Annotated in this window: 73 protein-coding genes, 3 pseudogenes and 1 riboswitch (1 of these 77 cut by a window edge); of the genes and pseudogenes, 48 read left to right on the top strand and 28 right to left on the bottom strand. The window is 63.8% G+C overall.

The features are described 5' to 3' along the window. Nucleotides 1–1,005: S8 family serine peptidase (locus X726_RS159625; RefSeq protein ID WP_023668895.1), on the top strand; the 1,005-nt coding region annotated here is incomplete at its 5' end. Between the two features lie 25 nt (nucleotides 1,006–1,030). Here the strand turns inward: X726_RS159625 and X726_RS159630 are convergent. Continuing rightward, nucleotides 1,031–2,377: an FAD-binding oxidoreductase gene (locus tag X726_RS159630; protein WP_023668894.1), complete on the bottom strand. Its 1,347-nt coding sequence runs from the start codon at nucleotides 2,375–2,377 to the stop codon at nucleotides 1,031–1,033. A gap of 166 nt (nucleotides 2,378–2,543) precedes the next feature. Then, nucleotides 2,544–3,566, bottom strand: a complete 1,023-nt coding sequence (locus tag X726_RS159635; RefSeq protein ID WP_023668893.1) for a substrate-binding domain-containing protein — start codon at nucleotides 3,564–3,566, stop codon at nucleotides 2,544–2,546. Between the two features lie 364 nt (nucleotides 3,567–3,930). Between X726_RS159635 and X726_RS159640 the strand changes: the two genes are divergently transcribed. From X726_RS159640 to ugpC, 5 genes are all read left to right on the top strand, one after another. Further along, nucleotides 3,931–5,286: an ABC transporter substrate-binding protein gene (locus X726_RS159640; protein WP_023668892.1), complete on the top strand. Its 1,356-nt coding sequence runs from the start codon at nucleotides 3,931–3,933 to the stop codon at nucleotides 5,284–5,286. Nucleotides 5,287–5,521: 235 nt separating this feature from the next. Continuing rightward, complete coding sequence (locus X726_RS159645) at nucleotides 5,522–6,535, top strand: sugar ABC transporter permease (RefSeq protein WP_023668891.1); 1,014 nt, start codon at nucleotides 5,522–5,524, stop codon at nucleotides 6,533–6,535. Nucleotide 6,536: 1 nt separating this feature from the next. Further along, nucleotides 6,537–7,691, top strand: a complete 1,155-nt coding sequence (locus X726_RS159650) for a carbohydrate ABC transporter permease (protein WP_023668890.1) — start codon at nucleotides 6,537–6,539, stop codon at nucleotides 7,689–7,691. Between the two features lie 5 nt (nucleotides 7,692–7,696). Continuing rightward, the gene (locus tag X726_RS159655) at nucleotides 7,697–9,361 is read left to right on the top strand and encodes an alpha-glucosidase family protein (RefSeq protein ID WP_031205894.1); all 1,665 of its coding nucleotides are present in this window, start codon (nucleotides 7,697–7,699) and stop codon (nucleotides 9,359–9,361) included. Between the two features lie 66 nt (nucleotides 9,362–9,427). Next, nucleotides 9,428–10,540, top strand: a complete 1,113-nt coding sequence (gene ugpC, locus X726_RS159660) for a sn-glycerol-3-phosphate ABC transporter ATP-binding protein UgpC (protein ID WP_023668888.1) — start codon at nucleotides 9,428–9,430, stop codon at nucleotides 10,538–10,540. A gap of 73 nt (nucleotides 10,541–10,613) precedes the next feature. On the opposite strand, the gene X726_RS159665 is transcribed toward ugpC, so the two are convergent. From X726_RS159665 to X726_RS159675, 3 genes are all read right to left on the bottom strand, one after another. Next, complete coding sequence (locus X726_RS159665) at nucleotides 10,614–10,847, bottom strand: DUF680 domain-containing protein (RefSeq protein WP_023668887.1); 234 nt, start codon at nucleotides 10,845–10,847, stop codon at nucleotides 10,614–10,616. 71 nt (nucleotides 10,848–10,918) lie between these two features. Continuing rightward, nucleotides 10,919–11,122, bottom strand: coding sequence for a DUF680 domain-containing protein (locus X726_RS159670; protein WP_023668886.1), 204 nt, complete (start codon nucleotides 11,120–11,122; stop codon nucleotides 10,919–10,921). A gap of 65 nt (nucleotides 11,123–11,187) precedes the next feature. After that, nucleotides 11,188–11,394, bottom strand: coding sequence for a DUF680 domain-containing protein (locus tag X726_RS159675; protein WP_023668885.1), 207 nt, complete (start codon nucleotides 11,392–11,394; stop codon nucleotides 11,188–11,190). A gap of 499 nt (nucleotides 11,395–11,893) precedes the next feature. After that, nucleotides 11,894–12,096, top strand: a riboswitch (cobalamin riboswitch). 116 nt (nucleotides 12,097–12,212) lie between these two features. Here X726_RS159675 and X726_RS159680 point away from each other — a divergent pair. From X726_RS159680 to X726_RS159715, 8 genes are all read left to right on the top strand, one after another. Beyond that, nucleotides 12,213–13,460 (top strand): aromatic ring-hydroxylating dioxygenase subunit alpha, encoded by a 1,248-nt coding sequence (locus X726_RS159680; protein WP_023668884.1) that lies wholly within the window; start codon nucleotides 12,213–12,215, stop codon nucleotides 13,458–13,460. A gap of 37 nt (nucleotides 13,461–13,497) precedes the next feature. Continuing rightward, nucleotides 13,498–14,598, top strand: coding sequence for a hybrid-cluster NAD(P)-dependent oxidoreductase (locus X726_RS159685; protein WP_023668883.1), 1,101 nt, complete (start codon nucleotides 13,498–13,500; stop codon nucleotides 14,596–14,598). A 162-nt stretch (nucleotides 14,599–14,760) separates the two neighbouring features. Then, complete coding sequence (locus tag X726_RS159690; RefSeq protein WP_023668882.1) at nucleotides 14,761–15,183, top strand: PqqD family protein; 423 nt, start codon at nucleotides 14,761–14,763, stop codon at nucleotides 15,181–15,183. A 151-nt stretch (nucleotides 15,184–15,334) separates the two neighbouring features. After that, complete coding sequence (locus X726_RS159695) at nucleotides 15,335–16,384, top strand: hypothetical protein (protein WP_023668881.1); 1,050 nt, start codon at nucleotides 15,335–15,337, stop codon at nucleotides 16,382–16,384. Then, on the top strand, nucleotides 16,381–17,124 hold the full coding sequence (locus X726_RS159700) for a glycosyltransferase family A protein (protein WP_023668880.1): 744 nt from the start codon (nucleotides 16,381–16,383) through the stop codon (nucleotides 17,122–17,124). The genes X726_RS159695 and X726_RS159700 overlap by 4 nt, the downstream gene beginning before the upstream one ends. Before the next feature lie 33 nt (nucleotides 17,125–17,157). Next, nucleotides 17,158–17,910, top strand: a complete 753-nt coding sequence (locus X726_RS159705) for a glycosyltransferase (RefSeq protein WP_023668879.1) — start codon at nucleotides 17,158–17,160, stop codon at nucleotides 17,908–17,910. Next, the gene (locus tag X726_RS159710) at nucleotides 17,895–18,587 is read left to right on the top strand and encodes a glycosyltransferase family A protein (RefSeq protein WP_245261368.1); all 693 of its coding nucleotides are present in this window, start codon (nucleotides 17,895–17,897) and stop codon (nucleotides 18,585–18,587) included. Before X726_RS159705 ends, X726_RS159710 begins: the two co-directional genes overlap by 16 nt. After that, the gene (locus X726_RS159715) at nucleotides 18,587–20,056 is read left to right on the top strand and encodes a nucleotidyltransferase family protein (protein WP_023668877.1); all 1,470 of its coding nucleotides are present in this window, start codon (nucleotides 18,587–18,589) and stop codon (nucleotides 20,054–20,056) included. Before X726_RS159710 ends, X726_RS159715 begins: the two co-directional genes overlap by 1 nt. 45 nt (nucleotides 20,057–20,101) lie before the next feature. Here X726_RS159715 and X726_RS159720 read toward each other — a convergent pair whose 3' ends face one another. The 6 genes and pseudogenes from X726_RS159720 to X726_RS159740 form a co-directional block, all read right to left on the bottom strand. Beyond that, a complete protein-coding gene (locus tag X726_RS159720; protein ID WP_023668876.1) occupies nucleotides 20,102–20,842 on the bottom strand; it encodes an FAD-binding oxidoreductase in 741 nt (246 codons plus the stop codon). Further along, entirely contained in the window at nucleotides 20,839–21,450 is a 612-nt protein-coding gene (locus X726_RS159725; RefSeq protein WP_023668875.1) for a molybdopterin-dependent oxidoreductase, read from the bottom strand. The genes X726_RS159720 and X726_RS159725 overlap by 4 nt, the downstream gene beginning before the upstream one ends. A gap of 133 nt (nucleotides 21,451–21,583) precedes the next feature. Beyond that, a pseudogene (locus tag X726_RS1000000168635) lies at nucleotides 21,584–21,805 on the bottom strand (PDZ domain-containing protein); the annotation flags it as partial. Nucleotides 21,806–21,829: 24 nt separating this feature from the next. After that, nucleotides 21,830–22,609: an MBL fold metallo-hydrolase gene (locus X726_RS159730; protein WP_084630665.1), complete on the bottom strand. Its 780-nt coding sequence runs from the start codon at nucleotides 22,607–22,609 to the stop codon at nucleotides 21,830–21,832. Continuing rightward, nucleotides 22,609–23,754 (bottom strand): diphosphate--fructose-6-phosphate 1-phosphotransferase, encoded by a 1,146-nt coding sequence (locus tag X726_RS159735; protein ID WP_023668872.1) that lies wholly within the window; start codon nucleotides 23,752–23,754, stop codon nucleotides 22,609–22,611. Before X726_RS159735 ends, X726_RS159730 begins: the two co-directional genes overlap by 1 nt. Before the next feature lie 99 nt (nucleotides 23,755–23,853). After that, the gene (locus tag X726_RS159740; protein ID WP_023668871.1) at nucleotides 23,854–24,621 is read right to left on the bottom strand and encodes a L,D-transpeptidase; all 768 of its coding nucleotides are present in this window, start codon (nucleotides 24,619–24,621) and stop codon (nucleotides 23,854–23,856) included. A gap of 229 nt (nucleotides 24,622–24,850) precedes the next feature. Here X726_RS159740 and X726_RS159745 point away from each other — a divergent pair, with 229 nt between their 5' ends. The 3 genes from X726_RS159745 to xylB all read left to right on the top strand — a co-directional run bounded on the left by X726_RS159745 (nucleotide 24,851) and on the right by xylB (nucleotide 28,360). Continuing rightward, nucleotides 24,851–25,474, top strand: a complete 624-nt coding sequence (locus tag X726_RS159745) for a LysE family translocator (protein WP_023668870.1) — start codon at nucleotides 24,851–24,853, stop codon at nucleotides 25,472–25,474. 24 nt (nucleotides 25,475–25,498) lie between these two features. Further along, nucleotides 25,499–26,824 (top strand): tetratricopeptide repeat protein, encoded by a 1,326-nt coding sequence (locus X726_RS159750; RefSeq protein ID WP_023668869.1) that lies wholly within the window; start codon nucleotides 25,499–25,501, stop codon nucleotides 26,822–26,824. Between the two features lie 81 nt (nucleotides 26,825–26,905). Beyond that, nucleotides 26,906–28,360, top strand: coding sequence for a xylulokinase (gene xylB / locus X726_RS159755; RefSeq protein WP_023668868.1), 1,455 nt, complete (start codon nucleotides 26,906–26,908; stop codon nucleotides 28,358–28,360). Nucleotides 28,361–28,548: 188 nt separating this feature from the next. Here the strand turns inward: xylB and X726_RS159760 are convergent, their stop codons facing one another. Beyond that, nucleotides 28,549–28,911, bottom strand: coding sequence for a nuclear transport factor 2 family protein (locus X726_RS159760; protein ID WP_023668867.1), 363 nt, complete (start codon nucleotides 28,909–28,911; stop codon nucleotides 28,549–28,551). A gap of 113 nt (nucleotides 28,912–29,024) precedes the next feature. On the opposite strand from X726_RS159760, the gene xylA reads away from it, so the two are divergent. Beyond that, nucleotides 29,025–30,350 carry a xylose isomerase gene (xylA, locus tag X726_RS159765; RefSeq protein WP_023668866.1) on the top strand — a complete coding sequence of 442 codons (1,326 nt, stop codon included), beginning with the start codon at nucleotides 29,025–29,027 and terminating at the stop codon, nucleotides 30,348–30,350. Nucleotides 30,351–30,555: 205 nt separating this feature from the next. Beyond that, nucleotides 30,556–30,759 (top strand): hypothetical protein, encoded by a 204-nt coding sequence (locus tag X726_RS159770; protein ID WP_023668865.1) that lies wholly within the window; start codon nucleotides 30,556–30,558, stop codon nucleotides 30,757–30,759. A 61-nt stretch (nucleotides 30,760–30,820) separates the two neighbouring features. Here X726_RS159770 and X726_RS159775 read toward each other — a convergent pair whose 3' ends face one another. Then, the gene (locus X726_RS159775) at nucleotides 30,821–31,801 is read right to left on the bottom strand and encodes a GlxA family transcriptional regulator (protein ID WP_023668864.1); all 981 of its coding nucleotides are present in this window, start codon (nucleotides 31,799–31,801) and stop codon (nucleotides 30,821–30,823) included. A 78-nt stretch (nucleotides 31,802–31,879) separates the two neighbouring features. Here X726_RS159775 and X726_RS159780 point away from each other — a divergent pair, with 78 nt between their 5' ends. From X726_RS159780 to X726_RS159810, 7 genes are all read left to right on the top strand, one after another. After that, the gene (locus tag X726_RS159780) at nucleotides 31,880–32,803 is read left to right on the top strand and encodes a 3-keto-5-aminohexanoate cleavage protein (protein WP_023668863.1); all 924 of its coding nucleotides are present in this window, start codon (nucleotides 31,880–31,882) and stop codon (nucleotides 32,801–32,803) included. Between the two features lie 14 nt (nucleotides 32,804–32,817). Beyond that, nucleotides 32,818–33,441 (top strand): HD domain-containing protein, encoded by a 624-nt coding sequence (locus X726_RS159785; protein ID WP_023668862.1) that lies wholly within the window; start codon nucleotides 32,818–32,820, stop codon nucleotides 33,439–33,441. A gap of 2 nt (nucleotides 33,442–33,443) precedes the next feature. Next, on the top strand, nucleotides 33,444–34,538 hold the full coding sequence (locus X726_RS159790) for a 3-hydroxyacyl-CoA dehydrogenase NAD-binding domain-containing protein (RefSeq protein ID WP_023668861.1): 1,095 nt from the start codon (nucleotides 33,444–33,446) through the stop codon (nucleotides 34,536–34,538). A 4-nt stretch (nucleotides 34,539–34,542) separates the two neighbouring features. Next, nucleotides 34,543–35,706 (top strand): acyl-CoA dehydrogenase, encoded by a 1,164-nt coding sequence (locus X726_RS159795; RefSeq protein WP_023668860.1) that lies wholly within the window; start codon nucleotides 34,543–34,545, stop codon nucleotides 35,704–35,706. A 3-nt stretch (nucleotides 35,707–35,709) separates the two neighbouring features. Further along, entirely contained in the window at nucleotides 35,710–37,788 is a 2,079-nt protein-coding gene (locus X726_RS159800) for an acetate--CoA ligase family protein (RefSeq protein ID WP_023668859.1), read from the top strand. Beyond that, nucleotides 37,781–38,563: a carnitinyl-CoA dehydratase gene (locus tag X726_RS159805; RefSeq protein ID WP_023668858.1), complete on the top strand. Its 783-nt coding sequence runs from the start codon at nucleotides 37,781–37,783 to the stop codon at nucleotides 38,561–38,563. The genes X726_RS159800 and X726_RS159805 overlap by 8 nt, the downstream gene beginning before the upstream one ends. Nucleotides 38,564–38,684: 121 nt before the next feature. Continuing rightward, complete coding sequence (locus X726_RS159810; protein ID WP_023668857.1) at nucleotides 38,685–39,620, top strand: alpha/beta hydrolase; 936 nt, start codon at nucleotides 38,685–38,687, stop codon at nucleotides 39,618–39,620. 6 nt (nucleotides 39,621–39,626) lie between these two features. On the opposite strand, the gene X726_RS159815 is transcribed toward X726_RS159810, so the two are convergent. Both X726_RS159815 and X726_RS159820 read right to left on the bottom strand, forming a co-directional pair. Beyond that, the gene (locus X726_RS159815; RefSeq protein ID WP_023668856.1) at nucleotides 39,627–40,385 is read right to left on the bottom strand and encodes a hypothetical protein; all 759 of its coding nucleotides are present in this window, start codon (nucleotides 40,383–40,385) and stop codon (nucleotides 39,627–39,629) included. 50 nt (nucleotides 40,386–40,435) lie between these two features. Then, on the bottom strand, nucleotides 40,436–42,028 hold the full coding sequence (locus tag X726_RS159820; RefSeq protein ID WP_023668855.1) for an ABC transporter substrate-binding protein: 1,593 nt from the start codon (nucleotides 42,026–42,028) through the stop codon (nucleotides 40,436–40,438). A 202-nt stretch (nucleotides 42,029–42,230) separates the two neighbouring features. On the opposite strand from X726_RS159820, the gene X726_RS159825 reads away from it, so the two are divergent. The 5 genes from X726_RS159825 to X726_RS0134740 all read left to right on the top strand — a co-directional run bounded on the left by X726_RS159825 (nucleotide 42,231) and on the right by X726_RS0134740 (nucleotide 52,387). Then, nucleotides 42,231–44,504, top strand: coding sequence for a hypothetical protein (locus X726_RS159825; protein ID WP_031214750.1), 2,274 nt, complete (start codon nucleotides 42,231–42,233; stop codon nucleotides 44,502–44,504). Nucleotides 44,505–44,514: 10 nt separating this feature from the next. Beyond that, complete coding sequence (locus X726_RS159830; protein WP_023668853.1) at nucleotides 44,515–48,387, top strand: hypothetical protein; 3,873 nt, start codon at nucleotides 44,515–44,517, stop codon at nucleotides 48,385–48,387. Between the two features lie 303 nt (nucleotides 48,388–48,690). After that, the gene (gene rpe, locus X726_RS159835; protein ID WP_023668852.1) at nucleotides 48,691–49,368 is read left to right on the top strand and encodes a ribulose-phosphate 3-epimerase; all 678 of its coding nucleotides are present in this window, start codon (nucleotides 48,691–48,693) and stop codon (nucleotides 49,366–49,368) included. A gap of 494 nt (nucleotides 49,369–49,862) precedes the next feature. Continuing rightward, nucleotides 49,863–50,600 carry a GntR family transcriptional regulator gene (locus X726_RS159840; RefSeq protein WP_023668851.1) on the top strand — a complete coding sequence of 246 codons (738 nt, stop codon included), beginning with the start codon at nucleotides 49,863–49,865 and terminating at the stop codon, nucleotides 50,598–50,600. Nucleotides 50,601–50,875: 275 nt separating this feature from the next. After that, nucleotides 50,876–52,387 carry a malonyl-CoA synthase gene (locus X726_RS0134740; protein WP_031214749.1) on the top strand — a complete coding sequence of 504 codons (1,512 nt, stop codon included), beginning with the start codon at nucleotides 50,876–50,878 and terminating at the stop codon, nucleotides 52,385–52,387. A gap of 74 nt (nucleotides 52,388–52,461) precedes the next feature. Here the strand turns inward: X726_RS0134740 and X726_RS159845 are convergent, their stop codons facing one another. The 6 genes and pseudogenes from X726_RS159845 to X726_RS159865 all read right to left on the bottom strand — a co-directional run bounded on the left by X726_RS159845 (nucleotide 52,462) and on the right by X726_RS159865 (nucleotide 59,564). Then, entirely contained in the window at nucleotides 52,462–54,516 is a 2,055-nt protein-coding gene (locus X726_RS159845; RefSeq protein ID WP_023668850.1) for an ABC transporter ATP-binding protein/permease, read from the bottom strand. Nucleotides 54,517–54,588: 72 nt separating this feature from the next. After that, nucleotides 54,589–55,697, bottom strand: a pseudogene (locus tag X726_RS01000000166735) (NAD(P)/FAD-dependent oxidoreductase). A 9-nt stretch (nucleotides 55,698–55,706) separates the two neighbouring features. Further along, nucleotides 55,707–56,882: an N-acetylglucosamine-6-phosphate deacetylase gene (nagA, locus tag X726_RS159850; protein WP_023668849.1), complete on the bottom strand. Its 1,176-nt coding sequence runs from the start codon at nucleotides 56,880–56,882 to the stop codon at nucleotides 55,707–55,709. Continuing rightward, nucleotides 56,879–57,910 (bottom strand): SIS domain-containing protein, encoded by a 1,032-nt coding sequence (locus X726_RS159855; protein ID WP_023668848.1) that lies wholly within the window; start codon nucleotides 57,908–57,910, stop codon nucleotides 56,879–56,881. Before X726_RS159855 ends, nagA begins: the two co-directional genes overlap by 4 nt. Continuing rightward, nucleotides 57,907–58,689 carry a GntR family transcriptional regulator gene (locus X726_RS159860; protein ID WP_023668847.1) on the bottom strand — a complete coding sequence of 261 codons (783 nt, stop codon included), beginning with the start codon at nucleotides 58,687–58,689 and terminating at the stop codon, nucleotides 57,907–57,909. The genes X726_RS159855 and X726_RS159860 overlap by 4 nt, the downstream gene beginning before the upstream one ends. Next, nucleotides 58,686–59,564 carry an N-acetylglucosamine kinase gene (locus X726_RS159865; RefSeq protein ID WP_023668846.1) on the bottom strand — a complete coding sequence of 293 codons (879 nt, stop codon included), beginning with the start codon at nucleotides 59,562–59,564 and terminating at the stop codon, nucleotides 58,686–58,688. The genes X726_RS159860 and X726_RS159865 overlap by 4 nt, the downstream gene beginning before the upstream one ends. A gap of 199 nt (nucleotides 59,565–59,763) precedes the next feature. On the opposite strand from X726_RS159865, the gene X726_RS159870 reads away from it, so the two are divergent. The 6 genes from X726_RS159870 to X726_RS159895 all read left to right on the top strand — a co-directional run bounded on the left by X726_RS159870 (nucleotide 59,764) and on the right by X726_RS159895 (nucleotide 66,559). Beyond that, nucleotides 59,764–60,720, top strand: a complete 957-nt coding sequence (locus X726_RS159870; RefSeq protein ID WP_023668845.1) for an N-acetylmuramic acid 6-phosphate etherase — start codon at nucleotides 59,764–59,766, stop codon at nucleotides 60,718–60,720. Between the two features lies 1 nt (nucleotide 60,721). Next, nucleotides 60,722–61,981 (top strand): ABC transporter substrate-binding protein, encoded by a 1,260-nt coding sequence (locus X726_RS159875; RefSeq protein ID WP_023668844.1) that lies wholly within the window; start codon nucleotides 60,722–60,724, stop codon nucleotides 61,979–61,981. Nucleotides 61,982–62,221: 240 nt separating this feature from the next. Continuing rightward, nucleotides 62,222–63,151: a sugar ABC transporter permease gene (locus X726_RS159880; protein WP_023668843.1), complete on the top strand. Its 930-nt coding sequence runs from the start codon at nucleotides 62,222–62,224 to the stop codon at nucleotides 63,149–63,151. A 227-nt stretch (nucleotides 63,152–63,378) separates the two neighbouring features. Further along, nucleotides 63,379–64,218 (top strand): carbohydrate ABC transporter permease, encoded by an 840-nt coding sequence (locus X726_RS159885; RefSeq protein ID WP_023668842.1) that lies wholly within the window; start codon nucleotides 63,379–63,381, stop codon nucleotides 64,216–64,218. Nucleotides 64,219–64,468: 250 nt separating this feature from the next. Beyond that, the gene (locus X726_RS159890) at nucleotides 64,469–65,530 is read left to right on the top strand and encodes a Gfo/Idh/MocA family oxidoreductase (RefSeq protein ID WP_023668841.1); all 1,062 of its coding nucleotides are present in this window, start codon (nucleotides 64,469–64,471) and stop codon (nucleotides 65,528–65,530) included. A gap of 30 nt (nucleotides 65,531–65,560) precedes the next feature. Next, nucleotides 65,561–66,559, top strand: a complete 999-nt coding sequence (locus tag X726_RS159895; RefSeq protein WP_023668840.1) for an ABC transporter ATP-binding protein — start codon at nucleotides 65,561–65,563, stop codon at nucleotides 66,557–66,559. A gap of 26 nt (nucleotides 66,560–66,585) precedes the next feature. Here X726_RS159895 and X726_RS159900 read toward each other — a convergent pair whose 3' ends face one another. Genes X726_RS159900 through X726_RS159920 form a run of 5 tightly spaced genes read right to left on the bottom strand, consistent with a single transcriptional unit; the run spans nucleotide 66,586 to nucleotide 71,441 of the window. Next, nucleotides 66,586–67,479, bottom strand: coding sequence for an ROK family protein (locus X726_RS159900; protein WP_023668839.1), 894 nt, complete (start codon nucleotides 67,477–67,479; stop codon nucleotides 66,586–66,588). After that, a complete protein-coding gene (locus X726_RS159905; RefSeq protein WP_023668838.1) occupies nucleotides 67,476–68,279 on the bottom strand; it encodes an alpha/beta hydrolase in 804 nt (267 codons plus the stop codon). Before X726_RS159905 ends, X726_RS159900 begins: the two co-directional genes overlap by 4 nt. After that, entirely contained in the window at nucleotides 68,276–69,112 is an 837-nt protein-coding gene (locus X726_RS159910) for a sugar phosphate isomerase/epimerase (RefSeq protein ID WP_023668837.1), read from the bottom strand. The genes X726_RS159905 and X726_RS159910 overlap by 4 nt, the downstream gene beginning before the upstream one ends. After that, nucleotides 69,112–70,191, bottom strand: coding sequence for a Gfo/Idh/MocA family oxidoreductase (locus tag X726_RS159915; protein ID WP_023668836.1), 1,080 nt, complete (start codon nucleotides 70,189–70,191; stop codon nucleotides 69,112–69,114). The genes X726_RS159910 and X726_RS159915 overlap by 1 nt, the downstream gene beginning before the upstream one ends. 14 nt (nucleotides 70,192–70,205) lie before the next feature. After that, a complete protein-coding gene (locus X726_RS159920) occupies nucleotides 70,206–71,441 on the bottom strand; it encodes an ROK family transcriptional regulator (protein WP_023668835.1) in 1,236 nt (411 codons plus the stop codon). A 139-nt stretch (nucleotides 71,442–71,580) separates the two neighbouring features. On the opposite strand from X726_RS159920, the pseudogene X726_RS1000000168615 reads away from it, so the two are divergent. Then, nucleotides 71,581–71,760 (top strand): annotated as a pseudogene (locus tag X726_RS1000000168615) (ATP-binding cassette domain-containing protein); the annotation flags it as partial. A gap of 77 nt (nucleotides 71,761–71,837) precedes the next feature. On the opposite strand, the gene X726_RS159930 reads toward X726_RS1000000168615, so the two are convergent. Then, complete coding sequence (locus tag X726_RS159930) at nucleotides 71,838–73,640, bottom strand: ABC transporter ATP-binding protein (RefSeq protein ID WP_023668833.1); 1,803 nt, start codon at nucleotides 73,638–73,640, stop codon at nucleotides 71,838–71,840. Between the two features lie 191 nt (nucleotides 73,641–73,831). On the opposite strand from X726_RS159930, the gene X726_RS159935 reads away from it, so the two are divergent. The 8 genes from X726_RS159935 (at nucleotide 73,832) to X726_RS159970 (ending at nucleotide 82,323) form a co-directional block, all read left to right on the top strand. Continuing rightward, entirely contained in the window at nucleotides 73,832–75,190 is a 1,359-nt protein-coding gene (locus tag X726_RS159935) for an LLM class flavin-dependent oxidoreductase (RefSeq protein WP_023668832.1), read from the top strand. Nucleotides 75,191–75,205: 15 nt separating this feature from the next. Continuing rightward, a complete protein-coding gene (locus X726_RS159940; RefSeq protein WP_023668831.1) occupies nucleotides 75,206–75,982 on the top strand; it encodes a DUF427 domain-containing protein in 777 nt (258 codons plus the stop codon). A gap of 35 nt (nucleotides 75,983–76,017) precedes the next feature. Next, nucleotides 76,018–77,661, top strand: a complete 1,644-nt coding sequence (locus tag X726_RS159945) for an ABC transporter substrate-binding protein (protein WP_023668830.1) — start codon at nucleotides 76,018–76,020, stop codon at nucleotides 77,659–77,661. Between the two features lie 37 nt (nucleotides 77,662–77,698). Further along, nucleotides 77,699–78,658 (top strand): ABC transporter permease, encoded by a 960-nt coding sequence (locus X726_RS159950; protein WP_031198523.1) that lies wholly within the window; start codon nucleotides 77,699–77,701, stop codon nucleotides 78,656–78,658. Continuing rightward, complete coding sequence (locus X726_RS159955) at nucleotides 78,655–79,536, top strand: ABC transporter permease (RefSeq protein ID WP_023668828.1); 882 nt, start codon at nucleotides 78,655–78,657, stop codon at nucleotides 79,534–79,536. Before X726_RS159950 ends, X726_RS159955 begins: the two co-directional genes overlap by 4 nt. 97 nt (nucleotides 79,537–79,633) lie before the next feature. After that, nucleotides 79,634–80,119, top strand: coding sequence for a hypothetical protein (locus X726_RS159960; protein ID WP_023668827.1), 486 nt, complete (start codon nucleotides 79,634–79,636; stop codon nucleotides 80,117–80,119). 168 nt (nucleotides 80,120–80,287) lie between these two features. Continuing rightward, entirely contained in the window at nucleotides 80,288–81,727 is a 1,440-nt protein-coding gene (locus tag X726_RS159965) for an aldehyde dehydrogenase family protein (protein WP_023668826.1), read from the top strand. 14 nt (nucleotides 81,728–81,741) lie between these two features. Further along, nucleotides 81,742–82,323 carry a DUF1349 domain-containing protein gene (locus X726_RS159970; RefSeq protein WP_023668825.1) on the top strand — a complete coding sequence of 194 codons (582 nt, stop codon included), beginning with the start codon at nucleotides 81,742–81,744 and terminating at the stop codon, nucleotides 82,321–82,323. A gap of 19 nt (nucleotides 82,324–82,342) precedes the next feature. Here X726_RS159970 and X726_RS159975 read toward each other — a convergent pair whose 3' ends face one another. Then, a complete protein-coding gene (locus tag X726_RS159975; RefSeq protein WP_023668824.1) occupies nucleotides 82,343–83,122 on the bottom strand; it encodes a helix-turn-helix transcriptional regulator in 780 nt (259 codons plus the stop codon). Between the two features lie 110 nt (nucleotides 83,123–83,232). Here X726_RS159975 and X726_RS159980 point away from each other — a divergent pair, with 110 nt between their 5' ends. After that, nucleotides 83,233–85,392, top strand: coding sequence for a hydantoinase/oxoprolinase family protein (locus tag X726_RS159980; RefSeq protein ID WP_023668823.1), 2,160 nt, complete (start codon nucleotides 83,233–83,235; stop codon nucleotides 85,390–85,392). 12 nt (nucleotides 85,393–85,404) lie between these two features. Beyond that, nucleotides 85,405–85,770, top strand: partial view of a hydantoinase B/oxoprolinase family protein gene (locus tag X726_RS159985; protein WP_023668822.1) — the 5' end (the start) only. 1,839 nt of this gene lie beyond the right edge of the window; the window shows 366 of its 2,205 coding nt (coding positions 1–366); it begins with the start codon at nucleotides 85,405–85,407; the stop codon falls past the right edge of the window.

The raw sequence follows: 85,770 nt of genomic DNA, 5'->3' as shown, positions 1-85,770 counted from the left end.
GGCGATGCCGGCGCCGTCCAGCAGATCGCCGCCTCTTTCGGCCTTGAAGTGCGCTCGCAGCGCCAGTCGCGGCTGCTCGGCACCACGCTGGTGCGCTTCGGCATTCCCGACGGCCGCCCGGTCGGCGCCGTGCTGGCGCAGCTGGCCGCCGATGGCCGCACCCTGCGGCGCGAGCCAAACCATATCTATTCGCTGCAGCAGGCGGCCGGCATCGTCAACTATGCCTTCGAGCGCATTCAGCTCGACAACAAGCAAGCCAGTGGCGAAAACGTGCGCATCGCCGTCATCGACACCGGCATAGACGACACCAATCCGGCGCTGACCGGCGTCATTGCCGACCAGTTCGACGCCATGCCCAACGTGCCGGTCGAAAAGCGTGACCACGGTACCTCGGTCGACGGGCTGATCGCCGGCGTCGGCGCGCTCGAAGGCATGGCGCCCGGCGCCAGGATCTATCACGCCCGCGCCTTCGAGGACGGCAGGTCGACCATGGATGTCATCCTGTCGGCGCTCGACTGGGCGGCGGACCAGAATGTCAGCATCATCAATATGAGTTTCGTCGGCCCCAAGAACGATCTGCTCGCCACCGCCTGCCGCAATGCGCGCGGGCTCGGCATCATCCTGGTCGCTGCTGCCGGCAACAACGGGCCGAAAGCGCCCTATGGCTACCCCGCCGCCTATGACGGCGTGATCGCGGTCACCGCCACCGACGCCAAGGACGGGCTGATGCAGCAGGCCAATCGCGGCGCTTATGTCTTCATCTCGGCGCCCGGCGTCGAGATGGTGGCGCCGAGCGGCGCCGGCTCTGACGTCGTCACCGGCACCTCGTTTGCCGCCGCGATCGTGTCCGGCGCTATCGCCAATTTGATCCACGCTTCACCCGAGCGCTCCGCCGACGACATCGAAAAGGCGCTGGCCGCCACCGCCAGGGATCTCGGTCCGAAGGGACGGGACAATGATTTCGGTTATGGGCTGCTGGATACGAAGGCGGCGGCGAACAAGTAAACCGGGCGAAATTCGCGCCACCAATTCAGAGCGCCGGGCCCAGCCGGACAGGGCTGCCATCATGGAAGCGTGACAGCCGGAAGCGGCTGAGGTCGTGCCCCGTCTGGTTTCCCTGGATCAGGTCGGCAACGACACGGCCTATGCCAGGCCCGATACCGAAGCCGTGACCGCTCATTCCCGTCGCGACGAAAAGACCGCCGACGGCCTGCACATGATCCACGATGGGGACGACGTCCGGCATGGCGTCGATCATGCCGCCCCAGCCTGCCTTCAGGCGAACTGTTTCGAGCTGTGGAAAAAGACGTCCGAAATTGCGTTCTATCGAACGCAGACCGGCTCGTTCAGGGGGCGGGTTCAGCACCCGCATTTTTTCGAAAGGACTGACGGAATCCGGCGCCCAATCGCGCGGCGTCGACCACGCATCAGGGTAACCTGACGGGGCGAACGGAAAGTAGCGCGTCCCGAACGGGTTATCCCTGAGGGCGGGAAGGTATTTGGTGGCGTGCCGGAATGCGTCAGGCCCCAAATAAAGCAAATGGCTGCCGCCCGCGGCGAGCGTATATCCGCCATCCTGCCTGCGCCGGAACGCTATGTGTTCGTCGGCCGCCGCACCGGCATAGACCTCAGGCATGGGCTCCGTTGCGGCTGCGGTTACTCTGACGCTGAGCTGGGGGATGGAGATGCCGTGTCTGCGCAAGAACAGAGATGACCAGGCGCCGCCGGCGACCAGCACGCTGGAGGCCTCGACATACCCCGCCTCGGTCCACACGCCCTTGACCTTGCCGCCTGAGAGTTCGAGGGTTCGCGCTGCGCAATTCTCGACGATTTTGACGCCTTTTCGCACGGCGAGCCGGGCAAGTGCGGGCACCGCCAGCCAAGGCTCCGCGCGCATGTCGGAGGGCGTCGTCATCGCGCTCTTGAATTTGCGCGACATGCCTTTGATGAGTGTCGCGGTTTCGTCTGCATCCAGGAGACGGGTGTCGAGCGCATGGATCGCGGCGATCTTCATGAAGGCTTCGAACCCGGCCATGTCCTTGTCGGTGTTCGCCAGGTAGGTCACACCTGTCTGGGTCAGGCCGATGTCCTCGCCGCATTCCTCAGCCAGTTGCCGCCACAGGCGAATAGCCTCGATGACGATGGGCAGCTCGTCGGCGTCGCGTCCCTGCTTTCGAATCCAGCCCCAGTTTCGGGACGACTGTTCGGCCGCAATGCGCCCTTTTTCCAGCAGCGTCACCGGGATGTTCCGCTGTGCCAGGAAAAGCGCCGTCGTCACACCGATGATGCCGCCACCGACAATGACCACCTCCGACGTTTTCGGCGGTGGGCCAGGATGCCGGATTGGATCCGTTTCGGAGAACGGGAATATGGGCAAGTGGCGCACCCTGAGGACTGGTTGATGGCTCTGGCTTACTGGTTGCCACCCACTCGAAGCCAAATCAAGGACAGGTCCAGGCAGACCGTTGTCCCAACGAAGTCAATCTATCTGCGGGCAACATCCACATGGGTGAACTTGCCCAGCGGAGCAATTGGATTAATCCCTAAACCGGCGCGCCGGCGACCGAGCCTCTCACCACCAGGTCGACAGGCCAGACCTCGCCCCGCGCCCCTTCTTCCAAGCCGGAAATGCGCGCTGCCAGGCGTTTGGCGATGCGGGCGCCGGCGAGGCGGATCGACGAGCGCGTCGTCGACAGCGGCACGGAAAAATTCTCCGGCTTCAGCCATGGAAAGACGTCGTCATGGGCAATCAACGACAGGTCGCCGGGAATGGTCAGGCCAAGGTCGCGCACCGCGCGCACGACGCCGAGCGACATGATCAGGCTGGAGCAGGCGATCGCCGTCGGCCGCTCGCTCTGTTCGAGCAGGCGCCTGGCGGCGCGGTAGCCGTTCTCCTCGGTCATGGTGAGTGAACAGACATGGCGCTCGCCGAGCGTCAGGCCGCTCGCGGCCAGCGCCCTGCGCATGCCGCGCTCGCGGTGGATGGCGAAGGTCTCGCGGTCGTCGCCATTGATCAGCGCCAGCCGCCGGTGGCCGAGCTGAACCAGCAGCCGGGCCGCATCGTGGAAGCCGCCCTCATTGTCAATGTCGGTGAAAGGGTAGTCGAAATCGGAACCCTCGCTGCGGCCATGGACGATGAAGGGAATGCCGAGCGTGTTGACCAGCGCCACCCGCCGGTCGGCCGGGCGCGGCGAGGAGATGTAGACGGCGTCGACCTGTCGGTTGGCGACGATGCGGCGATAGGTGGTTTCCTGGTCGTCGGCATCGGCCGGCGACAGCACCAGGTCGAGCTCGTGCGAGCGGGCATAGTCGCCGAGGCCGGAGAGGAATTCGACGAAATGCGGGTCGATGTCGACGGAGGCGCCCGTCGGCAGGACATAACCGATCATGCCCGTCTTGCCGGTCGCCAGCCGGCGCGCGCTCGGGTTGGGCCGGTAGCCGTGGCGCTTGGCGGCATCCACCACACGCCGGCGGGTTTCCTCGTTGACCTCGGGATAGCCGTTGAGCGCACGGCTTACCGTTGTCTGCGACAGGGCCAGCATATGAGAGAGCTGCTTCAGGTTCACCGGGAGGCCTCCAAGCCTCAAAGCGCTTTTAATTTTGAAGCCACGCGGCGCCACAATGGGCGCGGCCAAGCTGGTCGACCATACGCACTGGTCAGGCCAGTTTGAAGCTTAATACGCTGCTGCACCGCCGTAAAACTATGCTGCAGCGCACTTTACCAAGTCTTCCAGCTCGAAATTAAATCGATTAGCCCACCGCCCTCTTGACTTCCAGCCGATTCAATGGCGAGATCAAAAAGACCAAAGCGCTTTGGAAGACTCTTCGAAAGGTTGCGGTTCCTTTCTGAACGAGTCACAGTCCTGCAGCGTCGGCGGGCGGAATGGAGGTTCCGTCCGGGTGTATGTGTCCACACTGGGAGGAATACCGATGAAGAAGATGCTTCTGCTTGGCGCAGCGTTTGCCACGCTCGCCTTGTCCCTGCCGGCGCAAGCCGAACTGAAGTTCAAGCCCGGGGAAGACAAGCGCTTCAACTGGGCCAATTACGAAGAACTGAAGAAGGTCGATCTCAAGGGCGAGACACTGACTATCTTCGGGCCCTGGCGCGGCGAGGACGAAGGCCTCATCCGCACTGTTCTCGAATATTTTCAGGAAGCCACCGGCGCCGAGATCAAATACTCCTCGTCGGAAAATTACGAACAGCAGATCGTCATCGATACCCAGGCCGGCAGCCCGCCCAATATCGCCGTACTGCCGCAGCCGGGCCTGATCCAGGATCTGGCGTCCAAGGGCCTTTTGACGCCGCTGGGCGACGACACCGCCAAATGGATCAAGGACAATTACGGCGCCGGCCAGTCATGGGTCGATCTCGGCACCTTCAAGGACAAGGACGGCAAGCCGGGCTTCTTCGCCTTTCCCTACAAGGCCGACGTGAAATCGCTGGTCTGGTACTCGCCGGACAATTTCGAGGAAGCCGGCTACAAGGTTCCCAAGACCCAGGAAGAGCTCGCCGATCTCGAGAAGAAGATCATCGCCGACGGCGGCACGCCGTGGTGCATCGGCCTCGGCTCAGGCGGCGCTACCGGCTGGCCGGCGACCGACTGGGTCGAAGACATCATGCTGCGCACCCAGGCGCCCGACGTGTATGACAAGTGGGTAAAGAACGAGATCCCGTTCAACGATCCGGCGGTGGTCAACGCCATCGACATTTTCGGCAAGATCGCGACCGACGACAAGATGGTCGACGGCGGGGCCAAGGCGGTTGCCGCGACCGACTTCCGCGACAGCCCGAAGGGCCTCTTCTCGGTGCCGCCGAAATGCTACCTGCACCATCAGGCATCGTTCATCCCGACCTTCTTCCCGGAAGGCACAAAGGTTGGACAGGACGCCGACTTCTTCTACTTCCCGCCCTATGCATCCAAGCCCGAGCTGGGCACGCCTGTGCTCGGCGCCGGCACGCTGGCCATGATCACCAAGGACTCGAAGGGTGCACGCGCGTTCATCGAATTCCTGAAAATGCCGCTGGCACATGAAATCTGGATGGCCCAGGGCGGCTTCGTCACGCCGCTTAAGTCGGTCAACAAGGATGCCTATGCCAGCGACGCGCTGAAGAAGCAGGGCGATATCCTTGCCAATGCCTCGACCTTCCGCTTCGACGGTTCGGACCTGATGCCGGGCAAGATCGGCGCCGGCGCCTTCTGGACCGGCATGATCGATCTGGTCGGCGGCAAGTCGGCGCAGGATGTCGCCACCGACATCCAGAAGAGCTGGGACGCTATCAAGTAGTCAGCTGGCAAGCAGTCAGCTGGCAAGTAACCACTGCCAAGTAATCAGCCGCTTTGGCGGCAAATTCAGGACTTCCTCCACAGACTGGGTCCGGGCCGCTATGGCCCGGATCCGACCGGCGCCTTACGCCGGACCGATTTGCGTTCGTTCGTTTCAGAATAACTTAAATCGGCGCAGAGCCACATCGCCAGGGCTGTTCAAGGCCCGGCCGATCATGCGCAGGGAAGAGGGACCCATGGCTGCTCAGATCTTATCGGCCATTTTTGTCATCATCATCGGCGTCGGCGGCTGCGTCGCCTATTTCTGGGGCGCCAACAAGCTGGTCGACCTGATATTCCCGTCGCGCGGCGTGGCCGGGGCTGCGGCCATCGACAATCTGCGCCGGCAAGGACTGGTCCGTCCGTGGCTGTTCGTCGGCCCGGCGATGATCATCCTCACCGTCTACCTGATCTATCCGGTGGTGGCGACGCTCTGGCTGTCCTTCCTCGACCGCGGCGGCCAGCATTTTGTCGGCTTCGCCAACTATGAATGGGCGTTCGGCGACCGCGAGTTCCGCAACTCGATCCTGAATAACATCATCTGGCTGGCGGTGGTGCCCGCCGCCTGCACCTTTCTAGGGTTGATAATCGCCGTGCTCACGGACAAGATCTGGTGGGGCACAATCGCCAAGAGCCTGATCTTCCTGCCGCTGGCGATCTCCTTCGTCGGCGCCAGCGTGATCTGGAAATTCATCTACGAATATCGCGGCGAGGGCCAGACGCAGATCGGCCTGCTCAACGCCATCATCCAGTATTTCGGCGGCCAGCCGCAGGTCTGGATATCGCTGCCGTTCTGGAACAATTTCTTCCTGATGATCATCCTGATCTGGATCCAGACCGGCTTTGCCATGGTCATCCTGTCTTCGGCGTTGCGCGGCATCCCCGAAGAGACGCTTGAAGCCGCGGTCATCGACGGCGCCAATCCGTTCCAGATCTTCTGGAAGATCATGGTGCCGCAGATCTGGGGCACCATCGCCGTGGTCTGGACGACGATCACCATCCTGGTGCTGAAAGTGTTCGACATCGTGCTGACCATGACCAACGGCCAATGGAACAGCCAGGTGCTGGCCAATCTGATGTTCGATTGGATGTTCCGCGGCGGCGGCGATTTCGGCCGCGGCGCCACCATCGCCATCATCATCATGATCGCGGTCATCCCGATCATGGTCTGGAACATCCGCCAGGCGAACAAAGAGACGGGAGGACATTGAGATGGCCGTCGCGACCGGAAAGTCCTTTGCCAGCCGCTTCGGCGTCCACATCGCCGTGCTTGTCTTCGTCGCCGTCTGGACCGTGCCGACGCTCGGCATCCTGGTCTCGTCGCTGCGCGACAAGGACCAGATCATCGCCTCGGGCTGGTGGAACTCGTTCTCCAGCTCCAGCCAGACTGAAGCCGGCCGCCTGCCGCCGGCCTCGGCGCAGGTCGAGAAGGACGGCAAGTTCGTGCTTGCCGGCAATATCTTCGGCGACGGTGCTGCGCGCAACATCAGCGCCTTCGGCGTCAAGTCGGCGGCACCGACGCAATATCCGGCCGGCACCACTGCCGATCTCGGCGACGGCGTGACCTTGCAGCTCAATGCCGACGGAACGTTCGTCATGAGTTCGCCCAAGGCTTTCGAAGGCGACCGTGGCCAGCGCGTCTATTACGCCTCGTCGGCGCCACCGAAATTCACCACCGACAATTACAAGACCGTGCTGTTTTCGGAGGGCATCGGCCGCTCGTTCATAAACTCGCTGACCGTCACCATCCCGGCGACGGTCATCCCGATCCTGATCGCCGCCTTCGCCGCCTATGCATTGGCGTGGATGCGTTTTCCCGGCCGCGCCTTGCTGATCGCCACAATCATCGGCCTGCTGGTCGTGCCGCTGCAGATGTCCTTGATCCCGCTTTTGAAGATCTACAACGGCGTCGGCATCTTCTTCGGTGTGCCGTCGAAAACCTATCTCGGCATCTGGCTGGCGCATACCGGCTTCGGCCTGCCCTTCGCCATCTATCTCCTGCGCAGCTATATTGCCGGCCTGCCGCGCGAGATCATGGAATCGGCGCGCATAGATGGCGCCAGCGATTTCGAAATCTTCGTCAAGATCGTGCTGCCGCTGTCCTTCCCGGTGCTGGCGTCCTTTGCAATCTTCCAGTTCCTGTGGGTGTGGAACGATTTGTTGGTGGCAATGGTTTTCCTCGGTACCGAAGGGGACCAGATCGTGCTGACCGCGAAGCTCAACGCGTTGCTCGGCTCGCGCGGCGGCGACTGGGAAATCCTGACGACATCGGCCTTCGTCACCATTATCGTGCCGCTGATCGTGTTCTTCTCGCTGCAGCGCTATTTCGTCCGCGGGCTGCTGGCCGGCTCGGTCAAAGGAGGTTGAGACTTATGCAAGCCGCTTTGAAGGCGACCTCGAAGCCCGATCTCGCCGTCGATCGCGACTGGTGGCGGGGCGCGGTGATCTACCAGATCTATCCGCGCTCCTATCAGGACTCCAATGGCGACGGCATCGGCGACCTCAAGGGCATCATCCGCAGGCTGCCCTACATCGCCTCGCTCGGCGTCGACGCCATCTGGATTTCGCCCTTCTTCAAGTCGCCGATGAAGGATTTCGGCTACGACGTCTCGGACTATTGCGACGTCGACCCGATGTTCGGGACGCTCGCCGATTTCGACGCGCTGGTTGCGGAAGCCCATCACCTCGGCCTCAAGGTGATGATCGACGAGGTGCTGTCGCACACCGCCGACAACCATCCATGGTTCAAGGAGAGCCGCGCCAGCCGTAGCAATCCCAAGGCCGATTGGTATGTCTGGGCCGACGCCAGGCCGGACGGCACGCCGCCCAACAACTGGCTGTCGATCTTCGGCGGCTCGGCCTGGCAGTGGGACACCAGCCGCCAGCAATATTATCTGCATAATTTCCTGTCCGAGCAGCCGGACCTCAACTTCCACAATCGGGAAGTCCAGGACGCGCTGCTCGACGTCACCCGCTTCTGGCTGGAGCGCGGCGTCGACGGCTTCCGCCTCGACACCATCAATTTCTACTTCCACAGCCAGGGGCTGGAGAACAATCCGCCGCTGCCGCCCGAAGAGCGCAACGACCAGACAGCACCTGCGGTCAATCCCTACAACTACCAGGACCATATCTACGACAAGAGCCGGCCGGAAAACCTTGCCTTCCTCGAACGGTTCCGGGCGCTGCTCGACGAATATCCGGCGGCCGCCGCGGTCGGCGAAGTCGGCGATTCGCAGCGTGGGCTGGAAGTGGTCGCCGCCTACACCGCCGGCGGCAAACGCGTCCACATGTGCTATTCCTTCGATTTCCTGGCGCCGGAAAAGATCAGCGCCGCCAAGGTGCGCCAGGTGCTGGAAGCCTTCGGCAAGGTCGCCAGCGACGGCTGGTCGTGCTGGGCCTTTTCCAACCACGACGTGATGCGTCCGGCCTCGCGCTGGGCCGCCGACGAGGCCGACCCGGCCGCCTATCTGAAGGTTATCTCGGCGCTGCTGATGTCGCTGCGCGGTTCGGTCTGCCTCTATCAGGGAGAGGAGCTTGGGCTGGGCGAAGCCGAGTTGCAGTTCGAGGATCTGCAGGACCCCTACGGCATTCGCTTCTGGCCCGAATTCAAGGGCCGCGACGGCTGCCGCACGCCGATGGTGTGGGATGCAACCGCCAGCAATGCCGGCTTTTCGACGGCCAAGCCCTGGCTGCCGGTGCCGGGCAAGCACTTGTCGCAAGCGGTCAATGTTCAGCAGGGCGACGCGGCCTCGCTGCTCGAGCACTACCGGCGCTTTCTCGGTTTCCGCCGCCAGCATCCGGCCCTGGCCAAAGGCGACATCGAGTTCATCGAAAGCGAGGGCGACACCGTCGCCTTCACCCGCCGTGAGGGCAATGAGCAGATCGTCTGCGTCTTCAATCTGGCCAGCAAGCCGGCCGAGGTCGATCTCGGTGGTCAGGCGCTGCTGCCATTGGCCGGGCACGGTTTTTCGGGACAATCCGGCACAGGTTCCATCCGCCTCGGCGGCTACGGCGCCTGGTTCGGGCGCATCGACTGAGTTTTTGACGAAACTGGATTTTTTGAGGAAATCCAGGTTCTCTAGGGAAATCACTGGGAGGAAATTATGGCCGATGTCACGCTGAGACAGGTGAAGAAATCATACGGCAATCTGCACATTCTCCACGGCATCGACCTCGACATAAAGTCGGGCGAGTTCATCGTCTTCGTCGGCCCGTCGGGTTGCGGCAAGTCGACCTTGCTGCGGTCCATCGCCGGGCTTGAGGAGATCACCTCCGGCGAGCTGAAGATCGCCGGCGAGGTGGTGAACGACGTGCCGCCTTCCAAGCGCGGCATTGCCATGGTGTTCCAGTCCTATGCGCTCTATCCGCACATGACCGTCTACGACAACATGGCCTTCTCGATGAAGATCGGCAAGGAAAGCAAGGCCGAGATCGACAAGCGGGTGCGGCAGGCCGCCGAAATCCTGCAGCTGACCAAATATCTCGACCGCCTGCCCAAGGCGATGTCGGGCGGCCAGCGCCAGCGTGTCGCCATCGGTCGCGCCATCGTGCGCAATCCGAAAGTGTTCCTGTTCGACGAGCCGCTGTCGAATCTCGACGCGGCGCTGCGCGTCGCGACCCGCATCGAGATCGCCAAGCTCAAGGAATCGATGCCTGCCACGACCATGATCTACGTCACCCACGATCAGGTCGAAGCGATGACGCTCGCCGACCGCATCGTCGTGCTGAAGGATGGCCATATCGAGCAGGTCGGCACGCCGATGGACCTCTACAAGAAGCCCGGCAATCTGTTCGTTGCCCAGTTCATCGGCTCGCCGGCCATGAACATCCTGCCGGCGACAATCGACAGGACGGGCAACCCGACAATCGTCAGCCATGTCGGCGGCCGCAAGGCAACGGTGCCGATCGCAACGCCGGCGTCAGCAAAGGGTGCGGCAGTCAGCTTCGGCGTGCGGCCGGAGGATCTGTCGGCCGCCACCGGCGCGGAATATCTTTTCGAGGGCGTGGTAGACTATGTCGAGCAACTCGGCGAGGTGCAGCTTGTCTATGTCGATATCGGCCGCGCTGACCTGCCGTTGGTGACCAAGCTGCCCGGCAATGTCGAGGTCAAGCGCGGGGCAAAGCTGCGACTGACCGCGGATGCCGGGGACCTGCACATCTTCGACGCCGATGGGCACTCCTTCTCGCTCAAGCCGGTGGAAGTGAAGGCGGCTTGAGATAGCTGCGTCGTACAGGCATGAAAAAAGAGCGGCGGGCCAGGCCCGCCGCTCTTTTTTTAAGCTTCGGCTGTTAGTTGTTGCCGAACCGATCCCTGTCGCTGCTCTGAGGAACGAACTTCTGTTGGTCGTTCGACGAGTTCAGCAGCTTGTAGACCGCCGAGTTGGTGCCGGTCGACGAAGTGCGGGTGGTGTCGACGGCAGCGGCCGGCTGGTTGGCGCCATTGGAGCCATAATTGTCGCTGCCGGCAAAGGCAGCGCTCGAAATAGCCAGAACGGCTGCGGTGGCAAGAACGATCTTCTTCATTTTAGTCTCCTGAATTTTTCTGATGCCGCCAGCTGCAGCGGATAAGCCCGCCACGTGCTGGAAACCGGCTTTTAGCGGCCGAAAAGGTTACGGTCGGCACCGTGGGCAGGCGCCTGCTCGGCTGGAGCCGACTTCTCAACCGAAGCCGTATGGCCACTATCGGTCGACGTAATCGCAGGCTGGTTGGCGCCGTTCGAACCGTAGTTGTCGCTGCCGGCGAAAGCGCTGCCGGAGATAGCCAAAACGGCGGCGGCAGCAAGGATGATCTTTTTCATTTCAATACTCCTGAATTTTTTGGGATCCCGAGAGCGACGGGTTAGCCGCCCTTCTTTGGTCGGGATCAGCGATTGCCGTAGAGGTCGCGGTCGGCGCCCTGAACGACAGGCTGCTTGTCAGCGTGCGCCGGCTTCTGAATGGAAGCCGTATACGAGCTGTCGACCGAGACGGCTGGCTGGTTCGCACCATTGGAACCGTAATTGTCGCTACCGGCGAAGGCGCTGCCGGTGATCGCCAAAACGGCTGCGGCAGTGAGGATGATCTTTTTCATTTTTAGTACTCCAGTTTGTCTGTCCGTCTAGCGGCGTGTCTTGGGAGGAATTCGCGTCGTTCGGACAGCCCCGATGTGGGAAAGCCATAGGCTGGTTTCCAATCACGAAGTTGTTCCGTGTGGACCACGGTCCTGCACCTTGAAATTGTGCCAGGAAGTTCCTCTATGGTCATTTATCGCATTGTTTTCAGTTGCTTATGTCGAACCGAGTGGTTCGCTCCGGTGTCGGTTTCCGGGCCGTCGTTCACACCGTCCTGCACGCATTGTCAACAGAAACGAACCGTTCGGTTCGATTAGAGATTGCTAATAGTAACTTTTCGATACCGTTGAGCCCTTTTTGCCCCCGATCGGAACTGGATCCGCAGCGATTCGAAACGGCGATGATAGCGCCGCAAGACAGGATCTCAGCCCTTCGGTGGTCGGCGGGGCGTATGCCGCGCGTGTCGCGCCGCATGGATATGATGTCGCTTTCATGCCGACGTCGCGATCGCTGCCGTGATTAGATGATCGCACCTCAGGTGCCGCTTCGTGACGACGCAGCGGAGAATTGGGAAGCCGGTCAGAATCCGGCGCTGCCCCCGCAACGGTGGTGGAGTTGAAGTCGCAACGGGAGACCACTGGGCAGCAGCCTGGGAAGGTGTCGCGATGGTCCGCAAGGACAACTCCAGAGCCCGGAAACCAGCCCGAGATGCATAGACTCGACTGATCGCGGTGGGCGGTCAAGAGGTGGATAGTGCATGTCCGGCGCCGCGCCGGCCTGCGTCCGATCCTTCCTCCATCACCACCAAGTTCAGTCCTTAAACCACGAGGACAGAACTATGGATACGCGCAACGACATGCTGAGGCTCCTGAACGGCCGCAAGCAAGGCTTTTCGCTGGAACAGCCCTTCTACACCGACCCGGACTATTTCAAGCTCGACATGGAGCTTATCTGGTATCGCGACTGGCTGTTCATCGGCCATGATTGCGAACTGCCGAAGCCCGGCAGCTATATCACCGTGCAGATCGGCGATTATCCGGTGGTGCTGGTCCGCGACCAGAAGGGCAACATCAACGCCTTTCACAATTCCTGCCGCCATCGCGGCAGCCGTGTCTGCAACACTGAGAAGGGCATGGCGGCAAAGCTTGTCTGCCCCTATCACCAGTGGACCTACGAGCTTGACGGCCGGCTGCTGTTTGCCCGCCAGATGGCCGACGGTTTCGACAAGAGCCAGTTCGGCCTGAAGCCCGTCGCCTGCGAGAGCGTCGGCGGCTACATCTTCATCTGCCTGGCAAAAGAACCTGCCGACTTTGCCCCGATGCGCGCCATGATAGAGCCCTACCTCAAGCCGCACCGGCTGAATGAAGCCAAGGTCGCCTTCGAGAGCACCATCATCGAGAAGGGCAACTGGAAGCTGGTCTGGGAAAACAACCGCGAATGCTATCACTGCGCCGGCAATCATCCAGAGCTGTGCAAGACATTCCCCGAAGCGCCGACGGTGACCGGCGTGCAGGGCGCCGACAGCGATCCGGAGATGCTGGCGCACTGGGCGAAATGCGAGGCGGCGGGCCTGCCGAGCAAGTTCCGCATCGATCCGGCCGGGCAATACCGCGCCACCCGCGCGCCGCTGCTGCGCGATGCCGTCAGCTACACGATGTCCGGAAAGCGCGCGGTGACGAAGAACCTGTCCGACACTGTTGCCGCCGACCGCATCGGCACCTTGATGCACTACCACTATCCGACGACCTGGAACCACATACTGATCGACCATGCGGTCACCTTCCGGGTGCTGCCGATCAGCGCCACCGAAACCGCGGTGACGACCAAGTGGCTGGTGCACAAGGATGCGGTCGAGGGGGTCGACTACAACCTTGAGGAGCTCACCCATGTCTGGACCGAGACCAACGACCAGGACCGCCGCATCGTCGAGGAAAACGCCTTTGGCATCCTGTCTCCGGCCTATGAGCCCGGCCCCTATTCGGAGCTGCACGAGGGCGGCGTGATCCAGTTCGTCGAATGGTACGCGGCCTTCATCGGCCCGCGCCTTGCCGAAGGCGGCCGGCCGGCGCTACGCAGCGTCGCGTGAGCTGGAGCAGGCGAAGAGGGACCAGAGGATGAATGCGATGACGGATCTTGGGCTCTATCGCCATCTTGACCAGATGGCGCCGTGGAACGATAGGCTGCAGGTGCTGGAAGTGATCGGCGTCAGCGACGAGGCGCCCGACGTCAAGACCTTCACCTTCCGCTCCGACAACCAGACCTGGTTCCGCTACAAGCCGGGCCAGTTCCTGACGCTGGAACTGCCGACACCGGACGGGCCGCTGATGCGCACCTACACGCTGTCGTCGTCGCCATCGCGGCCGTTTTCGATCGCGGTGACGATCAAGGCGCAGGCCGGCAGCATCGGCACGCGCTGGATGTTCGACCATCTGGTGCCCGGTTCGCATGTCAAGGCCTACGGACCGGCCGGCGACTTCTCGTTGCACAGCCACCCGGCGGCCAAATACCTGTTCATTTCCGCCGGCTCCGGCGTGACGCCGATGATCTCGATGCTGCGCTGGCTGAACGACTGCGCGCCATGGACCGATGTCGGTTTCGTCAACTGCGCGCGGCGTGCCGAAGAGATCATCTTCCGCAAGGAACTCGAACTGCTCGGCGGCCATATGCCCGGCCTGTCGCTCGGCTTCATGATCGAGGAACGTTCCAGCCGCGAAGGCTGGTACGGCCATATGGGCCGCATCGATGCGATCCGGCTGCCCTTGCTGGCTCCGGACTTCCGCGAGCGCGAAATCTTCTGCTGCGGCCCCGATCCGTTCATGCGCGCCGTGCGCGGCATGCTGGATGCCGCCGGCTTCGACTTGACGAAATACCATCAGGAGAGCTTTGCCGCGCCTGTGGTGGAGGAAATTCCGGCGCCGTTTGCCTCCCCGGTCGAGGACGGCATCGCTGCACCTGTCGAAGCCGTGACGCCGATCCGCTTCTCGCTTTCGGAGGTCGACGCCGGCTGCGTCGCCGGCCAGACCGTGCTGCAGACCGCGCGCAGCTCGGGCGTGCGGATTCCCGCCGCCTGCGAGTTCGGCCTGTGCGGCACCTGCAAGGTGAAGAAGGTCTCCGGCGAAGTCGAGATGAGCCACAATGGCGGCATCCTCGACCACGAGATCGATGACGGTTTTATCCTTGCCTGCTGCTCGAAACCATTGTCGGCGCTCGAAATCGAGGCTTGAGCCGGTCGACTTCGCCGCAACGGTCGCCGACGCAGGCGTTGTGTTCGCGGGTCTTTGTCTTGCCAAGCATAGGCCGAGTGATTTAGACGCACTTAGGAAGGGCTGGGCAGACCGTGAAACCGGCGCATCCCTTCATGGGCGCATGGAACGGGGGACAGAGCGATGCAACAGCGGGTCTACGCGGTCGCAAGCAAGGACATCGTTTTCGAATCATTCGATGGCGAAGCCGTCGTTCTCGATCTTTCGAACGGTAAGTATTTTGGCTTTTCCGATTCCGGCAGCCGGGTCTGGCAGGCTTTGTCGTCCGGCGTCGCCACTGAAGCGCTGGTCGGAGCTGCCGCGGGCGCCGCAAAAATAAGCCTAGCCGACCTCGAAAGCTTCGTTGCCCGACTGCTCGATTTCGGGTTGCTTGCGCCAGCCGAAACACCGGCACAACCGCTTTCGGGCGAGCTGTCGGCTGCGCTTGCTGCCAGCAATGAGCCGCTCAAGGTCGATGTCCATGACGACCTTGCCGATCTCATCATTGTCGACCCGATCCATGAGGTCGAGGAACCTCTCGGCTGGCCGGCGGTGAAACAGGCATAATCGTTTCCCTAAAGCGCGTCGCGTTTGAACGGACTCAGGCGACGCGCTTAGATCTTTGATTTTATGCATGTCGTCGTCTCAAAACCGGGGCCACCCCGAGCGACATGCATCAGGCGACCCGGCGCAATTCTGGACGCTGAACAACCAACACATGCCTTTGATCACGCTGCAAACCCTGCCGGATTATGCCCGCCATGTGCTGGCGGCCGCGGAAAGCGCCGCCGCATTCTATCCCGTTACCGCCAGCGTGCGGTTGCCGGGGCTGGACCTGAGTGTCCATCTCGACCATGGCACGCTGGCAGATACCATCGGCCATGCCTTCATACCGGCTCCGGGCAATCCGTCTGCATCTGACGGCTGCCGCATTTTCGTCGCCCACCGGGGCATCGATGGCGTCCCCGCCCCGGCCACCTGGGGCCGAGGCGATTACAACCATCATGCCTTTGCCAACCGGCTGGAAGAGGCCGGATTGCGCGGCAGCTACTATCATGACCTCGACTTCTGGCAGTTCCATGATCCGCAACGCCATGTCGGGGCGCAGCTGATGATGTCGGCCGACGCCTTTCCGCCATGGGAACAAGGGGCGCCGCTACGCGCCTTCCTGCATTGGGAATATGCGGCGCGCGGCATGCGGCTCACCCATGCCGGCACGCTGGGCATCGATGGCAAGGGCGTGTTGCTGGCGGGCTCCGGCGGTGCCGGCAAATCGGGAACGGTCGTCGCCGGCCTGCTCAATGGGCTCGATAGCGTCGGCGACGACTATGTGCTGATCGACCGGACCGAGGGGGTGACGGCCTATCCGCTGTTTGCCACGCTCAAGCAGGATCCGGAGGGCTTCAAGCGGCTGAAGCTGGAGGGTCGGCTAAAGTCGTACCAACCGCTGAACTGGCAAGGCAAGCATGCCTTTCGCATCGACGAGATCGCGCCTCGACCACCTCCTGCAAGTCTGGACATTATTGCTTTGATAGTGCCCCATATCAGGGGAGGTGCGAGAAGCTCGGTCATGCCCATATCGCGCAAGGATGCCATGATCGCCTTGGCCCCGTCAGGAATCGTGCAGATGCCGGGCGAGCGGGAAGCGGGCTTTCGCTTTTTCAGCGAGCTTACCCGCGATCTGCCATGCTACCGGCTGTCGCTGGGGACCGAGCCGCGCGAGATCGCCGGCACGATTGCGGATTTCGTCCTTCGGGGCGCTGCATGAAGTTGAGCATCATTGTGCCGGTGTACAATCGGGAGATCTATGTCGTTTCGACGTTGCGGTCCCTGCTCAGGCAACGCGACGATGCCGATCTCGATATCATCGTTGTCGACGACGGCTCGACGGACAGCTCCGTTGAAGCCGTCCGCGCCATCATGCGGGAAGCGTCGTGCATCCGCCTGTTCCAGCAGGCAAACCAGGGCGTGGCCAACGCGCGCAACACAGGGCTGAGGCAGTTGCTGCCGCAAACCGAACTGGTGTCGTTCCTGGATTCGGACGACGTCTCGCCGGCTGGACGATTCAAGGCTGGCCTACCCCTGTTCGCGGCCGACCCTGCGCTCGAGCTGACCTACTCGCTGATGACGCGCGTCGATCTCATGGACGACGAAACCCTGCAGCCGGCACGGGGCGGCGCAGGTCCCACCGTGCGCGGCGTCAGCCTTAGCGCCGGGATACTCCGCAGGGCACTCATCGACCGTACAGGTGCTTTCGACGAGGAGTTCCGGCAGGGCGAAGACGCCGACTATCTGCTGCGCATTTTCGAAACCAGCCCAAAGCACATTTTTCCCGACACCGTCGCGGTATACTACCGGCGCCACCCCGGCAATTTGACCAAGCAAAGGGATGTGGCGGTGCGCGAATATCTGCGTGTGATTCAGAAATCCTTGCGGCGGCGCAAGGCCGATCCGTCGCGGCGCCCGGTCGAGGGGCTTTTCGAGATCAAGCGCCCGGCAGAGTGGTGAAAGAATGAATAGATCACAGCCTGGAATGCGTGCGTGAAGCTGAGCGTGATCATGCCGGTCTACAACCGCGAACGCCATGTCGGCTCGGCGCTGCGCTCGCTGCTGAGGCAGCGCGATGCCGCCGATCTCGACATCATCGTTATCGATGACGGTTCGACCGACAGTTCGGTGGCGGTCGTGCGCTCGCTGATCGCGGAGGCGCCGTGCATTCGCCTTTTCCAGCAGCAGAATGCCGGGGTGACGCGGGCACGCAACGCGGGCTTGCGGCAATTGCTGCCGCAGACCGGGCTGGTATCGTTTCTCGATTCCGACGACATTTCCCCGCCGGGCCGCTTCAAGGCGGATCTGACCTGTTTCGACGCAGACCCCACCCTCGAGCTCACCTATTCGCGCATGACGCTGGTCGACGACATAGATGACGATACGCTGGAGCCGACAGCCGACAGCCACTCGATGACGGTTCGCGGCATTCACCTGTCTCCCGCTATCTTCGTCCGGCGGTTGGTCGAACGCATCGGCAGCTTCGACGAGGATTTCCACCAGGCCGAGGACACCGACTATCTGCTGCGCACTTTCGAAAGCGGTCCGAAATTCACGATGCCCGACACTGTTGCGCTCTATTACCGGCGCCATCCCGGCAACATGACCAGGCAGGCCGATGTTCCTTTTCGCGAATTCATGCGCGCCGTCTACAAGTCGATGAAACGGCGCGAGGCCGACCGCTCCTTGCACCCTGTCGACGGCATCTTCGATTTCAAGGAACTTGCGAATTGGCGTTTCCTGTGATGGCCAGCTACGGCGTCGTCATTCCGGCCTTCAACGCGACCGCCACCATCGCCGAGACGCTGCGATCGGTCGCGGCCCAGACGGTCCAGCCCGACGCCATAATCGTCGTCGATGACGGCTCGACCGACGATACGGTCGCGGTGGTCAATGCGCTGGGCATGCCGGTGCAGGTGTTGCGCCAGGACAATGCCGGACCAGGCAGCGCCACCACCAGGGGCATCGCCGCGCTGGCGACGCCCTTCGTCGCCACGCTCGATGCGGACGATCTGTGGCTGCCGACCAAGATCGAAAGGCAGCTGGAGCATTTCGAGCGGTTTCCCGCGACGGCAGGAGTCTTTGCCCACTGGCGGACGTTTCGCGATGACAAGCCCGATGTGCAACAGGACGTGGCGGTGGCGGGCTGGTCGCGCACGACGATGATGATCCGCCGGGAGGTAGCCGAGGCCGTCGGTCCGATCATCGACCCGCAAGGCGGTCGCGGCGACATGGTCGACTGGATCGCCCGTGTCCGCGAGGCGGGCTTTGCGCTTGCCATGCTCGACGATGTCCTGACCTTGCGCCGCATCCGGCCCGACAGCATGTCCTATGGACGCGACCCCGTGCGCGATCGCGGTTATCTCGAAGTCGTAAGGCTGGCCATGCAAAGGCGAGCAGCGAAAAAGGCGAGCGCCGACTGATGGCCAATGCCATGCGCCGTATCGGCCGTCGGTTTCCGGACTATGGTTGGTCATGGCCCACGGGCGGCCTCGACCAGTTGCTGAAGGCCGCATTGCTCCCCGATGAAGAGGCGGCCGGGGGCTATGCGGCGCGCTGGCTCGACGAGAACGATATCGACCATGCTGCTTTCCGCGAGCATCGGCTGCTGGCCGCGATCTCCGACAGGTTCGGCCGCAAGCTCGCTGGGCATCCGGCCTATCCACGTCTTGTCGGCCTGCAAAAGATGCTGTGGACCAAATCGCGACTGGCTGCGCGCGAAGCCGAGCCGGCGCTACAGGCCATGATCGACGCCGGCTGCGCGGTGATGCTTATCAAAGGCGCCAGCCGCATCGCCGTCAACGCGTCGGCGCAGCGCGGCCGGGTGGCGCATGACATCGACATGCTGGTGCGCTCGCAGGCCATGATTGCCGCCTTCGATGTGCTTAGCGAACGCGACTGGCAGATCGCCACCGGCGTCAGTCCGCAATATCTGCGCACCAGGCTGGCGTCCTTGCGTTCGATGAATTTTTTCAAGGGCAGTTTCGGCGACATCGACCTGCACCAGCTCGCTTATGACGGGTCGCAGCAAAGCGCGGAAGATGATCTGGCGATCTGGCAGCGGGCGCTGTCAGCCGACTTCAATGGCGTCCGCGTGCTTGTTCCCTCTCCGGCCGACCGCATCGCGCTTGCCATCGCACATGGCGGCCTCGATGCCCACACCCACAGCGACTGGCTGGTCGACTGCGCCGTCGCCATCGAGGGCGACGAGGTCGACTGGGACGTGTTCGCCGATATCGTCGCCAGGCGCCACCTGGCCGTAGCCGCGGCGGTGGCGCTGTCCTACCTCAGCCTGGAAATCGGCATTGCAGTGCCGCCGGCTGAACTGGCACGGACGGTTGCGAACGCCGATCACGCCGGCCTGTCGCGCTGGTCCTCGGTGCTGCAGGCCAAGCCGCGCACCGATTTCGGCGGTCTCGTCTGGCTGTCGCGCGGCTTTGCCAAGCAGTTGCGCCTGAAACGCAAGAAGGGCCGACTGCAGCATCCGACGCCTGCTGCCGTCTGGCGCGGCAGGCCGACATTGCGCAAGGCAAGAGCGACGCCGGAACCGTTCGCGCTTTCTCAGGCCCTGCCGCGTCCGGACAGGACTGGAGAGATGATGCTGGACGTCACCGTCAGGATCGTCGTTCCGCCAGTCCGCCGCCGCATCGAGATGGAAATCAATGCCGGCAGCGGTCACGTCGCCCGCTTGCGTTCCATGGTGATCAGCCGCGCCGGCGGCGGACGTGTGCTGCGCTTTCGCGGCAAGGTAACGGTGGACGACACCGGCCGGCCTCTGGTGATCGAGGCACGGCCATCGCGCCAGTTCCGCAACTGGGACAATGAGGCCGAAGTCGCCGCCTATGGCGCGCTGCCGTTCCAATTGCTGTCGGCAAGGTTTTCACCCGCCTGAGAGCGGTTCGCTGTCTCCATGAAACGGTGAACCACTGTGGCCCTCTCAGACGCCATAGCGCTCGGTGCGGATGATTTCCGCTGGTATGCCGGCGTCGATCAGCGCCCGGGCAGCCGCCGAGACGAAGGTGTTCGACCCGCAGACGAAGGCGAGCGCCGGCGGCCGCGGCAGCCGCGTGAGCGCCTGCATGACCATTGCCGTGTCGATGCGCCTCGAATAGTCGGACGGGCGCCGTGCCGCCTCGCGCGTCAGCGTAAGCACCAGCTCGAACCCGTCGCGGCGGTCACCGAGACCGATCAGCTCGTCGCGGAAGATCACCTCGTCCCAGACCCGCACCGAAAACATCAGCGCCACCGGCACCGCCGATTTGCGCAAGGTCCGGTGACGCACCATCGCCATCAGCGGCACGACGCCGGAGCCGCCGCCGACCAGAAGCAGCGGCCCGCCATCCCCATCGGACCAGACGAAATGGCCGCCGAGCGGCCCGCGCAGTTCGATCTCGTCACCGACCGCGGCGACGTCGTGGAAGAAGGGCGAGACTTCACCATCGTCGAGCTTCTCGATCGCCAGCTCGATCGTGGCGCCGCTCTCCGGCGCCGAGGCGATGGAATAGGAGCGGCGCGCCTGGTAGCCGTCAGGCGCAGTCAGCCTGACATCGACATGCTGTCCGGCGCGATAGGCGAATGGCCGTGACAGCGCGAAGAAGAAACTGGTGACGCGTGGCGTGCGCTTTTCGATCCGGGTGATTTTCGCCGTCTGCCAGGGAGATTGCGGCGCTTCGCTCATGGATCGCCGCTATAGCGCTGCTCGCGCCACGGGTCGCCATAGATGTGATAGCCGCGCAATTCCCAGAAGCCCGGCTCGTCGCGCTCGGTGAACTGCAGCCCGTTCAGCCATTTGGCCGATTTCCAGAAATAGAGATGCGGCACCAGGAGCCGCGCCGGGCCGCCATGGTCGGCCGTGATCGGCTTGCCCTCATAAAGCAGCGCCACCATCGCCTTCCCCGCGGTGAGATCCTTAGCCGGCACGTTGGTGGTGTAGCCGTCATAGCCATGCGCCAGCAGGAAGCCGGTCGGCGCTTCGATGCCGGCGTCGGCAAGAATGTCGTCGACCAGCACGCCTTGCCAGGCGGTATCGAACTTGGTCCAGGCGGTAACGCAATGGATGTCGCGCGTCATCTTGGTCAAGGGCAGCACGTTGAACTCGGCCCAGTTCCATTTCTTGATCGGGCGTGGCCCGTGCTTGAGCGTGAACGACCAGTCCTCGGTGCGCACGCGCGGCGTCGGCCCCGCCGACAGCACCGGAAAGCCCTGTTCGAGATACTGACCGGGCGGAATGCGCGCATCGGTCTCCGTCGGAGCCTTTCGACCGGAGGAAAAACCGCGAGTGACCATCGGACCGTCCGTTTTAGCAGGCCATTGCCGGCCTGCCGTAATGTTCTCGAAGATGTCGCAGCGGGCAACAGGAATTTTGGCGACGCCGTGCGGCAGGCCTGTCGGTGGTCCGGCGAGCCTGCCGCATCATGCCTCAGCCGGCGGCGAAGGGTACGGCGATGAAGATTGTTGTGTCGCCCCGGTCGACCAAAAGCAGCACCGACTTCCGGCCCGATCTGCCGGCCTCGGCGATCGCCTGGTTGGCTTGCCGCGCGTTCCGCACCGGCGACCGGTCGACGGCGACGATGAGGTCGCCCGGCTGCAGGCCCGCATTGGCGGCTGCCTTGTCCGGATTGACGCGCTCGACCAGGGCGCCACGCTGGTTCCAATGACAATGTCGTCAGCGGCCTTCGGTGCGCCTGAGATAGGCTGTGGCGATCTCGCGCATCCGGTTGCCGTCGAAGCTCGGCCCATGGCCGCCATGGCCGAGACGGACAGGCAGATCGAGGAGCCGCTGCATGGTACGGCGATAATCCGGCCGGGAGGAATCCGGCAGGTCGTCGATCAGCGTGGAATCGTAGATGGCGTCGCCGGCAAAGAACAGGCCGTCCGCCTCGTCGAACAAAGCGATCGAATCCGGCGAATGTCCGGGCAGATGCAGGACGCGGAACTGCCGGTCGCCGAGGTCGACGATGTTGCCCTCGTCCAGCGTGCGCGTCAGCAGCGCCGGCGGGATCTTGTAGTCGGCCGCCGTCCAGCCCGGCGCCGGCAATTTCGAAACGGCGCCGTCGAGATTGCAAAACATGTAGGCGTAGGTCACCTGATCATTCATGGTCTCGAAATGCTCGGCACTGTGCCGCGGCCCGGCGCGCAGCGGAAACTCGTGCAGCGAGCCGACATGGTCGAGATGGATGTGGGTGGCGACAACGATGAGCGGCTTGCCCTCGGGCGTGTCGATCTCAGGCGCCAGCGGGCAGATGCCCATGCCGGTGTCGACCAGCAGGTCGGCGTCGCGTCCCCTGAAATGCCAGATGTTGGCGCGCACGAAATCATGCACGAACGGCTCGGTCAGCATCGTCGTGCGGTCGTCGATGATCGTCTTGCCGAACCAGTCGCCGACAACGCGCTCGCCGACAACGCGCTCGCCACCAAAACGGGCGCCGTCAAAACGGCCGCCCATCAGACGAAGGGCTTTCCCACCTTGTATTTTTCCGGCACCAGCCGCTTNGACAGCTGGTTGACATCGGGCTTCATGAAATCGTCGGGCATATGGCGCGTCTTGCCGGCGACGTTCTTCAGCGGCACCTTCTTCAGCACGGTTTTGGAGCCGTCATATTGCAGCGCCACCGAGCCACCGCCTTCGCCGGCAACGGCAACCGCGAAGGCGCCGGCGCCGAAAGCCTCCTGCGCGTCGACGGCGCTGATCGCGCCGACATAGCCGCGCGGCATATAGCCAAGCGCATCGACGCGGGCGCGCTTGCCCGGCAGGCCTTCGGCGAGCGCACGTTCCAGAGCTGACGGCAGGTCGCTGCCCGACAGTTTGACGTTGCCATGCGCGTCGCGCTCGAGCTTGTCCGGCGGCACCAGGCTTTCGACCAGCGCCTTGCCGTCGGCGGTGCTGACTCCTTCGGAGACGGCGACGATGCAACGCTTGTGGCGGTCGAGCGTGGCGCGCACGTCGTCGATGAAACCGGCGGCGGAGAACGGCCGTTCCGGCACGTAGACCAGATGCGGGCCGCTGTCGGGATCGAGCTGCCAGGCTGCAGCCGCCGCGGTGAGGAAGCCGGCATGCCGACCCATTACGATGCCGACATAGATGCCGGGCAATGCGCGGAAATCGAGATCGACGGACAGGAAGGCGCCGGCGACGAATTCGGCCGCCGAGATGAAGCCCGGCGTGTGGTCGTTTTCCTCGAGGTCGTTGTCGATGGTTTTTGGCGCATGGACGAAAGCAATGCTGCCGCCGGCGGCGTCGGTCAGAATCTGCTGCGTGCCCGACGTGTCGTTGCCACCGATGTAGATGAAAGCGTCGGCGCCGGCCTTCTTCAACCCGTTGAGGATGACTTCGCAATAAGCAGCGTCGGGCTTGTCGCGTGTCGAGCCGAGCGCGGCACTCGGCGTGCCGGCGATCAGCCGCAGCCGGTCCTCTGGGATGGCGGAGAGGTCGACATAGTTGCCGTCACGAATGCCGCGCACGCCGTGGAGCGAGCCCAGCACCTTGGCGCCGGGATGGCGCTTGCGGACTTCCAGCGTGGCCCCGACAACCGTCTGGTTGATGACGGCGGTCGGGCCGCCGCCCTGTGCGATGACAAACGTTCCAGCCATGCTCGATCTCTCCCGGCGCTGTGGTTTTCAAGGCACCTTGGCCTAGCTTGCCGCATCGCGCAACGGGAGTTTCCAGCGGCGCCAAACCGCCGCACAGGATCAGACGACCACGACCGGGTTCTTCTTGGAAACGCGGCTGTAGAGGTCGATGATATCCTGGTTGATCAGGCGCACGCAGCCCGACGACATCGCCTGGCCGATGCTCGCCCATTCCGGCGAACCGTGTATGCGGTAGCCGGTGTCCTTGCCGTCCTGGTAGATGTAAAGAGCGCGTGCGCCGAGCGGGTTGGTGAGGCCACCGGGCTGGCCGTTTTGCCACTTCACCAGTTCCGGCTTGCGCTGGATCATCTCCGGCGGCGGCGTCCAGGTCGGCCATTCCTTGCCGTACTGGATGTTGGCGCGGCCGGACCAGCGGAAGCCGTCCTTGCCGATGCCGACGCCGTAGCGAATGGCGTCGCCGCCCTCCTGCACCAGATAGAGCTTTCGCTCCTGCAGATGGACGACAATGGTGCCGGGCGCCTCGCCGGTCTCGTTGACGACGATCTGGCGGCGGAACTCCGGCTTGACCTTCTGATAGGGCACCGCCGGCACTTCGAAGCCGCCATCGTTGAGCGAAGCGTACATGACATCGGGGCCGGTGACGTTCTTGTCGACGCTGATCGCCGGACGGATCGGCCGCACCGAGCCGGTGACCGTGTCATCCAGCTGGAATTGCGGCAGCTCGAGCGTCGAAGTGCTGCAGCCGGCCATGCCGAGCAGCGTCATGGCGCCGGCCCCTGACAGGACGAAGCGGCGGGAATAGAGATGTTCGGTCTCGTTTGCGTCGCCATTTGCTGGCGGCGTCACATTCTGCGGCAACTCACGCATGCACCCAAACCCTACGCTGTCGGCGGGAAACACGGTCCGGCCGGATAGCAGGCAGTTTCGCCAAACATGGTTGAAAAAGGGTGAAGGCCCAACGACCGGTCTTAAGCCTGTGCTGCCAATAGCCGCAGCGATCTGGCGAAATGGTCCGCCGTGCATTTTTGGGAGAGGGCTCTTTACATTCCTCCGCACACGAGGATTTATCCTTTTCTTTGCGCTCAAGGAGACAAAGATGTCGTTCGAAAACTGGGCCGCCTTCGCCGCCGCCTCCACCGTCCTGCTCATCATTCCCGGCCCGACCATTCTTCTGGTCGTGTCCTATGCGCTGGGCCAGGGCTGGCGCACCGCCTTGCCGATGGCCGTCGGCGTGGCGCTGGGCGACTTCACCGCCATGACCCTGTCGATGCTGGGCATCGGCGCGCTGCTGGCCGCGTCGGCGACCGTGTTCACCATTCTGAAGCTGATCGGCGCCTGCTATCTGATCTATCTCGGGGTAAAACTGTTTCGCGCCGGCGGCGCGCTCAAAGCCGAACCACGCACAGATGCCGTCTCGGCCGCCAAGATGATGGCGCACGCCTGGCTGGTCACCGCACTCAACCCGAAGAGCATCACCTTCTTCGTCGCCTTCCTGCCGCAGTTCCTCAACCGGGAAGCCGATTTCTGGACACAGATGCTGATCTTCGAAGCGACCTTCCTGGCGCTCGCCTTCGCCAATGCCTTCGGCTACGCGCTGATCGCGGCGCGCGCCCGCAACGTCGTACGCAACCCCAAGGCGATCCGCATCTTAAACCGCACCGGCGGCACGCTGCTGGTCGGCGCCGGGATCGCCACGGTGGCGATGCGCTCGGGCAATTAGGAACTGCGGAGCATCAGGGCCGATATGGCAGTAAGAGATCCATTCGGCCTAATGTTTTCGGGCGCGACCGAGGCCGGGTTTTCACCCTACAGCCAGGCCGTTCATGAATTGCAATGCTTCGTCGGCGACCCTGTCGGCTCCGTTGACCGCGCCATATCGGCGGATCCCGGCTTCGTCATGGCGCATGTCTTCAAGGGGTATCTGTTCGGCCTCGCCACCGAACGCGAGGCAACGGCGGTCGCCCAGGCATGCCATGCTGCGGCACTGCCGCTTGCCGCGACGCCGCGCGAACAGGCGCATGTGGCGGCCCTTGGCCACCTTGCCGAGGGACGCTGGCATGACGCCGCGCGCCTGCTCGAAGATATCGCCATCGACAACCCGCTCGACGCGGTGGCGTTGCAGGTCGGCCACCAGATCGACTTCTTCACCGGCAATGCCCGCATGCTGCGCGACCGTATCGGCCGCGCGCTACCGTCCTGGCAGAGCGGCATGCCAGGTTATCACGCCATTCTCGGTATGCAGGCCTTCGGTCTCGAGGAGATGGGCGACTATATCAGAGCCGAAAGTTTCGGCCGACAGGCGATCGAGATCGAGCCGCGAGACGGCTGGGCGCAGCACGCGGTCGCCCATGTCATGGAGATGCAGAGCCGGCAACGGGACGGCATCGCCTGGATGCGCGCCAATCCCGAGGCGTGGACCAAAGAGAGCTTCCTGCAGGTGCATAACTGGTGGCATCTGGCGCTGTTCCACTACGATCTCGGCGAGACCGACGAGGTGCTCAAACTCTATGACGGGCCGATCTATGGCGAGCGTTCGACGCTGGCGCTGAACATGGTCGATGCATCCGCGATCCTGTGGCGGCTTTATCTCGGCGGTGTCGATGTCGGCGACCGCTGGGCAGCGCTTGCCGCCAACTGGGCGCCGAAGGCTGGAGCCGGCAACTACGCCTTCAACGATGCGCATGCGATGATGGCATTCGTCGGCGCCGGGCTCGAAGCGTCGGCCAAGATCTTGCTCGAAGCCCAGCACGAGGCGATGCGCGGCAGCGACGACAATGCCGCCTTTACCCGGGATGTCGGCCAGCCACTGACGGAAGGCATCAAGGCATTCGGCGAGGGCAATTACAGCGAAGCGGTGCGCCTGATTCGACCGATCCGCGCCATTGCCCATCGCTTTGGCGGCAGCCACGCCCAGCGCGATGTGATTGATCTCACGTTGATCGAGGCGGCGTTGCGCGCCGGCGACACAGCGCTTGCCCGGGCGTTGACGGCCGAGCGCGCACTGGCCCGGCCGGACAGTCCGCTGTCGGCGCTGTTTTCGCAACGCGCCGCCAATTTGTCAGAGAATTGACCCGCGGCGGATCTTGTTTTAAAAACTGGCAAGCCAGATTTTTTCGAGACCCGAAAAAATTATTGGCAATGGGAGGAATGCATGTATCTCGGCCTCGATCTCGGCACGTCGGGCGTCAAGGCGCTGTTGATCGATGCCGGGCAGAAGATCATCGGCTCCGGCCATGCTTCGCTTGACGTATCGCGGCCGCATCCCGGCTGGTCCGAACAAAACCCCACGGACTGGATCCGCGCCTGCGAGACGGCCATTGCCGAGCTGAAAGCCTCGCACCCGAAAGAGCTTGCCGCGGTCAAGGGCATCGGCCTTTCCGGCCATATGCATGGCGCCACCTTGCTCGATGCCGGCGACCAGGTGCTGCGCCCCTGCATTCTGTGGAATGATACGCGCAGCCACGCTGAGGCCGCGGCGCTCGATGCCGACCCGCGCTTCCGCCAACTGACCGGCAACATCGTCTTCCCCGGCTTCACGGCGCCGAAACTCGCCTGGGTGAAGAACAACGAGCCCGCGGTTTTCGCCAAGGTTGCAAAAGTGCTTTTGCCGAAGGATTTCCTGCGGCTGTGGCTGACCGGCGAGCATATCTCAGAAATGTCCGACTCGGCCGGCACCTCCTGGCTCGATGTCGGCAAACGGCGCTGGTCCCCCGAGTTGCTTGCGGCGACATCGCTCGACGAAAGGCAGATGCCGTCGCTGGTCGAAGGCACGGAGAAGGCCGGAGCCTTGCGCGCCGAACTGGCCGCCAACTGGGGCATAGCATCAGGCGTCCCGGTGGCCGGTGGCGCGGGCGACAATGCGGCTTCAGCCTGCGGCATGGGCACGGTCGGCGCCGGCCACGCTTTTGTGTCGCTGGGCACATCTGGCGTGCTGTTTGCTGCCAACGCTTCCTACCTGCCCAATCCGGCAAGCGCGGTGCACACCTTCTGCCATGCCCTGCCCAACACCTGGCACCAGATGGGGGTCATCCTGTCTGCGACCGATTCGCTGAACTGGCTGTCGGAGATTTCAGGCAAGAAGGCCGGCGAATTGACCGCCGAACTTGGCGATGTGCTGAAAGCGCCGAGCGGGGTGTCGTTCCTGCCCTATCTCTCGGGCGAGCGCACGCCGCACAATGATTCCGCCATTCGTGGGTCCTTCACCGGACTGGCGCATGAGTCGAGCCGCGCGGTGCTGACGCAGGCCGTGCTTGAGGGCGTCGCCTTCGCATTCCGCGACAGTCTCGAAGCCTTGAAGACCGCCGGCACGGATTTGACGCGGGTGACGGCAATCGGCGGCGGCTCGCGCTCGCGCTACTGGCTGAAGGCGATCGCTACGGCGCTGCAGGTGCCCGTGGACATTCCGGCCGACGGCGATTTCGGTGCTGCCTTTGGCGCGGCGAGGCTTGGTCTGATCGCGGCGACAGGGGCTGATCCGCTGGCGGTGTGCACGGCGCCGAGGACGGATGCGACGATCGAGCCGGATGCTGCGCTTGGCGGGGCGTATGCCGATGCCTACCAGCGCTACCGGGCGCTATACCCGGCGATCAAAGGCGTGACCGCGTGAGTCGGCGCGAGGCACCCCCCTCTGCCCTGCCGGGCATCTCCCCCGCAAGGGGGGAGATCGGCAGCGTCGGGTATGCCAGTCTTGTAAGGTGGGTGATTAGCGAAGGCGTGGATGCCCGCCAATCTCCCCCCTTGCGGGGGAGATGCCCGGCAGGGCAGAGGGGGGTGTCTCGCGCCACCCTTAATCGATCACTGCGCCGGCACCTTGTCCAGAAACCCGGTGACGCTCTTCAGGCGCCCATTTTCGATAACACCGATATCGGTGCCTTCGATAACCGACGGCACGCCTTCCGGCCCAAGATTCCACGAGAAGCGGATGCGGTCGCCAAACCCGTCCGGCGTACCCTTCAGCGAGAACCGGAAGCCGGCGAAGCGCTGCTGTACGCCGTCGATCAGCCCAGCAACGCCGGCGTGGCCGTCGCCCTGCATGAGCGGATCGCGGTAGCTGACGTCTTCGGTGAAGGTGGCCTTGAGCAGTTCGGCACGGCGATCCGCATCGGCCTCGTTCCAGGCGGTGATGTAGTTCTCGGCGATCGTGTTGAGGTCGGTCATGGTCTGTCTCCTTCGTTGAGTGGCTTTGACACGAGCCTTTTCACCCCAAGCGAGAGCGAAACCAATTACGCCTGAGGTAATCAGGGCGAACTATTCGAGAGAGGACAGAAATCATGAGCAGCGGATTTTTCGGCGACATCAAAGCGATCAAGTATGAGGGGCCGGATTCGACCAATCCGCTGGCCTACCGCTTCTACAATCCCGACGAGGTGGTGGCCGGCAAACGGCTGGAAGACCATCTGCGCTTCGCCGTCGCCTACTGGCATTCTTTCGCCTGGCCGGGCGGCGATCCCTTTGGCGGCCAGACCTTCGACCGGCCCTGGTTTCCCAAGGCTGGCGGCATCGACACGATGGAGCTGGCCAAGCTGAAAGCTGACGTCGCCTTCGAGATGTTCTCGCTGCTCGGCGCCCCCTATTTCTGCTTCCACGACGCCGACGTGCGGCCCGAGGGAAAGGATTTCTCCGAAAGTGCCGCGCGGCTCGACGAGATCGGCGACTATTTTGCCGCCAAGATGAAGAAGACCGGCGTCAAGCTGCTCTGGGGCACGGCCAACCTGTTCTCCAACCGCCGCTTCATGTCGGGCGCCGCCACCAATCCCGATCCGGATGTCTTCGCCTATGCGGCGGCGACGGTGAAAAGCTGCATCGACGTCACGAAGCGGCTGAAGGGCGAGAATTATGTACTGTGGGGCGGGCGCGAGGGCTATGAAACGCTGCTCAACACTGATCTTGCCCGCGAGCAGGAGCAGGCCGGGCGCTTCCTCAGTCTCGTCGTCGACTACAAGCACAAGATCGGCTTCAAAGGCACGATCCTGATCGAGCCGAAGCCGCAGGAGCCGACCAAGCATCAGTACGACTACGACGTTGCCACGGTCTACGGCTTCCTCAAGCGCTTCGGGCTGGAGAAGGAAGTGAAGCTGAACATCGAGCAAGGCCACGCGATTCTTGCCGGCCATTCCTTCGAGCACGAGCTGGCGCTGGCCAATGCGCTCGGCGTCTTCGGCTCGATCGACATGAACCGCAACGACTACCAGTCGGGCTGGGACACCGACCAGTTCCCCAACAATGTGCCCGAGATGGCGCTGGCCTATTACCAGGTGTTGCAGGCCGGCGGCTTCAAGACCGGCGGCACCAATTTCGACGCCAAGCTGCGCCGCCAGTCGCTCGACCCGCAGGACCTGCTGATCGGCCATATCGGCGGCATGGATTCCTGCGCACGAGGCCTCAAGGCAGCCGCCAAGATGGTCGAGGACAAGGCGCTGTCGGGTCCGCTGGCCGAGCGCTATGCCGGTTGGAACACGGCCGAGGGCAAGGCGATGCTGTCGGGCAAGCGCTCGCTGGAAGACATCGCCGAGCGCGTGGTGAAGAAGAAGATCGAGCCGCAGCCACGCTCCGGCCGCCAGGAGTTGCTGGAAAACATCGTCAACCGCTACGTCTGAGGGCGGAAAGCCGATTCGTTGTGCTCAAGGGTGGCTGGATAACATTCCGGCCGCCCCGGAATGGGGTTTGCGCAAGACCCTATCCGACGACAAGGGTTTGCCCTTTGGCGCCCCTCAATGACCTCGCTCTTGCCTTCAAACTGCCGTCACGTATCTCGTATAAGGATGCGGTTGTGGCGGGTGAAAAGGAAGGAGGCGAACCGATATGCAGCATGAACGCGAAATCGACGCCCTGCTCTCATCCGGCGAGACCGGATCGATCATCGACCGGCTGATGGCGCTGCCGCGGCCGACCGACAGCGTGAAAAACGAATGGGATCGTGCTGTCAGCAGCCGATTTGAAGTCCGTCTGGCGAGGCAGATGCGCTCGCAGATGGACGCCGGCAGCGATCGACAGAACGCAGCCTGATCTCCCTTTGTCTGTGCATGTCGTTATCCCAAAACCGCGACACACTTTTGGGCGACATGCATCAACCTCGGCGCAGCCTGACCGGGGCTTCGCCGAACGCTCTTGAAAACGCTCTGGAAAATGCCGCGGCGGACGAGAACCCCGTCCGCCCGGCAATATCCGCCATGGCGATCCGCGTGTCGACCACCAGCCGCCGCGCCGCGCCCAGCCGCAGCCTGAGATAATATGCGCCCGGCGTCTCGCCGATCGACTTGCGAAAAATGCTCTCCAATGTCCGCGCCGTCACCCCGGCGCGTTTTGCCACCGCGTCGATGGTCAGCGGCTGGTCGACATGCGATTCCATCAGCCGGATAGCCTGCGCCAGACGCGGGTCGTAGCCGTCGAGCCGGCCGAGCGAGACCAGCGGCTGCGCGTCGGTCGCGGCGCGCGCCTGGTCGTAGATGAAGACGCTGGCGACATCGAGCGCGACGGCCATGCCGAGCCGGGTGCGGATCAGATGCAGCATCAGGTCGAAGGTCGGCGACGCCCCGCCCGAGGTGAACACCGGTCCGTCGATGACGTAGCGGTCCGGACGCACGTCGACGCCGGGAAAGGCGGAGGAAAAATCCTCCATGTCTTCCCAATGGGTGGTGGCGCTGCGGCCTTCGAGGAGGCCGGCGCGCGCCACCAGCCATGTGCCGGCCTCGACGCCGCCGCAGGCGCGAGCCGCGCGGGCCGCTCGCCGTAATCCGGAAAGCAGAGCCGATGTCGCGTAATTCTGGGTGCCGAAGCCGGCGACGACGACAAGCACGTCGGTCGGCTCGGCCGCATCGAAGCGGCCCCTGACCGCCACCGGCAGGCCGCATGTGGTGACCGGCGCCTCGCCGGTGACCGAGACCAGTTTGAAATCGAACAGCGTCTCGCCTGAGATGCGGTTGGCGGCGCGCAGCGGGTCGACGGTCGACGCCACGCACATGATGGACGAGCCTGAAAACACCAGCAGCGTCACCTTGAGCGGCGATCGCTCAGCGCGAAAGATGGTCGGTTTTTCGCTTTTGATCACGAGAGCTTCGTAAATTGCAAAACAGTTTCCGGCAAGTCGGTCATTGTTAGGGTCTGTTTCTATGGGGAGGAGATGTCCATGCCGCTCGCGATGAACCGTGAGGTTTTCATTACCTGTGCCGTGACCGGGTCCGGCGGCTCGCAGGACCGCTCCCCGCATGTGCCACGCTCGCCCAAGCAGATCGCCGATTCGGCGATCGATGCGGCCAAGGCCGGTGCCGCCATCGTCCACTGCCATGTCCGCGACCCCGAGACCGGCAAGCCGCGCCGCGATGTCCATCTCTACCGCGAAGTGACGGACCGCATCCGCGCGGCAGAAGTCGATGTGATCCTGAACCTGACCGCCGGGATGGGCGGCGACATGGTGTTCGGCTCACCGGAAGCGCCGCTGCCGCTCAATGAAAAAGGCACCGACATGGGCGGCGCCACCAACCGCATGGAACATGTGCGCCAGTGCCTGCCGGAAATCTGCACGCTGGATTGCGGCACCATGAACTTCGCCGAGGCCGATTATGTCATGACCAACACGCCCGGCATGCTGCGCGCCATGGGCGGCATGATGACGGCGCTCGGCGTCAAGCCGGAGATCGAAGCCTTCGATACCGGCCACCTCTGGTTCGCCAAGCAGCTGGTCGAAGAAAAGGTCTTGAATCCCGACGCGCTGGTGCAGCTCTGCATGGGTGTGCCGTGGGGGGCGCCGGACGACCTCAACACCTTCATGGCCATGGTTAACAACGTGCCGTCGACCTGGAACTGGTCGGCCTTCGCCATCGGCCGCAACCAGATGGCCTATGCAGCCGCTGCAGTGCTCGCCGGCGGCAATGTCCGCGTCGGTCTCGAAGACAATCTCTGGCTCGACAAGGGCGTGCTGGCCACCAATGCGCAGCTGGTCGAGCGCGCCGCCAGCATCGTCACCAATCTCGGCGCCAGGATTTTGGGGCCGGAGGAAGTGCGCAGGAAGCTCAACCTCACCAAGCGGGCGCCGATCGCAGCGGCTGCTTAAGACGGGAGCGGATCATGGCTACCGTCAAATTCACTGCGATGAAGGATGGCGACAGGCAAGACTATGAGTTCCTGACCGCCCATGAGATCGACTATGCCGCCAGGACCGGCGAGCGGCTGCTCGACGCACTGGTGCAACTCGACGAAGGCCTGTCGGGCTACAAGATCACCAGGCTCGGCCATTCGCTGCAGGCGGCGACGCGGGCCTGGCGTGACGGCGCCGACACCGACTGGATCGCCTGCGCGCTGCTGCACGACATCGGCGACATCTACGCTCCCTACAATCACGACGAATACGCCGCCTCGATCCTGAAACCTTTCGTGCGCGAGCAATGCACCTGGGTGGTGGAAAAGCATGGCGACTTCCAGCGGCTCTATTACGCGCATCATCTCGGCGGCAACCGCCATCCTCGCGACCGCTTCGCCGGCCATGCCTATTTCGACGATTGCGACCAGTTTTGCGAACGCTGGGACCAGTCGAGCTTCGACCCGGACTACGACACGCTGCCGATCGAATTCTTCCGGCCCTTCGTGCTCGAAGTCTTCGCCCGCAAGGCCTACGACCCCTCCGTGATCCGCTCCGGCGAGCGCGTGCCTCTCATCGACCCCGAAACCGCCAAGACAAGAACCGGAGCCTGACCATGAGCATCATCAACAGGGCAGCCGCCATTGGCGGCGGTGTCATTGGCGCCGGCTGGGTGGCGCGGCTGCTGCTCAACGGCATCGACGTGTCGATCTTCGATCCGGACCCGGAAGCGTCGCGCAAGGTCTCGGAAGTGATGAAGGGCGCGCGCCGCGCCTACAAGCAGATGGTTCCCGGCGGCCTGCCCAGGGAAGGCAGACTGACCTTTGCCAAGACCATCGCCGAGGCGGTGGCCGACGCCGATTTCATCCAGGAGAGCGTGCCGGAGCGGCTCGACCTCAAACACCGCGTACTGGCCGAGATCGATCTCTACGCGCCGGCCAACGCCATTGTCGGCTCGTCCACCTCGGGCATCAAGCCGACCGACATGCAGGTGGCGATGAAGAAGCATCCGGAGCGTCTGGTTGTCGGACATCCCTTCAACCCGGTCTATCTGCTGCCGCTGGTCGAGATCGTCGGCGGCGAACAGACCTTTCCAGAGGCGATCGAGGTCGCAAAGGAGATCTATGCATCGATCGGCATGAAGCCGGTGGTGATCCGCAAGGAGATCGAGGCCTTTGTCGGCGACCGCCTGCTCGAAGCGGCCTGGCGTGAGGCGCTGTGGCTGATCAAGGACGGCATCTGCACCGTTGAGGAACTCGACGACATCATGCGCTATGGCTTCGGCCTGCGCTGGGCGCAGATGGGCATGTTCCAGGTCTATCGCGTCGCCGGCGGCGAAGCCGGCATGCGCCACTTCATGGCGCAGTTCGGGCCGTGCCTGAAATGGCCGTGGACCAAGCTTGTGGACGTGCCGGAGTTCAACGACGAGCTGGTCGATCTTATTGCCACCCAGTCGGACGACCAGGCGCATGGCCTGTCGATCCGTGAGCTGGAAAAGATCCGCGACGACAATCTGGTCGCGATCATGGATGCTCTGTCGAAACAGAACAAAGGCAAGGGCTGGGGCGCCGGCACCTTGCACAAGGACTATACCAAGCAGCTGGCCAAGCTGGCGGCGAAGAAGCCGGCCGCTTCCAAGGCCGCAGAGAAGGCCAAGGCATCGAAGCCGGTGAAGAAGGCGGAAAAGCCGAAGAAAAAGAAGAAAGGCTGAGGCCATGGATTTCGGTCTTTCGGAGGAACAGAAGCTCATCGTCGAGACCACGCGCGCTTTCGTCGAGAACGAGCTTTACCCGCATGAACGTGAGGTCGAGCGCACCGGCGTGCTGCGCCGCGAGTTGATCGAAGAGATCAAGGTCAAGGCGATCGAAGCCGGGCTCTATGCCGCCAACATGCCGGCCGATGTCGGTGGCGCCGGCCTCGATACGGTGACCTGGCTGCTCTACGAGAAGGAACTCGGCCGCGCCAACTATGCGCTGCACTGGACCTGCGTCGCGCGCCCCTCCAACATCCTGCTCGCCGGCACGCCGGAGCAGCGCGAAAAATACCTGTTCCCGTGTATTCGTGGCGAGAAGTGGGACTGCCTGGCGATGACCGAGCCTGGCGCCGGCTCCGATTTGCGCGGCATGAAGGCGTCAGCCGTGCAGGACGGCGACGACTGGGTGCTCAACGGCACCAAGCATTTCATCAGCCACGCCGATCTGGCCGATTTCGCAATTAGTTTCATGGCTTCGGGCGAGGAAGAAACGCCGCGCGGCAAGCGCAAGAAGATCACCGCCTTCTTCGTCGACAAGGGCACCAAGGGGTTCACCGTGCGCGACGGCTACCGCAACGTCTCGCATCGCGGCTACACCAACGCCATCCTCGAATTCGACGATTGCCGCCTGCCGGCAAGCCAGGTGCTGGGTGAGGTCCACAAGGGCTTCGACGTCGCCAATTCCTGGCTCGGCGCCACGCGCCTGCAGGTCGGCGCCACCTGTCTCGGCCGCGCCGAGCGGGCACTCGGCCACGCCATCGAATACTCAGCGCAACGCCAGCAGTTCGGCCAGCAGATCGGCAAGTTCCAGGGCGTGTCGTTCAAACTCGCCGACATGGCGACGGAATTGAAGGCGGCGGACCTGATGGTGTTCGAAGCCGGCTGGAAGTACGATCAGGGCACCGTCACCGACCAGGACATGGCCATGGCGAAGCTGAAGGCTACCGAAATGCTCGCCTTTGTTGCCGACGAAGCAATCCAGATCCATGGCGGCATGGGGCTGATGGATGACCTGCCGCTGGAGCGCATCTGGCGCGACGCCCGCGTCGAGCGCATCTGGGAAGGCACGTCGGAAATCCAGCGCCACATCATTTCGCGGGCGCTGCTGCGCCCGTTCGGGGCATAAACCATGCATAAGCTTGAACGTCTCCTGCGTCCAAAATCCATCGCCGTGTTCGGCGGGGCGCAGGCCGCTGCCGTCGTCGCGCAATCGATCAAGATGGGCTTTGCCGGCGAAATCTGGCCGGTGCATCCGAACAAGGACGAGGTCGCCGGCCGCAAGGCCTATCGCTCGGTCGCCGACCTTCCCGACGCGCCGGACGCTGCCTTTGTCGGCGTCAACCGGCATCTCACCATCGAGGTAATCAAGGCGCTGGCTGAGCGCGGCGCCGGCGGCGCCGTCTGTTTTGCCGCGGGCTTTCTTGAGACCGAGGCCTATGACGACGACGGCGAGCGGCTGCAGGCCGAACTGGTGGCCGCGGCCGGCCAGATGCCGATCATCGGGCCGAACTGCTACGGCCTGATCAACTATGCCGATGGCGCGCTGTTGTGGCCCGACCAGCATGGCGGCATCCGGCTGCCCGAAGGCGCCAAGGGCGTCGCCATCATCACCCAGTCCTCCAACATCGCCATTAACATGACGATGCAGAAGCGCGGCCTGCCGATCGCCTTCCTGATGACCGCTGGCAACCAGGCGCAGACCGGCCTCTCCGAAATGGCGCTCGGCCTGATCGAGGACGAGCGCGTCACCTCGCTCGGCCTGCACATCGAAGCCTTCGATTCGGTAGCCGGCTTCGAGAAGCTGGCGGCGCGGGCGCGCGAACTGAAGAAGCCGATCATCGCCATGAAGGTCGGCCGCTCCGAACAGGCGCGGCAGGCGACGGTCTCGCACACGGCATCGCTGGCTGGCTCGGACGCTGCCTCGGGCGCTTTCCTGCGGCGGCTCGGCATTGCCCGCGTCGATTCCATCCCCGCCTTCATCGAGGCGCTGAAGCTGCTGCATGTCACCGGGCCGCTGCCCGGCTATCGACTGTCGTCGATGAGCTGCTCCGGCGGCGAAGCCTCTGTCATGGCCGACAGCGCCGAAGGCCGCTGGGTCAATTTCCCGGAGCTCACCAGGAAGCACCGCGCCCATGTCAAATCGACGCTCGGGCCGCTGGTCGCGGTCGCCAACCCGTTGGACTATCACACCTTCATCTGGAACAACGAGCCGGCGATGACCGCAACCTTCACCGCCATGGTGTCGGGTGGCTTCGACCTCAACATGCTGGTGCTCGACTTTCCACGCCCCGACCGCTGCTCGGTCACCGACTGGTGGGCGACGCTGCGCGCCTTCGAATCGGCGCTGAAGACCAACAAGGCGCATGGTGCGATCGTCTCCTCGCTGCCGGAGAACCTGCCGGAGGAATACACCGCCGAACTGATGGCGCGCGGCATGGTGCCGTTGTTCGGCATCTCCGAGGCCATGGATGCCGCAGGTGCGGCAGCCTTCATCGGCTGGGCCTGGGCCGAGCCGCAGGCGCAGTCTATCGACACGTCGGCTGCAGGTGCGGCCGGAGGTGACCATGTCACCCCTGACGAGGCCGAAACCAAGGCGCGGTTGATCAAGGCCGGCTTGCCTGTGCCGAAGGCAGAACGTGCCGCCAATGCTGTCGAGGCCGTCATCTCATCGATGGCGCTCGGCTTCCCGGTGGCGCTGAAGGCGCTCGGAGTCACCCACAAATCGGAAGTCGGCGCGGTCAGGCTGAACCTCAAGGACGCCGAATCCGTGAGCACGGCGGCGCATGATCTGCTGCCGCTCGGCACCGGCCTCTATGTCGAGCGCATGGTGCGCGACGGCGTTGCCGAACTGATCGTCGGCTTCACCCGCGACCCGATGTTCGGCGCCGTCATGACGCTGGGCACCGGAGGCGTGCTGGTCGAGCTGTTGCGCGACAGCGTCACGCTGATGCTGCCGGCGACGCGCGACGACATCGAGGCGGCCCTGCGTGGCCTTAAACTGTTTCCGCTGCTGGACGGCTATCGTGGCCGGCCCAAGGCCGATGTCGGGGCTGCCATCGACGCCATCGCGGGCATTGCCGGCTTCGTGCAGACGAATGCCGGAGAGATCGAGGAACTCGACATCAACCCGCTGATCGTCTGCGCCGAGGGCAAGGGCGCTTGGATCGCCGACGCGCTGCTGGTGCTGGGAGAGAAGAAGAATGTCTGACGTCATTTCCACCCGCCGCGAGGGCACCATCATCGAGGTCACGCTCGACCGGCCCAAGGCCAACGCCATCGACCTCAAGACCTCGCGGCTGATGGGCGAGACCTTCAAGGCGTTCCGCGACGATCCCGGATTGCGCGTCGCCATCGTCAAGACCGCCGGCGACAAGTTCTTCTGCGCCGGCTGGGATTTGAAGGCAGCCGCCGGTGGCGACGCGGTCGACGGCGACTATGGCGTCGGCGGTTTTGCCGGCCTGCAGGAGCTGCGCGACATGAACAAGCCGATCATTGCCTGCGTCAACGGCATGGCGGTGGGCGGCGGCTTCGAGCTAGCGCTGTCCTGCGACCTCATTTTCGCCTCCGACCATTCCTCCTTCGCCCTGCCCGAAATCCGCGCCGGCACGCTGGCTGATGCCGCGACGATCAAGCTGCCCAAGCGCATTCCCTATCATGTCGCCATGGACCTTCTGCTCACCGGCCGCTGGATGGATGTGGCGGAAGCGCATCGCTGGGGGCTGGTCAACGAAGTGCTTCCCAAGGACAAGCTCGAGGAGCGCGTCTGGGAGATCGCAAGGCTGCTCGCCAGCGGCCCGCCGCTGGTGTTCGCCGCGATCAAGGAGACGGCGCGGGTGGCCGAGGCGCTGACCTTCCAGGACGCGATGAACCGCGTGACGCGCCGGCAATTGGCGACGGTCGATGCGCTTTATGGCTCGGAGGACAATATGGAAGGGTTCCGGGCTTTTGCGGAAAAGCGCGACCCGGTGTGGAAGGGGAAGTAGCCTCTTTACCCTCCCTCGATGGGGAGGGTCGGACCGAAGGTCCGGGGTGGGGTGATGCGCCACCACCCCCCACCCGCCGCTTCGCGGCGACCTCCCCCATCAAGGAAGGTAAAGGAGCTGCATGACCGACTACAAAACCCTCATCGACGCGGAAACCTGGGCCTTCATCGAGAAGACCAACTCCTACTATCCTCCCGACACGATCGACTACACCATCGCCCAGCAGCGTGCGATCTATGACAGGATGTGCCGCGAGTTTTTTGCCGGCTATCCCGATGGCGTGACGGCGGAAACGACAATCATTGCCGCCCACGACATCCCGATCCGCATTTATCGCAGCACGACACCGGGCCATGCCGCGATGGTGCTTTACATCCATGGCGGCGGCTTCATCCTCGGTGGGCTGGACAGCCATGACGATGTCTGCGCCGAGCTGTGCGCCCGGACCGGCTTCGAAGTGGTCTCCATCGACTACCGGCTGGCGCCGGAGCATCTGCACCCGGCCGCCTTCGACGATGCGCTGCATGCCTTCGAATGGGCGGCCTCAAACTACGACTGCCCTATTTTGCTCTGCGGCGACAGCGCCGGCGGCAATCTCTGCGCGGCTCTCGCCCACGCGACGCGCAGCCATGCCAAAAAGTCGATCGGCCAGGTGCTGATCTATCCCGGCCTCGGCGGCGACCGTTCGCAAGGCTCCTATTTGACGCATGCGGAAGCGCCGATGCTGACGGTGCGCGATCTCGACTTCTACAGGGATGTCCGCACCGGCGGCCTCGATGGGACCGGCGACATCACTTTGTATCCACTGGCCGACGCAGATTTCATCGGCCTGCCACCGACAGTGCTGATCACCGCGCAATGCGACCCGCTGTCGTCGGACGGCGAGGCCTATCGCGATCGCGTCCTCGCTGCCGGCGGCCATGCCGCCTGGTTCGAGGAGCCGGGACTGGTGCACGGCTATCTCCGGGCCAGGCACACGGTCGGCCGGGCCCGCGCCAGCTTCAACCGTATCGTCGAAGCGGTGTCGGTGCTGGGCAAGGGCGACTGGATCTGGTGATCCGGCTCAACCGCGGACAAAGGCGATCAGTTCCTCAGCCATGCGATCGTTGAATTCCCGACGAAAGCGGTTTTTCTTCAGCCATTCAGGGTTTGAGCCGACGGTCTTGTTGGCATCCACGACAACGCCTTTGCCATCGACAATGAAATAGTCGATGGCGCCGAAGTCCAGGTTGAGCCGCTGCCGCACCGCCAGCACTTCCGGTGGCACGGCGCCGCCCACCTCATTGCTCAGGATTTTTGAGCCGGCGCACAACACATCGTCGTAGACCTGCCGCATGTTGACCTCGGCACCGAGCAGGAACATGTAGCGGTGCTTGACGATGGGCAGGTCGAGCGTATCGAAAGCGAACTTTTCCACCATCAGGCGATTGTTGCGCCATACATCCCGCGGAACCTCGCCGATCGTCTGGTAGACCTTATAGGGCGGGCACAGGCGGTCCTTGTAGCCGGCTTCGAAGAGCTTGCGGATGGCATGCGCGCTCCTGGTCAGGCCGTTGCGATGCTGCCACCAGCGCTGCTCTGGTCGGCCCCTGGAGTTGAGGACCGTCTTGACGACAACCGGCCCCTTGTGGCTGTCGCCGGCCTCCAGCTTCAGTGTCGAATAAAGGTGCCGGTGGATGGACAGCGCGCGGCCATTGATGGTGCGGTCGTAGAGGTGGCCGAGACCGCGGTACGTTGGCGGCACGATTGTCAGGTCGACATGCAGAAAGGCCACCGGCGCCCGATCTCGGCCGGCCGGCCGGTCGAGCAGGCGCACTTTCAATCCAGCCTGTTCCAGGTAAGGCAGTAACTGCGCGATGCNGACACCGAACGCTATTCCTTGATATCGACGCCCGAGAAATCGTGGTGATCAAAGGGGTCCATGACATAGCCCGTCACCTGTTCGCGCATCGGGATCGAGACCACGGAGTGGGCGATAGCGACCCACGGCATCTGCTCCCTGAAGATCGTTTGCGCCTGCGAATAGAGTTTTGCGCGGGCAGCGGGATCGACGATCCCGGCTGCCTGCTTGAGCAGATCGTCGAAGGCCGGAAAACACCAGTTGGCACGATTGGTGGTGCCGACGCCGGCACAGCCAAGCGGCACCGACAGGAAGTTGTCGGGGTCGCCATTGTCGCCGGTGAAGCCGAACAGCATGGCGCCGTCGCGGTCGCGTGACTTTGAGCGGGCAAGGTATTCAGTCCACTCATACGTCACGACTTCCACGGTGACACCGATCTTTGCCAGGTCGGACTGGATCATTTCGGCCATACGCTGCGCATTCGGGTTATACGGACGCTGCACCGGCATCGCCCAGATCTTCATGTGCAGGTCTTTTACGCCGGCATCGGCGAGCCCCTGCCTGGCGGCAGCGGGGTCGAAGACATGATCGGGGCTCGTCTTGTCATAGGCCCAGGAGGTTGGCGGCAGCGGATTGCGTGCGACTTCGCCGGTGCCGCGGAACACGACGTCGACCAGCGCCTGCGTGTCGATGGCAATGGCGATCGCCTTCCTCACCCTTGGATCGTCGAAGGGCTTCTGCAAGGTGTTGAAGGCGAGGTATCCCGTATTGAGGCCCTCCTGCTGCATGACCTTGATTCCGGGCGTCGCCTTGATCGCCTCCAGGTCGGCCGGATTTGGATAGGGCATGAGATCGCATTCGCCGGCGCGCAGCTTTTCCATGCGAATGCTGGCATCGGTGGCAATGGCGAAGACGAGATCGTCGATCTTCGGCTTGCCGCGCCAGTAGTCCGGATTGGCCTTGTAGCGGATGACTGCATCCTGCTGGTAGTCGACAAGCTGGAACGGACCCGTCCCGACCGGCTTCAGCGCCAGATCGAGAAGCCGCTTCTCTGCGACGAGCTTGTCGGCATATTCCTTGGAAACGAGCGAAGCGAAATCCATCGCCAGGTCGGCAAGCATCGGCGAATGCGGCGCCTTCAGCGTCATCACCACAGTATGGTCGTCAAGCTTGCGCCAACCGGCGACAAGATCCGGCATGCCGATGCCGTCGAAGTAAATGTACTGGCGTTTGGCGTAATTGTTGAACGGGTTCTGCGCGTTGGCCTGCCGGTCGAAGGTAAACAGCACATCATCGGCGTTGAAGTCGCGGCTCGGCGTAAAACCCTCGAGGCTGTGGAACTTCACGCCGTGCCGCAGGTGGAATGTGTAGGTGAGGCCGTCGTCGGAAATCTCCCAGCTTTCGGCAAGGCCGGGGCGCACCTTGGTGGTGCCGGGCTCGAACTCGACCATGCGGTTGTAGAGAGCGGTGGCCGAGGCGTCGCGGGATCCGGAGGCGAGTGCGGGATCGAACGTATCGGGGCTAACCTCGGTGCAGTAGACCAAGGTCTTGGCTACGGATTGATGGACCGGCAACGCACATGGAAAAAGCGCCGCCAGCAAGAGAACGAAGTGCCTGCGTGTCATGATCCCCCCAGGGTTGGGAAGACGCTAGCAGAAGCCGGCACTGACGGTAAGTAAGCCGGCCGGTCTTTCGCGCGCCAAGACTGTTTTCCACCTTGAGTTGACACAAGGAATTGGCCGCGCCTCTGTGAAATGGCGGACAGACCCGGCCGCCGTTTTGCATGAACCTTTCCTCTTCAGCCTGCGACTGACGACCAGGCGCCGCATGGTGCGGGCCGGAAAGGATGCCCCCATGACCAGGACCCCAGAGGCTCCACGGTCTCCGGGACCAACGCAAGCTCAGCGCGACCACCGCCTTCGGGATGGAGTCGATGCGCTGGGCTTTCGGCTGATTCCGTTGACCCTGCGCAGGAGCAGGCGTATCGTGAAGATGAGGAAAGCAGACAATTCGATCAGGGACGAACGTGCCGGAACGCCGCGCCTTGCCCTGTTTCGCGCGGCCGGACCGGATGTTCCTCCCGAAAACTTCGGGGGGAGTTTTATGTCCTGCGATCGCGGCGCGTCCATGTCGTCTCCAAGCGGCGGTTTGCGCCGTTCGCTCCATCTGGCCGGCGGTTTGCTTGCCCTGGCGCTGAGCGCCACGCTCTGGTTGGACACAGCCGCCCAAGCGCAGGAAACCCAGATCATCTATCCCGGCTCGATGGCGGTCACCGGATTTTCCGGCACCGTCATTCCCAATTTCGACTCTGCCGATTCCGAAAGGGGGGGGCTGCCGCCCGGCGTCGACCCGGTCGACGAAACCTTCATCGACACGACGCGCGCCACCTTGCGCGTCTTCGACGTTTCGGCGCTCGGCGGACTGGCTTCCGGCCAGCTCGTCTACACACCGCCGCCCTTCGAGGTGACGGCCGAACAGATCGGCCAGGTGTTCGCCATCACCTATGATGACGGTGTGCGCGACGGCGTTCCCTCGGGCGTCCCCAACCTCTATGCCGGCGCTACCTCCCTGCACGGCATCCGTATTGTCACCCCGGACGAAGATGCCGACGGTCGGCCCGAGCGACAGCGCCGCGGAACCGCAGGCGCCGTCTTCATGGACGGCCAGTTCGGCACCGAAAGCGGTGGCGGTCCGGGCACGATCTGGAAGATCGACGGCATCACCGGCGCGGTCTCCAAATTCGCCGACATTGACACCAACAGCGGTTCCGGCATCGGCGACATCAGCTTCGACAGCAATCACCGCGAGTTCTTCGCCAGCGATCTCGACACCGGCCTCATCCACCGCCTCGATGCCAACGGCACGCTGATCGACACATTCGATCACGGCGTTGCCGGGCGGCCGGCGCATGGGCTGGCTCCCGTCGCCGATGACGGTGCGGTGATGGACATACAGGGTGCTGCCTTCGACTCGGAAGACCCCGACACATGGGGCTACACGCAGGACGAACGCCGCGTCTGGTCCGTCGCCTATCATGGCGGCCGGCTCTATTATTCGGTCGGCGAAAAGGCCGAGATCTGGTCGGTTGGCATTGCCCGCGATGGCAGCTTTGCCGGTGATCCGCGCTGGGAGCTGACGGTCAAGGCCGACAAGGACTACGCCGTCACCGACATCGCCTTCGACAACCAGGGTTTCATGTATCTGGCGCAGCGCGGCCCGGTCGAGAATCGCTACGATTACAGCCAGTTCGCCGATTCCGGCAAGGGCGAGGTCATCCGCTACTGGCGCGAAAACCCGGACGATCCGGCAACGGAATCGGTCTGGGTGGAAGAGCCGCAGGAATATGCGGTCGGCTTCCCGCAAGGCAACCGGCTGTCGGCCGGTGGGCTCGACCTGCAATATGGCTATGACGCCGACGGCAATCTCGACACCGGCGTGTGCACCGACACGCTGGTCAACACCGGCGACAAGCTGCGCGACAACCCGACACTTGCCGACCAGCTCGCCGCCGGCGGGCCGCTTGCCGTGCACGGCGTGCAGATCACGCCGACGCCGTTGGTCAAGCCGGCCAACGTGCCGCCTTTCGGCTCGTGGTTCGTCGACTTCGACGGCTATTTCGAAGACCCAGAAGTGGAAGGCCATGTCGGCGACGTCGAGGTCTGGCACCCCTGCGAAGGCCGTGCCGGCTATTATGAAGAGATCCCCGGCGGTTATCTGCCGCCGTTCTATCCGCCGGACTTCCCACCGCCCGGCGATCTGCCTCCGTGCATCGATGTCGAGGATGTTCAGTTCTACTGCACGCCTCGCGGCCTCCAGGCCGACCTCTATCTCCATGACCATGCCGGCTTTGGCGGCGATTCGATCAAGGTCCAGCCTTCCAGTGAGACAAAGTCCAGGACACCAGGCGTCGGGGTGACATCACCCCAGTCGCATGCTCCCGGTAAGCCTTACACGGTCGACATCACCGGCCATTCTCCGGGCGACAGAGTCGATGTTGGACTTTGCTTCTACAGGCAGTCCGACAAGGACAAGGGTGGCTACTACCCTTGCTGCAAGATGACTTTGCCGCTCAGAACCCCAGCCGTCAGCTGCGAACGTTGAGGAGGGGAAGATGAAAAATCTCGCACTTTCCCCGACCGCGAACAGCAGTCAATCCACCGGCAAGCAGCCAACCGTCATGGAGACCATCATGAAACCCCTGTCATATGCCAGGCGCGGCGCGCGCTGGCTGATGGCGGCCGGTATCGCGGTCGCCATGTTCACCCCTGTGGCAAGCCACGCCGAAGATGCAGTCCCGATCACTCCGGAACTGCGGCTCGACCTGGACAATTCAAAAATCGTCAATCCGAGGCCGGAACGGATCGTGCCGTTCTTCACCAAAACAGGCACACAGAGGAGCTGCGACTACGTCGTCTACTCCCTGAGCTTTGGCCTGCGCGGCGACCCGCAAGGCTTTGCCGACCCAAGCTTTTCGGCCAGGCTGAAGAAACTCCAACTCGACTTCAAGGATCAGCTTCCGCACGGTCTTGCGATCGTCAACGTCAACGTGTCCGGCGACGGCACGGATGCGTCTGGCGGACCGCTGCCGGGTGCGACAATCAGCACCTCGGCTAATCCGAACGATACGGCAACGGTCTCCGATTTCCGGATTTCCACCACCGATCTCGACGGCGCCGGGGCTGGCAATGAACGCGTCATCAATTTCAAGATCACCGCCAAGATCGACCATGCGGCGTTTCCTTCGCCGACCATCGTCGACAACCAGGGCATGATCAAGGTGACGCCGGGCGTCGGCACGGGGGCCATCATCCCGTCGCAGGATCCGGGCAAGCCCGACGACGGCGACTACAAGACCGGGGCCAAGACCTCGATCAAGATCGACCTCACCAACTGTGACAAGCGGCCTCCGCCTCCCGACCGGCAATGTTTCAAGGTGGAGCGCGGCACGGTCGATTGCGTGCAAGGCGGCGGCGCGTTCATCTACCACATGCCTGTCGGCCCGGAGATGGGCGGAAAATGGGTGCAGGTATCGACGACGACCCCAGGCATCACCATCATCCCCGACACGCAATTGGTGGCGGCGGGCGGCGGTGTGCTGAACTGGAAGATCGTCGGTGCATCGCCCGGCGACGTCATCCACCTCATCGTCACCGGCATCGAGACCTATGCCGGCCCGAAGGAGGGTTGGGGACTATGCTGCACGCAGACCATCGACATCGTCATCCCGCGTGACTTGAGATGTCCCCCCAAGGACAAGGAACCGGACCTCAAGGTCGAGAAACGCGCCGACGTGACGCGTTGCACAATGGGGGGCGGCTGCGACTTCACCATCAAGGTCACCAATGTCGGCGACGGGCCGTATCACGGCAAGATCGTGCTCGACGAGGTGACGCTGCCGGCCGGCTCGACTCTGGATTCAGGGCCCAATCCGCCCTGGGTATGCATGCCCGGCGTGACCCCGATGACGTGCACCTATCCGGTGACCACGCTCAATCCGGGGGCCTCCATCAACCTCAAGCTCGGCTTCAAGCCGGCGGGTGGTTGGCAAGGCAGCGCGCTGCGCAACTGCGCCACCTATAATTACGGCGCCAGCGGCAAGCCGCTGTTCGGCAGCCAGCAGAACGATCGCGGCTGTGCCTCGATCCCGATCTGCCGGCGTGGCGACCGCGACCGCGATTGCCGGCCCCCGGTCGACAAGAAGGTCGACCTGATCCTGAAGAAGCGTGCCCGCATCCCGGTCTGCACACCCGACGGCATCTGCTACTTCGTGATCGACATCATCAACAATGGCAGCGTCCCCTATAATGGGCCGCTGACGGTTATCGACAATTACCCGGGCGGCGCGCCGGCCTCTTCGACCTTCGGCCCGTCTCCGCCCTGGACATGCGGACCGAACGGTCCCGGCCAGTTCCGCTGCGACAATGCAGGCATCGTGCTGATGCCGGGCGCCTCGACGCCGATCGTCGTCAGGGCGGTCATGCCGGCCGGCTACCAGTCGGATTCGGTCGAGAACTGCGCGGCGCTGAAGCCCGTCCCCGGTGAGGTCGACCTCACCAACAACAAGGCCTGCGCCAAGGAACGCTTCCGTCATCCCAATGGCGGCAAGCCGACCCTACGCATCACCAAGGTCTGCAATGGCTCGCTCGCCGGTGCGGCGGTGGTTTCCTGCCGCATCACCGTCATCAGCCTTGGCACCTCTGCCCCCACCGGTCCGGTGCGGGTCAACGATGCTGCCACGCTGATATCGGGTGGCGCGCCGGTCCAGATCCAGACCGTCACACCCGACGGTGCGGAATGGGCCTGCGGAGCGGTTCCGGCCAATGCGCTGTCATGCCAGATACCCGGCGCCGCGATGACGCCCGGAACCTCCAGGCACTTCGACGTGACGGTCTTGGCCAATGGCGCGTTCGAGAACTGCGCACGCGGCTCATACGGCCCGGCCCCTGGAGACGACGTCGTCTACCCGATCGGCCAGGCCTGCGCCAAGGGCGGCGGCACGTCCACCATCAGCGTCAAGAAGACCGGCGATGCCGAGTGCCAGCCGGGGCAACCCTGCTCGTTCGAGATCACCATCACCAATGATGGCCAGACCGCCTTCTCCGGTCCGGTCCGCATCGGCGATGCGATCGGGGTGGACGGGCTGGGGCGGCTGCAAGGCGTCGCGATCACCTCGATCGAACCGCCCTTCGGCTGCTCGCCCGAACCGACGACCTTGCCGTTGACCTGCATTGCCAACCTGACGCTCGGCGCCGGGGAAAGCCATGTGCACAAGGTCACCGTGGTCCTTCCCGACGCTCCCTTGGTCAATCTGCGGGGCAACGTCAGCGGCCAGAACTGCGTCGGCGTCTTGTCTCCCGACACCAGGGTGCAAGGCGGCGGCGACGTACTGCCCGGCGACCTGACCAACGTCCAGGGCGATCGCGGCAAGGCCTATGCCTGCCATCCGTTCACCATCAAGCGCGAGGTGAAGAAGGAATGCTCGCCAGGCTTCGTCATGAACGATGCCGGCCGGTGCGTGTGTCCGGAAGGCACGACGTTCCGCAACGGCCAGTGCTCGCCCGACGGCGGCGTCATCATCCAGCCGAAGGATCCGAGGCCCTGCGTGCTGCTCAAGGGCCAGATCCGCACCGAGGATGGACGCTGTGTCTGCCCGCGCGGAACCGAGCTTGAGAACGGCGCTTGCGTCAAGACCGACAAGCCTGGCTGCACCATCCCCGGTTCGGTCCCGACGTCGGACGGCAATGGCTGCTACTGCCCGGAAGGTACGCATCTCGACCGACAGGCAAATGCCTGCGTGCGCGACAAGCAGAAGCCCGAGCAGTGCGGCATACGCGGCCAGGTTCATGACGCCGATGGCGATTGTGTCTGCCCGCGTGGGACAGAGGTGCGCAATGGAGCCTGCCGGCCGATCCGGCCAAAGCCTGAACAATGCTCGATCCGTGGTCAGATCCAAAACGCCAATGGCGATTGCGTCTGCCCGGACGGCACAGAAGTCAGGGGCAAGGTCTGCCGGCCGATCCGGCCGAAGCCCGAGCAGTGCTCGATCCGCGGCCAGGTCCACGACGCCAACGGCAATTGTGTCTGCCCGCGGGGTACCGAGGTGCAAGGCAATGCCTGCCGGCAGAAGAAGCCTGTGCTGGAACAGTGCGACATACGCGGCCAGGTGCACAACAAGCGCGGCGAGTGTGTTTGCCCGCGCGGCACCCAGGTGATCGACGGCGCATGCCGCAAGCCGAGGCCGCAGGTGGGAGACTGCGCCCCGGGCTCGCAGATGGTCGGCGGCCAGTGCGTGCCGATCATCAGGCGGCGCTGCCCCGAAGGCACCGTTGGTCGGTTCCCGAACTGCAGAGCCATCCGGCAGCAGCCGTCGCTCGATCCGACCCTGTTGCTCAATCCAGGTGTCCTTCAGCAGTTCATACCGAAGCGCACGCCGCAGACGCAGGTACAGCCGCAAAGGGATCCGGCGGCCAACTTCAAGCCATAGGATCTGGATACGAGTCAAAATTCAGAGCCCCGTCGGAGCGATCCGGCGGGGTTTTCCTTGGGCGCGCTGCGGCGATCGGGCGGCCAGGTATTCGCCGAACCCGCTGCCGGGCGCAGCAAATACCGACTTTCCCTTTTCGGGATCATGGTCTAGAGCAGTTCATCGTTTCGTGGAAACGCCGAACCGCTCTATCTCTTTGTTTTCACGCAATTCCGGACGGAAAGCCGTTCCCACTTTTCCTGGAATTGCTCTAGCAGTCGTCAAGGCCGCGCCCGCAAACAGGGCGCCCAAAGGGGCCGCATCATGAGCAGGAAGACCCTGATCGCGCCATCGGTGCTGGCGTCGGATTTCTCGAAGCTCGGCGACGAGGTCGAGGCGGTGACGGCGGCCGGCGCCGACTGGATCCATCTCGACGTGATGGACGGGCATTTCGTGCCCAACATCACCTTCGGCCCGCCGGTGATCAAGGCCATCCGCAACCGCACCAAGGCCTTTTTCGACTGCCATTTGATGATTGCGCCGGCCGATCCTTATCTGGCCGCCTTTGCCGATGCCGGCTGCGACGGCATGACCGTGCATGCCGAGGCCGGACCGCATCTCGACCGCTCGCTTCAGACCATCAAGGGTCTCGGCAAGAAGGCCGGCGTATCGCTCAATCCGGCGACGCCGGAAAGTGCGATCGAATATGTGCTCGACCGGCTTGACCTGATCCTGATCATGACCGTCAATCCGGGCTTTGGCGGCCAGGCCTTCATCCCGGCCATGGTCGACAAGGTCAAGCGGGTGAAAGCGCTGATCGGCAACCGGCCGATTCGCATCGAGATCGACGGCGGCGTGTCGCCGGAAACCGCCCCCCTGGTCACATCAGCCGGCGCCGATGTGCTGGTGGCAGGCGCCGCCATCTTCAAGGGCGGCAGCGTCGAAGCCTACCGGGCCAATATAGAAGCCATCCGAACCGCGGCCGACCGGGCTGCCGGCTGACATCAGTTCCAGGGCAAGTTCCCGGCTGGTCGGTTCTCCTCGGCCTGATCTCCCTGCCTGATCCTTCGATCTCCCAAAAAGCCGTCAACGGGTGGCAGCCGCAAGGGCATCGCGGCAAGCGACAGGATCGCGGCATCCGGCACTAGTTTTGGCCCATAAATCTAGTGGATAACTGCCGAAGGGATCTGCATGCGGGGAGAGGTCAATCCGGCGGCATGACGCGCGTTAAGAAAAAATTATCCGTATTCGGGATCTCGAAGCTGTTTCTCGAGGGCACCTGCCATGCTGGCAGACAAACTTTCTTCAGAAGAACAAGTTTTCCACGATTTTAGTTACTTCCGGCGGATAAGATGCGGTCAACCTTCCTCTTTAAGTCGAATATCGTGATCTTTCGCTTGAGGGGCGGATGCCTTAGGAGTTACAGTAAATTTACAGGGGAAATCGTTTGCTTCGCGAACGGGCTAGCGGAGCATGGGAGAGCTACAGGAGTCGTATTGACCTACGGATCTGCCGATGTGAGCGAAGGCGCGGGACCCAAGAGCACACTCGCTAGTACGGTCTATCAACAGCTTCGCGACGATCTCCTGCGCGGCGTGTTTGAAAGTGAAAGCAAGCTTCGTGTCGAATGGGTGGTTTCCCGTTACGGCGCCGGCGCCTCACCGGTTCGCGAGGCCCTCAACCGACTTGCTTCGGAAGGCCTGCTCGGCCGCCACGACCAGCGCGGTTTCTTCATCATGCCGGTCAGTGCCCCGGAACTTGAGGAATTGACGCGCACTCGCTGCTGGCTGGAAGAGCGGGCCCTGCGTGAATCCATTGCCAACCGCACCGGCGAATGGGAAGAGCAGCTCGTGCTGGCCTTGCATCGCCTGGCGCGTGCCCCGCGCCGCTTGCCGGAGGATCCGTCCTCGAACAATCCGGAATGGGAAAAGCTGCACCGCGCCTTCCATCGGGCACTGATCGCAGGCTGCCGCTCGCATTGGCTGACCGGCTTTTGCGACCAGCTTTCGGATCAGGCCTCCCGCTACCGGCTGATCTCCCAGGACGGCAGCGAGCGCGACGAAATCAGTGAACATCGGCTGATTGCGGAGCGCACGGTGGATGGCGATGCCGATGGCGCCGTTGAAGCCCTCCTCAGCCACTACCGTCTGACGGCAGCCATGTGCATGGAGCGCTTCAACGACAGCGGCGATCCACGCGTGAGCGCCACCAAGGCGCTGCGCAGTCGCAGATAGAAGCGCTTCCGGTCCGCTATCCAAAATCCGCCCGCTATCCAAAATCGCCCGTTATCCAAGTCCGCTTGCCTTCATCTGATCGGCGGCAAACCCGATTTCACGTTTTTGCCGGACGGAGGCGAAATCGTTTCCTTTGTTCCAAGGCCATGCGCTAGAGCCGGATGAATTTCAGGCCGAATCGACCTGGAATCATCCGGCTCTAAATCAAAGGGTAGAGCATGATGTCCTCCGAAAACCGCTTCACACTTTTCGGCATCATGCTCTAGGGAAGGCGCATGACCAATCACCTGTTCGACGCGTTCCGCAGCCGGATTTCAGCCTCCGAGCGCATCCTGATGGCGACCGATGACGGACGCGCGATCGCCTATGGCGACATGCTGGCGCAATCGGCACAGCTGGCACATGCGCTGAGGCATTTCGGCGTCGAGCCGGGCGACCGCGTTGCCGTGCAGGTCGAAAAAAGCCCCGAATGCATTTTCCTTTACCTCGCCTGCCTGCGCGCCGGCGCGGTCTTCCTGCCGCTCAACACCGCCTACACGCTGGCCGAACTCGGCTATTTCTTCGGTGATGCCGAGCCGCGGCTGGTCGTCTGCGACCCGGCCCGCGCCGGCGCTATCGCGCCGTTGGCGCAGGCGTCGGGTGCTGCCACCTTCACGCTTGGCAGCAATGGTGAGGGCTCGCTGACCGAACTGGCGGCACAACAGCCCACGGATTTCGACGCCGTGGCGCGCGGGCCGGACGATCTGGCCGCAATCCTTTACACATCGGGCACCACCGGACGCTCCAAGGGCGCCATGCTCAGCCACGAAAACCTGGCCTCCAATGCGCGCGTGCTGGTCGAGCAATGGCGTTTCACCGGGGATGACGTGCTGATCCATGCCCTGCCGATCTTCCACACGCATGGCCTGTTCGTCGCCACCAACGTCACCCTGATGGCCGGCGCCTCGATGCTGTTCGAGCAGAAGTTCGACGGCGCCCGCATCGTCTCGCTCTTGCCGCGCGCGACAGTGCTGATGGGCGTGCCGACCTTCTATACAAGGCTCCTGCAGCAGGACGGGCTGGATGTCCAGGCGGCGAAGAACATCCGCCTGTTCGTTTCCGGCTCGGCGCCGCTGCTCGCCGAAACGCACAAGGCCTGGCGCGAGCGCACCGGCCACGACATTCTCGAGCGCTACGGCATGACCGAGACCAATATGAACACGTCGAACCCCTATGAGGGCGAGCGTCGGGCCGGCACGGTCGGTTTCCCGCTGCCCGGCGTTTCGCTGCGCATCGCCGACCCTGACAGCGGCGATGCGCTTGGCCAGGGTGAAGTCGGCATGATCGAGGTCAAAGGTCCGAATGTCTTTTCCGGCTATTGGCGCATGCCGGAAAAAACCAAGGCGGAGTTTCGCAAGGACGGCTTCTTCATCACCGGCGACCTCGGCATCATCGACGCGGACGGCTACGTCCACATCGTCGGCCGCGGCAAGGATCTCATTATCTCCGGCGGCTACAACATCTATCCCAAGGAGATCGAGAGCGAGATCGACGCGGTTGCCGGCGTCTTGGAAAGTGCCGTCATCGGAATTGCCCATCCCGATTTCGGCGAAGGCGTCACCGCTGTCGTGGTGCGTGCGCCGGCATCGCAGATCACCGGGGCCGAGATCGTTGGCGCCATTGCCGACCAGCTGGCCAAATACAAGCATCCGAAGCAGGTGATCTTCGTCGACGAGCTCCCGCGCAACACGATGGGCAAGGTGCAGAAGAACCTGCTGCGCGAGACCTACAAGGGTCTCTACGGCTAATCCATAGCCGGCTAATGTCTTTGCCCAAGCGCTTCGCCTGGACATCTCTGTTCGCGGTTCGGCAGTGGCGCCTTTTACCTGCGCGGCTTTTTCACCCGAGTGCTGGAACCCCACAAAGCGCGGTTCAGCAGGCTGCGTTTGCGCTTGCGCGGGATGAGGTCGACGTCGCTGACGAGCTTGGCGCCGCCCTCCCGCCGCTCCAGGGTGATCTTGCGGCTATGGAAAGCTTCGAGCTCCGCACGATGCGCCACGCTGATGATGGTGACGTCAGGCAGTTCGCGGATCACCGTCAACATCATCGTGTCCTGGCTCTTCTCGTCGAGCGCCGAAGTCGCTTCATCCAGCACCACGATATCGGGGCGATGCAGCAGCAGGCGCGCGAAGGCGAGGCGTTGCTTTTCGCCGCCCGACAGCGTCTGGTCCCATGGCGCCTCTTCCTTGATCCTGCCGGTGAGATAGCCAAGCCCCACCTTGTCGAGGGCAGCCTTGATTTGCTTGATGGTCCACTTGTCCGCCGCCGCGGGATAGGCGACCGCGCGGCGAAGCGTTCCGGAAGGGATGTAGGGGCGTTGCGGCAGCATGAACAGGCGCCTGTCGGTGTGGAAATTGACGCTGCCGCCGCCCCATGGCCACAGGCCCGCGACGGCCCGCACCAGCGTCGACTTGCCTGAACCGGATTCGCCTGAAACCAGCACCCGCTCGCCCGGCTCGATCACGACCTCGGTTTCCTTGACCACGGAGGTGCCGTCGTCGAGTGTCACGGAAAGATTGTCGAGGCTGAGGATGGCGCCGTCTTCCGCTTCGCCCCGGTTGATGCGTCCGAGCGCATCGCTCTGCTCGGCGCGCTCGAGCCCGTCGAGCGACATCATCAGCGAGGCAATGCGCCGCGCGGAGGCGTTCCAGTCGGCGAGGCGCGGATAGTTGTCGACCAGCCAGCCGAACGCGCCTTGCACGATGCCAAAGGCAGACGCCGCCTGCATCACCTCGCCAAGCGTCATCGAGCCTTCGAGGAATTTTGGCGCGCACAAAAGGATCGGCACGACCGGCGCAAACAGGCTCGATCCCTGCGACACCGCCGCCGTGCGCATGTGCTGTCCGGTCAGCAGCGCCCATTGCCTCAGCACATGGCCGAAATTCCTGTCGATGCCGCTGCGCTCCTCGTCCTCGCCTCCCAGCAAGGCGATGCTTTCGCCGTTTTCGCGCACGCGCGTCAGCGTGTAGCGCAGTTCGGCCTCCGCCTGGTTCTTCCGCTCGGAGAGCTGGACGAAGTCGCGGCCGATGACCACCATCGAGGTCGAGGTGATGGCGGCATAGATGATCGCGGTGATGACCAGAAAGCCGGGAATGGTGATGCTCTCACCGCCGACCGGCAGGGTGAGCGCGCCACCGATGGTCCACAGCACGACGATAAAGGTCGAGGCCGACAAGAACGCGTTGAGGACGCCGGCGGTGAAATCGACCGGCGACTCGGTGGCGATGCGCAGATCCTCGGTCATGCGGGCCTCGGGGTTCTGGTGGTCGCCGCCCACGAGGTTCAGCTGGTAGTAGCGGCCGTTTGCCAGCCAGCGCGCGACGACCCCGGTGGTCAGCCAGGAACGCCAGCGGCGCTGGATCGTCATGCGCAGATAGACCTGCGCGACGACAAGGCTGCCGCTGCAGATCACCAGCGGCACGAATACGGCGCTGAGGAGATAGACCGTGCGGGCGTTGCGCTGCTCGAGGGCATCAAACATCGAGCGGTTCCAGACGTTGATGCCATACTGGAAACCGATGTTGATGCAGATCAGCAGCAGCACTCCGATCGTCAAAGGCCAGGCGAGCTTGTCGCCATGCCTCCCCCAATAGCCGCGCCCGCTGATCCAGAAACGCCGCAGCAGATATTTTTTGCGCGCCTGCTCGGCCTGCTCCGGCGTCAGCTTGGGATCGGGTTCGACGGCATCCGGCGGCGGCGCAGCCTCGCCAACGGGCTCGGACGCGGCTTCGGCGGCCGATGCTTTTTTCTCGCGCGGCGTGTCCTCGCGCGGTCCATCTCCGCGCGTTTGCCGTGACGGCTTTTCCCGACGCGACTTCGTGGCATCGCGCGCTTCGATGCCGTCGGCCGGTTTCGATTTGGGTTTTGCCTCGGACATATGCCCCGACAACGACCTCCATATCAAAAGGTTTCATGGTATGCGCCTGCCCGACGTTTCAGGAAACGCCCGTCATTGCGGATATAAAAGCCCAACGACATGTTCTGCGATGCCGAGGCTGGCGGTAAGGCCAGGGCTCTCGATGCCGAACAGATTGACGATCTGGCCGCCCCCGTGGTCAGCCGGTCCCCGGATGACGAAGTCGGCGGCCGGCTGGCCTGGACCGGACAGTTTCGGCCTGACGCCGGCATATGCCGGTTGCAGGGCGCCGTCCGCCAGGCCGGACCAGTAGCGCCTGATTTCGTCGTAGAAGGCAGCGCCTCGTGCGGGATCGACGGTATAGTCGACGCGATCGATCCATTCGACATCCGGGCCAAAGCGCGCGCTCCCCGACATGTCGAGGGTCAGATGCACGCCGAGGCCGCCATGGACTGGCACCGGATAGATCAGCCGCGAAAAGGGCGAGCGACCGGAAAGCGCGAAATAATTGCCGCGCGCCAGCCACAGCGGCGGAACACGGTCTTGCGGGAGGCCTTCGATGCGGCCGGCGAGCGCCTGCGCGTCGAGGCCGGCGGCGTTGATGAAGGCGCCGGTCTTCAAGGTGAAACCCTCGCCATCGGCGTCGCGCGTGTCGATCCGGATGCCGTCGGCTTCGATGCTCGCGCCTGAGACAACGGTGAGCAAGGCGAAAGATGCGCCGGCCGCTTCCGCGTCTCCACGCAATGACAGCATCAGCGCCTGGCTGTCGACGATGCCGGTCGACGGCGACAGCAGCGCGCCGGCGCAGCTCAGCGCCGGTTCCAGGCTTTCGGCCTCTGCGCGCGTCAAAAGCTTGAGGTCACCGACTCCGCATTGCGCCGCGTTGATCTGGATCGCCTGCAGTTTGTCCAACTGGTCGGGTTCGACGGCAACGATCAGTTTGCCGGTGCGATGATGGGCGACGTCGTGCTCGCGGCAATAGGCATAGAGACGCTCGCGGCCGTTGACGCAGAGACGGGCCTTCAGCCTGCCCGGCGTATAATGCCGGCATGGATGACTTCCGAATTGCGCGAACTGGTGCCCGTGCCGATGGCTGCGGCCTTCTCGACCACCAGCACCTCGCGGCCCGACAGCGCCAGCGCGCGGGCAATGGCGAGGCCGACAACACCGGCTCCGGCGACAACGCAGTCGACATCATGCATGGGTGGACTTTAGCGCGGACTGTCCGCGCCTGCAAAAACCTTGTCGCCGCCGATCCAGACGCCGTTGACGTCGAGGGCGTCCGACAGAGCGACAATATCGGCAGCCGTGCCACTGGCGAAGCGGCCGAGCCGGTGGGCCTGGCCGACCGCCTGCGCCGGATAGAGCGAGGCCATGCGCAACGCTTCCGACAGGTCCAGCCCGACGATCCGGTGGACGTAGCGAACCGCCGAGATCATATCGAGATCGGCGCCGGCCAGCGTGCCGTCGGCCAGCCTCAGGCTGCCATCCTTGCGATAGATGATGCGGCCGTTGAGGGTGAACGATGTCATGTCGGTGCCGATCGTCGCCATGGCGTCTGTAACCAGCACGATCTTGCCCGGTCCCTGCTTGGCGCGCAGCGCGATTGCCATGGTGGCGGGATCGACATGGATGCCGTCGGCGATGATCCCGGCCGACAGACTGCCTATGTCGATGGCCGCACCCGCCAGCCCCGGCTCACGGTTGCTGATCTGGCTCATGGCGTTGAACAGATGTGTGACCACGCTGGCGCCGGCATCGGCAAAGGCTCTGGCCGTGGCGTAGCCGGTGTCGGAATGGCCGAGGCTGACAATCACACCGGCCTTGGCCAAGGCCGCAACGCGGGCAGGCTCGACGGATTCAGGCGCTATCGTCGTCAGCAGCACCGGCAGGTTTTTGCGTGCCGCGACCAGCGCCGCTTCATCCGCATCCGTCATCGGCCGGATCAGCGCCGGTTCATGCGCGCCCTTGCGGGCGACGGAGAGATGCGGCCCTTCGAGATGCAGGCCGAGAAATCCCGGCAGTTTTTGCCGTGCCGCCCCGGTGCCGGCGGCAATGGCCGCGGCGGTGATGTCAGGCGTATCTGTGATCAGCGTCGGCAGCAGTGCGGTCGTGCCGAACGGCGCATGCGCCCGGCAGATTGTTGCCAGCGAGGCGACATCGGGATGGTCGTTGAGCATGACGCCGCCGCCGCCATTGACCTGCAGGTCGACAAAACCCGGCACCAGCATGCCGCCCCCGGCGTCGATGCGGGCAACGCCCGACGGAATGGCGCCGACGGGATGAATGCCTTCGACCACATCGCCGTGCACGACAAGGGCGGCGTTATCATGCCAGTCGTCGCCATCGAAAATTCGGGCGCCAGTCAGGGCAAAACGGTCGCTCATACGGTTTCCGTCACCTTGCGCAGATTGCGCGGTACATCCGGATCGAGGCCGCGATGGCGGGCGAAGGCTTCGACGAAGCCGTAGAAGGAGACGATCAGCGTCAGCGGGTCGGTCAAGGGATGACCGGTGGCGACATGCGGCAGCCGCGCCGCGCTCTTGGCTTTGTCCGAGGTTACAAAAACTGCTGCACCCTTGCCGGCAAGGTTGTCGGCAGCCTCTGCCACGGACGGCTCGGAGGCATCGCGGGCGGCGAGCGCCAGCACCGGGAAGCCTGGCCCGACCAGCGCCAGCGGGCCGTGCATGACTTCGGCTGCACTGTAGGCCTCGGCATGCATGCCGCAGGTCTCTTTGAATTTCAGCGCCGCCTCGTCGGCCATCGCTGCCGACGGGCCACGGCCGAGGATGAACAGCGATTGCGGCGTCTCCAATGCGCCGGCCAGCGCCATCCAGTCGCAGGCGATCGCCTTGCTGAAATGCTCGGGCAGGCGGGCAAGGGCGGCCAGCAGTCTGTCGTCGCCGGTGCAATGCGCCATCAGCGCCAGGCCGGCGACCGCCGAATTGACGAATGTCTTGGTCGCCGCGACGCTGCGCTCGGGGCCGGCCAGAATGTCGATGGCAAAATCCGAAGCCCGCGCCAGCGGCGAATCGGCGGTGTTGGTGATGGCGACGGTGAGCGCACCGCCGGCCCTTGCCGTCTCGGCCATGGCGACGATGTCAGGGCTCTTGCCGGATTGCGAGATGGCGAGGCAAGCCGAACCGGCGAGCTTGAGCTTGGCGCCGTAGATCGAGGCGATCGACGGACCGACCGATGCCACGGCCAGGCCGGCGGTCAGTTCGACGGCATATTTCATGAAGGTGGCGGCATGGTCGGACGAACCGCGCGCGACGGTAACGACGAAGCTCGGATCGCGCTCGCGAATGCCGCGTCCGGCCTCGGTCAGCACCGCCGCCGAGCCATCGAGCAGACGCGCGACGGCTTGCGGAATTTCGTCGATCTCGCGCCGCATATGGGTGGTCTTGGGGATCATGGTCGGCCCTCTTCGCTCGGCCCTGTCAGGCGCAGTTCGGCGACGAAATCATAGGCGTCGCCGCGGTAGATGGAGCGGGTGAACTCGATCACCTTGCCGCTCGCGAGATAGGAAATGCGTTCGATGTGCAGGCCGGCAATGCCGGATGGCACTTCGAGCAGACGCGCATCGGCGTCGCCGAGATTGGCGGCGGAAATGCGCTGCACCGCCCGCACCGGCCGGTTGCCGGTCAGTTGCAGCGCCGCATAGAGTGACGAGCCTATCCCGGCCGGATCCGGCAGCACGCTGGCCGACAACGAGGCGCGCTCGATGGCCAGCGGCGTGTCGTTTGCGATGCGCAGGCGCGCCACGCGCGCCACCAGCTCGTTCGAGGACAGGCCGAGCACCATCATCTCGTCGGGCGAGGGCGGGTAGAGGTCGCGGTCGAGCCAGGCTGAACGCACCGCCATGCCGCGCCTTGCCATGTCCTCGGTGAATGAAGTGAGCCTGGACAGCGACTGCTCGACGCGCTCCATGCGCGGCGCCACGAAGGTGCCGGAGCCGTGGCGCTGCACGAGGATGCCGCCCTTGACCAGGTCCTGCACCGCCTTGCGGACGGTGACGCGCGAAATGTCGGCCTTGGTGGCGATGTCGCGCTCGGAAGGCAGCGCATCGCCCGGCCCGATCAGGCCGCGATTGACGGCGTCCTCGATGCTTTTCCTGAGCTGCAGGTAGAGCGGGGCGCCGCTCTGCGACGACTGCCTCAGCGTGGCGAAGATCTGGTCGGCGGCATCGCTCATCGCGTCGCCTCCGCTTTGACGAAGATGCGGGCCGCCATCTGCACGGCGCCGCCCAGCGCATCGTCGAGCGGCGCTTTCAGCAGCGCCTGGTAGCGCTGGGAAAGGCGCGGCCCATAGAGCGGCGCCAGCCCGCCGAGCAGGCAGAGCGGGGCGTCATCAGAGAGGTCGAGCGCGTGGAGCGACGCCTCGACATCGGCAACCGACTTGTCCACGATCCAGTTGGCGACGCTGTCGCCCTTCTCGGCATGCTCGAAAACCTTGGGCGCGAAGCCGCCGAAATCGCCGGGCTTGGCATTGGTGGTGAACTCGACCACGTCTTCGGGATTGTTGCGGAAAATGGCCATCATGCTGTCGGTCAGGGCTGAGCGCGGCCGGACGCCGTCATGGGCGAGCAGCGTCTGCTCCAGCAGGTCGCGGCCGATCCGGGCGCCGCTGCCTTGATCACCGACCTGAAAGCCCCAGCCGCCGATGGCGCGCGACGTGCCGCCCTTGCGCGCCATATAGGCGGTGCCGGTGCCGAGGATGGCCATGGCGCCGTCACCAGAGCCGACTGCCCCTTCGAGCGCGATCTCGGCGTCCGTCTCGACGCGGCTGATGCTGAACGGCAGGATCGCTTCAAGCTGCTGGCGATAGGTGCCGACATTGGCGCCGGCAAGGCCGAGAATGGCTGGTGTCTGCGGGATCAGGTCCGGATCTTGCCCGGCGGCGATGAAGGCCTGGCGAGCAGCCTCGACGATGTGGGTGCGAGCGCCGGTGAGATCGGTGCGGATGTTGGCGGCGCCGCTTTTGGCACGGCCAATGACAACGCCATCGCCTGTCGCAAGGGCTGCCCTGCAGCTGGTGCCGCCGCCGTCGATACCGAGCACGAATTTCACGCGATGTCTCCTCCGGGCGAATAATACCAATAAAATACCAATAGCCAAGGGATTAATTTCCGTTTCAAAAAGATTAAGGCGCATCAGGTTGAAAAACCGGGGAATTTTGCCGGCTCAACGATTTCCAGTTCGCAATTTCGTTAATGCGTGTGGACAAGTGGTATTTTGTTGGTATTGTTCTTCCATCGGAGGGACAGGGATGGCCGAACCGCGCACCGAAGCGCTTCACAGCAATGCCGAGGGACTGGACATCCAGGCCCCGGACGCCATCCTTTCTTCTTTGGTCAATGCGCAGATCGAGGCCGCCAAGGCTGTGCGCGACGCCATTCCCGCCATCGCCGCCGCAGCCGAAATCATCGCCGGGCGGCTGAACGGCGGCGGCAAGCTCGCCTATGCTGCGGCCGGCAGCTCCGGCCTGATGGCGCTGGCCGACGCGCTGGAGTTGCCCGGCACCTTCGGCATCAAGCGCGAACGCATCGCCATCCTCATCGCCGGTGGCGACGACGCTTTCAAGACCCTGGCCGGCGGACCGGAAGACGACACCGACGAAGCCTCGACGGCAATTGCCGGCGCCGGCATCGGCAAGGGCGACTGCCTGATCGCGATTTCGGCCAGCGGCTCGACGCCCTATGCGGTGCAGGCGCTGAAGGATGCGCGCAGCCGGGGCGCGGCAACCATCGCCATTGCCAACAACAAGGACACGCCCCTGCTCAGGCTGGCCGACGTCGCCATCCTGCTCGAGACGCCACCGGAGGTGATTGCCGGCTCGACGCGCATGGGCGCCGGCACTGCCCAGAAGATCGCGCTCAACATGCTGTCGACGCTTACCGCCATTCATCTCGGCCATGTCCATGACGGCTACATGGTCAATCTCACCGCCGACAACATCAAGCTGCGCGACCGCGCGGCTCGCATCGTCGCCGCTATCAGCGGCCGCGACCGGCAAGACGCCGTGCGGCTGCTCGAAGCGAGCGGCGGCGTCGTCAAGACAGCCATTCTGCTCGCCGCCGGCGCTGCCAACGCCGTTGCGGCCGAGAAGATACTGGAAGGGACCGGCCAGAAGCTGCGGCCAGCCCTTTCCGCGATCGAGGGGAACAAGGGCGTGAAGGCCCCTGTTCTCAAAACCGAACCTGAAAAAGGTCAACAGGGAGACTAGCATGACAACGAAATTACTGACGGCACTGCTTCTCGGCACCAGCATTCTCGGCACCGCCGGGTTGGCTCACGCCGATGACGTAACGCTCAATATCGAAAGCTGGCGCGGCGACGACCTTGCCATCTGGAAGGACAAGCTGATCCCGGCCTTTGAGGCCAAGAACCCGGGCATCAAAGTGGTGTTCGCACCGTCGGCGCCGACCGAGTATGACGCCGCACTCGGCGCCAAGCTCGCCGCCGGCTCGGCTGGCGACCTGATCACCTGCCGCCCGTTCGACAAGTCGCTCGAACTGTTCAAGAAGGGCAACCTTGCCGACCTGTCGGCGCTGCCCGGCATGGAAAACTTTTCGCCCGTTGCCAAGGCCGCCTGGCAGACCGACGACGGCAAGGCGAGCTTCTGCGTGCCGATGGCCTCGGTCATTCACGGCTTCATCTACAACAAGGACGCCTTCGACAAGCTCGGCCTCAAGGTGCCGACGACGCGTGACGAGTTCTTCGCCGCGCTCGACAAGATCAAGGCCGACGGCACCTACATCCCGATGGCCATGGGCACCAAGGACCTCTGGGAAGCCGCGACCATGGGCTATCAGAACATCGGTCCGAACTACTGGAAGGGCGAAGAGGGCCGCGCAGCGCTGATCAAGGGCGACCAGAAGCTGACCGACAAGGACTGGGTTGCTCCCTATGAGGAACTGGCCAAGTGGAAGCCTTATCTCGGCGACGGCTTCGAGGCCCAGACCTATCCGGACAGCCAGAACCTGTTCACGCTTGGCCGCGCCGCCATCTACCCGGCGGGATCGTGGGAGATCGGCCTGTTCAACACCCAGGCGCAGTTCAAGATGGGCGCCTTCCCGCCGCCGGTCGAGAAGGCCGGCGACACCTGCTACATCTCCGACCATACCGATATCGGCATGGGCCTGAATGCGGCGTCGAAGAATGCCGACGCGGCCAAGACCTTTCTGTCCTGGGTCGCCTCGCCGGACTTCGCCACCATCTACGCCAACGCACTGCCGGGCTTCTTCAGCCTAAATTCCACCCCGGTGAAGATGGAAGACCCGCTGGCGCAGGAATTCGTCTCCTGGCGCGACAAGTGCAAGTCGACGATCCGCTCGACCTACCAGATCCTGTCGCGCGGCACGCCGAACCTCGAGAACGAAACCTGGGTTGAATCGGCCAACGTCATCAACGGCACCGACACGCCGGAAGCTGCCGCCAAGAAGCTGCAGGACGGCCTCGACAGCTGGTACAAGCCGGGCAAGTAAGCTCAGAGACAGACAGGGCCCCAAGTGGACGGCCCTGCGTTTTTCGAAAGCATCATCGACTGCGAACGACGGCGCCGCCCCTCATCCGCCTGCCGGCACCTTCTCCCCGTATAGTGACGGGGAGAAGGATCAGCCGAAACGCAGGCGCCCCCTCTCCCCGTCCTTCACGGGGAGAGGGTAAGGGTGAGGGGGCAGCGCTGCCGTCGAAGGCATTGCTAAACCTCGGCGGGGACCGCACTCATGGCCGCACAAACACGACCGAAACGACCGTTCCGCTGGCATATCGGCGTCTTCCTGGCGCCGGCGCTGCTGGTCTATACGGCGATCATGATCCTGCCGCTCGCCGGCACGCTGCAGCTGTCGCTGTTCCGCAATGTCGATCAGCATCAGGTGTTCGTCGGTTTCACTAATTTCCGTACGTTGTTCGGCGACCCCAACTGGTCGGTCGGCTTCTGGAACGCGCTGCGGAACAATACCTGGTTCTTCATCATCCACATGGTGGTGCAGAACCCGATCGGTGTCATGCTAGCGGCATTGCTGTCCAGCCCGAGGCTGAGATTCGCCGCCTTCTACCGCACCGCGATCTTCGTGCCGACCATCCTGTCCTTCGTCATCGTCGGCTTCGCCTGGAAACTGATCCTGTCGCCGTTATGGGGCGTGGCGCCGCATCTGATGGACCTGGTCGGCTTGAAAAGCCTGTTCACGCCGTGGCTGGGCAAGGAGCGATATGCGCTGACCGCGCTCAGCCTGATCTCGGTGTGGCAGTTCGTCGGCATCCCGATGATGCTGATCTATGCAGCCCTTTTGTCGATCCCCGAAGAGGTGATCGAGGCGGCCGAATGTGACGGCATCACCGGCATGTCGCAGTTCTGGAAGATCAAGCTGCCGCTGATCCTGCCGTCGATCGGCATCATCTCGATCCTGACCTTCGTCGGCAATTTCAACGCCTTCGACCTGATCTACACCGCGCAAGGGGCGCTCGCCGGCCCGAACTATTCGACCGATATTCTGGGCACTTTCCTCTACCGCGCCTTCTTCGGCTTTCAGCTGCAGACCGGCGATCCCAATATGGGCGCGGCGATCGCCACGATGATGTTCCTGATCATCCTCGGCGGCGTCTGCGTCTACCTCTTCCTCGTCCAGACGCGCCTGCGTCGCTACCAGTTTTAGAGGGGCGAGATGTCGAGCTTGAACACCCCCCTCTGGCCTGCCGGCCATCTCCCCCGCAAGGGGGGAGATTGGCAGCTCTGGCCTTGCCGCTCGTCTTGCAACGTTGGCGATTGGCGAAAGCAGTCGCGGCATCTGATCTCCCCCCTTGCTGGGGAGATGTCCGGCAGGACAGAGGGGGGTGCCTTGGCGCCAACCTCGCCTGCCTTGGCTCGTCAGGAGACCTTCCAATGAGCACCGCCACTCGTTCGCTGCCCCGCACCATCGGCGCCCACGCGATCCTGCTGACCTACACGGCGATCGCGCTGTTTCCGGTGATCCTGGTCATCATGAATTCGTTCAAGTCCCGCGCCGGCATCTTCAGCGAACCGCTGACGCCGCCGACGCCAAAGACCTTCGACCTGATCGGATATACCACCGTGATCGGGCAGGGCGACTTCATCCACTATTTTCAGAACAGCCTCGTCGTCACCGTCGCCTCGCTGTTCTTCGTGCTTCTGTTCGGCGCGATGGCGGCGTTCGCGCTGTCGGAATACCGCTTCCGCGGCAACACGCTGATGGGGCTTTACCTCGCGCTCGGCATCATGATCCCGATCCGGCTCGGCACCGTCGCCATCCTGCAATTGATGGTGGCGAGCGGGCTGGTCAACACGCTGACGGCGCTGATCCTGGTCTACACCGCGCAGGGGCTGCCGCTGGCCGTCTTCATCCTGTCGGAATTCATGAAGCAGGTGTCCGACGATCTGAAGAATGCCGGCCGGATCGACGGCCTGTCGGAATACACCATCTTCTTCCGGCTGGTGCTGCCGCTGGTGCGGCCCTCGATGGCGACGGTCGCCGTCTTCACCATGATCCCGATCTGGAACGATCTGTGGTTCCCACTGATCCTGGCGCCGTCGGAAGAGACCAAGACGGTGACGCTCGGCGCGCAGTTGTTCCTCGGCCAGTTCGTCACCAACTGGAACGCCATCCTGGCCGCACTCTCGCTGGCGATCATGCCGGTGCTGACCCTCTACGTCATCTTCTCGCGGCAGCTGATCCGCGGCATCACATCCGGAGCCGTCAAGTGAGCGGAGCCCTACAAATCTCTGCTGGAGCCTTCACCCCACCCGGCGCTGCGCGCCGACCTCCCCATCAAGGGGAGGTAAAAGGTCGTGGCTTCATTCACGACCGCCAAAGGGCGACTTTCGGAGAAGCTTCTTTGGCAGTGAGGGTGTTCGCGCCAACGTCCTACCTCCCCTCGATGGGGAGGTCGGCGCGAAGCGCCGGGTGGGGTGACACCCTCTCAGAAGGAACAACTGGAACATCTGGAGTAGTTAGGTGACCTCTAAATCGCCCCTTCGCGTCGTCGTCGCAGGCCTCGGTAATATGGGGCGTAGCCATGCGCTGGCCTACCACACTAATCCGGGCTTCGAGATCGCGGCCCTGATCAACCGCTCCGACGTGCCGTTACCGGACGGGCTGTCGGGCTATGGCATCAGGCGCTCCTTCGACGACGCGTTGCGCGATGAAAAGCCGGATGTCGCCTGCATCGCCACCTATTCCGACAGCCATGCCGACTATGCGGTGAAGGCATTCGAGGCCGGCTGCCACGTCTTCGTCGAGAAGCCGCTCGCAACGACGGTGGCGGACGCCAAGCGCGTCGTCGCCGCGGCCAAGGCCAACGGCCGAAAATTGGTGATCGGCTACATCCTGCGCCACCACCCGTCCTGGGTCAGGCTGATCGCCGAGGCGCGCAAGCTCGGCGGCCCTTACGTGTTTCGCATGAACCTCAACCAGCAATCGTCAGGCCCGACCTGGCAGACGCACAAGCAGTTGATGCAGACGACGTCGCCGATCGTTGATTGCGGCGTGCACTATCTCGACGTGATGCTGCAGATCACCGACGCCAGGCCGGTCGAGGTGCGCGGCATGGGGCTGCGGCTGACCGAGGAGATCGCGCCGACAATGTACAATTACGGCCATCTCCAGGTGCTGTTCGACGACGGCTCGGTCGGCTGGTACGAAGCTGCCTGGGGACCGATGATTTCGGAAACGGCGTTCTTCGTGAAGGACGTGATGTCGCCCAATGGCTGCGTGTCGATCGTCATGAAGGAAGGTGTGAAGTCGGACGACATCGACACCCACACCAAGACCTCGACCATCCGCCTGCACAGCGCTGCGACGGGTGCGGACGGCAAGTTCGCCAGGCCGGACGAGATGCTGTCGATGGACGGCGAACCCGGCCACCAGGACCTCTGCGACCTCGAACAGGCCTTCGTGCTGAAGGCGATCCGGGAAGACATCGACCTGACCCGCCACCTGGACGACGCGGTGAAATCGCTCGCCGTCTGCCTTGCCGCCGATGAGAGCGTGCGCAGCGGCGCCCCAGTTAAGCTCTAGTAGGGCAAACTCTAGAACAAGGACGAAGCCGTGGGCTCGCTGGTAATCGAGAATGTGAAGAAGGCCTTCGGGCCGGTCGAGGTGCTGAAAGGCATCAACCTCGAAGTGACCGACGGCGAATTCGTCGTCTTCGTCGGCCCATCTGGCTGCGGCAAGTCAACCTTGCTCAGGGTCATCGCCGGGCTGGAGGATTCGACCTCCGGCAGGGTGGTGATCGACGGCGCCGATGTCTCGGCCACGCCCCCGGCAAAACGCGGCATCGCCATGGTGTTCCAGACGTACGCGCTCTACCCGCATCTGACGGTGAAGAACAATATGGGCCTCGGCCTCAAGCAGGCCGGCACGCCCGCCCCGGAGATCGAACGCCGCATCGGCGTCGCCTCGTCGATGCTGTCGCTGGAACCGTATCTCGAGCGGCGGCCGGCGGAACTGTCGGGCGGCCAGCGCCAGCGCGTCGCCATCGGCCGCGCCGTGGTGCGTGAGCCAAAACTGTTTCTCTTCGACGAGCCCTTGTCGAACCTCGATGCAGCGCTGCGCGTCAACACGCGGCTCGAGATCGCGCAGCTGCACCGGCGGCTGAAGGCGACGATGATCTACGTCACCCACGACCAGGTCGAGGCGATGACGCTGGCCGACAAGATCGTCGTGCTCAACGCCGGCCAGATCGAGCAGATCGGCGGCCCGATGGAGCTTTACAATTCGCCGGCAAACGAGTTCGTCGCCGGCTTTATCGGCTCGCCGAAGATGAATTTCATCGACGGCGCCAGATTGGGCGAGACGGCCAAGACGATCGGCGTGCGGCCGGAGCATCTGACCGTGGATCCAAGGTCCGGCGCGTGGAAGGGAACGGTGGTGCATGCCGAACATCTCGGCGCCGACACCAACCTCTATCTCGACTGCGAAAAGGCCGGGCTGATCACGGTCCGCATTTTCGGTGTCTACGACGCCGAGCCAGGTGCGACGCTGTATGCAACGCCGGAGCCGGGTAAGACATACCGGTTTGGGGCGGACGGGAAGACGATCAAGTAATCCTTCGCCGACAGCAACCACGGCGATCACACCGCGCCGAGCAGCACCGCGCCATGGATCGCCGCCTGCCAGCCCAGGGCCGCCCAGCGTATGTCCAGAGGCTCTACAACAAGCGAATGCGGCAGGCTGTCCGCGATGCGCTGCTTGAGCGCCTGGCGGGGATAGGACTTCATGTCGACGATGCCGCCACCGATCAGGATCGTCTGCGGGGAAAACAAAGCGGCTGCCGTTGCGATGGTCACCGCCTGCTGCCAGACGATCTCATCGAGCCATTCGCGCAGCGACGGCGGCTGCCCGGTCGCCGAAAACAGCTCGGCAACCGGGATATCGTAGTCTGTCGCGAGTTCGACAAGCGTTGCCCCTGAGGCGTAGGTCTCGACGCGGTTTGGCGGTCCGCTTTCGTCAGGCCGGTAGATCGGCATATGGCCGATTTCCAGCGCCCAGCCGCCGCCCCTGAAAATGCCGTCCTTGCCGAGATAGGCCGCACCGATGCCGGTGCCGAGATAGACCGCCAGCACCTCCTTTTGCCGCTTCACCGCGCCGGCAACGCTTTCGCCCAGCAATTGCAGCACGACGTCGCGTTCGAGCCGCACGGGAACGCGGAGCCGCGATGCCAGTTCCGTACCCAGCCGGATGCCGTTCAGTTCGGGAATGTTGGCCGTGTGCAGCACCGTGTCGAAGTCGCGGTCGATGAACCCAGGCACCGTCGCAACGACCCGTGCAGGTTTGAGCCCGGCATCGCGGCAGGCTGCGGTGACCGCATCGGCCAACCCCGCCACCGGCGCGCCCTTGCGCAGTTGCGCGGTCGGGTAGGTGCGGGCGAAATCCACCGGGATGCCGTGGTCGGCAAAGCCAACCTTGACCGACGTGCCGCCGATCTCGACCACGGCGATGGTCTCATCCGTCGTTTTGTCGGTCATGCGAGCGGTTCCAGGAATTCCGAAAGACAGGCGCGGAATTCCAGCCGGTAGGCGGCGCGATCCTGCGATTTGGCTGTGATGGTGCAAAGCCGGGCCGACGGAATGAGTCCGGCCAGCGTCTGTGCGTCGTCCAGTCGATGGACGAGGTCATGGTCATGGCCGATGACAAGAGTCGGCACCGCGATAGCGCGGATGTCCGCCTCGCTCACGCCGGGACCATCGCCGGCGATCGCCGAAAGCAGCCTGCCGAACAGAACCGGGTCCGGGCGAGTGAAGAAGCCTTGCAGGCTGCCGAGATTGTCCGGCGCCAATCTGGCCAGTTCGCCGGCAACAGCGCTGTCATCGAACAGACGCCTGGCGTCTTGGGGCGAATGCCGCATCAAGAGATCGCCGACCACGGCATAGGGCCTCATATTGGCCGGTGCAGCCTGGGATACCCACGCAGGCCGGGCGAGCACCAGCGCCCGCACCCGCGCCGGCCTGTGCACCGCCAGGCGAAGCGCCAGCGCCGCGCCCATCGAGATGCCGCCGACGACGGCCGGGCCGAGGCCGAGATCGTCGGCCAGTGCATCGACGTCCTCGGCAAACGTCGCGATCGAAAGCTGCTCGACAGGCCCGTAGCCGGATCCGCCCTGGCCACGGCATTCGAGCGTCACGCGCCGCGTCACCGGCAGATCGGGAAACACGTCGGCCACCTGCGCCTCATCGCCGCCCAGCCCATGCTGGAAGATGACGGGAAGGCCCGTGCCGACCTCCCGGTAGGCAAGGTCGACGCCATCTCGGCTGAAGGTCTTTTTCACGTGTCGTCGCTCGCTTCCAGGACATTGCGCAGGAACGCGCCGACGCCGGGCGCCTCGGCCTCTGTCAGGCCATGCGTGATCAGGGGGCCGTCGAACCCGGCGGCTCTTAGGCAGCCGATGAAATGCGGGAAATCGACGACGCCCTGTCCGGCGGCGGCAAAACTGCCATCGGCATTGCGGTCCTTGGCATGGGCCATGCCGATCTCCGCAGCCAGCAGATCGACGGCCTCGTCGATCAGGCGGTGACGCTCCGCGCTGTCCGCCACTTCGAATAGATTGGCCGGGTCGAGCACAATGCGCAGCCGCGCGCTGTTCATCTCGTCGAGCAGCCGGCGAGCGGCCCGCGCGCTGGAGACGACATTGGCCAGTTCCGGTTCGATGCCGAGCTCGATGTCGAAGCGCTCGGCAATCGCGATCGCCGCTTCCATCTCCGTCCGCAGATCGCTCCATGCTGCCTCGCTTGCATTGTCGGGATGCCAGCGCCACGGATCCTGTGCATCCCTTGTGCCGGTGCACAGCGTGATCAGGCGCGTGCCCATGTCAGCGCATGACGCAGCCAGCACCTCCAGCCGAGCAAGACCTGACACACGAACCGAGCGATCCGGGTGGATCATATTGTAGGTTCCAGACACGGCCGCGATCGAAACGCCGGCCTCGCCGCTCGCCTTAGCGACGGACCGGGCCGCGCCGAGCTCAATGCTGTCCGGCATCGACGGCAGTCCAAGGCACGCCATGTTGAACTGCGCCGCCGTGTAGCCGCCGTCCGCGACCGCGCGCAGCACCGGCAAGGCGCCGGTGGTGGCGAAGGTCTTGGCGAAAATCCCAAGCTGCATCACACGACCCCGTCGACATCGGCCAGACGGACGGCGCGGCCGCCGGCAGCGGCCGAGCGGGCGATGGCCGCCATGCCCCTGACCGAGGCGATGCCGTCCTCGATGCTGGCGCCGATCATGGGCGCGCCATTCAGCACGACATCGGCAAAGCCTTCGAGCTGCCGGCGATAGAAGTGGCCATCCGCGCCAAGCGTGCGATGCCAACTGCCATCGGCCTCGCGGAAAATGTCGACCTCGCTGCTCTTGTAGTACCAGGGGTTATACGTCTTCGCGAGAACGCTGCCGTTCTGGCCATAGATCTGGAACCCTTCGTGCCAGTCCATGCGCACGGCGACCGTCAGGTCGAGATGGCCGATCGTGCCGTCGGCGAAGATGGTGGTGATGAACCAGCAATAGGCGCCATAGCGCTCGGTGAGCCGGGCCTCGACCGCCTCGATCGGCCTGTGCAGATGGCGCGCCGTATCGAGGAGATGGCTGCCATGCGCCAGCATGTAGTATTGGCGCAGATCCGCCTTGGGATTGACGGCAGGCTTGCGCGCCTTGGCGCTGGTGATGATCAGCGGTTGCACCGCATCGGTCATCGGGTAGCGGTGGGTGCTGTCGCAGTACCAGCCTTTGAACGCCAGCCGCTCGCCCATTTCGTCGTCGACGAAAGCCTTTGCCGCCTGGATGCCGGGATCGAAGCGCTTCATATGGCCGACCTGGAGCACCTTGCCGCTCTTGTCGAGCGTGGCCCGCAAGCCTTCGACCTCCTCGACCGAAACGCCCAGCGGCTTTTCGCAAAGCACATGCTTGCCGGCATCGAGCGCCAGTTCCGCGGCCTTGACGTGAAAAATGTCCGATGTCGCGATGATGACGGCATCGAGATCGGGATCGGCCAGCATCAGGCCGTAGTCGGCATAGGATTTTTCAGGCGCGTAGGTCGCCGCCATCCTGTCGCGCAGATCGTCGGCGACATCGCAGATGGCATAGAGATCGGTATTGCGTGCCTTGGTGCAGGATTCGAAATGCGCCGCCTGGGCAATCGGACCGCAGCCGAGCACGCCGACACGCAGCCGCTTTTCGTCTTTGCGAGGCATGGAATCTCTCCTGATTAGCGCGCGGCGAGGCCGCGAAGTTGAAATTGCGGATCGCCCGACAAAGCTGCCTGATGCAGCAGACAGGCAGCGCCCAATGCCGGACCGTCGGCCCCGACGCGCGACAGTTCGACCGTAGGAACGGGGTAACCTTCAGCCAGGAACTCCAGCAAGAAAGCTTCCACCTGCTCGGCGACAAAGGGATAGACAGCATTGACGGAGCCGGAGAGGATGATGCGCTCCGGCTGCAAGGTGCAGGCAAGTGTCGCCAGGCCGCGGCCGAACCAGAGCGCCCAGTCGCGCGCGGTGGCAACGGCTGCCGGATCGCCGCCGGCCAGCGCTGCGACAAACTCATCCACGCCGGCGCGCAGTCCGCTTATGTGCAAATAGCGAGCCAGTAAAGCATCCTTGCCGACATAGGATTCCAGTCGGCCCGGGCGCTTCGCGTCGAAGACAAAACCTTCGTCGCCGATGCGCAGATGCCCGATTTCGCCGGCGCCGCCGAGCCGGCCGCGATGCAGCCTGCCGGCATTGATGATGCCGCCGCCAACGCCGTTCTCGATCAGGATGACCAGAGCATCCTCATGGTCCTTGCCCGGCTGCGCCCGGTATGTCTCGGCCACCGCCACGGCATTGGCATCGTTTTCCAAGAGGATTGGAAAGTCCGCGCCAAAGGCAGTGCGCAAAAGCTCCGCCAGATTGACCCCGTGCCAGCCAAGGATGGTGGCATGGTATGAAATCCCGTCGGCGGCGGGGAAGCCGGGCACGGCGACATTGAGCCCGTAGGGGCGCGTGCCCGCAGGCAATTGTGAGCGGATCTCGGCGACGAGTTCCCCGATGATGTCGACCGCGGCTTCGGGCGTGCTACCGGGGCCGGCAAATGCCCTAGAGGCGCTCGCACGCCGCGCGCCGGCAAGGTCGACAGTCACGACTGCGATCCAGTTGACGCCGATATAAGCGCCAAGGAAGAAGCCGCCATTGCCGTCGATCTCGACCAGGATACCGGGACGGCCGACCCGACCCTCGCTATCCTGCTCGTCATCCGCTCCATCCGACCGCTCGCGCGCCAGACCGGCTTCCGTCAGCCCCAGCACCAGGGCGCCGGTGGTCGACCGGGTCAGGCCGAGATCGCGTGCGAGCGCTGCCCGGCTCGACGCGCCGGCACGAAACAGCGCCGCAAGTGCCCGCGTTTCGTTCGGCCGAAGATCGGTCGACACCAGCACGTCGTTCTCCACAATTTGTTTGCTCGACATACTAATAGAATTTCTAGGCGGTTTGAAAGACCCAAGGTTGGGTGCATTGCAATAAATCTTCAGCATCTCCAAGCCCATTGACCCAAGTTTCAAACGATGATTTGTATCAGAAACTTACAAATTGGCATGGGAAGATGCGATGACGGTTCTAGCGCGTCTCGAACATATCGTGAAGGATTTCGGTGCCGTTCGCGCGCTGGACAATGTCTCGCTCGACATCAATGAGGGCCAGGTTCTCGGCCTGACGGGCGACAATGGCGCCGGCAAATCGACGCTGGTCAAAACCATCGCCGGAAATTTCCAGCCGACGTCAGGCGCCTCCCAAGCCTGTCCTCCGGCCGCATCGGCCGGGGGACATCTCCTCGAAAGAAGGCTTGTCAGTTGCCCGCTTCGCAATCAGAGACTGCTTGCGTCTCTCCAGCAGGCGATCAGATGACCGTCGCCGGCCTGCCTGACGGGTGGTTGCGCCTTTCGGCAATCGGGCAGCGCGACAGGACAGCGGGCGGCAAAGGAGCATCCGGAGGTCTCGGCATCGTGTGCCGCGACGTGGAGCTGAGCCGGAGCCCTCGGCGCCGTCTCATCCGAGGACGCGGCCAGAAGCAGCTTCGTGTAGGGGTGGTTGGGGCCACGGAAAATCTGCTCGGATGATCCCGTCTCGACCAGCCGGCCGCGATAGAGCACGCCGATCCTGTCGGCCATATAGCGCACCACCCTGAGGTCGTGGCTGATGAACAGATAGGTGGTGTCCTTGTCGCGCTGCAGGTCGTTGAGCAAATTGAGCACGGTCGCCTGCACGGAAACGTCGAGCGCAGAGGTCGGCTCGTCCAACACTACGAGCTTCGGCACGCCGGCAAAGGCGCGCGCAATCGCCGCCCGTTGGCGCTGGCCACCAGACAGCGATCTCGGCTTCTGGTCGACGGTCGTAGCGGCAAGACGAACCGAGGCCAGGAGATCGCCGACACGCTGCTTCACCTCGCTGCGGCTAAAGCCGGCGAGCCGCCGCAGCGGACGGCCGAGGATCCTGCCGATCCGCTGGCGCGGATTGAGCGTGCGGTCGGGTGACTGGAACACCATCTGCACGTCGCGCCGTCCGCTCAGGCTTCTTTTCTCGACGCGCGGCGCGACAGTGCTGCCGAACAGCTCGACCGACCCAGCGTCCGGCGTCTGGAGGCCAGTCACGATCCTTGCCAATGTCGACTTGCCGGAGCCGGATTCGCCGATCAGCCCGAACGTCTCGCCCTGGGCTATCTCCAGGTCGATATCGTGCAGGACGGCCTGGGAGCCGAAGGCGTGGCTGATGCCTTTGCAGGCGACGGCGATCGGACGTGCGGCTTCCGGTTGATCGCTGCGGACAGGCTTCGACGGGCCGGTTGTGTGCATCTCGGCCAGCCTGCCGTCGCGCTTGGTGAAGTTGAGCGCCGGGATCGAGGCGATCAGCGCCTTGGTGTAGGCGTGAACAGGGTTCTCGAAGACATCGTTGGCGATGCCGCTTTCGACCACCGTCCCCGACTGCATCACGGCCACCCGATCGCAGGCCCGGCGGACCATGTTGATGTCATGGCTGATCAGCAGAACGCTGGTTTGGTGATCGCGGCGCAAGTCCTGCAGGATGGCGACGATCTCGGACTGGACGCTGGCGTCAAGCGCCGTCGTCGGCTCATCCAGCACCAGCAGCGACGGGTCGAGCGCAATGGCAATCGCGATGTTGGCGCGCTGCTGCATGCCGCCCGACAATTCGTGCGGATAGAGATCGAGCACCCGCTCCGGATTGCTCACCCTGACGCGGCCGAGCAGCTCGGCGGCGCGGGTGCGTGCTTCGTCCTGCCGAACCGGGCGATGCCGCATGATCGTCTCGGTGATCTGCCGGCCAATCGTCATGGCCGGATTGAGCGCCGCACCCGGATGCTGGTAGACGGCCGCGATGCGATCGCCCCTTAGCCGGCGCAGCTGTTCGCCGGAGAGATTGCGGATCTCGCGGCCCTGGAACTCGAGCGCCGACGCGGCGATCCGGGCGTTATTCGGCAGATAGCGCAGAATAGCGAGTGCCACCGAGCTTTTGCCCGAGCCGGACTCGCCGACAAGGCCGAGCGCTTCGCCTTCGCCGATGGTGAGCGACACGCCGTTGACGGCCGGATGCGATCCCCGGCGTTCATCATAGGCGACGGTGAGCTGCTCGACGTTCAGAACCGATGACGACATGTCTTGCTGAAACCACTTTCTTTCGGCGCGGTCTTCGAGGGCAATCGCTTCCGCTTTCGCGCCGCACAATCTCTATAAAATTACTCGAATTAAGCTGGAGCGCAATCTACCTTTCACCGCTCAGGAGAGATTGTCGCAGCCGGTCGAGGCATCGCGACGGTCGCCTGAAGCAGTTCTGCAAGGAGACCGGCATGGCACGCGACCACATGATCCTCAGCGCGTTTTTCTTCAATCCGCAGGGCGATCATCGCATGTCGTGGCGCCATCCGCGCGCGCCGGGCCGCGAAGTGCTCGACTTCGACTTCTACCGCGATCTCGTCCAGTCTGCCGAGCGCGCCAGGATCGATACGATCTTCGTCGCCGACCATGTCGCGATCTGGGATTCCGTACAGAGCGGCGTAGCCCATTACGCCAATGCCCGCCTGGAACCGCTGACGCTGTTGTCGGCGCTTGCCGGCGTGACCAGGCATATCGGCCTCATCACCACCGCCTCGAGCTCCTACAGCGAGCCCTACAATGTCGCCCGCATGTTTGCCTCGCTCGACCATATCAGCAAGGGCAGGGCGTCTTGGAATGTGGTGACGTCGGCCATGGACGAGGAGGCCCGCAATTTCGGCCGCGACGGCAATATCGAGCACGCCTTTCGCTATGAGCGCGCCACCGAATTCCTCGATATCGTCAAGGCACTGTGGGACAGCTGGGAAGACGAAGCCCTGCTTATCGACAAGGCATCGGGCTATTTCGCCGATCCCGACAAGGTCCATGCGATCAACCACAAGGGCCCGCACTTCAAGGTGCGCGGACCGCTCAATGTCTCGCGCCCGCCGCAGGGCCATCCGCTGATCGTCCAGGCCGGCTCGTCCGAAGACGGCAAGAATTTCGCTACCGCGCATGCCGATGCGCACTTTGCCATCTACAGCACCAAGGAAGACGGCATCAAATATAGGCAGGACATCAACGAGCGCCTCGCCCGTTACGGCCGCAAGCCCGAGAGCTTCAAGATCCTGCCGGGCATCCTGCCGATCGTCGCAGCTTCCGAAGCGGAGGGACGCGAGCGGCAGGAGTATCTGCAGAGCTTGCTTCCCGATCGGGTCGGCATCGACCTTCTCTCGAGCTGGAGCGGCGTCGATCTCTCCGTATATCCGCCGGACGGCCCGCTGCCGCCGCTGCCGGACGAGAGCACCTTCAATGGCGGCCGCACCTCGCTCAATCGCGTCAAGGAATGGTCGAAGCAGAACCTCACTCTGCGCGAGATCGCTCGCAAGCTCGCCAACAGCGGTTCGGTGCCGACCGTCGTCGGCACACCGAACCAGATCGCCGATCAGCTGCAGGACTGGTTCGAGGCAGGTGCCGCCGACGGCTTCAACCTGATGTTCCCGCTGCTCCCGGAGGATTGGGTGAATTTTGCCGAGCAGGTCGTGCCGGAACTGCAGCGCCGCGGCGTATTCCCCACCGAATATGCGCCGGGGACGCTGCGTGATCGTTTCGGCCTGGCTCGGCCGGCCAACCGCTTCGCCGAACAGCGCGACAATGTGCGCGCCGTATCCTGACTTGGGGCAACTGATATGACCGCAGCGCCAAAACTTCAGCCCCGCGAAGCCACGGCTCCGCAGCTCATCAATGTTCTGCACAGCCCCAAGCGCATTCGGGTCAAATTCGCCGGCCGCACCATCGCCGACAGCCGCAACGTCCTGGTGCTGCGCTCCAACCATTTTCTGCCGATCTATTTCTTCCCGGCCTCCTCGGTGGACCGCTCGCTCTTGAAGCCGTCCGAGCATCGCCAGCCGCATCCAGTCGGCGGCGAAACCACCTATTGGGACCTGGAGACGGGATCGAAAGCTTCTCCCAATGCGGCCTGGTCGTTTGTCGCGCCGCAGGATGAAAGCCTGTCGCCACTGGCCGGCCGCATCGCCTTCACCTGGAAAGCGGTCGACCAATGGTTCGAGGAGGAGGAAGAAGTCTTCGTCCACGCCCGCGACCCATACGCCCGCATCGACGCTCTGCAGAGTTCAAGCCATGTCCAGATCTGGTTCGACGGCGAAGTGATCGCCGACAGCCATCGCCCGGTGCTGCTGTTCGAAACGCATCTGCCGACGCGTTTCTATTTGCATCCGGACGATGTCAGGCTCGACCGTCTGGTCGCCTCGGACAGCACGACGCGCTGTCCCTACAAAGGCATCGCCTCCTACTGGTCGGGCCGGCGCGCCGACGGCTCGGTGAGCCCCGATGTCGCCTGGAGCTACCGCGATCCCATTGCCGAAATGCCCAAGATCAGGGGCCTCATCGCCTTTTACCCGCAAGCCGTCGACCGCATCCATCTCGACGGCGAACCAGTCGCTTAAGCCATTCAACAGTCATTTCAGACAGGGGTTCCAGAATGACCAAACGCAACGACATCAATACGCTTCGCAATCTGTCCGGCGACATCTGGAACGTCGCCGTCGATGAGCACCAGGCCGGCTTCCTCAAGCGCCGCGATCTGCTGAAATACGCAGCCTTGATCGGCCTCACCGGCTTTGCCGCCTCGCAGGGACTTGCTGGTTTCGGCACGGCGCGCGCTGCCGGCGCCGGCGGCACGGTCCGCGTTGGGCTCGGACAGCCGACCAAGGCGATCGATCCCGTCTCCATCACCGATCCGGCCAGCATCGGCGTCATCAGCCAGGTCGGCGAATATCTCATCCTCGACGATCCCAAGGACGGTCTGCAGCCCAAGCTCGCTCTGTCGTGGGAGGCCGACGAGACCGCCAGCCGCTGGACCTTCAAATTGCGGCCGGGCGTAAAATTCCACGACGGCCGCACCGTCACCGCCAAGGATGTGGTGGCGAGCTTCGAGCGGCTGGTCGATCCGGCCAGCGGTTCGTCCGCGTTGTCGGCCTATAAGGGCATCCTGTCCAAGGGCGGCGCCAAGGTCGTCGACGACCAGACAGTCGCCTTCGATCTCGACGGGCCCAACAGCAACTTCCCCTTCTATGTCTCGTCCGACGTCTACAATGCCGTCATCCTGCCGGCCGACTATGCCGGCGATTTCGAGAAGAATTTCAACGGCACCGGCCCGTTCAAGCTCGAATCCTTCCGCCCCAAGCAGGGCGCCAGCTTCGTGCGCAACCCTGATTATTGGGGCGACAAGGCGCTGCCCGACCGCGTCGAAATCAAGTTCTTCGACGACGAGCAGGCGCAGGTGCTGGCGCTGCAGGCCGGCCAGCTCGACGTCATCCCGAGCACGACCCGGCTGGAATTGGCGATCGAGGGCAATCCCAACTTCAAGCTGCTCAGCGTGCAGGCAAGTTCGCATGACGAGGTGCATCTGAGGACTGACCAGGCGCCGTTCACCGACAAGCGCATCCGCCGCGCCTTGGCGCTCACCATCGACCGCGAGGCGGTGGTCAAGGGCTTGCTCAAGGGCCGCGCCATCGTCGGCAACGACACCCCGTTCGCGCCGATCTTCCCCTCGGCCGATCCGTCGGTACCGCAGCGCAAGCAGGACATCGCCGAGGCCAAGCGCCTGCTTGGCGAAGCCGGCGTGCCGAACGGCTTCCCGGTGACGCTGACCACCGAGCGCGCCTATGACATTCCCGATTATGCCGTGCTGATCCAGAATTTTGCCAAGAAGGCCGGCATCGACATCAAGCTCAACGTGCTGCCGCAGGACGCCTATTATGGCTCGGCGAAGTTCGGCTCGTCGCCATGGCTCGATTCCAATCTCGGCATTACCGATTTTGGCCATCGCGGCACGCCCGACATCTTCCTCAATGCGACGCTGAAGAGTTCGGGCGCCTGGAACGCGGCGCATTTCAACAACCCGGCCTATGACGGGTTGCTGCTCGAATACGGCAAGGCCCGCGACCTTCAGGCGCAACGCCTTGCCGCGGGCAAGATCCAGACCTTGCTGCTGGACGAGACGCCGCTGATCATCAGCTACTTCTCGCAATACAGCCGCATCGTCTCGTCGAAGGTCGAGGGCGTCCGCTTCACGGCGATCTCGCATCTGCTGCTCGATCGCGTGACGTTCGCCCAGGCATGATTGCGAGACGTCCAGCCACTCCGGGCACTAAAATCCGATGCTGACCGGCCGCACTGTGTTGGTGCGGGCAGCCTCGCTTCTGCTCACGCTGTGGCTGGTCAGCATGCTGGTGTTCTTCGCCGGGCAGGTTCTGCCCGGCGATGTCGGTCGCCTCATGCTCGGGCCGTTCGCCGATGCCGAGGCCGTCGCGGCGCTGAACAGGCAGCTCGGCGCCGACCAGCCGGTGCTCGTGCAATACTGGCACTGGTTCAGCAGCGTGCTGTCAGGCGACTTCGGCACCTCCCTGTCGTTGCGTTTGCCGGTGGCGCCCTTCGTTCTGGAAAGCCTCAAGCGCTCGGCGGCCCTTGCCGGAATTATCCTCGTCTTTCTGTTGCCGCTGGGCATCGGCGCCGGCATCGTCGCCGGTCTCAACCAGGGCCGCTTTATCGACCGCCTGATCGTACTCGCCGGCGTGTCCTTCGGCATCGTCCCGGACTTCGTCTCCGGCCTGCTGTTGCTCATCGTCTTCGGCCTGTGGCTGAACTGGTTCCCGATCACCGGCGCTGCTCCCGATGGCGCCGGGCTGTGGGTCAGTGGCTATTATCTGATCCTGCCGGCGCTGCCGCTGGTGCTGAACCTTGCCGGCTACATCACCCGCATGACGCGGGCCGGTGTGATCGAGGCGCTGGCCGCCGACTATACGCGCACCGCCGTCCTGAAAGGCCTTGAGCGTCGCGAGATACTCATCCGGCACGTGCTGCGCAATGCGCTGACGCCGACCATCGCCGTGCTCGCGACCCAGACCGGTTACATGCTGGGTGGTCTGGTGGTCATCGAAGCCTTGTTCGGCATACAGGGCCTCGGCAACCTTGTCCTCAACGCCGCCAAGGCGCGAGATTTCCCGATGCTCGAAGCCGGCGTGCTGGTCATGGCGACCATCTTCGTGCTGTCGGCCGCGGCAGGCGATCTCGTGAATGCCTTGCTCGATCCGCGGCAGCGCCGCCGTGTCTCGCCATGATGGAACTGATGGAATTGCCGGAGCGCCGTACGCTGCGCTGGCGGGCAGCAAGTCGCATCCGCGAGACTGTTTCGCAGCTGCCGCCCTCGGTCATCATCGGCTCGCTGATCCTGCTGTTCTGGGTCGGCTGTGCCGTGTTCGGCAGCCTGTTTGTGCCCTACGATCCCTATGCCGAGGATTTCCTCGTCATGCTGGCGCCGCCCGACGCGGCGCACTGGTTCGGCACCGACCAACTTGGCCGCGACGTGCTGTCGCGCATCGCCGTCGGCTCGCGTGACATCCTGCTGGTCGCGCCGGCAGCAACACTGCTCGGCGTTGCCGCCGGCAGCGTGCTTGGCCTCGTGCTCGGCTATTTCGACGGGCTGATCGACGCCATCGGCGCCAGGCTGCTCGACACGCTGATGGCCTTTCCCTTCATCGTCCTCGTCACCATGGCGCTGGTCGCGCTTGGGCCATCGAACCTCACCGTCATCCTTGTGATCGGCATCGCCTATGCCCCGCTGGTGGCACGGACGGTGCGTGCCGCCGTGCGCGAGCAGCGCGAACGCGATTATGTCAGCGCCGCTCGTCTCGGCGGTGAGAGCGCTCTTTCCATCATGTTCCTCGAGATCCTGCCTAATGTCAGGGAAACCATTCTCATCGAGCTGGTCACAAGGCTTGGCTATGCCTTCTTTTCGATCGCCACGCTGAGCTTCCTCGGCCTCGGCATCCAGCCTCCCTCAGCCGATTGGGGACTGGCGGTCGCCGACGGCTACGGCTTCCTGACCGGCGGCAAATGGTGGGTGGTGATCTTCAACTCGGCGGCCATCGTCTCGCTGGTCATGGCCACTAATCTGATCGCGCAAGGCATGGGCGCCTTCGAAAACAGCGACCGGTGAAGATCGGCGCTCACCAAAGCTGACGCGCAATTCAGGACCGTGCGCTAAAATCCTCCTTGTGATTCGGCCCGGATAGGGCATCAGAACAAGGAACGGCATGAGCAAGGCTCTCTCCACATTCGCACTGGTCGCGGTGTTCACCGCATTGCTCATGGCGCTCAGCCTGGCGGTTGCCCGGCACGGCTATCCCTATGGCGCGATCGGGGTCCGGCGGCTGGACGGCATCGCCGATGCTGGCTCGTTCCTGCCGCTCGCCGCCGTCTATTTCTTCAGCGCCATGCTGATGATGATCCTGCCGATCCGCGCCGCCGGCATCGTGCTCACCCATGCGGCGGACGCGCTGTTCTGGGCGGTAATCGCCTTGTTCGCGACCATTGTCGGCTGCCTCGTCGCCCGCTGGGCCTTCGGCCAGAGCAGTGTGTTATGGGCGCTGCTCAACTGGCGCTTTCTGTTTGCCGCGGCAATCGTCGGCTGTCATTTCACCATGAACGAGCTGCGCCGTAACATCCTGCTCAGAAGCCTGTTCTTCGTCATCTTCGCCGCGGCAACGCTGGCTTGCCTGTTCTGGACTTTTCCGAGCTGACAGCGGCCTGCTTCATATCGTCCGTTTTGAGGTCGCGGCTTTCACAGCAGCGCGCCATCGGCTATCCAGTCCGCAGCTAGACTTCAGGCCTCACAGTGTCGTCATTTGTCTGATAAATGATTCAGGCATACGGCACCGCCAGCGAACCATTACAAGGAAGACTGCGACATGACCCTGTTTCGTAAAAATCTGATCGACGGCGAGTGGGTGGGCGAAGCCGGCTCGCGCAACATCAATCCCTCGAACACGGGGGATGTCGTTGGCGAATATGCCTCGGCCGGTGCCGAACAGGCCAAGCAGGCCATCGCGGCAGCCAAGGCTGCTTTCCCGGCCTGGTCGCGTTCGGCGCCGCTGGTTCGCCATGCCGTGCTGAAAAAGGCGTCGGACGAGATCATGGCGCGCAAGGAAGAGATCGGCCGCGCCCTGTCGCGCGAAGAGGGCAAGACGCTGGCCGAGGGCATTGGCGAGACCATCCGCGCCGCCCAGATCGTCGACTTCTTCGCCGGCGAGACGCTGCGCCTGTCGGGTGAATTGGTGCCCAGCGTGCGCCCGGGCGTCGGCGTCGAGATCACCCGCGAAGCCGTCGGCGTGGTAGGCATCATCACCCCGTGGAATTTCCCGATCGCCATCCCCACCTGGAAGATCGCGCCGGCGTTGGCCCACGGCAACACCATCGTCTTCAAGCCGGCCGAATTGGTGCCGGAGAGCGCCTGGACCATTGTCGACATCCTGCACCGCGCCGGCCTGCCGAAAGGCGTGCTCAATTTGGTCATGGGCAAGGGCTCGGTGGTCGGCCAGGCCATGCTTGACAGCCCCGACCTCAACGCCATCACCTTCACCGGCTCGGTCGGCACCGGCAAACGCGTCGCCGCGGCAAGCGTCGAGCACATGCGCAAGTTCCAGCTCGAAATGGGCGGCAAGAACCCGATGGTTGTGCTCGACGACGCCGACCTCGCCACGGCTGTCGAGTGCGCCATCAACGGCGCCTATTTCTCGACCGGCCAGCGCTGCACGGCATCGTCGCGCCTGGTGGTGACCGAAGGCATTCATGACCGCTTCGTTGCCGCGCTCAAGGAGCGCCTGGAAAAGCTCGTCATCGGCGATGCGCTCGACACCAAGACCCAGATAGGACCGGTCGTCGATGCGAGCCAGCTCAAGCAGGACGAGGATTACATCGCCATCGGCAGCAAGGAAGGCGCCAACCTCGCTTTCGGCGGCGAGCGGCTCGATCGCGAAACGCCCGGCTTCTACCTCAGGCCGGCACTGTTCACCGAGAGCACCAACGCCATGCGCATTTCGCGCGAAGAAATCTTCGGGCCGGTCGCCAATGTCATCCGTGTCAAGGATTATGACGAGGCGCTGGCGGTTGCCAATGACACCCCCTTCGGCCTGACGTCCGGCATCTGCACCTCGAGCCTCAAGCATGCCACGCATTTCCGGCGCAACTCCGAAGCCGGCATGGTGATGGTCAATCTGCCGACGGCGGGCGTCGATTTCCACGTCCCGTTCGGTGGTCGCAAGGGCTCGAGCTACGGCCCGCGCGAGCAGGGCCGCTATGCCGCGGAGTTCTACACCACGGTAAAGACGGCCTATACATTTGCCGGCTGATCGCGGGGGAACCGATGACGGCGGCGAAAGAGGACCTGACCTGGCTCAACCCGCCGCCGCATCATGTTGTCGGCGACGACACGGTGCATGTGCGCACCGGCAAGGAAACCGACTTCTGGCGCGAGACCTTTTACGGCTTCTGGCGTGACAATGGCCACTTCCTCTACCGGCCGGTCGAGGGTGATTTCAGCGCCGAGGTCACCGTCAAGGGCGACTACAAGGTGCTCTACGACCAGGCCGGGCTGATGCTGCGGCTGAGCGAAACGCACTGGATCAAGGCAGGCATCGAATACACCGACGGGCTGGCGCACTTTTCCGTCGTCGTCACCAACGACGCCTCGGACTGGTCGCTGCTCAGCATTCCCACCGGCCCCGACGGCGTGCGCATCCGGCTGACCCGCCATGCCGAGGCGATCCGCATCCAATATCTTGATACCACCGATGGCAAGTGGAAGCCGGTGCGGCTGGCTTATTTCCCGATCTCCAAATCCGTCGATGTCGGCATGATGTGCTGCTCGCCGCAGCGCGAAGGGTTTGAGGTAACATTCTCCGGCTTTACTGTCGGCCCGCCGATTTCCAGGCAATTGCACGACTGACGGCCATATCGATGGCGGACTAACCGTCTGCCCGATGCTGGAAGAACTGCAAAAACAGCTCCCGTTCGGTGGTTATGTCGAGCTTCTCGTAGATGCGGCGGCGGTGGTTCTTCACCGTGCCGACGGCGATGCCGAGCCGTTCCGCGATGTTGGCGGTCGGATGTCCCGCCAGGATCAACTGCACCAATTCCCGCTCGCGCAGCGACAGCTCCGGCCACAGGCTCGCCGGGATGGTCGGCTCCTGCCGGGGCGAGGCGCCGGGGCCGGTCGGCGCCGATGTGCGGGAGAACTCGGTGCCGCGCGCCTTGATGTCGAGCGCATGCAAGGCCTCGAACACCGGCAGCCGCTCGTCCAGCAGGGCGATCTCGCTCTCCTTGAAGGTGGAGGTCGAGCGGTCGAGGAAGATGCCGAGGCACCAGTCGCCGCCATCGGCCAGCATGATGCCGACCTCATCGCAGATTTCCGACTGCGCCAGGAAGCCGGCTATGTACTGGCCGCGCTTGGCCTCGTCATCGGCAAGCCGCTTCAGCGGCAGGATGCCCAGCCTCTGCTCACGCCGCCACGAGGCATAGAACGGGTCGAAGACGTAGTAATTGTCGAGATAGCGCCGGACCATCTCGTCGGAGAAGCGCCGGTGCTTGATGAATTCCGGCGTCTTCGTCGCCGAATATCGGGTCACGGTGACGAGATCGTGCTCGATGTCGGCGCCGATCAGGTCGATCAGGCAGTCGACATGCCTGTCCGTACCGGTGGCGGCAATCGCCTTGGCGAGCGGCCCCCAGATATTGCCCATGCGCATGCCCTTTTCTCAGCGATCCCGGTCCGGCGGACATTGTGTCTTTTGGCATATGGCGCAAGGCCGCCCAAGGAATCTAGCTTGAGCCATCCTACAGCAATCCTGAGGCGACCGTGACCCAACCCAACCTCACCAGCCCCATCGTCGGCAATCCAATCGTCATCGGCATCGACGCCGGCGGCACCATGACCGACACGATCCTTGTCGACCAGGACGGCCACTTCAAGATCGGCAAGTCGGCAACCACGCCGAAGAACGAGGCCGAAGGCTTCCTCGCATCGGCCGAAGACGCGGCCGACGCCTGGGGCATCTCGCTGGAGCAGCTGTTCTCCGGCGTCAACGTCGTGCTCTATTCCGGCACCGGCATGCTCAATACACTGTTGTCGCGCACCGGGCGCCGGCTTGGCCTGATCACCACCAAGGGTCTGGAAGACATGATCCTGATGGGTCGCGGCCTGCAGGCCTGGGCCGACTATTCCTATGCCGACCGGCTGCATGCGGTGACCCACCATCATCCCGATCCGCTGGTGCCGCGCCGTCGCACCCATGGCGTCACCGAGCGCATCGACCAGTTCGGCGACATCGTGCTGCCGCTCTACGACCATGAGGTCTCGGCTGCGGCCAAAAAGCTGATCGCCGACAAGGTCGAAGCGATCTGCATCATGACCATCTTCTCGCACGTCAATCCGGTGCACGAAAAGCGCATCGCCGAGATCTGCCGCGAGGAGGTGCTGAAAGCCGGCGCCGACATCCTCATCTACACCAGCCACGAGGTCCGCCCGGTCATCCGCGAACAGTCGCGGCTGAACTCGGTGCTGATCGAAGCCTACGCGACGTCGCGCGGCCGCAAGCAGCTCAAGAGCATCGAGGACGTTTCGAAAAAATACGGCTTCAAATACGGCGTGCAGACGCTGCTGTCCTTTGGCGGCCTGACCTCAATCAACCATCCGCGCCTGCACGAAACCATGATTTCCGGCCCGATCGGCGGTATTCTCGGCGCGGCCTATGTCGGCAAGCTCATCGGCAACGACTCCCTGATCTGCTCGGACATGGGCGGCACCTCCTTCGACATGGGCGTCATTTCGCGCGGCCAGACGCGGATCGAGAACGAGCCGCTGATGGACCGTTTCAAGCTCAACGTGCCGACGCTGCATCTCGACACGATCGGCGCCGGCGCCGGCATGATCCTCAAGGTCGACCCGCTGACCAAGAAAGTCTCGCTCGGGCCGGAAAGCGCCGGTTCCGACCCCGGCCCCATCTGCTTCGCCAAGGGCGGCACTGAACCCACCATCGCCGATTGCGACGCCATACTAGGCCGCCTCAACCCGTATTATTTCCTCGGCGGCAAGGTCGTCTTGCAGGTCGAGAAGGCGCGCAAAGCGTTTGAGGAAAAATGCTCCAGCATCCTTGGCGTCGGTGTCGAGGAGGCTGCCGAAGGCATGATCGACATGCTGGAAGCCGATGCCAACAACGCGCTGCGCCGGGTCATCTCCGGCCAGGGCATCCATCCCTCGGAATTCACGCTGCTGTCCTATGGCGGCTCGGGTCCGCTGCATCTGGCCGGCTGCTCCAGGGGCATCGGCTTCAAGGACATCATCACCTTCCAGTTTGCCGCCGCCTTCTCGGCCTTCGGCTGCACCACCGCCGATTTCATGCGCCGGCATTCGGTCTCGACGCAGCACGACATCGGCGCCCGCGCAAGCGATGACGAGCTGCTCGCTTTCGGCAAGAAGGTCACCGACGTCTGGAATGATCTCACCAAGGCGGCGGTCGACGAGATGATCAGCGACGGCCATATCAGAGACAAGATCAAGACCGTGCCGTTCCTGATGATGCGCTACACCGGCCAGCTCGAGGATGTCGAGGTCATGGCACCGCTTGCCGAGGTCAATTCGGCTGACGACATGCGTAGGGTCATCGACGAGTTCGAGGCGGTCTACGCCAAGGTCAACCATCGCGTTTCGCGCTATGGCGAAGCCGGCTTCACCATCACCGAGCTCGGATTGATCGCCACCGCCGACAAGGTCAAGCCGGTGCTCTTGAAGCGCCCGCTCGGCAAGTCGGCCCCGGCAGCAGCGCACAAGGGCGTGCGCGAGGCCTATATCGGGGGACGCTGGCACAAGGCCAATCTCTACGAGATGGACCTACTGCAGCCCGGCCATGAGGTGATCGGTCCGGCCATCATCGAACATCCCGCCACCACGCTCGTTGTTCATCCGCAGGACCGTGTCCACGTCGATGAGTGGACGCTGCTGCATTACACCCATTCTTGAAAGGGCACCGCCATGTTGGACAGACCTGCCTCGGCCCTGCGCCTTCGCGAACGGCTGCTCGATTCACAACGGCTGATGGAAGAGACCGGCTGCTATGACGGCATCACCGAGCTCACGCTACGCAACCAGGACCCGCTGAAATTCGAGACGCTGCACACCAAGCTGCGCGCCTATTGCGTCTCGGCCCGCGAAATGGCCCGCCGCATCTCGGCCTCGCCCGGCGTGCGCGAAGTCGGCGAAATGGTGGTGGCGATCTATACGCCCGAGGGCGATGCGATCGCGCTGTCCAACGGCATCATGGTCCACGTCCACACGATGAGCCGCTTCATCAAATGGATGATCAAGAACAATTACGAGGAAAACCCGAAGATCCGCGAA

It is taken from the genome of Mesorhizobium sp. LSJC285A00, assembly GCF_000503155.1.
In the GTDB taxonomy this organism is placed as follows: Bacteria; Pseudomonadota; Alphaproteobacteria; order Rhizobiales; family Rhizobiaceae; genus Mesorhizobium.
Note: the sequence above shows the minus strand (reverse complement) of the source record. Positions and strands in the feature narration are given on the sequence as shown.

Excerpts from the sequence above, each read along its gene's own strand:
- X726_RS159770 (WP_023668865.1), top strand. The coding sequence starts at position 30,556 with ATGCAGCATGAACGCGAAATCGACGCCCTGCTCTCATCCGGCGAGACC.
- X726_RS159820 (WP_023668855.1), bottom strand. The coding sequence starts at position 42,028 with ATGACACGCAGGCACTTCGTTCTCTTGCTGGCGGCGCTTTTTCCATGT.
- X726_RS159680 (WP_023668884.1), top strand. The coding sequence starts at position 12,213 with ATGGATACGCGCAACGACATGCTGAGGCTCCTGAACGGCCGCAAGCAA.
- X726_RS159760 (WP_023668867.1), bottom strand. The coding sequence starts at position 28,911 with ATGACCGACCTCAACACGATCGCCGAGAACTACATCACCGCCTGGAAC.
- X726_RS159640 (WP_023668892.1), top strand. The coding sequence starts at position 3,931 with ATGAAGAAGATGCTTCTGCTTGGCGCAGCGTTTGCCACGCTCGCCTTG.
- xylB (WP_023668868.1), top strand. The coding sequence starts at position 26,906 with ATGTATCTCGGCCTCGATCTCGGCACGTCGGGCGTCAAGGCGCTGTTG.
- rpe (WP_023668852.1), top strand. The coding sequence starts at position 48,691 with ATGAGCAGGAAGACCCTGATCGCGCCATCGGTGCTGGCGTCGGATTTC.
- X726_RS159700 (WP_023668880.1), top strand. The coding sequence starts at position 16,381 with ATGAAGTTGAGCATCATTGTGCCGGTGTACAATCGGGAGATCTATGTC.
- X726_RS159970 (WP_023668825.1), top strand. The coding sequence starts at position 81,742 with ATGACGGCGGCGAAAGAGGACCTGACCTGGCTCAACCCGCCGCCGCAT.
- X726_RS159900 (WP_023668839.1), bottom strand. The coding sequence starts at position 67,479 with ATGACCGACAAAACGACGGATGAGACCATCGCCGTGGTCGAGATCGGC.
- X726_RS159875 (WP_023668844.1), top strand. The coding sequence starts at position 60,722 with ATGACAACGAAATTACTGACGGCACTGCTTCTCGGCACCAGCATTCTC.
- X726_RS159860 (WP_023668847.1), bottom strand. The coding sequence starts at position 58,689 with ATGAGCGATGCCGCCGACCAGATCTTCGCCACGCTGAGGCAGTCGTCG.
- X726_RS0134740 (WP_031214749.1), top strand. The coding sequence starts at position 50,876 with ATGACCAATCACCTGTTCGACGCGTTCCGCAGCCGGATTTCAGCCTCC.
- X726_RS159745 (WP_023668870.1), top strand. The coding sequence starts at position 24,851 with ATGTCGTTCGAAAACTGGGCCGCCTTCGCCGCCGCCTCCACCGTCCTG.
- X726_RS159940 (WP_023668831.1), top strand. The coding sequence starts at position 75,206 with ATGACCGCAGCGCCAAAACTTCAGCCCCGCGAAGCCACGGCTCCGCAG.
- X726_RS159910 (WP_023668837.1), bottom strand. The coding sequence starts at position 69,112 with ATGCAGCTTGGGATTTTCGCCAAGACCTTCGCCACCACCGGCGCCTTG.
- xylA (WP_023668866.1), top strand. The coding sequence starts at position 29,025 with ATGAGCAGCGGATTTTTCGGCGACATCAAAGCGATCAAGTATGAGGGG.
- X726_RS159665 (WP_023668887.1), bottom strand. The coding sequence starts at position 10,847 with ATGAAGAAGATCGTTCTTGCCACCGCAGCCGTTCTGGCTATTTCGAGC.
- X726_RS159975 (WP_023668824.1), bottom strand. The coding sequence starts at position 83,122 with ATGCGCATGGGCAATATCTGGGGGCCGCTCGCCAAGGCGATTGCCGCC.
- X726_RS159950 (WP_031198523.1), top strand. The coding sequence starts at position 77,699 with ATGCTGACCGGCCGCACTGTGTTGGTGCGGGCAGCCTCGCTTCTGCTC.
- X726_RS159930 (WP_023668833.1), bottom strand. The coding sequence starts at position 73,640 with ATGTCGTCATCGGTTCTGAACGTCGAGCAGCTCACCGTCGCCTATGAT.
- ugpC (WP_023668888.1), top strand. The coding sequence starts at position 9,428 with ATGGCCGATGTCACGCTGAGACAGGTGAAGAAATCATACGGCAATCTG.
- X726_RS159715 (WP_023668877.1), top strand. The coding sequence starts at position 18,587 with ATGGCCAATGCCATGCGCCGTATCGGCCGTCGGTTTCCGGACTATGGT.
- X726_RS159880 (WP_023668843.1), top strand. The coding sequence starts at position 62,222 with ATGGCCGCACAAACACGACCGAAACGACCGTTCCGCTGGCATATCGGC.
- X726_RS159675 (WP_023668885.1), bottom strand. The coding sequence starts at position 11,394 with ATGAAAAAGATCATCCTCACTGCCGCAGCCGTTTTGGCGATCACCGGC.
- nagA (WP_023668849.1), bottom strand. The coding sequence starts at position 56,882 with ATGAGCGACCGTTTTGCCCTGACTGGCGCCCGAATTTTCGATGGCGAC.
- X726_RS159845 (WP_023668850.1), bottom strand. The coding sequence starts at position 54,516 with ATGTCCGAGGCAAAACCCAAATCGAAACCGGCCGACGGCATCGAAGCG.
- X726_RS159800 (WP_023668859.1), top strand. The coding sequence starts at position 35,710 with ATGCATAAGCTTGAACGTCTCCTGCGTCCAAAATCCATCGCCGTGTTC.
- X726_RS159935 (WP_023668832.1), top strand. The coding sequence starts at position 73,832 with ATGGCACGCGACCACATGATCCTCAGCGCGTTTTTCTTCAATCCGCAG.
- X726_RS159855 (WP_023668848.1), bottom strand. The coding sequence starts at position 57,910 with ATGATCCCCAAGACCACCCATATGCGGCGCGAGATCGACGAAATTCCG.
- X726_RS159780 (WP_023668863.1), top strand. The coding sequence starts at position 31,880 with ATGCCGCTCGCGATGAACCGTGAGGTTTTCATTACCTGTGCCGTGACC.
- X726_RS159750 (WP_023668869.1), top strand. The coding sequence starts at position 25,499 with ATGGCAGTAAGAGATCCATTCGGCCTAATGTTTTCGGGCGCGACCGAG.
- X726_RS159795 (WP_023668860.1), top strand. The coding sequence starts at position 34,543 with ATGGATTTCGGTCTTTCGGAGGAACAGAAGCTCATCGTCGAGACCACG.
- X726_RS159695 (WP_023668881.1), top strand. The coding sequence starts at position 15,335 with ATGCCTTTGATCACGCTGCAAACCCTGCCGGATTATGCCCGCCATGTG.
- X726_RS159685 (WP_023668883.1), top strand. The coding sequence starts at position 13,498 with ATGACGGATCTTGGGCTCTATCGCCATCTTGACCAGATGGCGCCGTGG.
- X726_RS159810 (WP_023668857.1), top strand. The coding sequence starts at position 38,685 with ATGACCGACTACAAAACCCTCATCGACGCGGAAACCTGGGCCTTCATC.
- X726_RS159920 (WP_023668835.1), bottom strand. The coding sequence starts at position 71,441 with ATGTCGAGCAAACAAATTGTGGAGAACGACGTGCTGGTGTCGACCGAT.
- X726_RS159655 (WP_031205894.1), top strand. The coding sequence starts at position 7,697 with ATGCAAGCCGCTTTGAAGGCGACCTCGAAGCCCGATCTCGCCGTCGAT.
- X726_RS159945 (WP_023668830.1), top strand. The coding sequence starts at position 76,018 with ATGACCAAACGCAACGACATCAATACGCTTCGCAATCTGTCCGGCGAC.
- X726_RS159720 (WP_023668876.1), bottom strand. The coding sequence starts at position 20,842 with ATGAGCGAAGCGCCGCAATCTCCCTGGCAGACGGCGAAAATCACCCGG.
- X726_RS159870 (WP_023668845.1), top strand. The coding sequence starts at position 59,764 with ATGGCCGAACCGCGCACCGAAGCGCTTCACAGCAATGCCGAGGGACTG.
- X726_RS159825 (WP_031214750.1), top strand. The coding sequence starts at position 42,231 with ATGGTGCGGGCCGGAAAGGATGCCCCCATGACCAGGACCCCAGAGGCT.
- X726_RS159790 (WP_023668861.1), top strand. The coding sequence starts at position 33,444 with ATGAGCATCATCAACAGGGCAGCCGCCATTGGCGGCGGTGTCATTGGC.
- X726_RS159690 (WP_023668882.1), top strand. The coding sequence starts at position 14,761 with ATGCAACAGCGGGTCTACGCGGTCGCAAGCAAGGACATCGTTTTCGAA.
- X726_RS159670 (WP_023668886.1), bottom strand. The coding sequence starts at position 11,122 with ATGAAAAAGATCATCCTTGCTGCCGCCGCCGTTTTGGCTATCTCCGGC.
- X726_RS159650 (WP_023668890.1), top strand. The coding sequence starts at position 6,537 with ATGGCCGTCGCGACCGGAAAGTCCTTTGCCAGCCGCTTCGGCGTCCAC.
- X726_RS159885 (WP_023668842.1), top strand. The coding sequence starts at position 63,379 with ATGAGCACCGCCACTCGTTCGCTGCCCCGCACCATCGGCGCCCACGCG.
- X726_RS159725 (WP_023668875.1), bottom strand. The coding sequence starts at position 21,450 with ATGGTCACTCGCGGTTTTTCCTCCGGTCGAAAGGCTCCGACGGAGACC.
- X726_RS159730 (WP_084630665.1), bottom strand. The coding sequence starts at position 22,609 with ATGGGCGGCCGTTTTGACGGCGCCCGTTTTGGTGGCGAGCGCGTTGTC.
- X726_RS159960 (WP_023668827.1), top strand. The coding sequence starts at position 79,634 with ATGAGCAAGGCTCTCTCCACATTCGCACTGGTCGCGGTGTTCACCGCA.
- X726_RS159830 (WP_023668853.1), top strand. The coding sequence starts at position 44,515 with ATGAAAAATCTCGCACTTTCCCCGACCGCGAACAGCAGTCAATCCACC.
- X726_RS159915 (WP_023668836.1), bottom strand. The coding sequence starts at position 70,191 with ATGCCTCGCAAAGACGAAAAGCGGCTGCGTGTCGGCGTGCTCGGCTGC.
- X726_RS159740 (WP_023668871.1), bottom strand. The coding sequence starts at position 24,621 with ATGCGTGAGTTGCCGCAGAATGTGACGCCGCCAGCAAATGGCGACGCA.
- X726_RS159955 (WP_023668828.1), top strand. The coding sequence starts at position 78,655 with ATGATGGAACTGATGGAATTGCCGGAGCGCCGTACGCTGCGCTGGCGG.
- X726_RS159785 (WP_023668862.1), top strand. The coding sequence starts at position 32,818 with ATGGCTACCGTCAAATTCACTGCGATGAAGGATGGCGACAGGCAAGAC.
- X726_RS159965 (WP_023668826.1), top strand. The coding sequence starts at position 80,288 with ATGACCCTGTTTCGTAAAAATCTGATCGACGGCGAGTGGGTGGGCGAA.
- X726_RS159805 (WP_023668858.1), top strand. The coding sequence starts at position 37,781 with ATGTCTGACGTCATTTCCACCCGCCGCGAGGGCACCATCATCGAGGTC.
- X726_RS159645 (WP_023668891.1), top strand. The coding sequence starts at position 5,522 with ATGGCTGCTCAGATCTTATCGGCCATTTTTGTCATCATCATCGGCGTC.